The following is a 115,343-nucleotide window of genomic DNA, read 5'->3' as shown; positions in this document are numbered from 1 at the left end:
CAAGTCCTGGAATAGGATTGACACCATTCACCGCTGATAAGGCAGCATGCATGCCTACAATCTTATTTGCGAGTTCTTTTTTTTTTGAAAGGATTTTTTGGCTGGTGATGTTGATATCCGCAACAAACCGTTGTTGCTTGATCCTCCCCAAGCTTGAGTAAACATCATCCAAAAGTTGGCCTAAGTCATATTCTTGCGGATAGTCTGCGGAAGTTAAATAAATACCCTTGATTCGGTACCCCTTAAGATTTTGTTCGAGGTCATTCAAAACGGTATTATAGGTTTCTTCCTCAGAGATATCACGTCTTAAGGCGCGATCAACTGAGAAGTCTATTTTCGTCCGAACCGCAAAGACCGGCATTTTTATTTTTAAAAGCTCATCTATTAAGTAGAGATCATCTTCGTAAAACCGGTCGGCAGTCACTAAAATGACACAATCAAACTGGCTGATATTAAATTCTTCAAGATACCGTTCCTTAGGAAAGTTGATGGTGGAGCATCCCGGCAAATCATAAAAACTCAAACCTCTATGTTCAATTGGCTTCCCAACTTCCATGGTCGTTTCTACTTCGCCAACTTCAGCAATATGCTCACCAACAATGGCATTAATCAGAGACGATTTTCCAACCCCACTCCTACCAATGATGCCACACTTTATCCTTGCGGATTCAAACTTATCCAGATCGGCTTTAAGTTTTTTTTCGAGACTTGCAATTTCTTTGTTTTTGCTCATTTTTTAGTTGGGACTAACCAGGGTATTAAATAGAATTGTTTGTAGTTTGTAAGCTGCGAATTTAATACATTTTAAATAAACATGATCCGTAGTCAGACCCGCTTTTATATACAGAAATTGATCGTCAGTAAGTTATAGTCGCAACTATGGGTACACCAACTATTGACTATTGTTTTAATTGTCATTGTTTAATATTCTATCGATAGTTTGTAATTCTTCCTTTGAAAAATGCAAATTATCAATCGACTTTACATTCTCACATACTTGCTCAGGACTACTCGCACCCACCAAGACTGAAGTGATACGATCATCTCTTAAAAGCCAGGCTATTGCCATTTGTGCCAAGCTTTGACCTCTGCTTTTTGCTATTATATTCAATTGTTTCACGTTCTCCAATTTCTCTTTAGTAAGCTGCTCAGGTTTGAGATATCTTTTGTCTTTTCCTGCCCTAGAGTCTTCTGGAATTCCCTTCAGATATTTATCAGTCAATATGCCTTGGCTCAAAGGTGAGAAGGCGATAGCACCTGCTCCTTGCCTTTCGAGTTCATCCAATAAACCATCTTCCACCCAGCGATCCATCATATTATAGCGTGGCTGATGGATTAATAATTTGGTGCCCATTCGTTCCAAAATCTCGCTTGCCTGTCGGGTTAAATCCGCTGGATAACTGGACACGCCCACATAAAGCGCTTTTCCTTGTTGCTCCATTTGATGCAAAGCGCCCATGGTTTCCTCTAAAGGCGTATCGGGATCAGGACGATGGTGATAAAAGATATCCACATACTCCAATCCCATTCTTTTTAAACTTTGATCGAGACTCGCAATCAAATATTTTTTAGAACCCAAATTCCCATAGGGGCCATCCCACATATCCCAACCAGCTTTGCTCGAAATGAGCAACTCATCGCGATACTTTTTAAAATCCTTTTTTAAGATTCTACCAAAAGTTTCCTCTGCCGAACCATAAGGCGGGCCGTAGTTATTGGCTAAATCAAAATGTGTGATGCCACAGTCAAACGCGGTTCGCACCATGCTTCTGGCATTTGTAAAATCGTCGGCATGCCCAAAATTATGCCATAACCCTAGCGATATCGCTGGCAATAAGATGCCGCTCTTACCGCAACGTCGATACGTCATATCAGTATAGCGAGTTGGTTTTGCCTCATAGTTTGGAATGGATTGTTGATTTGTGTTCATTATAATGATACCGCTTTTTGTAAGTGTTTATTTCTTTGTCCAACTTTCTCTAAAAATCGTCCGTACTTTTCTATTTTCCCATAATTTTCTACGAATGCTTCGTTTTCGAAAATTGTTTTCCCTCCAACCATAACTCTTGAGACGACGCCTTCATTTTTATTGACCAATCTGTCATAATTATCAAATTCCTTTATCGGCTCAATTTCAACATTTTCCGTGATGTTTTTAAAATGTTTAGGATCTAAAATCACTAAGTCGGCCATTTTTCCTTTGGCCAAATAGCCACAATCCAGATCAAACCAATCGGCTTGCTCCTTAGAAAGTCGCCAAATACATTTTTCAATCGTCATGATCGGATTCCCTTTATCTATGGAATCTTGTACGATTTTAATCATTTTTAATGGAAAATTGTAGAACGCCATATTATTGAGATGGGCGCCGGCATCTGAAAAACTGATCAAATTGTACTTGAAATTATAAAGGTTTTTATACTTCTCCTTTCTATCATTGGCGATTGTCGTGGTCCACCTAATTTTTTTGTCATATTTTATGATGGTATCTAAAAACTCATCTACCGGATGCTTATGGTTTTCTTCGGCAATTTCATAGAAATTTTTACCAATTAAACTAGCGTCAGGACAATCGATGATGACCGCTTTACTCAAGTCCTTATGCCAGACTTTTGGTGCAAATTTTTTCTTTATTTCTTTTTTGAAATTCTCTCTAAACTGACTGTCATTTATGAGTTCGTTTCTTTGGTCCAATTCTTTGGCCAGATGTCTCAAGGCCTCTCCACTGGGGAATTCCTCGAACATGACCGAATCCACACCATCGTAATACACGGTAAATGGGCATGGCGGCGATTGCATTCTGAAATTTGCATTTCCCAAACTATTTATGGCTTTGGAACCGAATGCCACCATTGGATAAATATACCGGTCTCCAATGAGATCCATCATGGCAATCATGGTCGTTTTTAGCGGTTTTCGAAAAATACCGGCACTTGCCAACATATAATTGAGCGCATTGATCCGAGTGACCAGATTGGGAGCGCCTTGGAGAATTGCATCCCGTCCTCGTAGTAGATTGATCAAGCTTTTCCTCTCTTTCCAGGAAGCGTAAAAAGAGGGCGTTTTATGGGACCAATATCTATCACCGTCCATTCTATCCCAAGGATTATCCATGGTAGATAACCCGATAAAACCTTCGTCTAAGGCGTCGTTCAACATGTCCAGCATCATTTCCCTTTCTTGAGGTGTAGCCGATTCATTATCGGTTAGAGAACGTTTGATTCCCATCGCTTTCATACGTATATCGGAGTGCCCTATAAACGAAGCGATATTGATTCCTAGAGGCAGTTGGCTAATATATGCCTTCCATTCCTTTGGTGTGTTCCAAATTTTCTCCTTTTCCAACAAGGGCAACATGACATCTCTTGGAATCGCTTCAACCCTGGTAAATGAATCTGCAGTGTCTTCCGCCGAATTATATACCGCCGAAACCGAACAACTTCCCAAAATGATGGTGGTAACGCCGTGCCGAGCCGATTCTTTAAGTCCGGGAGAGGCAAGAAGTTCAGCATCATAGTGGGTATGCGAATCGACAAATCCAGGAACAATCCATTGCCCTTCCGCATCAATTATGTTGAAACCCTCTTCAGAAAACGAATTGTTTAAACCTATCTCCAAAATGCGCCCCTCGTCGTCAATCAACATATCCTGTTTGATTGCTTTTTCATCTGGCATTCCAGAAAAAAATAATCCATTTTTGATAAGAGTTTTCATGATGTTAATTATTCTTTATAGCTAGCTAAATATACCAATTATCCCATATTATCTTTAGGATAAAAGAGGTTTTTCTGACTATAGGAATAATTTTCACAAACCCTCGAAATCAAAAACACCTTAATTTAATCTAATTACAAAACAACAACTGCTCATTTTACAATTTGTCAACTGCCGACTTATTTTCACTAAATTCGTGTTCAAGACAACTCATGTAAACCCCACAACGGAAAATTAAAATGAAATACGATTATATTATAGTAGGCAGTGGTTTTGGAGGGTCGGTGAGTGCCTTAAGATTATCCCAAAAAGGCTACAAAGTTTTAGTGGTCGAAAAAGGAAAATGGTTCAAGGCCAATGATTTCCCCAAAACCAATTGGAACTTCAGAAAATGGCTATGGATGCCTGGTCTACGTTTTTTTGGCATCATGAAACTTTCAGTTTTCAAACACATTGCCATCATTTCGGGGACTGGCGTTGGGGGCGGCTCTTTGGTCTATGCCAACACCTTACCCACTCCAAAATCGGCTTTTTTTAAATCTGGAAGTTGGAGAGACCTAAACGATTGGGAAAACGAGTTGAAGCCGTATTACAAGGAAGCTTTACGGATGTTGGGTGCGACGAAAAACCCAACATTGTTTGATGGCGATTTGGGACTCAAAAAAATGTCGGAAGATTTAGGCATTGCGGATAGATTTGACGCCACCCGTGTCGCCGTTTTTTTCGGAATCCCGAACCAAACGCAAAAAGACCCTTATTTTAACGGTGAAGGACCCGAGCGTTCTGGATGTAATTTTTGCGGGGCCTGTATGACGGGTTGCCGCTATAATGCTAAAAACACGCTAGATAAAAACTACCTTTACTTGGCCCAAAAAATCGGCGCGGAGATCTTGGCCGAAAACGAAGTCTATGATGTACGACCCATCAGTGCCGCCGACGGTTCTCAAGGCTATGAAGTTTATTTAAGAAGCAGCACCACATTCTTCAAAAAACATCAAAGGATAAAAGTAAAAGGGGTCATATTCTCGGGTGGCGTTTTGGGTACGGTAAAATTATTACTCAAACTCAAAAACAAATCACTTCCCAATTTATCGGATAAATTGGGCGAAGACATCCGCAGTAATAATGAAACCTTGGTCAGTGTTTCTGGACTTGACAAAGACAAAAACTATTCAAAAGGAATAGCTATCGGCAGTATTCTGAATACGGATGAAAACAGTCATCTTGAAATTTGCAGATATGGAGAAGGTTCCAACGCATGGAAATTGGTGCACTTACCATACGTCACTGGTTCGAATGTCATTTCTCGTCTGTTTAAAATATTGGCTAAATTCCTAAGAAATCCTGTCGATTATTTTAAAATATATTTTGTGAACGGCTGGGCCAAAAACACGGTCGTCTTGCTTTTTATGCAAACTTTGGACAGCACTTTAAAATTCAAACGCAATATTTTTGGGCAAATGACTTCAACAGTAAGCACCGGTTTGGCTCCAACGCCATTTATCCCAGAATCTATAAAACTTGTAAAAGCCTACCAAAGTGCCATTAACGGCGTAAGCACCTCCTTTGCCTTAGAAACACTGGCGGGAATACCTTCAACCGCCCATATCTTGGGTGGTGCTGTTATGGGAAAAGATCACAAAACAGGGGTCATTGATAAGAACAACAGAGTTTTTGGATATCAAGATCTGTTTGTCATCGATGGCGCGATGATTTCAGCCAACCCCGGTGTCAATCCGTCATTGTCGATAACCGCCATTGCCGAACACGCCATGGCTCAAATTCCAGATAAAACGGATTAAAAATAATCTCCATAGGTTTTGTCTAAACCAAATCATTTTAATCTTTTGTAATTATGTGAGATATATTTTATATCCAAAAAAATGACAAATCACTCCTATTTGGCAATTACAATCGTCAAATGATTTTCTTGTCACTCTTCTAATATTTATCTTAAAAGAAGAAACATTTACAATCCTTTAAAGACGATATTTTTATCTAAAGCACTGTTTTTTAGCTAAATTTTAATAGATATCTACAGTATAGACTTCCCAAAATGAGTTATTTTTGCAAAATCAAATTTCAAAAAAGATGTATTCTGACTTATTTATTGCCATGCTATGGAGTATTTCACCTTTAGGAGAAGCTAAAGTGGGGATTCCTTATGCGCTTTTAAATGGAATAAATATTTATTTGGTTTTCCTTTTTTGCTTTCTAGCAAATGTGATGGTGTTTCCTATCATGACCTTCTTTCTTGATGTTATCAATCGCTACTTTATAAGATGGTATTACTACAAGAAAGCAGCGATTTTTGTAGCGAGACGCGCTAAAGTAGGTGCTGGGAACAATGTGAAAAAATATGGCTTTTGGGGCCTTATGATCTTTGTGCTGATTCCGCTTCCTGGAACTGGAGTTTACGCGGGAACCATTGCTGGCTATCTTTTTGGCCTAGAACGCAAAAAAGCTTTTTTGGCAAACTCCATTGGAATATTTATTTCTTGCGTCATCGTATGGGTGGGCACGATTGCAGCTATGAATGGATTTAACTAAAACTCGCTACTTCCGAACAAAATAAGATGAAGTGATTCTCCATTTTATCTTATAATAATTTCCAGTTCTTCAATTGCCAATCCTTGATGCGGATTGGACTGATCCACCAAACTCAATTCTATTTCATTTAATTTTTCTACATCCAGATTTATAGAAGGGATGGTCAGCACGTATAAATTGCTGTCTCGATGATGATCTGAGCCTAATGTGGAAATTGTATGTTCTTCATTGTTTATAACGAGTTTATAGCTATTGTTTTTCTCAGCAGCAAATACGACTTTCACCTGCGACGGTTCTTTTGATTCATTGCTCATATACCATTTCATTTTAATTACCGTCGCCTTAGTCGAATAATAATCATGTCCACTATAGCTATGGTATTTCTCGGCATTGGCCGTGGTCAGAAGTATTTCTTGATGTTCATTTGCTTTTATAACATTAATCGGCGTAATCGATAATTCATTTTCATATTCAAGGACAATGGTCGTAGCGTATGGATCTCTGACGATTTCATCTGTCAAATCAATTTCATAACCTGTGTCCGTCATTTCACTTCCTAACGACATAGAACTGTCGGATAGTGGATAAGCTCTCTTGACCTTTAAGTCTAAGCCCTCAATAGTTAACTTGTTGTTATCTGGATAATTGATGATATGAAGATATAATTTTCCAGGCTTGTTGGTAATCATTCCCCAATCTTGTTCTTGTATAGCTGTCCCTCGTGTTCCATAAATAGATTCGCCATTTTTGTCCAGCCATTCCCCAATACCCGCAAGCACTTGCTTTTCAAACGGAATCACTGTGCCATCTCCTTTGGGTCCAATATTTAATAAATAATTTCCTCCCGCGCTTACTACTTTAAGCAAATCATTGATCTTCTCAGCCACTTTATCCGCAACTTTTCCTCGCTCCTGCCAAGAGCGGTAACTCCAAGTTTCATTGAACATGGATGCCGGCGTTTGCCATGGCACTCCCATTTTAAAATCAGGTTGCTTATTGTCGCCCATAACCACAAAATCGCCCTGGTCATTCCAAATTCTCCCACTGATCATACAATTGGGTTGTAGTTTTTTGACCAGTGTTGCCATTTCATTACTTTGATCATAAGTTGGAGACCCCATATCAAACCAAATTTCAGAGATGTCACCATAATTGGTCAATAATTCTTCAATCTGATTCAAGTTATATTGGTGATGTAACGGTGGGATGGCGTCCGAATTATCAACAGATTCAAAGGGCAGCGCTCCCTCATAATCCCAGTCAATGAGAGAAAAATACACCCCAAATTTAAGATTGTGGCGTTTAGAGGCTTCCGCCAATTCTTTAACGATATCTTTTTTATACGGCGTAGCATCAACAACATCATAAGTTGTGTATTTAGAATCGAACAGGCAGAAACCGTCATGATGTTTAGCGGTTAAAACTATAGATTTCATCCCCGCTTGTTTAGCCAAAAGGGCAACCGCATCCGCATCCCAGTGAATGGGATCAAATTGGGCGGCCAACTTCCTATAGTCTTCTGTTGGAATTTTTGCGTGTCCTTTTATTTGCTCACTGTAGCCTGTGATTTGCTGACCATTCCAAACCCCTGCAGGAATCGAATAAAGACCCCAATGGATAAACATAGAGAACTTATGATCCTCCCAACTATCATTTGTTACATGGGAATCAGTTTCCATTTGTTGATCCAGTTTTGAATGTTCCGTTTTACAGGAGCCTATCCATAAAAAAACACATCCGATCACTATAAATTTTGATATAAAATGGGCCATAATGAAGTTCTATTTAAATGTACTGGTTGCTTACGAATAATGCGTCATGAGTAAAAATACAGTCACTTTTTATAATCGCGGCTCTATTTTATAAATATTTTCAGATTTCAAAAATTAAAATAATCTTGCAATAACTCCAATCGAAGCTTTGCACTTCGTTTTGATTATATATCGTTGGATTGCTTAAACGAGTGACCTTCTTTTTTCTTGAAAAGATACTCTCTTGGACCTTTAGAATATTATATTTGAAAAACTTCTTAATCAAACAGCAAAACATGAATTAAATTGCATAGATTAAGGGATGAATTGACCAAATTGCAGCCATTATAAAACAAACAGAATATGAAATTTATCGGTAGTCAGTTAGCCTATTATATGAGAGACAAAGACTTCAAGAGAAACTCCAGGGTCTTGCTTAAATATTTAGCCCTCTTGGCAATTGTCATTATCATTTATTCTGTTCTTTTTCATTTTATAATGGCGTCAGAAGGCCAAGATCACTCTTGGGTTACAGGTTTCTATTGGACCCTCACGGTTATGAGCACCCTTGGTTTTGGAGATATCACATTTGCATCCGATCTCGGTCGCTTTTTCAGTATTGTCGTATTGCTTTCCGGTATTTTCATGTTAATGATTGTATTGCCTTTTGCCTTTATCAGGCACTTTTATATCCCACTTTTGGAGTCGAAAAAGAAAAACAAGGTGCCTCGTCAGGTGCCTACTGGAACAAAAAATCACATCTTAATATGTTCTTATGATGTTATAGCAAGAGATATGGCTGAGCGATTGGAGCAGGAGAATACTCCTTATTATATCATTGAAAACGATATTGAAAAGGCGATCAAACATCATGATGACAATGTTCCTGTATTGCTTGGAGAATTGGATGACCAGAAAACTTTTATCCTGGCCAATATTAAGGATGCAAAACTGGTTTTGATCAATAGAGATGACTTTTTAAATACCAAAATCATACTTACCATTCGAGAAATTTCAGCAGCCGTTCCGATTGTTGCCATAGCCACTCTCATTGAATCGGTAGATGTGCAGCAACTTAGCGGCGCAGATCATGTGTTGCCCGTAAAGAAATGGCTGGGCGAACAATTGGCCAATAGGGTAAACACGCAACATGCCGAGTCTCATGCCATAGGTCAATATGAAGATCTATTGATCGCAGAACTACCAATCTACAACACCCCTTTGGTGTCAAAACGTATCCGGGAAACGGATTTAAGACAAAGATTCGGGGTTAGTATTGTAGGCATTTGGGAGCGAGGCCGATTGCAACCTATAACCGGTAGCGAAACACTTACACAGGAAAGCATTTTAGTCATCATAGGACACAAAGAACAACTCAAAAACATTGATGAACTCTTCCATGATTACACCGTAAACCCGCATCCCGTATTGCTAATTGGTGCGGGAAGAGTAGGATTGGCGGCCGCAAAATCTCTTCATAAAAATGGCGTATTAGTCAATGTCGTGGACAAAGATCCCGAGGTCTGCAAAAAAGTAAAACCATATTGCAATAAGGTATATTCCGGTGATGCCTCCGATTATCAATTGCTAAAAAAGGCAGGAATTCTTGAAGCTCCTTCTGTATTACTGTCTACCCATGACGACACCATGAACATTTATCTTGCCTCCTATTGTCGTCAATTGAACAAGGATGTTAGGATAGTGAGCCGTATTTCCGAAGCTCGAAATGTTGATATTATTCAAAAAGCAGGTGCTAATTTTGTTTTGAGCTACTCTACTTTAGGCTCAGAAGCCGTTTTGTCGATTTCTAAAGGCCAGGAACTAACCGTTCTTGGGGAGGGTTTCACCTTGTTTATCATCCCAATACCAAAATCATTAGAAGGTAAGTCACTTGCAGAATCCAATATTGGCGCTAAAACAGGATTATCGGTCATTGCCATAAAAGAAAACTCTGAAGTCATGACCTTGCTATCGTCACAGACCATACTTCCTCATGGTGCCGAAATAGTCATGCTTGGAAACATCGAAATGAAACATAAATTCAATAAGATCTACGTAAAGGACAATTTATGATCGCTACCGTATGGGCGATTTGTAAAAACCCCTGATTATAATGTGTGAAATTTATCATCTCACCATTTTGCGGGATTGTTGATAATGTGGTACGGTTATTCATTTCGAATCATATGTTCATAATAATTGTGTTGCCACAATTTGTCGTTGAGATTGAATCTAAATAACTAAGATTATGTGTCAAAATAGAAGAGATTTAAATAACATCATTTTTAATTTGAAATCAGCTCCCTTTATCCTTCAAGATGTCAGATTTTGAACATCCATGAAAAAGCAGCAACTAACAAAACTAAACTCTCACTCTAATTTTAGCACTTTTTTAGATGCCTTTAATCAATAGAATCATGTTATTTTAAAACTGCTATTAAGGAAAGGCAATGGGGCATAAAAATTATTAAAAAATAACACCATGTAGTACACTCCCTAACCTTATAATTGTGCCATGGCTGATGGATGCTACTATAAAATATGCATCGCAGGGAATATCATTTTGATTTATTATAAAAAATCCAGACTATTCAGTATTTTAACTATATTAGCACCCTCCCTCCTAAGTACAATCATGTTTTAAATAAGAATCCATAAATCAACAGTAGAATAGATCTTTTCCAGCCATGACAATAGTTGGATAAGTCAATTAGTGCTACAACAAAGCAATCAAAAGGTGCTGAGCAAAGATTTTCATTTACCAATTCTCCCTTTTTTGCAAGAATTGAATACTGAAATATGGAGGGAGCGATACATTAAAATAATTCTAAAAATAAAAGTATAATGAAAAACTATTTGGCCCTTATCTACACCTGTTTAATATTGGTTTCTTGTTCAAAAGATAATGAACCTATCGTATTAAGTTCTGAGAACTCCATCACGTCATTTGCACTTTCTATAAATGGCGAAATTGTTAATGGAACTATAGACCAAATGGAGAAAACCATATCCTTTGATCTTGTGGGCGCAGAACTCTCTTCATTAAAACCAATCGTTCAATATTCAAACAAAGCGACCCTGTCTCCATCGGAAAACGAAAGTCAAGATTTTAATAATGAGGTAGTATACCAGGTCATTGCTGAGAATGGAGAGTCCAGCATGTATAAAATTATCATATACAATAGGCCTATTGGCGTGGAGAGCAAAATACTGACATTTTCAACAGTTATCAATAATGAGACTATTGAAGCAAATATCAATCACGATGACCTATCCATAACATTCAATTCTGGTTCTTTTGATAGAACTGCATTGAGCCCAATAATTACGATATCAGAACACGCTACCATTTCTCCAGACCCTTCGATACCTCAAAATTTTGAAACGCCAGTAAAGTATACCGTGACTGCCGAAAATGGAGATATCAGCGTCTATGACGTTATGGTTAATGCTCCAACCATTTCCAATATGTCATCACGACCGATACTTTTATTTACGCGAGCCAGTTTATTTATTACAGGTAATTTTTTAGATCCGAACCTTCCAGGTGCAGAGCTCTATTTATTTGACGGAACTAATAAGTACAGCTTACCAATGACCGATAGCTCAAGTTATGAACAAAATGCGCATATTACCGTCTTTAATTTTTATACCAAAATTCCCGAAAATATTCCCACCCATAAAAACTATAGAATTGGGTTTCGAACGGATCATTCTGATGTTCTATCTGACATCGTAATAGACATCTTAGCAGAAAATGCTCCAAAGTTCGTATCCCTAAATCAAACATCCTATTCATGGAACGATGTATTGGTCATCACTGGAGAGAATTTAACTGAAATAATCACCATCCCATCCAACGGCTCTATTTTTATAGTAAAGAAATCCGGCAATTACGATTATACTTTAAATAGCAGCAAAACTGAAATTTCATTAATTCTCGATTATCGCTATTTTTTTCCAAGTCATTTTGGCCGTTTACCAACCGAGAAAACCATCTCCTTCCGAACACAAGATGGGCGGATGGGAGAATCGTTTACTACCATATTCAATTAAATGCAATCAAAACCCTTCTTACTTATGTTCCTCATTAAACCCAATAGAGAATGAAAAACTACTACACCGCTTTTCTTATTTTAATGGTCAATGTTGTGTTTTCGCAATGCCCAACAGGGAATTTGAATCTTTATAAACAACATCAAGTTGATTCAATTAAAATAAAATATCCTAATTGCAAGGAAATTGATGGTAACATCACCATCAACAGTAGTAGCAGCAACAGCTATTATGACGTAGAAAATTTAAATGGTTTATCGAACATTACGACAATAAAAGGTACTCTGACCCTTAATTCTCTAAAAGAAACTACAGATTTAGCAGGTTTAGCAACATTGAAAGAAATCGAAGGCGACCTAAGATTCACACATAATAATCTTGTTTCCATTAACGGGTTTACGGAATTGACATCTGTTGGAGGCTCCATAGAGTTTGACTATAATAGGTGTACGTCTATTAACGGTTTCAATAATCTTACATTTATAGGCAACAACTTTACCCTATCCCAAAATTACGAGCTTATTAATTTTGAAGGCTTTAACAATATAGAATCTATCTCTGCAGATTTCAACTTTCGAAATAATATAAAAATGCAACCCATCAGTGGCTTTAATAAATTGATCGAAATAGGCGCAAATTTCAACATAAGCAACAATGGCGATCTGACAGCTTTAAAAGGGCTCGTCGCTTTAAAAACAGTACATGGCAGCTTGAACTTCACGTCCAATAGTGTCGCATCTATTGAAGGGCTTCCAGCATTAACAGCAATTGGTGGAGGCCTTAATTTCTACAACAATAGAAGTGAACATATCACAGGCTTTGAAAATCTATTGACTATTAAAGGTGGACTTTCAATATCAGGGAATTATGCCTTATTGGATGTTCAGGGTTTTGACCTTTTAACATCCATATCCGGGACCCTTACGATAAATGAAAATGAAAATTTAGCCTCAGTTAACGGATTTGGTAATTTAACAACCATTATAGGGAACATCAGTATTATCAGGAGCCACAAGCTCATGTCCTTAAATGCTATGGATGCTTTGCAAACTGTTTCGGGAGATATTAAGTTCTCGTATAACGATCCTTCAACGATTGGTGGCTTTGCCGAATTAAACACTATTGGAGGCTCCTTGGAGTTTAGAGGAAATGGTATCAACAGCGTCTTTGGATTTCAAAAATTGGAGACCATAGGGAATGTTTTGTCTTTCTATGAAAACCGGGCTTTAACAAGCATCAATGGTTTTGAACAGCTAAAATCTGTTGAAAGCTGGTTCTCTGCACATGGAAATAGCCAACTCATTACAATCAGTGGCTTTGACCATCTTAATACTATAGGAGCCTTATATTTTATTGATAATCCTAACTTAACTAGCATAAGCCAGTTTGAGAATCTACAAACCATAAAGGATAACTTAACTATCAAACAGAGTTCATTACTAACCATTGACGGATTCAATGTTCTAAAGACTGTTAATAATATAAATTTCTCACATAATAATAAGTTAGCATCCATAGACGGTTTTAATGCTTTGGATATGGTAACAGGAGATCTTTCAATTGAAAACAACGGTGTTTTAGCGAAAATCACTGGGTTCAATGTGCTGCATCAAATAAGCACTGGACTAACCATGGATAATAACCGGACTTTAAGTGAACTATCAGGATTTAACTCGTTAGAGATTATAGGAGGTCACGTAAAATTCAGCACTAATGCCATTGAAGATTTTAGTGGATTTAACCATTTAAAATCCATCGATGGCTATTTAATGATCACGAGTAATACAGGAACCGCTGATGTCAATGCCTTTCATGCGCTGGAATCCATGACCAGCAGCTTTTATATTTGGAATTCTAATATGACGGATATATCAGGATTTAATAAACTTAAGGCCACTGGGGCGTTTACCATTGATGACAGTGGGCTAAAAAACTTGACAGGTTTTAACAATCTTGAAAACGTGGGAGGTCCTTTTACCATCGAAAATAATACCAATCTTGAATATTTAAATGGGTTCAACAATTTAAATACTTGTGGCGATTTCAAATTAAACGCCAACGGTATAAAAGAATTGAATGGATACAATAATCTTATATCTATCCATGGTCCGATAACTATAAATTACAATGGAGAATTAACAATTTTAGACGGGTTTAAAAAATTAGAGAGCATTGAAAATTGGTCCCAAATTGCAGGAAACATAAAACTCAAAACAATCAGCGGTTTTAACAGTCTAAAATCAATGAGGTTGGGTGCTAATTTCGGCATAGGTTTAGGTTTTTATAGCAATAATGCTCTGGAATCCATTACTGGATTTAATAGTATGACTGCAATTGATGGCATTTTAAAATTTACAGGCCATCCCCTATTAACGGATCTATCAGGATTTAACAATTTGAAGTCTGTTGCTGAACTCGATATTAGTAATATAGGATTGAGTGATTTTTCAGATTTCAACAATTTAGAAAGCATCACCAACCGTTTATCTGTGACACACTCTCTCAATCTATTAAATTTTAACGGTTTGGAAAAGGTATCCTCTGCATTAAATGATTTATCCATCATTACCAATCCGCTATTGAACAATATTAATGCTTTAAATAATATCACATCGGTAGAAGAAAGCATTACCATTCAGAAAAGTCCTTTATTGAGTAATTGCAGTATTTATTCTGTCTGCGCTCATTTAATAAAGAATGGACGGTTATATATAGGCGGAAATGATACAGGCTGCAACAATAAAGAAGAACTTTCAATAGGCTGCTCCGAAAGCGAAACTGACGATGACAGCGATGGTGTTATGAACAACCTCGATCACTGTCCTAATACACCAATGGGCGAAAGTGTAAACCAAGATGGCTGTTCCGAAGCCCAAATTGCAGATGATGACCAAGATGGAGTCATCAACAATAACGATACTTGCCCTGATACACCGGAAGGCGAAGCTGTTAATTCAGCGGGCTGTTCAGCAAGTCAATTGGATGATGATAATGATGGCATTACAAACAATATAGATCAGTGCCCAAATACCCCATCGGGTGAATCTGTTAATTCCGATGGATGCTCCAATGACCAACTTGATGATGACAATGACGGTGTTGTTAATGCTAACGACAGTTGCCCTGAAACACCAGAAGGAGAAACTGTAGATCAAAATGGCTGTTCTGAAAGTCAAAAAGATGATGACAATGATGGGGTCATGAATAATTTAGACCAATGTCCAAATACTTCTCAAAACACTAAGGTTAATGCCAATGGCTGCATTGCAATTCCTGCTGATAATTTTACTATTCAAATCATTGGCGAAACTTGTCCCGAGAGTAATAATGCCCAAATTATCATCTCCGCAAATGAAACTCATGACTATAGTGCTCATCTCAATGGTGTGGAATACCTGTTTTCGTCAGATGTAACAATAGATAACCTGCCTCCTGGAAGCTACACTTTGTGCATCTCAATTCCTACAGAGCACTTTGAGCAATGCTTCTCAGTATTACTGCCCGAAAGTTCTACCATTTTAGGCAAAACCTCTTCGACAAAGCCGGGTCAACTTTCCATTGCCATAGATAAAGGATCTGCGCCATACACGGTATCAAGAAATGGTCAAGTTGTTTTGACAACAGCTTCGAAATCTATTGAGGTAGAAGCTGCTATTGGTGATTTGATCCAAGTAAAAACCAGTAAAAATTGTGAGGGCGAATTGTCTAAAATAATGGACGGTGCCTATCGCCTGTACGCCTATCCAAACCCAACCTCTGGAGGTTTCGAATTGACATTACCTGTTTTGAATCATGACGTACAATTGGACATTTATACGGTCCAGTCGCAATTAATTTCGTCTTCTATGTATAAAGTATCCAATGGTAAGATTAGGCTTGACATCAATCATCTACCTGACGGGGTGTATTTCATTAAAGCGAATTTAAAAGAACCAGTAACCATTAAAATCATTAAAAATTAATATGAAAAAAATAGCGTTCTCAATTTTATTTTGTACCATATTTTTAGGTTGTAGTACTGGTGGCGATTCGGATCCTGATTTACCAAAGAATATTGCGCCAACAATTCCTACCCTATCTTCCCCAAGCAATACTTTGTTATGTGTAAACAACATACTGGAGTTTAAATGGGAAGCATCATCAGATGGCAATGGCGATGCTATCACCTATAAGATAGAAATCTCTAAAGACAATCAATTTACTTCAATTTCTAAGACAGCAACCGTTTCTGGTACCACGATGACTTTTACATTGGAAAGAGGAGTCGCTTACTATTGGCGCGTCGAAGCTATTGATAGCAAAAATGAGTCGAGCGGTTTTTCAAAGGTATTTAGCTTATACACCGAAGGAGATGGCGCAACTAATTATTTACCATATGCGCCACAGTTAATAAAACCCGAATTAAGCGCCTCTATTGAAGTTACCACTGCGACATTAGAATGGTTGGGGAGTGATGTTGATGACGATCCATTGACCTACGATATTTATTTTGATGAAAACAATCCACCAACCACCTTGGTTTCTGAAAACCAAGTTGTACAAACGTTTGAGGTGCTATTAGCCCCAAATAAAACCTATTATTGGAAAGTCATTGTAAAAGATAACAAAGAAGGAAGAACAATAGGGCAAGTTTGGAACTTTTCAACACACTAGATATGAATTGAATCTTAATCAATTCTGCTGCACCTGGTAAACTTTTGCTATCCTGATTAAATTTATGAAGATGTAATATCAATTTGCTTAGACCAAGAATTAACCGTTCCTTAGAATGGCCGGATAAGGTTTTACCCTGTTTATCATCCCAATACCAAAATCATTAGAGGGCAAATCACTCGCAGAATCTGATATTGGCGCTAAAACGGGATTATCTGTCATTGCCATAAAGGAAAATTCTGAAGTCATGACCTTGCTATCGGCAAAGACCATACTTCCTCATGGTGCCGAAATAGTCATGCTTGGAAATATCGAAATGAAACATAAATTCAATAAGATCTACGTAAAGGACAATTGATGATTGATTTTTTAATTGTCCATTTGTTTGCGCAGGCGTTTTGCACCCCTCACGTTTCGCAAACGCCCCAACTTAAATACCCCAACCTCAAGGCCATTGAATCACCTCTAAGAAAAGATCGCCTTCATCATTAATATTTTGACCGATATCATCCTTTTTCAATCCGCTGGAAATGGAAATAATATCTCCAAAAGCATTTTCAAAAATAACGTGTGGGTAACCAATGGTTGAAACGGTGCTGCTTTTTTGGGTCTGTCTGTTATAAATAACCGCTTCCTTCGCATGAATACTCTCTGGGGTAATCTCCCAATCCGGATCATTGTTGGAGCCAAAAATCAGCCCACCATCCTTGCTTGTTCCCGATGGAAAATACGGAGATTCAAAACTTTCCATTAACGTAAAGTTGGCCGTTGAATAAAGCCGATTTTCAGAGAAATTGATCACGTAATTCCCTGTAGCATTATACCGCGAATCACCCTCCCAATTGGCCTTAATTGAAATGGGGACCATTTGCTCCTGAGTCATAGTACCATTGGCAGACAAGGCATATAGATAACTATTAGGCTCATTATAATGGCCCAGCAATATGTTGTTGTTTCTCAAGACAAAAGCCTTGTAATGGTTGCTATTTTGATAGTTTGAAAAATGTGGCTTTGTATCCACCAGATTCATATTGGCATTGTCACGGACATAGGTATAGATATTTTCCTTATTCACAACAATCCAATAGCCCAAGGACGAATATGAAAAATCATTCGCACCCTGTATCTTCAAATCTAAAGTGTATTTATACTTTAATGTCATAGCATCATATACAGCCAAATCTGAACCCTGCTCTACGATAATTTCTCCTCCATAACCAGAATTAATGTACTTGATAGGAATGTTCGTAGTGTACGTAGTACCTAAATTGGATATGGCTTCGGTTTGGTTGCTGCTGTAATTAAAACGGTGGATATGGCTCATATTCCGCGAGCTGCCTTCCTTTCCGTAGAAATAAACGACGGTGTTTTCAGGATCAATGGTATAGGATTGTACCTGAGATAGACTTAAAATCTCTGGACGTTTGAACGGCACCTCTTGAAATGTAGTGACCTGCGAATTGTAAAATTCCGTCCGGTTTCCAAAGATATTATGTACATACAGCACATAATATGGATTTTCGAGAAGCGGCGGATGCTCATCCAAATACTTAGTAACCTCCCGATCATTGATGATAGCCACCGAATAGACCTGTTGCCCTGTGGCGTAGCCCCCACCAAAATTTGAAAAAGCCAATTCATAATGCGAAAAATATGGATCAGTACTGGCTTGCCAATTGAATTGAATGGCCGAACCTAAAATATCCGGCTTATAAAGCGTTACGGGTTGGGCTCGAATATTTTCGGTGTGGACAAAATGTCCATAACTCTGGCCCAATAGTCCGCGATCAGTATAGACCTTGAGATAGTAACATAAATATGCTTCTGCTGGGGGAGTCAAATCCGTAAACACAGTGGTATTGACCTCGCTAATGGTTGCGATGAGTTCGGCATCGGCAAAGTTACAATTGCCACCAACACTTCGATAAACCTCATACCGCTCAAAATCATTAAAACCTTGATAGGATTGCCAAGAAAAACTCAAGAGGTGGTCAAAAGCCGCATCTTGATTCCTTTTAAAAGTTGGCGTTACGATATCAATTTCCTTGGGTGTATATGGTTTTAGAAATACGTTTACAACGTCTAAAGTTCCATCCTCATCAACATCAAGCTTCATTTTGAACACAAGCTCGTTAGCATTTAATTTGGTAATTACCAGCTCTTCGCTTTGGCCAAACTCGTTAAACAAATTGATAATACCCTTGTTCAAACTCCAGTTCAGGCTATTCAATTGATACTCACAACCACTATGCTGAAATAAATATTCCGTATAGATCCCATTCTCCGAAAAAATAATAAAATCCCTTCCACAATCAGGGTATGTCACGGGCACCTCCGCAACGTCTCCTTGAAACCCCACATTGAAAATGGCCCAAATCCCCGTTAAATCGGCGACTGAAGCCGAAGTATCAGCTCCTTTATAAAAATTTGATACCGAAGTTGAGTCATCATCACGCTTGTCACAAGACAAGAAAACACAACAAAAAACGAGCATGAGGAGAGAGAGTTTCGTTTTCATTAGCCACTATATTTTTTTTGATAAATGTAGGATTTTTTCCGATGTGCGTATCTGAAATCACAACTATTTCAATAATATGGGAAGAAGACCTTTAAAGTCCAATAGCAATGAAGTTTCAATGTTCTAAAATGAAATGAACAAGAATCCTATTTTAGTTTATTATATCTATATGCTCCCGTTATTTTTATACAGGGGACCATAATTGTAGAAAGTTGCCTCTTTAGTCAATTACTCTCAGAACAGCATCGATAAAAGCCTGCCTTCCTTGAGTGAGCTCTTTAGAACCCGCTTTAGGCCAGGCTGCCATTTGGGCAATCACAAGATTCTTATGGGGGTTGATATAAACCATCTGGCCAAAAATTCCGAAAGCACCATAGCTCCCATCTTTAAAACGCCACCATAAATAGCCATATCCATCGCCCTCATCATTAACTTGTTTTAATAAGGATGTGGAATCTGTCATATATGCCTCTGAAATTATATTTTCATTTCCAATCTTTCCATGATCCAACATTAACGTTCCCAAGCGTGCAAAATCTCTTAAGCTCGCCGAAAGCCCACTTCCGCCTAGATTTAAATTGCTGCATTCATCGGCAAGCCAATACGCACAATGGGCCATTTGGAAGGGTTTCCAAATCTTTTCAGAGAGATATTCCGCTAAGCTCAAGTCTGTAGCTTTTTGGACCAAAATCCCCACTAAATCTGTTTCACCGGTACTATAGTTCCAATGCGTTCCAGGCTCATGTTTAAATTTCAATGGCTTCATATAGGTTAGAATATGAGACTCGACACCTTTACAATTTGCCTTGTACATTTGCCCAACATCAGAATTTGGATCTTCATAATCCTCATTCCAATCAATTCCCGATGTCATCGTCAACAGTTGGCGCACGGTCACTTGACCGTAATCAGAACCCTTAAACTCATCGATATATTTGCTTAAAGGATCCTCCAGGCTCTCAATAGCCCCCTCTTTTAAAGCGACACCAACCAACATTGAAGAAACAGATTTCGCTACGGAAAAGGACGTCCATAAGGTCTCTTGATGGATTCCATCGGCATATTGTTCCACTCTGATTTGATGGTCTTTTATTACGATCACCCCTTTTACATTATTGTCGTCCATATAGGAAGCCAATGTCGTTTCGTCTTCCCATATAGGAGCTATGTTTTTAAGCTCTTTCAAGGAAACGCTGTGATTGCCGGTAGGAATTGGAATGCTCGGAAAGATATCGTGCATGATAGGAAAACGGTGTTCTTTTTCCTCTTGCGACCAAAAGAGCAAACTTTCAAGTTTCTGCCCCATGGTTTCTCCCGGAATTTTTCCAAGTTCAGTGTTGGTCTCTTTTGTATCAGGACTAAAGCAATCTTGTGCGGTTAGAGTTAGTGAACCTAACACTAAAAACAAGAGCAGAAAAAATTTTCTATTGATCATAATTTTGAATTTGATAAAGTGAATTTATGATGGATGTTTTATTTGTATTTTTTTTGGAATATGCTATTGCTTCCCGTAAATAGTGTCTTTACTGCTCAATGAAGGAACAATCAGGACCATATGGTCAATATTCCGGTAAATATATAACGCTTTTACGTAGTACCCCAATGTCTCATTAAATTTCCACAATGGGTTATAACCCTAGCCTATATTATTTAGCACATTGGCATATTTTATCAAATAGTAGATAAGGTTGCACTCTGAAAGTTAAGGGAATTTTCACAGTTATTCTTCAATTTCCTGCAGAACATAAGTGGATTAAGGCAATTAATAATCTGTCATTGTCCATGCGAGAATTACAGATTAGCTTTAGGTATCAAATACGATAATCCATATACCATAAAACTGATTAAGCTCATCTTTTTAGAACCATTCATATTAGGACACAGTAACTCAGTATTGATGCAAATGGTTGTTTGGATGGCGGTTTATTATGGGAAATACAGTGAGAAATAGTCAATAGAAATACAATAAGAAATAGTCAATAATTAAAATCTAAAACTATGAAAACATTTAAGAGATTATTTATCCTGGGATCAGCACTTTTATTGTGGCAATGTTGCAATACCGAAGTGAAATGTGGCACCTACACCTCATCGGGAAGGGGACATTTTCAATCGATTACTATAAAATCTGGTGGTAAAGCGGAATTGGTATTTATGGGAAGTCCCTCCGAAGTAGATTACACGGTAGAAGATGGCAAGCTTAAGTTAATGGCAGCTGGTCAAACACAACTCCTTACCATCACGGAAGATGGTTGCCTGGACGGTGGAGGCTTTATGGGTAAATATTGTTTGGAATAAAAACCAGCCTTATTATTTATACAAATTTAAAACAACCAAAACAATCACATTATGGAAACAAAAGAGCTCATTCATTTACAAGAGATCGATGTCGTAAAAGTGCTTATAAAAGTATTGGAGCTGATTATAATTAAGCCCTTTACCCTGCCCTTGAAAATTTACAAAAATGCCCTAGCGCATCTATCAAATACTGATGCAGATGATTCTGAAGAAAGCGTTTTATCTTCCGACTTCCCACTGTACACGTGGTTTATCAGCATTTTTGATGCTATAATTGTCATCATCTACCCGGTTGGGATCATTGCCGCTATCATTGCTGGGACGAATTCCTTTACCGGTGGACTCGGGAGTTTTCTAAGTGTTCTTGCCCTCACTTATTTTTCGCCCTTGATATATGGTCTTCTTCGGGAACTTTTTCAGATATCCCTGAAAGCCATACTGTATTTAAAGATCATTTCTAATAAATAAACATTATGAAAAAGCACGGTTTCATACTATTTCTAATTGGAATTTTTGGGTGCATTTGTAATGCTCAAACTATTTCGGGATGTGATTTTTTTCCAAAGGAAGAAGACATAACCTTTACCTATTTCAATTCATCCAAATATGATAAGAGTAAGAAAGAATTCAGATATATTTATCAAGGTAATGTCAAGATTGAAGGTAAAACCTATAGGGCATATCAGGTATATGTTAATGGCTACGTACCCGAGGTGAATCAAGTTCTTTATGTTAATTGCGATTCCAACAGTTTAATATTGGGAACCGGCATTTACAGTTTTAATAGACAAGTTGTTGGGTATTCTCAGGATATTACCAAGGTTGTAGATGTAAATGCCATTCCTATTTTCGAAGTGGGTATGGTGAATACCGGGGATTTTTATTTACCCACCGAAATTAAACCTAATAATAAAATAGGTGAAAGTTGGACAGAGACTAAATTTATGCACGGGAATCAAACAAAAGTTACACGAACCTTATTAGATAAAAATCTAACTCTTGAAGTGCTTGGTAGCGTATTTAAAAATGTATACCATATTAAAAAGGAAGTTCTGATAGAAGGAGGTGCCCTCGTTGGTGAATATTCATATGTTCAAGACGTTTATTTTGCTAAGGGGATTGGGCTTATTAAAGAAGTACAAGACTTTGGAAATAATAATATAGTGGTCACCGAATTGGATACCGGTATGTACGAAAAGATTCAAGTGGCGGAACAACAAAGGGTGTTGGAAGAAATAAAAGATATTCTAAAAAAATTACCTGAGGATCCGGAACTTAAAACTATTTACCAGAATTTGATTTTAAATAAAAATAATCTATCCATGGATCAGTTAACAGAGGTACACACCGAAATGAATAACATATTGCTTCGGTATCAATCGTATGTTAAAGACTCTATAAGAAAACAAAATAAGCGAATATCAGAGACCAAAGAAAAAATCAATGCTTTTAATCAATTAGAATCTCACTTAAAACAGGTAGGTGTAATCGATAAAAGGCTATTAGGCACATGGAAACTTCTGTCTACTGGCAAATCATTCTACAAATTCTATGAAGACGGTATGGTTGAAATTTATAAAGAAAATTTAAAATCTGAAAACATTAGTGGGAAGAAACATTTGTTTCGCGTAACCAATGGAAACACGTTGGAAAGCTTATATAAACTATACCAATCTGATGAATTTGGATACCAGAAACACCTAATCGATTTTGATGTTGATAAAAAATCCGGAAAGCCCCTTATTCATTTGAAGCTGGTATACCTAAACTCCATTGATTCAAAATCGCAGCGGGTGAAGGATATGTATTACAACAATAAAATTTATACCTATATTAAAATTGATTGATATATTAAAAATCAGGTAAAACCCCAAAGCTTACCCAAGACTTTTGCGCCTGGTTCCTGTCCTATTTTAGTAGCGTTCGGGCTGATAAACCTGCCCGTTCCATTCAGGCGGGGGTTAGCAAAAATCGGATAGGACGCACCTCTTTTAATGGCGTTCATGAAAGTTTGGTCCGCTGTCTTTGGACCTTTTCTTCTTCAAAATTAATGGCTTCCTTTTAAACTCTGCCATTTCCAACACGGATAGAAACATCGCCATGGTAGGCTTGGTGTGTGTCTTTTCAATACTGCCCAGGATGGCGATAGGAGCATCAATCCGTTTTGTGAATGTTGGTTCAATGGTACTTCCGGAGGGGCCATAAATCTCTTTAGGGGAGATCTCGTTCTGTAAAAAAAGTCGAGCATACTGGCCATGGCTTCCGTATGGGATTTAAAATGTGGAGTCATTGTCCAAATACAGCGCAATGGACTCAAAGGTGTGAAACATTTCAAACGTTTTTTCTATAAAGCCCAAAGAGTTTAAGATTAAAAGAGCAACCTCTTCCATTAGGGGTTTGTTCCACTCCGTCAGGCTCAACCTATCGAATATTCCCTCGGTAACCATCAGTCTACTGCTTCCGTTCCAGAGGTGACTGATGGCCTTTTAGGGAGCAAGAATTTTGATAATATGTGTTCCTCAATTCCCAACCTTCAGAACTGTTCGCTAATTTTAGAACTTTAAAATTATAATTGAAATTCGAAACTCTTGAACTTAGAAAATGCAGTATAACATTATCTTTCCCCTTAGCCGATGTAGAATTGTCCTTGGTCTAAATAATATTATAAAATCAGACGGTAATGCTTATTATTGGAGATAAATGACTTTAAAAATCTCTATTCGATGTGTAACACTTTTAAATTAGTCTTTGTAATTCTATTCCTCTTAGGCATTTCTACGCATACTATTAATGCTCAAAAAACGGGTAACATTGTTGAATACTTCGGTAAGGAAAAAATCAATGACGTTAGCGAAGGCAATGTGCTGCATGTTTTTAAAACTGGACTGGCATTACAAATGCAGAATCTTGGCTTCGAATCCTCCTCCTTTCCTAAAGACCCCGTTTTTAATCGATTCCTGACCGATACTCAATATAGAGCCACCAAAGAATCAACTTTCGATATTGACTTTTTAGGAAATCCTTTGCAGTGGCAATCCATAACAATTGATAGTACGAGCAGTTTTTCTGGCAGTAATTTAAGGTCGGCTTACGTATATCTATCCTATACCTCCAATTCAGAACAGATGGTACTTTTTGAAGCGTCAGGACATTCAGTTGCTTTAATCAACGGTTTCCCTCACGAAGGCGACCACTACGATTTTGGCTATAGTCTCATTCCTTTAAAACTGAAAAAAGGAGAGAATATCTTTGTACTAAAGGTGGGGCGTTTCCCGCGAATTCGGGCAAGATTGATCACGCCTTCCACCGGCGTCCAATTTACAACAAGAGATATGACCATGCCCAATATTCTGCAGGAAGAAAGCAAAGCCTACAAAGGCGCAGTTAGAGTGGTCAATGCCACTGAAAATTGGATAAACGGGGCGATTATTGAAGCAAATTTAGCTGATCATACCACAAATACAATCATTGCCAATATTCCGCCTCTATCCGTGCAAAAAGTTCCGTTTTCATTTACTTCAAACGCCGTGGATGCCTCAAAAGAAAGTGTTGACCTACAATTATACTTAAAAGACAAAAGAGGAACGACATTAAACAATCAAACAATCCCCTTAGAAGTAAAATCGAAATACAAACATCATAAAAAAACGTTTATCAGCGCTATAGATGGAAGCGTTCAATATTATAGTGTCGCACCATCAACAACCAAAGAAGCATCACAAGCTTTGTTTTTATCTGTACATGGTGCTTCAGTGGAAGCTGTCAACCAAGCCAATGCGTATGCCCAGAAAGATTGGGGCACTTTGGTTGCACCCACCAACCGCCGTCCGTTCGGATTTGCCTGGGAAGATTGGGGCAGATTGGATGCTTTGGAAGTATTGGCAGATGCAAAAAACATCTATCAACCTGATGAAAGCAAAATTTACCTCACCGGACACTCTATGGGAGGTCACGGTACTTGGTATTTGGGAGCTACATATCCTGACAAATTTGCCGCCATTGCGCCTTGTGCAGGTTACCCTGATTTATTGGCCTATCGCGATGGTTTTTCAAGAGCAGTGTTAGAAATGACCCCGGAACAATTGGAAGAAAGAGGCATTTCAGCAAAAACTGTGGAGCGTATGAAGTTGGCCCCCGTAAATACGCCTGTGCAAAATATGATTGAACGAGCAGGGACTCCAAGTAGAACCTTAAAATTAGAACGCAATTATTTACAAAGTGGGGTCTATGTTTTGCATGGCGAAAAAGATAATGTGGTTCCTACTGCTATTGCAAGGGAAATGAGAGAACGTCTGGGCAAGTTCCATAATGACTTTACCTATTATGAGTATCCTGATGGCACACACTGGTATGGCAATCACAGTGTCGATTGGCAACCCATTTTCGACTTTTTCAAACAGCGCACTATTCCAAAAGATTCAGTCGTTAAGAAATTAGAATTTTTCACGGGATCTCCAGGAGTTTCTGCATCATCCCATTTTATCACCATTCATCAACAAGAAAAGCCTTTTGAGGTCAGTTCTTTCAATTTCTCTAAAGAAGAAGGTTTTAATCTGACCACAAATAATGTGGCGTTACTGGAAGTCGATTTATCGAAATTAACCAACACTATAAATGAAATTACGCTTGACGGAGACACCTTGAAAGTGTCTTCCAACCTTGATAATTTCTTTAAAAAGGATAACGGAAAATGGATAACCACCGCTAAGCCATCCTTAGGTGAAAAAGGTCCCCATAGAAATGGGGGCTTCAAAGATGCCTTTAGAAATAATGTCGTTTTTGTTTATGCAACCAAAGGCTCTGCTATAGAGAACGATTGGTATTACCACAAAGCACTATTTGATGCTGAGACATTTTATTACCGTGCCAATGGCAATGTTGAAATGATTAAAGACACCGACTTTTCCTTGGAGAAATACGCTGATAGAAATGTGATCGTTTATGGAAATAAAGACAATAATACCGCTTGGAAAATTCTGTTGAAGGAGAGTCCAATTCAGGTTAAAAACAACGAAGTCCGTATTGGCGATAAAACACTATCAGGAAACCAATGGGGACTATATTTTACAGTATCTAGAACCGATAGTGATGTGGCGACTATCGGCGTCATTACCGCAACAGGTGATATGGGAATGAAAGCAGCCTATGCCAATCATTATTTAGTAAATGGGACGACTTTCCCTGATGTGGTTCTGTTTGACAGCAATTTGTTAAACCAAGGGAGCGATGCTGTGAAACATGCAGGATTTTTTGGCAATGATTGGACGATAGAAAATGGAGATTTTGAGTGGAAATAAAAATAGATGCGGATAATATTTAAATAATCAGTTATGGAATCAAAGGCTTTTAAATCTGAAAAAGATTATCGAGACGCTCTCAACAGATTGGAAGTGATTTTTGACGCTCCAATTGATACTAAAGAAGGCGACGAAGCGGAAATACTTTCAATGCTTATCGAAAATTACGAAAACGAATATTATCCAATTGATGCACCGGACCCAATTGAAGCGATAAAAATACGAATGGAGGAATTAAATCTGCGCCAAAAAGATTTAATTGGCGTGATCGATGGAAAAAGCCGAGTATCGGAGGTCCTCAACCGAAAGAAAAGATTGACTGTTGATATGATACGTGAATTGGAGCGCAAACTTCATATACCAGCTTCCGTTCTTATAACTGATTATCAACTTAAATAATACGCGTTTAAAATTGAAGATAGAAATTACTTTGGTTTTGCATTCCGAAATTCAGATATTCTAATCAAGGGACAAATTTAAGACCGGAATACTGATTGCCGCTTCCTTCATTTTTGTATCGATTATTTTGGCATAAATCTGTGTGGTTCTTATCTCTCAATGCCCCAGTCGTTTGGACACTGTATAAATATCCGCGCCATTCTCTAATAACAAGACCGCATTGGTATGCCGTGCGCTATGAAACGTAATATGGTTAGACACGCCTATGCGATTGCACCAACGGACCTATTCCTTTATTTTTTTGGGTTGTTTTTTGCTAGGTTCAGCGCCAGTTCTAAACTTTCAATAGTGTTTTCTTCGTCGACAATAGTTTTAAAATTCAATCTGCCAACCAGAGGGTAATTAATTCCTTCTGCGGTTGTTTAAAAATTCTGGCCAGTTGGATAATGTCTTCCTTTTTAAAAGGGCGTTCGTTGCGCTCCATTTTGCTGAGCATAGCGGTGTCCATTTGCATCGCGGCAGCCAGCTCCCGAAGTAGCATTTGATTAGTATTTTCTTAGTTCTCTGATTTTTTTTACCAATCATTGTTGTCTTTTTACATGCTGACTTGTCAGATTTTGTACACTATAGAATTGTTTTTTAAATAAAAATTGCGGGATACCGTACGGTAGGGAAAAAAGAATAAATTTTATTTTCGGTATTTTTGAGAGTTAAGAAAGTTGAGGGGTTTAAGGAAACCAAGGATTAGGAAACTGCAAAATCCAGTAGGAGTTGATAGTTGTTTTGGTCGGCCTGTTTCATTGCCTTTAAATATGCTGTTCTGGTTTGGGTGGCTTTCGATAAATTGCCTGCGCCCCACGAAAAAAGGGGTTTGTTATAAATTTTTTCAATTATAATATCGGCCATTAAGCGGCTATGACGTCCATTCCCATTAGGAAAACAATGGATGCTCACGATACGGTGTTTGAAACGTATGGCTGTTTCCTCTGGGGAATATGTATTGTTTTCTATCCAGTATAAGGCATCATCACAAAGTACTTTAAGTGCCATAGGAATTTGGTGTTTATCGATCCCAATATTTTTGTCCGATTTTCTAAAGGTTCCTGCCCAAGCCCAGATATTGCCGTACATACGTTTGTGTAAATTGCATATAAACTTTTCTGTAAACACCTGTTTGGGTTTGAACTTTTTGTTAAACACCCATTGTAAAGCTTCCTCTATATTGAGCTGCTCAAACTCGTCCAGTTCGGCCTTTGTGCTAATGGTTTCGATTAATAGCCCCTCTTTTTCCTCTTCGTCAATAGGGGTTTGCCCATCAATATACTCTAAGTCTAATCCCATAAAGATTTGGGCATTTCATTTTTAATTATGGCAGTACGTTCCTGAATTGCTTTTTGAAGGCGCTGCTTAGAGTTTTCTTGATCTTCCAGCTTCATTGTGTTAGAAGTTCTGGAAACAATGCGTATTGCCAGTTCTGTGGCTTTGCGTTCAATTAAATCGTCCAAAGTACCATCTTTAGGTACCAATCCATAAACGAGTTGCATATCCAGTGCATTCGCAGTGTCTTTAAGACTGTTAAGCGTAATGGTGCCTTCCTTTTCCCGTATTTCAATTTCCTGAACACTTTGTTTTGTTATGGAAAGTCTATCAGCTACTTGTTGCAGTGACATTCCTAAAGAAACCCGGATTGTTTTAAGCCAGCCTATTGTTGGCTGAGTAACTTGGGCTGCTTCCTTAAATTCTTTTAGTTTGCGGTCCAACTGCTCTATTTGTAATCTTTTTTTGTTCATAACGTAAGGTTTTAACCTGACAAGTGAATATCAAAAGTAAGGTTATTACCTGACATAAACAAATACTTTGTCAGGTTATAGCCTGATTAAGTTTAATATATAGTCAGGTTATACCCTGAAAGACATACAATTTGCTCTTTGGAAAGAAGCTGGGTATTGTCGTTTATGCTTTTATCCTAAACCTTTCACAATTCAGAACTGATAAACATTATCTCTCATTCTGTAAAATAGTAAAAAAATAAAACCGCATAATGGCGGTTTTAGTGATTTTTGTATTGTTTTGGTATTCAGTTAATTACAAAGCTTTCATCCATGCGTAGTCCTTCTAAAAGAAGAAGTTTGGACAACTTTTTCAGGATTAACTTTCTCATTTGCTTCATCAAAAAATGGAGTTTCATTATAGCGTTCAAAAGCTAGTTTGACATTTGCTTCGTTACGTTCCGGTATTTCTCGAATTTCCAAAACCTCTTTGATTTTGTATTCGCAAGATTAAAATACACCTATAAACTTCCAAAGAAATTTTCAATTATGAAAAAGAAAAGTTTTTTTACCTCTAATTCACTCTTATTCAAGAAAAAGACAACTAAGGAAACAGGGATAAACCGATTTTATTTGCCGATGCAGTATTTTAAAACCTAACGTTTACAGGGGTTTGCAGAGATTATGTGGTACATATGTGACACAAAGTATGTTTTTAATGAGAAACTAAGGGATAATAAAATATCTGTGAAATTCAGAATTAAATTACATGATATGGAATTTATTGCGAAAATGATAAATTTTAAATATCAACTTCTTCACGCAACATCCTTCACATTATGACGAGGCGTTTTAGTTCTTTTTTGGTCTTTAATTCTATTATGCCCCATTTTTTTGGCTTCGAATTTCAAATTTGAGTCTAATGCGCAAAATTATAAAATTTAATTTTTTTTCCCAACTGGCTTAAATTGATTAAAATTTATTTTTACCTATTATTCCCAAATTTAATAGTTTTATACCTACTATTCCAAACTAATACCTATTTTTACAAAACCCGTTTTTCCAGAATCAAACATATTTTTACCTGTTTATACTGCAGAAAACCTGTTTTATCATCATAAAATTATAATTAGAAACTATGAAAACCACCAACATTTCAATTAAAATCGCTGTTTTCCGAGGTTTTCAAGCGCCAGAAACTGGCACTTTGGTGGGCTACGGCGCACTCATAGAAGCTTTTAATTTAGCAATGCCTTTACCCGAAACTTTATCTCTAATAAGCGAAAAAAGAAGAAGTTATCGCGAAAACGAATGGATCGTCTATTCGAACAAAACTCAATTTGAAGATACCCTTTATAAACATTTGGTTTTTGCCTTAAAAAATGAAGGAATTAACCTTTTATTTTTTAAGAAATTATTTGAAATCCTTCCAGAAAATGAGGTCGTAGAACTTTTGAGTATTGAAGGGACTGGACAGTATACACGCAAAATATGGTTCTTATATGAATGGCTTTTAGAAAAAGAATTACCGATACCTAATTTAGAAATTAAAAATTATGTGCCCTTAGTAGATGAAAAGCTACAATATACCTTAAGCCATGGAGCAAGATCATCCCGACATCGAATTATAAATAACTTGCCTGGAACAGTTGATTTTTGCCCTTTAATTCGTAAAACACCCAAACTTGAAAAATACCGCTCTGAAAACTTATCTGCTCAAAAAAACAACTATTTAAAGGGCATACGCAAAAGTGTTTTGCAAAGAGCTTCTGCATTTCTACTATTAAAGGACTCAAAAGCGTCTTTTACTATTGAAGGAGAGAGTCCAAAAAGCAAACGTGCAGCACGATGGGGACAAGCTATCGGGCAAGCTGGTATGCACAACTTAAGTCATGGCGAATTTGAACGCTTACAACAGATAGTCATTGAGAACACGCGTTTTGTAGAAATGGGTTACCGTAAAAAGGGAGGTTTTATTGGTGAACGCGATAGCGATTCATTCTCTCCTGTTCCAGATCATATCTCTGCTAAAACCGAAGATATAGAGCAATTAATGAACGGTCTAATTGCCACCAATAATTTATTATTAAATGATGAAACGGATGCAGTCTTGGCGGCAGCAGTGATTTCATTTGGTTTTGTTTTTATACATCCTTTTGTTGATGGTAATGGTCGTATCCATAGATATTTAATACATCATGTTTTATCAAAAAAGCATTTTTCAGATCAAGGCTTGATTTTTCCAGTCTCTGCTTCTATTTTGAACCATATAGCGGATTACCAAAAAGTATTGGAAAACTATTCGGCGCCGTTATTGGATTTTATGGAATGGAAAGAAACCCAAGACCACAATATAGAAGTAACCAACAACACCATAGATTTTTACAGATACTTTGATGCCACAAAACAAGCTGAATTTTTGTACGATTGCGTAAAAGACACCATCATTAATATCATCCCCAATGAAGTTACTTATTTGACTAAATATGAAGAATTCAAGTCGTATTTGGATAATATATTCGAAATGCCAGATGACATGGTTGCCTTATTGGTGAGGTTCTTGGAACAAAATAATGGCGCATTCTCAAATCGAGCCAAAGAAAAAGAATTCAAGCAACTATCCACTGCTGAAATAGCTGATATAGAAGAAAATTATAAATTGATTTTTGCAAATTGATTTGATTGGGAAGTTCTTATAATTTCATAAAATCTGAAATTTAACTAGTACCATATTTTCAGTCGAAGTCCAACCTACCTCCTATTCCTCATAAAATTCTCAGCCTGTTGGTTCCAACGGATTCTTATAAACCGCATCCATCGTCACCTGTGGATACTCAAATTCCAATTTACCGATGATATTCATCTTTAATTCGGCTTTAACATCGTTAAGCTCAATCCAATCGGTATCATAAACCGAAGTTGTTCATTTTTTTAGTATGTTCATTATTCATGAACAGCCATTTATTGTGAAAAATCATACCGAATAATTCGCAATTGAAGACCAATCCGGTTTTAATTACTATATTATAAATTCGGTATCTATCCGAATTAGTTAAATGCTTTACCTTTTTCAGTTAAATAATATTTCTGTTTATGACTGGTCGGCTTATCGGGAATCGTAAGTGATACTAGCCCCATCTCAATTGACGGATTTAAATAATTTATTCTGAAATTTTTTCTATCTGTTAACCCTAATTTTGCTTGTAACTCACTTCTATTATGAATTCCAGTAAATACTTTTAAAAGCTCTTTAACTTGGGGGGTGACTTGGGGGGTGACTTGGGGGGTGACTTGGGGGGTATCTTGCATGGAAGGCAATGTAATTCTTAAAAAATTATCAGAAAACTGAAAAACATCCTTGTTGTAAGCCTGCAAAATTCTCGGAACCCCTGAACCTAATTGCTCTACCAAATCCAAGTCCTTAAAAATGCGCATGAGTTCTTTGTTTCGAGGAATAGAAAAACCTTCAAAAAATTCATCTTTAGAAAGTCCCTCGGGTAAACCGCCATTAGAGGTTATTTCTAAACGATTATCAAACAGCTCAAACTTAGGTGCCAACTCTTTTGTATAATCATTATGTACAAACGCATTAACGACAGCTTCTCTAAGTGCAATTTCATTCCATAAACGTTTTTCCTGACGTTCCTTTGCAGTGATTTTAGTTAGCGTTTTGTTTTCTAAATTTAATTTATCAAGTACTTGCTGTGTTGCTTTTATAATAGATTCATAGCCATATTCATTGCTCTCACTTAAATCCACACGATCCATCCCATTATACCGTGCTACTTTCACTGAAATAGTGTTCACGTCGTTCAGCAAATAAGCTACATAATTATAGCTATGGTCTTCGGTAAGTAGTTCTAGGTTTTTTGCAAATTGGTCATTGAGTACTTTGCCTATACCTTGATAGTAAATATTCAACTGCTGAAAATTAAGCTCTTGCTTTTTTGATTTTATATTACTGATGGAATGGCGTGTCCGTTTTGCAAAGAGCTGTTCAATTTGTCGTGTTGGCATAGGCTCTGAAGAACTGCCTACTCTAATAAAAGCGCCTTTTTCAGATAAGCCGTATCTTTTAATATAATACGGTTTTTCATACCCTCCCGCCACAATAAGTTTTATGATATCTTTTTCTTCTTTACCTTCTACAACCAAATCAAAAAGTCCCATGCACGACGGAAGAATGTTATTTTTCAATCGATCTTTAATAAGCAATTGGTCATGATCTACATCATTTAATCCTACTGGATTTCCTATCTTATCAATGCCAATATAAATAATACCACCCTCATTAGAATTTAGAAATGCAACCACTTCCCTTTCTAGCTCTGGCGTTACTTGTTGTTTGTATTCTATATGTTTGTTCTCAGGCATGTATTAAGGCTTTTAATTTATTGGCCATAGATTAGGTCTAAAACCCTGCAGTTTTATTGCAACCCTTTAGTAATACGAAAAAATCTATTCATTCGCATCTATGAGTTCAAATATAAGAAAAGGTTCACATACATTTTACCCGAATGACCTGTCATATAGTTTGGTCTACCTAGTATAGGCATAAAGTTTTGACCGGAGATATTCAGGTTAGAAGTCGAGAATTCTTAATCCAAATTTGGGAGGCACAAGGTATTGAGATATTGAAAAGTGCAGTCAGTTCAGGCCATGTCCATACGCATATATAATGTATTACCAAACTCAACATGACTTCGATAGTGAAAAGCCTGAAAGATCGTTCGTCTTGCATGCTTCAACAAGAGTTTCCCTCTTTTGAAAAACGATATTTGGAGAATCATTTTTGGGCCACCGACATGGTTGCCTTATTGGTGAGGTTCTTAGAACAAAATAATGGCGCATTCTCAAATCGAGCCAAAGAAAAAGAATTCAAGCAACTATCACCTCCTGAAATAGCTGCTATTGAAGAAAATTATAAATTGATTTTTGCAAATTGATTTGATTGGGAAGTTCTTATAACTTCATAAAATCTGAAATTTAAATAGTACCATATTTTCAGTCGAAATCCAACCTACCTCCTATTCCTCATAAAATTCTCAGCCTGTTCCAATACTTTTTTATAAACGGCCTCCATCGTAACTGGTGGATATCCAAATTCAGCCAATTTAACGATGATATCCATCTTCAATTCGGCTTTGATATCTTCTCTATCACTCCAATCCGTGTACGTCGTCTTAAAGTCTACAATGGCTTTAATCGCTTTTGCTAATTATAAAACTATATTGGTTTTAATTTTAAGCAAAACAAAAAAAATCAAGAAACCAATTTTACTTCCCGATGCAAAAATTCGCAAAAATATTGCCCAACAGATCATCATTCGTGATCTCCCCTGTGATCTCTCCAAAGTGGTACAGCGCCTGACGGATGTCAATAGCCAGCAAATCGCCCGAGAGTTCTGAATCCAAACCGTATTTTACTTTTTGGATTTCTTCAAAGGCTTTCAGCAGCGCATCATAATGTCTGGTGTTGGTGATGATGGTTTCATTGTTTCTGAGTGCTCCCGTATTGATAAGATTCAATAAGGTATCGGTCAACTGCTCCACGCCAAATCTGGTTTTGGCAGAAATTGGGATAAGGTGTGAGGTGTGAGGCGCAAGATGCGTGGTAATATTGGCAAGCTCGGTATCAGAAATCTGATCGATTTTATTAAGCACGACCAATAATTGCTTCTGCGGAAACTGGTTCTTTATTTTTTCAATTTCAACGATAAAGGATCGGATCGCCTCATTGCCTTGGGCTAGCTGACCACTCCCAATTAGAAATAACACCACTTGAGCTTGCTCAATCTTTTCAAAAGTTTTCTTGATGCCAATACTCTCGACAACATCTTCAGTGTCGCGGATCCCTGCCGTATCAATAAATCGGAAGCTCATCCCACCTATGACCATTTCATCTTCAATCGTATCTCTTGTAGTACCAGCAATATCAGAAACGATGGCACGTTCTTCATTTAAAAGCGCGTTGAGTAAAGTCGATTTTCCAACATTGGGTTCGCCAACAATGGCCACGGGGATACCATTTTTGATGACATTCCCTACCGAAAAAGAATCAATCAGTCGTTTTAACACATGGATAATCCGGTTCACCAAGTTATAAAACTCATCACGATTGGCAAATTCGACATCCTCTTCCGCAAAATCGAGCTCGAGCTCAATCAAACTGGCAAAATTAAGCAGTTCGTCACGCAGATGTTTGATCTCATTGCTAAACCCACCGCGCATTTGTTGCATGGCTATTTTATGGGAGGCTTCATTATCACTGGCAATCAAATCGGCCACGGCCTCGGCCTGGCTCAAATCAAGTTTTCCGTTTAAAAATGCCCGTAAAGTATATTCTCCAGCATTGGCCATGCGGCAGCCATTCTTTAAGAACAATTGAATGATTTCCTGTTGGATATAAAGACTTCCATGACAAGAAATCTCAATCACATCTTCCCCGGTGTAAGAATGTGGATTCTTAAAAATGGTCACCAAAACTTCATCAATAACTCTGGGATGATCAACAATATGACCTAAATGTACCGTATGGGATTTCTGTTCCGATAAGGATTTACCGGAAACAGATCTGAAAAATCGAGACCCAATCGCAATAGCATCTTTTCCAGAAAGTCGGATCACCGCAATGGCTCCAGTTCCAGAAGCTGTGGCCAAGGCCACAATAGTATCATTAGCAATCATAACTGTAACATTTTCCTGCAAAAATATCGTAAATATGCCATCTTTAAGAGGAAATGTTCAATTTCTTAAGCTTTATGGTGCGCTCTTAAACGTCGCAATCTATATATCTTCTTATATTAGCGAACATTTAAAAATATACCCCCATGAAAAAAGTCCTTCTTCTTTTACTCCTTTCCATACTAGTAATCTCATGCAAATCGGATCCAAAGGATGAAAATGGCGGTTATACCATCAGTGGAACAGCTCCCGGAGTTGTTAACGGAATCAGGGCCTATCTAAAAACGGTCGATAGCCAACAACGTGAAATCATCCAGGATTCCGCCATTATCGTAGATGAAAAATTCACAATTAAAGGCGAAATAGATTCACCACAACTTTGGCATTTGACTATTAATAGTGTGAGAGGTAGTTTGCCGATGATTATTGAAAATAAAAAATACACCATTTCTGTAGATCCAGAACAACTGGGGAATTCAACGATAACAGGTTCAGAATCCAACAACGCGCTGTCCACGTATCTACGTCAAATTCAAGAGTTGACCATGAAGCGCAATGGCTTACTTGAAGAAAATAAAGCTTTCGTGAATTCTGAAGACAGGTCTGCAATGGCCCGCATGGCTACTCAAATTAAAGCAATCAATCAGCAAATAGCTGATTATCCGAAGAAGTTTATAAACGAACATCCTGATAATTATTTTTCGTTAATGCTGTTGGAGTCGCTAATTGCAGCGCCTAACACCGATCTTGATTTTATTGAGAAGAAATTCAATGCGTTGCCATCTGATCTTAAATCGTCAGATTATGGCAAGACTATAGGTAGTCAATTGGAGGGTAAAAAGCTGGAAATAGCGCAATTTAACGCCCTAAATATTGGTAAAGTGGCTCCTGATTTTTCAGCACCAACTCCTGAGGGAAACCTTCTTGCGCTAAGCGATATTAGAGGCAAGGTAACCATTATCGATTTTTGGGCCTCTTGGTGCGGACCTTGTAGAAAGGAAAACCCGAATGTGGTCAAAGTATTTCAAAAATATCATGATAAAGGCCTGGAAATTATCAATGTTTCTTTGGACCGACCGGGGCATAAAGATCGATGGTTAAAAGCAATCAAAGACGACAATCTGACCTGGCACCACGTCTCAAACCTTAATTATTTTAATGATCCTATCGCGAAATTGTATAATATAAGATCTATTCCTGCGACGTATATTCTGGATGAGTCCGGACAAATTGTAGCCAAAAACCTTAGAGGCAAGGCTTTGGATGACAAGATTGGAGAACTTCTAAAATAGCGTGTTCAAAAACGAAATTCTCAGGGACGAAACAATTATATTTTCCCCGTTTTGTGCATCACAAATAAAATGACAATTGGAATGGCCAGCAGACCAACCATGAGTAAATCGGTTTGAAAAAGTGAAGGCATAAGGATCAATGTAACCACAAAACCACCAATGGCGCCACCAAAATGTGCATCATGACCAATATTGCCCAATTGATTTTTCATTCCGTAAATAGAATATAGCAAATATAAGATACCAAAAACGTAGGCCGGAATTGGTAACGGAATGAACATAATGCCCAACTGCATGGATGGTTCCAACAAAATTGCCGAATACAATACACCCGTAACCGCACCACTGGCACCTACCGCACTGTAATGATATTCATCTTTGTGGAAATAAAGAGACAACAGATTACCTAAAATTAAACTGGCAATGTAGATGATCAAAAAATGTACGGTTCCTAAGTAGGCAATCACTACTGGAGCAAAGAAATACAGCGTAAACATATTGAAGAAAAGGTGCATCGTATCTACATGCAAAAAACCGGAACTGAAAACTCTAATTTTTTCGCCCCGTCTAATTCCGCCAACGTTGAATTTATAGCGTTCAAAAAAACCACGATCGCTAAATCCTTTAAATGATAGAATGACATTTGCTACAATGACTACAATGGTCACCAAATCTAAATTACCCATAAACTCCAAACGTATTATTTATATTAAAGCATATCTTTGCAGCTGCAAATCTAATATTAAAAAATGCAATTTCTCGTCTACATCTTAGTTTATCCACTTATTTGGCTGATATCAATCCTTCCATTTCGATTGCTCTATGCCCTTTCTGATGGACTATACATTATTATATACAAACTTGTGGGCTATCGAAAAAAAGTGGTTCAGAATAATCTAAGATTGGTTTTTCCTGAGAAACCAGAAACTGAAATAAACGACATCACCGAGAAATTTTACCATCATTTTTGTGATATGATGGTTGAAGCGATTAAATCTTTGACCATTTCTGAAGAATCCATGAGAAAACGCTTGAAGTTTACAAACGTGGAACTCCTTACCGATCTGGGAAAGCAAAACCGAAGCATTGTTTTGATGTGTGGACATTATGGTAGTTGGGAATGGATCTTTATTTTACAAACCTACCTTGAGCATAAAGGATATGCAGTTTACAGCCGATTGAGCAATAAGTATTTTGACCGCTTGGTAAAACGGATCCGTGCCAAATACAACAGCACATTAATTACTACAAAAGAAACGGTTCCTACTTTGACCAAATCAAAGTTAGACGGCGAGTTGACGATTAACGGGTTTGTTTCGGACCAATCCCCTCAGGTAGAAAGAGCATATCACTGGAATGAATTTATGGGTATTAAAGTCCCAATCCATACCGGAGCGGAGATGTTGGCGAAACGATTGGATATGTCCGTGGTCTTCTTTAGAGTCAAACGTCTTAAACGCGGTTATTACGAGACGACGTTTGAAATGTTGGCGCACGATCCAAACGAGTATCCGAATTACGAGATTTCGGACATGTTTACTAAAAAGGTCGAGAAACAAATCCACGAGGCACCACAATACTATCTGTGGACGCACCGACGTTGGAAGCATAGAGATAAAGTTCCTGCGGAATTTCAGTAAAACATTAGCAATAACCTCTCGCAACTGTTTTCTCGCAGAGGCGTGGAGACGCTAAGCGTTGTGACAGGTTTGTGAAATAGTGATCTAAAAAAATCAGTGGAAATCAGTTCAATCCGCGTTACCCGCCTGAACGGACGGGCAGGTCAGCGTTCCATCAATCACATTTCAAACCAATCATCCACCGGAAGCTCATACTTATCCTCCACTAAAGTCGATTTATGAACAAACTCGTTGGTTGCCGGAATATACTGATACTCCTTAGCCCAATCCTTATGGTGTTCGGCAAGTTCTTTTAAACTATCACAAACATAAACTGTTTCTTCAGTAGTCGTGGTCGGATGAATAGACATTCGGATCCAACCTGGTTTACGGGTCAATTCACCCAAAGAAATTTCTTGGGTCAAGGCATTTGAAGTCTCCATATCCACATGCAGTAAGAAGTGTCCATAAGTACCTGCACAACTGCATCCCCCACGTGTTTGAATCCCAAAGCGATCGTTTAATATTTTGACACCCAAATTATAATGTAAATCATCAATATAGAAAGATATCACTCCCAATCGATCTTGATGCTGACCGGCAAGAATATTGATGTTTTCAACAGGTTTCAGTTCAGCGAAAATATATTCAATAATTTCATGCTCTCGCTCCAAAATTTTATCCACACCCATTTGTTCTTTGAGCTTAATGGCCAAGGCTGTTTTAATGGTTTGCAAGAAACCTGGTGTTCCGCCATCTTCCCGATCTTCAATATTATCAATATACTTGTGTTCCCCCCACGGATTGGTCCAACTTACGGTACCACCTCCCGGGCTATCAGGAATCATGTTTTTATACAGTTTTTTGTTGAAGATCAAGACACCAGATGTGCCTGGTCCTCCAATAAATTTGTGCGGTGAAAAGAAAATGGCATCCAATGCCTGTTCTTCATCTTCTGGATGCATATCAATATCCACATAAGGGGCTGAGCAGGCAAAATCAACAAAACACACCCCGCCATTTTGGTGCATCACTTTAGCAATATCGTGATACGGTGTTTGGATTCCTGTCACATTTGAGCCGCCTACAACCGAGGCTATTTTGATCGGACGATCCTTATACTGTTCAAGAAGCGTCTTGAAATTTTCCATGCAGAACAAACCATCTTCTCCTGGAGGGATGACTTCAACTTTTGCAATGGTTTCCAACCATGAGGTTTGATTAGAATGATGTTCCATATGGGTGATAAACACCACTGGTTTCATGGCATCAGGAACTATAGTATGCTTTCTCATGTTTTCAGGCACTTTCAAGCCCAAAATCCGTTGAAACTTATTAATAGCTTCGGTCATGCCACTACCACAACAAATCAGTACATCATCATCGTTGCTATTTACATGCTCTTTAATAATGTGTTTTGCCTTATGATAAGCCTTGGTCATAGCCGTCCCGGAAACTGTGGTCTCGGTATGTGTATTGGCCACGTACGGACCAAATACATTAATCAATTTCTCTTCAATAGGTCTATATAAACGTCCGGAAGCTGTCCAATCGGTATAAACGATTTTCTGCTTCCCATAAGGTGTCAAAAATTCTTGATCAATCCCAATAATATGTTGCCTGAACTGTTGAAAGTAACGTTCTAGTTCGGTAGTTTTTTTATTGGATATTTCGGTGGTTATCATGGTATTAAATTTACACGGTAAAGGTACTAAATATTTGCGACAGCTTTAATTTCGGAAATGATCTTATCCGCAAGACCGTCGGCTTCATCCTGTGAGGGTGCTTCTGTATAGATCCTGATAATTGGCTCCGTATTACTCTTGCGTAAATGGACCCAACTTTCGCTAAAGTCTATTTTAACACCGTCAATAGTCGTTAGTTTTTCGTTTTTATAGCGTTCTTCCATCGCTTTTAAAATCCCATCTACATCCAAACCTGGTGATAAATCGATTTTTTTCTTACCCATAAAATAGTTTGGATAGGTTCCTCTAAGTGCACTTGTGGTCATTCCTTTTTCTGCCAACAGACTTAAAAACAAAGCGACACCAACCAGCGCATCACGGCCATAATGCAGCTCTGGATAAATAATACCGCCATTCCCTTCGCCACCAATAATAGCATTGTTTTTTTTCATCAATTCTACGACGTTTACCTCGCCCACTGCACTGGCCTCATAACTACCGCCATGTTTTTCTGTTATATCTCTTAAAGCTCTTGTAGAACTCATATTACTTACCGTATTGCCTGGAGTTTTGCTCAACACGTAATCCGCACAGGCAACCAAAGTATATTCCTCACCAAACATATCCCCATTTTCATCCACAAAGGCCAAACGGTCAACGTCAGGATCTACCGCAATACCAAAATGCGCTTGCTCATTGACAACCATCGCCGATAAATCCTGTAGATGCTCCTTTAAAGGTTCTGGATTATGCGGAAAATGGCCTGTAGGTTCACAATACAATTTTACGGCCTCCACACCCAAACGTTCCAATAATAAAGGGATAATAATGCCTCCAGAAGAATTGACCCCATCTACAACCACTTTAAATTTGGCCTCTTTAATCGCCTTTTTGTTCACCAACGGCATTTTTAGAACTTCGTCAATATGGATGTCCATATAAGCTTCATTTTTTGTGATTTTCCCAAGATTATCCACTTCTGCGAAAGTCATTTGATCGGCTTCGGCTATTTCCAAAATCCGCGCCCCTTCAGCAGCATTCAAAAACTCACCTTTGGCATTTAGCAACTTAAGGGCGTTCCATTGTTTTGGATTATGGCTGGCCGTTAAAATTATGCCACCATCGGCATGCTCCATTGGCACGGCAACCTCAACCGTTGGAGTGGTTGACAATCCGAGATCGATAACGTGGATGCCCAGACCCACCAAGGTATTCATCACCAAGTTCTGGATCATTTCACCAGAAATCCGTGCATCACGCCCTACCACCACGCGGTAGTTTTCTTTATTTCGTTGTTCCTTTAACCAGATTCCATAAGCAGATGCAAATTTAACAGCATCAATAGGCGTCAAATTATCGCCTACTTTACCTCCAATAGTGCCTCGTATTCCTGAAATTGATTTGATGAGTGTCATATCTTTATTTTTTAAATGAAAAACAAATATACAATTACAAAATCGGAAATCTAAAAAGCAATTCCGTAAATTAGACCAATGAATTTTTTAGCCCACATTTATCTTTCCGGAGACAACGATTTAATTACCATTGGCAATTTCATGGCAGATGGTATCAAAGGGAAACGCTACAAAAAGTATCCCATCGAAATTCAAATAGGCATTCTCCTCCATCGCGAAATTGATACGTTTACTGATGCACACCCTACCGTAAGAAAAAGCACCAAACGCTTGCACAAAAACTATAGCCATTACAGTGGTGTGATCGTGGATATTTTATATGATCATTTTTTGGCCAAAAACTGGGCAGACTACTCTTCAATTCCACTAGATGTTTATGTGGATCGTTTTTACGAATCATTGAAAACACACGCCGAATTTTTACCTGCGCGCATGCAAAAGATGGTGCCTTACATGATAGCGGGAAATTGGCTGTTGAATTATGCGCAAATTGAAGGCATCCAAAATGTTTTGAACGGTATGAATAGACGAACCAACAATATCTCAGGGATGGATCAGGCCACCAATGAGCTCAAGGAATTTTATCATGAATTTGAAGCCGAGTTTACGAGTTTCTTTGAAGAACTGCGTCTGTTTTCTGGTGAAAAACTAACATACTTGAAACAGATGCACAATTTGGAATAGTCTGCCAATAATATAAAACCATAAAATTTGTACATTTAAAGATGATTTTTAACACCAACGCCATTATGAAAAATTTCCTTATTTTCTCCGCCTTGTTTTTTTCACTTTCGATATTTTCCCAAGGCACCCAACTGCTGAGACAGCCCACAATTTCAAAAACTGAAGTCGTTTTTATTTATGCCAACGATTTGTGGAAAGCACCTCTAAATGGCGGCACAGCAATTCGGATGACCAGTGGCGAAGGCTACGAATCCAATCCTCATTTTTCCAAGGATGGTAAAACCATAGCCTTTACGGCGGAATATGATGGCAATACCGATGTGTATATTATACCTTCTGAAGGAGGTGAACCAAAACGCATCACCTTTCATCCTGATGGCGACTATGTTGAAGGATGGACGCCAGATAACAAGATTCTCTTCCGTTCTGGTCGAGAAAGCAAACCTACGGCAACCACAAAACTTTATACCGTTGGAACAGATGGCAGTTTTCCAGAAGCTTTAGACCTGCAAAGGGCAGCCTACGGCGATATTTCTGCAGATGGAAAATATATTGCTTATACGCCAATCACCTCTTGGGATCCTGAATGGCGAAATTATCGCGGCGGACAGGCCATGCCTATCTGGATTGTCGATTTGGAAACAAAAGAACTGATTACGACACCACAACTGGATAAGGAACGTCATTTAGATCCGATATGGTTAAACGGTGTGGTTTATTATTTATCAGAACGTGATTATACCAGTAATATTTGGTCCTTCGATCCGAAAACCAAAACGGAAAAACAAATCACCTTCCATAAAAAATTTGACGTCAAAAGTCTAAGTGCCAATGAAGACCAAATTGTTTATGAGCAAGGTGGTTTCCTCCATCTGGTCAATGTGGAAACTTTGGCTACCAAACAATTGAATATAACCGCAACGGGCGACTTGAATTTTGCGAGACCACGTTGGGAAGACGTTTCCGCAAATAGGTTAAGCAATCCGCAAATTTCACCAAAGGGCATGCGTGCTGTTTTTGAGCATCGTGGTGACATTTTTACAGTTCCGAAAGAACATGGTACTTGGCGCAATCTCACCAATACCTCAGGAGTAGCCGACCGCAGTCCCATCTGGTCTCCCAAAGGTGATAAAATAGCTTGGTTTTCTGATTCCAGTGGGAATTACAAATTGGTTGTGGCCGATCAGGATGGTAACAATCAAGAGGAAATCACTTTACCCAATGCCACGTTTTTCTTTAAACCTGAATGGTCCAATGATGGCAAATACATTGCGTATACCGACACCGATTATAATATCTGGGTGCTAAATTTAGATACTAAAAAAGCCGTTAAGGCAGATACGGATCGGTACGCCCACCCTGAACGTTCCATGAATCCTGTTTGGTCTCCGGACAGTAAATGGATTGCCTATGCCAAACAATTGGAAAGCCATTTCAAGGCTATTTTTGCTTATAATGTTGAAACCAACGAAAAAATCCAAATTACGGATGGCATGGCTGATGCCATAACGCCAGTTTGGGATGCCTCTGGAAAGTATATTTTCACTTTGGCAAGTACCAATTATGGACTCACTTCAGGTTGGCTGGATATGAGTTCTTATGATGTGAATGTGACCCGCGGGCTGTATGCCATCGTTTTGAACAGTAAAGATGATGCGCCCATCCTTCCAAAAACAGATGAGGAGAATTCCAAAAAACAGGACGATAAATCAGAGGATAAAAAAGATAGCAAAAAGAAAAAAGAGGATTCCAAAGAACAAGATAAAGCAGCCGAGATACCAAAAATTGTCATCGACAAGGAGAATATTTTCAATCGAACCGTACCTCTTCAGTTCAAAGAGGGCAACTATGTTAGCTTGATAAAAGGTCCAAAGAACATCGTTTTTGTTGCAGAGTCAATTCAGGATGAATCCGGACAGAAAATACACAGTTATAGCTTAGCTGATGGAAAAGCGACGGATTATGCGAAAAACATTTCAGAGATGGTCGTTTCTGCAGATCGTGAAAATGCCTTGATCAGACAAAACAATAACTGGAGCATTGTCAACACTTCAAAACCTCCAAAAGACGAGGAAAAACTCAAAATGGATCTTAAAATAAAAGTAGATCCCAAAGAGGAATACCATCAAATGTTCAAGGAAGGCTGGCGTTATATGCGTGATTTCCTTTATGTAAATAACGTCCATGGCGCCCCTTGGGATGAGATTTATGAATGGTATGCGCCGTGGATTGACCATGTACGCCACAGAACAGATTTGAACTATGTGATCGACATTATGAGTGGCGAGGTATCCATTGGACACTCCTACGTATCTGGTGGCGATATGCCCAAAATCGATCGTGTGCCAGTAGGACTGTTAGGTTGCGATTTTCAATGGACAACAGATGGCTATCGCATTAGTAAAATCTACACTGGTGAAACTTGGAATCCAGATACCTATTCGCCTTTAGGTTTAACGGGTATAAACGTGAACGAAGGTGATTATATCATTTCCATCAATGGTAAAACGGTGAGTCCAAATGAGAATATTTACAGTCTATTGGAACAAACTGCTAACCGGGAAATCACGATTGAAGTCAACAGTAAACCAATAAAAACAGGCGCCAAATCATTTTTGGTAAAGCCTGTAGCCAATGAAAGAAGTTTGCGTTATGTAGATTGGGTGGAAGGCAACCGTAAAAAAGTTGATGAACTCTCCGATGGCAAATTAGCTTATGTGTATGTCCCTAATACAAGCCAAGGCGGGTATGAATCCTTCAACAGGTATTATTTCGCACAACAGGATAAAAAAGGTGTTATTATTGACGAGCGCAATAATGGGGGCGGATCAGCGGCAGATTATATGATTGACATCATGTCTCGTGAGCTCTTTGGCTATTTCAACAGTAAAACCAATGACAACCGACCATGGACCACTCCCATGGCAGGTATTTGGGGCCCAAAAGTGATGTTGATCAATGAACGTGCAGGTTCTGGAGGCGATTTGCTACCTTATATGTTTAAAGCTAAAAAAATCGGACCGTTGATTGGCACCAGAACTTGGGGCGGATTAGTGGGTACCTGGGATACCCCACCTTTTATTGACGGCGGACGCATAGTGGCACCACGTGGCGGCTTTTACGATGTCAATGGCGAATGGGCAGTTGAAGGCGAAGGCGTTGCCCCAGACATTGAGGTGATTCAGGAACCAAAATTAAGCATGAACGGAAGGGATCCGCAATTGGAACGTGGCGTCAAGGAAGCCTTAAAACTTCTGGAAATCCAAGAGTTTGAAATGAAACCAGAGCCGAAGGCACCGGTGAGATGGAAACGACCTGCGGGGTATGAAAATGAAAATTAGGGGCTGTTATGCAGAGTTACGCAGACCTCTGTCTGCCGGTGAAACAGGAGGTTTACAGTGTTGCGCTGAGTTTTATTTCAATCTACCAGTAGTTTTTTTAATCTCCGTGTAGCTCTGTGTTTCTCCGCGAATCTCTGTGTCACAACCCCGTGAAATACTTATCTTCGCAAATAAAATCCACATCAATTGGCTAAACCAAAAAAAGTATTAAAAATTATCGCTGGGGTGATCGTGTTTTTCACACTTCCCACCCTACTCTTCTTCGGTTTTTTGTATTTGAAATACAATGAAGATTTACCTGAAGGAATAAAAGGCGAACGAGCAGACGTGTTGGCAACCAAAATGCTCAATGCTTTAGATCATGAAGCTTACGAGAATACAAACTATATAGAATGGACTTTCGATAAACGTCATCACTATAAATGGAACAAAGCCGATAACACCTGTCAAGTCTATTGGAAAACCTATCGCGTGGATTTAGATTTGAACGATCCATCCAAAAGTGAAGCGTTTCATAACGAAGAAAAAGTTGACAAGGAATCTTCTAAAAAGCTCATCGAAAAAGCGGTCTCCAACTTTAATAACGATTCGTTTTGGCTGGTTGCACCTTACAAAGTGTTTGATCCTGACACAGAACGGCGTATAGTAACTTTGGAAGATGGATCAGAAAGTCTTTTAGTAACTTATACTTCAGGTGGAACGACTCCTGGAGATTCGTATTTATGGCATTTGGATGCTTCAGGAAAACCTACAAGTTTCCAAATGTGGGTAGATATACTGCCCATCGACGGATTGGAAGCCACATGGAGCGATTGGACTATTACGGAAAGTGGCGCGCAATTGCCAAGCTTTCATAAGTTTATGGTCTTTGGATTGGAGATCACGGACTTGGTAGGAAAAGAAAAGTGATCCTCTTTAAGTCGGATGGAAAATGTCCCGCAGATTTGCTTCGCCAGTTCGCTATCGCTCGGGTCGCAGATTTTCGCAGATGGCTTTGATTTTGACACTGAATCGACATTGAAATTTTTGATTTGCCTATAGAAGACATTCGATTTTCAAAAGTTATAACGCAAAGAAAACCTAAAAAGATTAAGGATTTTTGATTAACGAAAAAAAATCCTTAACGCTGACCTCCCAACTTAAGATCTATAGCACAAAGGACCACAAACCTGCCTGCCGGCGAGCCAGGGGTAGCATAGAGTTACAAGGAAATAACCTCAGACTATAATAAAAGACTATAAATTCTGAGATGCCCACTCACCACTCACCACTCACCACTCATAACTCGCCTAAATTCCATAGACTGCCACTGAAGACTGCCAACTGAAGACTGAAGACTGCCAACTGACGACTACAAACTATCCTCGCTGTCCCACAAAATTATGATTTTTAAGCTTAAACAGTACATTAAATGTGGTTAAACTCCCGTAACTTCTAGTGATATACTGCTGTAGATCAATTTTTTCCTGTTCTTCAAGATTGCTGCTATTAATTTTTTGCTCCATCACTCGCAAACGGTCGCGGACCATCGTGATTTTATGAAAAAAAGTGTCGATTGGAACTTCTGTTGCCTTTAAATTGGGGTCGCCGGGCTGCATAATGAGTTTGCCCCCTTTCCATTTATCGCCAATATTGACGACTTCACTCACATCGCTCCATTTTTTCAAGATGGCTTTTAAAGTGCTTTCCACTTCATGGAAACTTATGGTGTCCACATCATCCTCAGCGGCTTCAATAACTTCAAATTCGCTATCTAAATCTATTGTTTCCAATCCGCTATCAATAAACGTCACCCAATAATGTTTTGAAGTGACATTGGTGACAACGCCCTTACCAAATTCAGGGTGGTTGATTCTGGAGCTTATTCCTAATAATTGCATGGTTTGATTTTTTATTTTGAATTACAATAATAATAAATCTCATCGAAATTGGGTACTAATGTAGAGTTTTGTTCAAGTTAAAATCACAACAAAATTTTAAGTTAAATCCTATTAAAAGTCATTCCAATAACATTCCTTCCTCAAAACAGAAAATTAGACGGTATTGTGGATTCATGGGTAATAAACCATAAAAAAATCCCGAAAAAATCGGGATTTAAACAATTACGGTTACTTCAATCGATTGAACATTTCATTTAACTGCTAACTGCATCAGTATGGCAAAAGATCGTTCTAATCCTTTACAATTTTCAATACCGTCTTTTTGGCTTGATGATCAATAATCTCAAGAAGATAAAGACCATTAGGCTGTTGCAATTTTAAAGTGATTTTATTTGTATTCTGAAAATGATCTTCCATAAGCACTTGTCCTGTAACAGAAAGCAATCTTACGAAAACCTCAGGCTGTTCAATTTTAAAAGTAATCGCAAAATCACCTTTTGTAGGATTTGGATACAGCGCCAAACCAGAGGATAACGTAGACTCTTCAAGACCCATGGTCTCCATTGACAGTTTTTGGATAAAACCATCATAACCTCCATGAGAGGTCAGTTCCCCGTTACTTTCACCGATATTAAAATCGGCTGAACCTTGAAAATAACCTACAGTATAAATTTTGCCAGAAGCGTCAATAACTGTAGACGCAGTCCGATCAATACCAGATCCTCCCATCTGTCTGAGCCATATATGATTTCCATCAGGATCAAATTTTTGGATAAACATATCATAACCTCCTTCAGACGTCAAACTCAAATCGCCAGCACCTGAGTCAAAATCAGCTCGATTAAAGAAATTTCCTGTAACGATAACGTTACCATCGGCATCGTTTGTGATGGATACTCCTTCGTCATTTCCTAATCCGCCCATATAGTTGGCCCACAAAAAATTTCCGTTGGTATCCAATTTTTGAACAAATATATTTGAACCACCTGAAGATGCCATGTTAAAAACGCCATCACCAGGGTCAAAATCCACAGTTTGAATAAAATGACCTGTCGTATAAACATTGCTCTGGGCATCTACTGAAATGGAAGTTCCTTTATCAACACCAGCGCTTCCCATTTGCTTCACCCAAATAAAATCGCCATTTCCATCAACTTTAAGAATAAAGATATCCTCGTTACCAGCCGAGGTTAAAGTAGCATCACCCGATCCTGGATTAAAATCAACCGTGCCTTTAAAGTCGCCCGTCAAGTAAACATGGCCGCCTGTATCCAAAGCTAAAGCAAGTGGGTATTCTGAGAGGACACCCCCATATTGCTTCACCCAGATAAATTCTCCTTCAGTATTCAGTTTTAACAGGTACGCCTCTGAATCTCCATTTGAAGTCAGGTTATAGACGCTTTCTCCTGGATCAAAATCTACGGTTTCCCGAAAAAACCCGCAAATATAGACATCACCATTTAAGTCAGTACGAATGGCATATCCGAAATCATTTTCGATACCTCCCAACTGTTTTACCCATTGAAAGTTGCCGTTGCTATCATATTTAATTATATACGTATCATAATCACCGTTCGCCGTTAAAGCTGCAGGGGCACCACCAGGATTAAAATCAACAGTATATGCAAAAACTCCTGTCATATAGACATTTCCAAACGTGTCAGTAGTGATGGAATGAGCAAATTCTTCGGAAATACCACCAAACTTTTTAACCCAGAGCAAATTGCCCTCGGCATCTAATTTTTGTATAAAAGCATCCGTGTATCCGTTAGAGGTAAAATTGGCTGTGGCCTCTCCTGGATCCAAATCGGCCGTTCCCCTAAAATGTCCCCCAACTAAAAGGTTTTCATTTAAATCGGTGGTAATTGTAGATGCTACCACAATGCCATTGCCGCCAATCTGCTTTACCCATTCAAAAGTCGGATTTTGTGAGTAAAGTGAAGTGGTCGTCGCTAACAGACTGGTAATGATGGTGAAAAATGTAATTTTTAAATTCATAATACATTGATTTTAAAGTTAAAGTGTTCTATTTATAATTACCATCGGTAAAAAGAATAATTGTCATCATAATATTCTTACAATTTCTTAAGTTTTAAGTTCCTTGATTAAATTACATATTAATTTTCAATTGATCGGCAACATTATTTAACAAAACTCTAAATAGCGACTCCTTCATTTTTTACTTCATAATCTGTACCTTTGCAAACCTGTCTGTAAATCAGGCAGGATTGCTATGAATATGAGTAAATTTGAAGAAACAATTGAGGTTCAAGGCGCACGCGTTCACAATCTAAAAAATATAGATGTTTCGATTCCAAGAGAACAACTTGTGGTCATTACAGGACTTTCCGGAAGCGGAAAATCATCCCTGGCCTTTGATACGATTTATGCCGAAGGTCAACGTCGATATATTGAAACTTTTTCGGCCTATGCTCGTCAGTTTTTAGGTGGCTTGGAGCGTCCTGACGTTGATAAAATTGATGGTCTTTCACCAGTCATCGCCATTGAACAGAAAACGACCAGCAAGTCGCCGCGATCCACTGTGGGCACCATTACTGAGATTTACGATTTTTTACGTCTGCTCTACGCTAGGGCGAGTGATGCCTATAGCTATAACACTGGTGAAAAAATGGTGAGCTATACGGATGAGCAGATCAAAAACTTGATCAAAGAGAATTTCAAGGGCAAGCGCATCAATATTTTAGCGCCTGTCATCCGTTCACGAAAAGGTCATTATCGTGAATTGTTTGAGCAAATCGCAAAACAGGGCTTTGTAAAAGTCCGTGCAGATGGTGAAGTGAGAGACCTTGTCAAGGGAATGAAATTGGACCGTTATAAAAACCACGACATCGAAATTGTCATTGACCGACTCAAAATTGACGACACCGATGATAATGACAAGCGCCTCACTGAAACCATTAATACCGCCATGTATCATGGGGACGATATTTTAATGGTTTTGGATCATGATACGAACGAAACCCGTTATTTTAGTAGAAGTTTGATGTGTCCTACTACGGGAATCTCCTACCCCAATCCTGAACCCAATAATTTCTCTTTCAACTCGCCAAAAGGCGCCTGTCCAAAGTGTAACGGCATCGGTAAACTTTATCAGGTCAATGAGAAAAAAATCATTCCCGACGATAGCCTATCCATTAAGGCAGGAGCATTGGCTCCACATGGCCCCTACAAAAACAGTTGGATTTTTAAACAATTTGAAACCATTGCCCAACGGTTCAATTTTCAGTTGACTGATCCGTACAAAAACATTCCTGAAGAAGCAAAACAAATGATCTTGTACGGTGGAAGCGAGAAATTTTCAGTAGAAAGCAAAACTTTGGGCGTCACCCGTGATTATAAAATTGATTTTGAAGGCGTCGCCAATTTTATAGAAAACCAATTTGCAGCGGCCGAGACGACCTCGTTGAAACGCTGGGCAAAGGAATATATGGATAAGGTGGAGTGTGATGAATGTCACGGCTCACGCTTGCGACAAGAATCGCTTTATTTTAAAGTGAACGGATTGAATATTGCAGATTTGGCAAATAAGGATATAGTCGATTTAGCTGCTTGGTTCTCCGATTTGGCGTCCCAGATTTCTGAAAAACAAGTCCTGATATCTGAAGAAATCATCAAAGAAATTCGAACCCGATTACAGTTTTTGTTAGATGTAGGGTTGGAATATCTATCCCTTAACAGAAGTTCGAAATCCCTGTCTGGAGGTGAAGCACAGCGGATCCGATTGGCAACTCAAATTGGGTCTCAATTGGTAGGTGTTCTTTATATTTTAGATGAACCGAGCATTGGATTGCATCAACGTGATAACGAAAAACTAATCAAATCATTACTATCACTTCGTGACTTAGGCAATTCCGTTATTGTTGTTGAACACGATAAAGACATGATTGAAAGCGCAGATTATGTCATTGATATCGGTCCAAAAGCTGGTAAACACGGTGGAGAAATCATTAGTGTTGGAACACCTGAAGAATTAAAAACCCAGAGCACACTTACCGCCGATTATCTCAATGGCACCAAACAGATTGAGATTCCGAAGAAACGTCGTCAAGGAAATGGCAAATTCATTGAACTTAAAGGCTGTACAGGAAACAATCTTAAAAATGTTTCCGTAAAATTTCCTCTGGGAATGATGATTGGTGTGACTGGCGTTTCTGGAAGCGGTAAATCGACTTTAATCAACGAAACCCTCTACCCCATCCTGAATGCCTATTATTTTAACGGCGTCAAAAAACCAATGCCCTACAAAAGCATCAAAGGCTTGGAACATATCGACAAAGTCATTGATATCAACCAATCGCCCATCGGACGAACACCACGAAGTAATCCTGCGACCTACACCAAAACTTTTGACGAAGTTAGGAGTCTATTTGCAAAAATTCCAGAGGCCATGATTCGGGGTTATAAACCGGGACGCTTTAGTTTTAATGTGAAAGGTGGACGTTGTGAAACCTGTCAAGGTGGTGGTTTAAGGGTGATTGAGATGAATTTTCTTCCAGATGTATATGTGGAATGTGAAACCTGTCAGGGGAAACGATTTAATCGAGAAACCTTAGAAATCCGATATAAAGGAAAGTCAATAAGTGATGTGCTGGATATGACCATCAATGAAGCCGTCGATTTTTTCGAGCACATTCCGAAAATCCATAAAAAACTACAAACTATAAAGGATGTAGGTTTGGGCTATATCACACTCGGTCAACAAAGCACAACCCTCTCTGGAGGTGAGGCACAACGGATCAAGTTGGCTACAGAACTGAGCAAACGCGATACAGGAAACACCTTTTATATTCTCGATGAACCCACTACCGGTTTACACTTTGAAGACATCAGGGTATTGATGAATGTTTTAAACAAACTCGTCAATAAAGGCAATACCATATTGATTATTGAACACAATATGGATGTCATAAAAATAGTAGACCATATTATTGATATTGGTTATGAAGGCGGTAAAGGTGGCGGGCAGATTATTGTGGAAGGCACGCCTGAGGAAGTTGCAAAACACAAAAGAAGTTATACTGCGCAATTTCTTAAAAAAGAGCTCGAAGCCCATTAACGATAAAAATCATTTAAGAGGCTCAAATATAAATACTTTTGAATAATGTCAAACATTTATTCGAAACAGCACATTACCAAGGACCTATCTTTATTATCTTAGTGAGGTAACTTTAAAACTAACAATTATGAGAGGTATTCTTTGGCTTGTAGCCGTAATTTGTATTATAGTGTGGCTTTTAGGTATGTTGGGTGTTGTTGAAGGATTAGCTACTAACAGTTTGATCCACATTCTATTGGTCATCGCCGTCATTGTTATTCTTTACAATATCATTTCTGGCCGAAAGCCGCTTTAAAATAAAATTGAAATAGTATAACACGACATGCACTTCTAAAGAGGCAAAATCCAAGATTTGTCTCTTTTTTTTTTGTTTAAATCATAATGTAGCCACTTTTGAAACTAAAGTGAATTAAGTGGTTGCAAGGAGTATTATTGAGAAATCTCCAAATTTTGGCAATGAGCCATCATTAACAATTCACAAAATCTATAACAAAACGGTTTTAAAATCCGTTGAATAGAACTTATTCTGTTATTTTCTATTAAATTTGTCTGTTTTGGCGTGCTGCTAGGAGGCGTAAGGGATAAGGAATTAGAGATGATGACGGCTGACCGATGGCAGATGTACGGAGGCAAATTAGGCTTAAAGATTTAGAAAGGATGAATGAGGACGCCACTGTTGACTGAGACTGAGAATTGAGATTGACACTTGAAATAATGACTAAAAAATAGATTAAATACAGAATGAGATTAGAAAAACACAGTAAAGCGTGGAACGAAATAAAAACAAACGATTCATGGGCCATTTTTAAAATAATGGGCGAGTTTGTAAATGGTTATGAAAAATTGAGCAAAATTGGACCTTGTGTTTCCGTTTTTGGTTCAGCGCGAACCAAGCCCGATCATAAATATTATAAATTGGCAGAGGAAATTGCTAAAAAAATTGTGGAGCATGGTTACGGGGTTATCACTGGTGGAGGTCCTGGTATAATGGAAGCCGGGAATAAAGGGGCACATATTGCAGGTGGAACTTCGGTTGGATTGAACATTGATCTACCTTTTGAACAGCACGATAATCCTTATATAGACGCTGATAAAAGTTTAGATTTCGACTATTTTTTTGTTAGAAAGGTCATGTTTGTCAAATACTCCCAAGGCTTTGTTGTGATGCCAGGAGGCTTCGGTACTTTGGACGAATTGTTTGAAGCCATCACCCTTATTCAGACCAATAAAATTGAAGAGTTCCCAATTATTTTAGTGGGCACCGATTTTTGGAAAGGTCTTTTAGATTGGGTAAGAACCACACTTTTAGACTCTTCCAGCAATATCTGCGCCAAAGACCTGGACCTTATCCACTTGGTGGACACGCCAGATGAAGTTCTGGAAATACTGGATAACTTCTATAAAGAATTTGAACTGAGCCCAAATTTCTAAAAAGATTCGACTATTATCACCTTTTTATAACCAGTTTTATGGTTGGGACCCATGAGCAGTAAAATAAGCAGGGCATATTTATCATTTCTTGCTGAAAAATGTGCCCTAAATACTTATCATTGCTGCCAAAAGATGAAAACCCTATACTGTTTTTATTACTTTAAAACCTAAAACACCTAAAATTCATTATATAGCTCGTCAATAATTTATTATTTTTCGTAAAGAACTTGTGCGATATCAATTCATTATCAAAATTCAAACCATTAAAGCTTTTTATAGCCCCTTGAAAAAACATTTTCTTTTAAGTTTTATAATATTTTATTCGGCATTGATGGTCGGTCAAAACAAGATCAGTATCGATGCACAGTTCAATATGCAAAAAAAGAGGGCAAAAATAGCTCAAATCATTCGTTATCAAAATACAACAAACGATACGTTGACAAAGATTTACCTCAACGATTGGAGCAACAGTTACTCTACAAAACACACCCCTTTAGCGAAAAGGTTTGCTCAAGAATACAGTACCAAATTCCATTTTGCAAAAAATGAAATGCGGGGCTTTACCAACATTACCTCGTTAAAGGATAGTACAGGCCAAGAGCTAAATTACACAAGGTTAAAACCACATCCTGATGTCATAGAGGTAGAATTATCCGAACCATTATTGCCAAACGAATTCTATCATATTGAACTGTTTTATAATTTGCAGTTTCCAGATGATACGTTCACCGATTATGGCGCTACACCCGACGATGAACTCAATTTGAAGTATTGGTACATTACACCTGCCGTTTACGATGGTAAGTGGCATTACTACAGTAACAAAAACCTGGACGACCTTTACGTTCCCAAAGCAGATATTTATCTGAAAGCAGAGTTCCCAAAAAACTACGGTATCTATTCGGAACTTGCCATTCAAGACCTCACCCAAGGAGACAGTACCCAAACGTTCTACTTTTACGGGAAAGATCGTGTGGACAGCAAACTTTATCTCAATAAATTCCCAAAGTTTAACTTTGTACAGACCGATAATTTTACAGTTATCAGCAATTTGGAAAATGAAGGTATAATGCCCGCCGATCGTGCCATCATCATTGACAAAATCACCCAATTCATAACAAAAAACCTAGGAAAGTATCCTCATGACTACCTGATGGTCACTGATATCGAATACCGTAAGGATCCGCTTTACGGGTTAAACCAATTGCCAAAATTTCTTAATCCTTTCCCGGGAAATCTGCAATACGAACTGAAGCTTTTAAAAACGACCTTAAACAATTATCTCAATAACACCCTATTAGTCAACCCGCGAGAGGATTATTGGCTCAAAGACGCAATTCAGATTTATTATCTGATGAAATACGTTGAAGACAACTATCCTGACTTAAAACTATTGGGTACGTTGGCCAATGTCTGGGGCCTTCGTTCATTCCACGCTGCCGATGTAAACTTCAACGAACAGTACAATCTTTATTTCATGCAAATGGCACGTTCAAATCGCGATCAGCCTCTAACCATGCCAAAAGACGAATTGTTAAAATTCAACGCAAATATTGCCGGAAAATACAAAGCGGGCATTGGACTGAAATATTTGAACGACTTTGTAAATTCTGAAATTGTTGAAAACACCATCTATGAATATCTCGATACCTTCAAACTAAAACCTTCGACGAGTGCCGATTTTGAAAACTTATTAAAAAAGAAGACCGACAAAGATGTAGATTGGTTCTTTCAGGACTATATCGATAGTAGAAAAAAAATAGATTTTCGGATTAAGGACATTGTAAAGACTAAGGATTCGGTGACCTTCACCGTCAAGAACAAGCGAAAAAATGATGTTCCTGTATCACTGTTTACTTTGAAAAATGATTCTGTTCTGTCAAAAATTTGGATTGAGCATATCGATGGTTCCAAAACCTTGACCATTCCGCGCAATGACGCTACAAAGTTGGTCCTGAATTATGACAATACCATCCCGGAATACAATCTCCGGGACAACTGGAAATCATTAAAAGGTTGGTTTTTCAACAATAAACCCTTACAATTCAGACTCTTTAAGGATATTGAGGATCCTAACTACAATCAAGTATTTTTCATGCCATTGGTAGAATACAATAATATTTATGACGGTTTTACTTTAGGCGCTAAGGTGTATAACAAAACCTTATTAATGAAGAACTTTACCTATCAATTTACACCAAAATATGCCTTTAACTCAAAAACCATTACCGGTGGTGCATTAGGTGTTTATACGCAACATATTGAAGACCAAAATTTGTTCAGGATCAACTATGGTTTAAGTGCAAGTTACTCCTCCTTTGCCAAAGATGCATTTGTAACAAAACTTAGTCCAAGCGTTTCTTTCTATTTTAGGGATAATGAATACTTTAGATCGAACAAATCCAGCTATATAAATTTTAGATATTTGGATATTTCCAGATCAATTAAAGACAATTCACTTTTGGTAGTCACAGAGCCAGACTATAGTGTGTTCAACATTAGATACGTTAATGCGCATTTGGACTTGATTGATTTTTCAAAATTTTATTATGATTTTCAGATTGCCAAAAAATTCGGGAAAATTGCTATGAATTACGAATGGCGGAAGCTTACAGAAAAAAACAGACAATTTAATTTCAGATTTTTTGCTGGAGCCTTCTTATACAACAAAACCGATGAGAATTCAGATTACTTCAGTTTTGCGTTGGACAGGCCTACCGATTATTTGTTTGACTATAACTACTTAGGACGTTCTGAAGCTTCGGGTATTTTCAGCCAGCAAATTATCATTGCAGAAGGTGGCTTTAAATCAAAGCTAGAAACTCCTTTTGCCAATCAATGGATGACTACTGCCAATATGAGCACCACTTTATGGCGATTTATTGAAGCCTATGGCGATATTGGTTTGGTTAAAAACAAATCCGTCAAACCCAAATTCGTTTATGACTCGGGTATCAAATTGGACTTGGTCACCGATTATTTTGAACTCTACTTTCCGATCTATTCCAGTTTAGGATGGGAAGTTAGTGATCCCAATTATAGCCAACGCATCCGTATTAAATTCACCGTAGATCCAGAAGTGCTATTAGGACTTTTTAGACGAAAATGGTATTAGGTTGAAAATGCCTCCCCCACCGCTTGCCGTCCGCAGCAGAGCGGAGGCGGGTAACGAAGCGGAGGTAGAAAACTGAAAGGCTTAAGCTCTAAACTTTGAATTTTATATGACAAATGGCGGATGACATATGACGGATACCCACTGATTGATACCTGAATACTGAAAATTGAAGTGGATTGCTTAGCCTTAAAACCTTGAATTCTGAATTTTGAACTTTGAACTCCGAACTCCAAACTTTGAACTTTGAACCCTGAACTTTGAACACTCAGTATTCCATTTCTATTTAACATCAAAACTTATCGTTAAAATTTGTTGAAAATTCATAAGTTTGTGAGATAGTCACCTATTTGATAAAAGGGCATATGACTTTTAACGGTCAAACAATATTCAATACTGTTGGACTCTAAATTTAACCATAACGAACACAAAGTTTTATGCGAAGGAAATCATGCGATAGGTGATAGAAACTCGCAACTTTGAACCTTGAACCTTGAACTTTGAACAACATAAACACAATCACCCATGACTAAATCCTTTTTCCTAAGCCTCCTCTTTTCAGTACTTTTCATTAATCTATTCGCGCAACAGAGCGAGCTTTCAGTAGAAAAAATAATGCAGGACCCAAAATGGATGGGAACATTTCCTTCCAATGTCAAATGGGATCAAAACAGCAGTGGCATCTATTTTAATTACAACAAAGATGCTGATCCTGCAGACTCCTTGTACCGCATCCACTTGGCAGCTCCTAAAAAGATTGAGAAAATAAGTTGGACTGAAGAAAAAGAAATTGATTTCGCACGAGGTACCTACAATAAATCAAAGTCTAAAAAGATTTATTCCAAGGGAAATATCTTAATCATTTTTGATATCAAGTCAGGAAAAGAAACTGAACTATTGCAGTTCCCTCAAAACATCGGCCGTCCAAGTTTCTTGGCCAACGAAGATTGGGTTGCTTTTGAAGCCGATAATAATGCCTATATCTATTCGCTTGACAGCGGTATCTTAAAAAAATTGACCCAAATAAAATCGGGAGAGGAATCGAAAAAGAAGGATCCAAAAACATCTGATAAAGCCGCTTATCTTGAAGCAGAAAATCTAAAATTGCTAAGTGTGGTCAAAGAGCGGGAAGACAAAAAAGAAATGACAAAAGAAATAAGAGAAGCACGTAAAGAAAAAGAAGCTTACACCTACTATACAGGAGATAGTCAAGTGAGTAGTTTGCAGGTCTCTCCAGACGCCAAATACGTGACCTTCACCCTCTTTAATCGAGGTAAGAGTGACGCCACCATCGTTCCGAATTATATCGACGCCTCTAGTTATACCAGAGATTTGAACACGCGTTCTAAAGTTGGTGATGACGAAATGAAGGTAGAATTGGCCATCTACAATATTGAAAAAGATACGGTTTACAAAGTTCAAACAAACACGTTGCCTGGAATCAAGGATTTGCCTGACTATGTCAAGGATTATCCAGATAAGGAATGGGAAGCCAAGGAACGTCAGGTCATTACCTCACAGGCCTATTTTTCTGATAACGGCCAATATGCTATTGTTAACGTCCGTTCTAAAGACAATAAGGACCGTTGGATAGCGAAATTGGATTTATCTACCGGCGAATTGTCCATCTTAGACAGACAGCGCGACGAAGCCTGGATTGCAGGACCTGGCATTGGTTGGTCTATGGGCGGTGGCACTTTGGGTTGGTTGCCTGACAACAAGCATATTTATTTTCAATCGGAAGCCACAGGCTATTCGCATTTATATCTTTTGGATGTTACAAATGGCAAGAAAAAAGCATTGACTTCTGGAAACTTTGAGGTTTTTGATCCCTTTATTTCCAAGGACCAAAAAAGTTGGTATTTAACCACTTCCGAAGTTGGCCCTGGCGAAAGACATTTTTATAAAATGCCATTAATGGGAGGAAAAATGGAGCAATTGACGTCAATGACGGGAAATAATGATGTGACCCTTTCACCCGATGAAAAATACATGGCCATTTTATATTCCTACAGCAACCAACCTTGGGAATTGTATTATAAAAAGAATAGTGCTAAAGCTGAAGCGGTTCAATTGACCTCAGGGCAATCGGATGTCTTTAAGTCTTATAATTGGAGAGATCCTCAGCTTATCACGTTTAAAGCCGAAGATGGCGCACAAGTACCGGCGCGACTTTATGTTCCTGAAGCATCGGTTAAAAATAATGCAGCGGTTATTTTCGTCCACGGTGCGGGTTATCTTCAGAATGCCCATAAATGGTGGTCGTCTTACTTTAGAGAATATATGTTCCATAATTTGTTGACCGATTTAGGCTATACCGTTATTGATATTGACTACAGAGGAAGCGCGGGCTACGGAAGAGATTGGCGCACTGGCATTTACAGACATATGGGCGGAAAAGATTTATCTGACCAAGTGGATGGCGCTAAATATTTGGTCGATAATTATGGGATTGACAAAAATAAGATTGGGATTTATGGCGGAAGCTATGGCGGATTCATCACTTTAATGGCATTGTTCAATGAAGCGGATACTTTCACTTCGGGTGCTGCGTTACGATCGGTTACTGATTGGGCACACTACAATCATGGATACACTTCCAATATATTAAATGAACCGTTTAATGACCCTATTGCTTATGAGCGCTCCTCTCCTATTTATTTTGCAGAAGGCTTAAAGGGTAACTTGCTCATAGCTCATGGGATGGTAGATGTGAACGTACATTTTCAAGATGTGGTCAGATTGGCCCAACGCTTGATTGAACTGGGCAAAGAGAATTGGGAGATGGCCGTTTATCCGGCAGAAGATCACGGTTTTGTTGAACCAAGTAGTTGGACGGATGAATATAAGAGGATTTTGAAACTTTTTAATTCAACTTTACTCGAGGATTAAGTCTCTTTAAAAACACTATCAGTTAAAAAACATCCCATAGGTTCAATATTTATGGGATGTTTTAGTTGATACGCATCAAAAAGCCTTCTTTACGACGCATTGAGACTTCAATGACTGTATCATCTTTTAGGGTCACGTAACCACCTTTACCTTTTGTGTATTTTTTGATGTATTCCAAATTGATGAGATGCGAATTGTGAACTCTATAAAAATTACAGTCCGTCAAAAGTTCTTCAAACGATTTCAATGTTTTGGATACCAGTAGTTTCTGGCCGTTCTTAGTAAAAATGTTCGTATAATTTACATCCGATTGGCAACGGACAATATCAGCCACCTCCAAAAACTCAAACCCTTCAAACGTAGGCACACTTATTTTTTTATGAATATCAGGTTTGATGATATTTGACAATAAATGATTCACTTTTTTAGAAAAATCTTTTGTGGCCAATTTATCGGTCACTTTATCAATTGCCATATTGAAATCATCAGCATCCACAGGTTTCAATAAATAATCAATAGCACTAAATTTGAAGGCTTGCACCGCATAAAAATCAAAAGCTGTTGTAAAAATCACTTCAAAAGGATGAGCTTCAATCGCCTTTAACACGTCAAAACCCGTTTGTTCATTAATTTGTACATCTAAAAACAATACGTCAGGCTGTAAGTTTTTTAACCCCATGATTCCTGATTCTACAGTTGTAAATTCACCGATCAAGACCATGTTCTGATGCCTATCCATAAGCTCTTTAACCCTATCAATACAATGCTGTTCGTCATCAATTATTATGGCACGTATCATATGCTAAAATGCTAATTGTAATGGTAGTTTTACTTCAACGCACAATCCTTGATTCTTATCAATGAGGGTCACCGTACCATTACTGTTTTTCTTTTTATTAATAATCTCAATTCTGCTTTTTGTTATATTGGTACCTAGCGCATTTTTATTACTCTTTTGATCGTGTGCGCCTAATTTTCTTCCAATGCCATTATCATCTACAATACATACCAGCATGTTATTTTCTTTTTTAATATTAATTTGAATATGCCCGGTAGTTTCCTTTTTAGAAATCCCGTGCCAAATACTGTTCTCAATAAAGGGTTGTAAAATTAGTGGCGGAATTAGGGTGTTTTCAACATCAACATCATCATCCACAACAATAGAATAAGTGAATTTATTCTTTAAGCGCATGTTTTCTATTTGAAGATATAATTCTAAAATTTTTAAGTCTTCATCCAGTGGAATTTCATTTTGGCTAGAGGTTTCCAATATCTGCCTCATGATTTTGGCAAACTTGGTCAAATAGTGACTTGCTGAATCAGCATCATTTTTTGAAATAAAATCGTTGATGGAATTTAATGCGTTGAATATAAAATGTGGATTCATTTGTGCGCGTAACGCTTTCAGTTCTGTATCTGATACTATGGCATCAAATTCGGCTTCTTGTTTTAGCGCTTCGGCATTTCGTTTTCTATAATATAGGATGAATCCGGTCAATGTTGCCAATAGTAATCCGCTTCCACCAATAATAGAGCCATTTTTGATCAGCTTTTGATTCTCAATCTCGGCCTCAGCCATTGCCTGTTTCTTAGCATTTTCAAATTGGATGTCTCGTTTGGCTATTTCTAGTTTTTTATCCTCTCCTGCAAGACTATCGGAAAGCTTTACAAATGTTTTATGGGCATTTAAGGCTTTTTGATAATCACCTTTTTCTTCATAAACATCTGTTAACGTACCCCATATGGATTTTTGAACATAGATATTGTCTCTCAAACTGGAGTCTTTTAAGGCTTCAGTAGCATAAAACTCAGCTTCATCATACTTATCATTAGCTAAATAGGCCATTGAAGCATTCGCGTAAACCGATGATCTTAGGAACTCTAGCTGGTGTTCATTTACCAAATCCAAACTTTTCTCCGAGTTTTCGAGAGCTTCAGCATGTTGTCCATTTCTGGTTTGCAATAAGGACAAATTGGATAAGGCAAGTGCTAAAATCATAGGGTTGTTTTCAACCTTAGCACCATCGATTGCATATTTAAAATAAACTGAGGCAGAGTCCTTCTCTTTTAATTCTGTAAAGGCATTAGCCATATTCAAATAGCAGTTCGTCCGGTATTCTGGATAATCAAGCAGGATTCGAAAGGTATTGATAGCCTTCTTGTACTCTTGTTGTTCATAGTAAATAACGGCAATATTGCCATAAAAGCCGGGTGTATATCTTTTTAAGCTTTTCTCACTCTCAGCAACCAAAATTGCTTTGTGATAATTTTCTAAAGCTTTGTAATGATTGCTGGCTATGTATTGAAAATAAACCCCCAAGCGGTCGTGGCTTAAGGCAATGCCCTTCTTAAAATCAATCTTAGTGGCTACTTCCAATGTCTTATTGATGTATGGCAGCCAAATCGAGTCGTTTGGAGTTAAAAAAATCTTGTCTTTTATAAAGTCCAATCGAAGTTTAACGTAGGTACTGTCATGAACTTTATAGTTTTCAATAACATTTTCTAATGAATCTAGAGTTTTGTTTTGGGCAAATAAAGATGCTGTTACAAGAACTAAGCACAGTCGTAGTAATTTCCTCATGACATAAATTTTGATACTGCTATTAATCAATAATTTATTGAGGCTGTGTTAAATTTACCACATTTTTGAAAATGATGCTTCTTTTTTTCGCATTAAATAATTAAAGACCCGCAAAAAATAATTGGGTATTGGTTTTAGAAAATGATAAATATAGATTTATACAACTATTAATCCGAAATACTTATCATTATGAAAACCAAACTATTACAATTAATTGCAGTTGGTACTGCATTATTGTTCTCCAATGGCATAACAGCCAAAACTTGGAGAGTAAACAACCAATCCAATTACAACAACACCTCCCAATGGGGCGAAAATTATGGCGGCACACCTTCCTTTCCCGTATTTAGACAAATAAATGAGGCGGTACAAAATGCCAATGTCATGGATGGTGACACCTTGCATATTGAAGGCTCAACATTGGTCTATGATGATGCCATAATCACCAAGCGACTGGTTATTATTGGCCCAGGGTACTTTTTGACAGAAAATCCAAAGGTATCCAATAATACCTATGATGCACAAATTGGACGCGTTACCTTTAATACGGGTTCAAAGTCGTCACAGATTATAGGCATGAACATTATATACGATGGGAATAATGCTGATGGTTATGTCTATGTCAATGTTGACCAAATAACCGTTAAACGTTGTCGTATGGAAAGAGGTGTAAGATTTGCAACCTTATTGAATGAAGTCTATATTCTTCAGAATTTCTTCGCTGCGAGCGCAAATGCAATCTACACAAACGGTAACAATTCCTTTGTACCACCTCAGGACATCATTTTCAATAATAATATTTGTCTCTCAAAATTAATTTGGGTCGGCTGGAATATTGTAGAATGCAACAACAATGTATTTGACGGGCCGCCGAACCAATTGAATCTCGAATTTAACACAGGCTCGTTTCAAAACAATATTTTAAAATCGGCAGGCATGACAGCCAACATCAACGGTGGCACCAATAACAATGTACAATATAACACGGTCTCAAATTCTGGTGTCTTCAATGGTACAACAGGGAATATATGGGAGCCCAATATGACCGCACTTTTTATGACGAATAACACAACAGATGGCAATTATCAATTACAAGCCGGTGCAAGCAGCAATGTTCCAGGAAGTGATGGCTCGGAGCGTGGCGCTTTTGGTGGCACTGCACAAACCAATCGCTATAGACTTTCCGGACTTGGTGCCATTCCTGTAATCTACACCGTTTCGACCACTGGTGTAGCAGAACCTAATACAGGGTTGTTAGTAAATATCAAAGCAAGAACTGTTAATTGATTGGTTATGAAAAAGATCGTCTTATTTCTGAGTACAGTCTTGACATGTCAATTATGTCTTGCTCAAGCTACTGTTACAACTGTGGAATATTTTATAGATGCCGATCATGGTATAGGTTTAAATACACTTCTTACCATCACTGAGGGCGAAGATATCACTGCAGCTATCTTAGCAACTATGCCTTCAACAATTTCTATAGGGCATCACAAATTATATCTGAGAACTAAAGATTCCGACAATCAATGGAGTCAAACGTATAGGAAATCTATCGAGATTATTCCACCACAAATACCAAATAACATAGTGGCCGGAGAATATTTTTTAGATGCCGACCCCTCATATGGTACAGGAACTACATTTGCAATCAATCCACAAGTAGTCGATATCGATCAAGCTTTTATGGTGCAAATTGCCCAAAGTGCGGCACTCGGCTATCACAAGGTCTACGGAAGAGTTAGAGATGGTTATGGCCACTGGAGTTTAACTTTCAGAAAAAACATTCAAGTGGTAGAAAACCCTGATAAATCAATAGTTGCCATTGAGTATTTTTTTGGAAATGATTTAGAATTTGCAAACAATACTATTGTAACATTGGATAACCCTGAAGCTGATGGATCTTGGCTCTTTAGTGTACCATATCCTGCCGGTCCCTATAGTTTTGATGATGTACTTTTTGTACGGGCAAAAGACAGTAATCAAAAATGGTCGCACACTGCAATCCTTGATGAAATTGATCCAAGTTTAAGTGTAGATCAAGTCATTGGTAACAACTTTTTAAAAGTTTATCCAAATCCTGTAAAAAATAACATCACAATTACATCTTCGTTAAGTTTTGACGTTCAAACCATTAGCTTGTATGACATGACAGGACGAAACGTTTTTACCACAACTGAAAACACACGTATCCTTGATCTAAGTCATTTACATGGTGGTATGTACACATTAATGTTAACAACAACTATTGGAACAGCCAGCTACAAAATAATTAAACAATAGAATCATGAAATTACTGATGCTAATCGCAATTCTAATGCTTTCCCTGCTTTTTCTAAGCTGCGCCAATAAAACACTGGAAGGTGTTTATATAGGAAATGAAAATGCTTTTTATGACCAACTTATATTCAAGTCCAACAATAAAGTTGAAGTGGTTTTTATGGGAGCAACTAGTGAGGCCGATTACATTGTAGAAGCTGATAAGGTAAAAATAACCAGCGCCGGTCAAACACAGGTATTAGCCATTTCTAAATCCAACTGTTTAGATGGCGGTGGTTTTATTGGTAAATATTGCAAAGAATAAAGACTCACGGGGCTCGTCCGACCAACACGGGCGGGCAAGCCTCGGGGCAGTAAACCCCAACAGTGGGAATAAATTTAAAATCAATTACAAACTCTAAAAAATTAACATTATGGCAAGTATTGGAATCTTTTTTATTGTCGTAGGAATTCTATTAATCTACATTGGAACGAAACTTAAAATGTCATCTAAGAAAATTAGTGATTCGAGTTTTGGTGAGGGAGGCGTACAAATGTTTAAGGGCTACTTAAAAATTATGACCATTATTGGAGGGGTGGCATTTTTAATGATTGGTCTTATGTGGTCATGTATAGGTGCCATGTAGTTTTAATGTAACTGTATCGTTAAAAACAATATTAACAACATTTAAGCAAACTTAAGCATAGTCATTCGAATCGACCATTTAAATCCAATGAGGGTTTTCAAATAAGACTGCTGATAAGTGGCCACCTTGCTTTATATTCATCAACATTAACAGCTGTTAATGGGATTTAGTCCGGCAAAAAATCGCTAAAAATTAGCTCTACTCGCAACGTCATCCATTAAAAGGATCAAGTTTATTTGAAAACCCTTAATCGATTCCCAAAATTAGCATCTATAAAAGTTTCGTTTCTAAGTACCTGTCCACCTTGAAGCACGTGCCGTGACTTCTTTTTAAACATAAATTACGCTCTTCATGTGGCATTTGAATTGCAAAACCTCTTCATTTTGTCTACTTTTGCAATATCTAAAAAGCACTTTATGCAAACGACGCCACAAACAACCAAAGATATATCCTTCGAAGAATTTCAATCTGAAATCCTCAAAGATTATAAAATAGCCATGACGAGCAGAGAATGCAGTCTTCTAGGCCGTAGAGAAGTTTTGACTGGAAAGGCGAAGTTTGGAATATTTGGTGATGGCAAGGAAGTCCCACAATTGGCCTGGGCCAAAGTGTTTCAAAACGGCGACTTCCGTTCAGGTTATTATCGCGACCAGACTTTTATGATGGCAATTGGTGCTTTGACTATTCAACAGTTCTTTGCAGGGCTTTATGGTGATCCGAATATTGATCACGATCCAATGTCCGCCGGGCGTCAAATGGGCGGCCATTTTGGGACCCATAGTTTGGACGAAAAAGGCGATTGGAAAAATCTCCTGGAACAAAAAAACTCAAGTGCCGACATCTCTCCCACTGCAGGCCAGATGCCTCGCTTATTAGGATTGGCTCAGGCTTCAAAAATTTATAGAAATGTCAAGGGTATTCACAGCCCCAAATTCTCAGATAGAGGCAATGAAGTCGCTTGGGGTACCATAGGAAACGCGAGTACCAGTGAAGGTTTGTTTTTTGAAACCATCAACGCTGCAGGCGTGTTGCAAGTGCCAATGATCATCAGTATCTGGGATGATGAATATGGTATCTCGGTACATGCAAAACATCAAACTACCAAAGAAAACATCTCAGAAATTTTAAAAGGCTTTCAACGTGACAACAAACACAAAGGTTACGAGATTTTAAAAGCCCATGGTTGGGATTATGTTGAATTGGTTGAAACCTATCAGCGTGCCTCAAAAATAGCAAGGGAAGAACATGTTCCAGTGTTGATTCACGTTATAGAGCTGACACAACCTCAAGGTCATTCCACCTCCGGATCGCATGAACGTTATAAGAGTAAAGAACGTTTAGATTGGGAAATGGAGAACGACTGTATCCGTAAAATGCGCGAATGGATTATCAGCAGTAATATCTCTACAGAGATAGAATTGGATACCATCGATAAAAATATCAAAAAACAAGTTCGAGAAGGCAAAAAATTAGCTTGGGAAGCCTATCAAAATCCAATAAAAGAAGAACAACAAGAAGCTATTCAACTCATTACTAATTTGGCAAACTCAAGCATCAACAAGGTTTTTATTGATCGTGTGATAACAGAGTTAACCAATGTTTCAGACCCTATCAGAAAGGACATAGCCTCAGCTGTTCGGAAATCGTTGCGATATGTGATCACTGAGAATACCCCAGAGAAACGTATTCTACATGAATGGATTGATGCCTATATGGAAAGGATACAACCAAAGTACAGCTCACATTTGTATAGTCATTCCAAAAAATCGGCGCAGTACATCAAGGAAGTCTTACCAGTGTATGACAATTCTGCAGAAGATGTAGATGGCCGATTGGTGCTACGGGATAATTTTGACGTTATTTTTAAAAAATATCCACAGGCTTTAATCTTTGGTGAAGACGCGGGAACTATTGGCGACGTTAATCAAGGTCTGGAAGGCTTACAGGAAAAATATGGTGAACTTAGAGTGGCCGATGTTGGTATAAGAGAAGCCACCATTATTGGTCAAGGCATTGGAATGTCCATGCGCGGTTTACGCCCTATTGCTGAAATCCAATATTTGGATTACATCCTGTATGCACTTCAGATTATGAGCGATGATTTGGCTACCTTACATTATAGAACCCAGGGCAAACAAAAAGCACCGGTAATTGTTCGAACAAGAGGGCATCGACTGGAAGGTATTTGGCACTCTGGATCACAATTGGGAGGTGTCTTAAATTTAATCAGAGGCATGCACGTTTTAGTGCCCCGAAATATGACCAAAGCCGCAGGTTTTTACAATACACTTTTAGAATGCGATGAACCTGCATTGGTAGTTGAATGCCTAAACGGGTACCGACTTAAAGAAAAGCTGCCAACTAACTTGGGAGAGTTTAAAACGCCCGTTGGAGTGGTAGAAACCCTTAAAACTGGAAGCGATATCACCTTAGTATCCTATGGCTCAACCTTGCGTTTGGTACAACAGGCAGCCAAAGAATTATTGGAAGTCGGAATCGATGCCGAAGTGATTGACATCCAATCTTTATTACCTTTTGATTTAAATCATGATATTGTAAAAAGTGTTGCCAAAACCAACCGACTGATGGTCATTGATGAAGATGTCCCGGGTGGTGCATCCGCCTATATCCTCAATGCTATTTTGGGCGAACAAAATGCCTATCAGTATTTAGACAGTCAGCCAAAAACCTTAACGGCACGTCCGCATAGACCTGCTTACGGATCAGATGGCGATTATTTTTCAAAACCATCAACGGAAGACATTTTTGAGAGTGTCTATGCCATGATGCACGAAGTAAGTCCTAATGACTACCCTAAATTGAGATAATTTTTACAACACCTTGTTTTTTTGGAATTGAATATTCTATTTTTATTCCTTATAAATCCACTAACCTTTTAACCCTTTTGTATATGAAAAAAAACTTTAACGATTTGGCACTTGCTATTTTAAGGATTGGTTTCTCTGGCATGTTATTAACCCACGGAATTCCAAAAATAAGTATTCTCTTAGAAAATCCAGGTGGTTTTCCAGATCCCCTAGGTATAGGAAATGTAGTTTCTCTCATCTTGGCAATCATAGGAGAAGTCGTGGCTCCCCTTCTTGTTTTGATAGGATTTAAAACTAAAATTGCCGCTATTCCCGCCATCGGCACTATGGCTGTAGCTGCTTTTATCGTGCATGGCCAAGACAGTTTTGGAACTAAAGAAAAGGCTTTGTTATATCTGATAGGATTTATCGTTATCGCTTTGGCTGGAGCTGGAAAGTATTCAGTCGACAAGAAATAATAATTTTAGATGAAAGCAGTTTCTGTTGTTACCATTAAGAAAGAATTAAAGCATCGCTCTTCAGAGGAATTGATGGAACTTTGCTTGCGTCTTTCTAAATTTAAAAAGGAAAACAAAGAACTGCTTACCTATTTATTATTTGAGTCCCATGACGAATCTGGATATATCGAAACTGTAAAAGCTGAAATTGACGAACAATTTGAAGGTATCAACACCAACAGTTACTTTTATATAAAAAAAAGCGTGCGAAAAATTCTCCGAAATATTAAAAAATATGCCAGGTACTCATTAAAAAAAGAGACTGAAGTAGAATTATTACTTCATTTTTGCACAGTTCTTAAAGACTTTAAGCCTTCCGTTTTTAAAAATGTTACCTTGACCAATATCTATGACCGCCAAATTTTGGCCATAAAGAAAATAGTAAGCAATTTGCATGAAGACTTACAGTATGATTATAATTTGTTATTGGAGCAATTAGAAGATGCAAGCTACAATTCCAAAGTATTCAGACTTTAATATCTATAGCTTCATGATTACCCTTGGCCTCTTACCCTCATCCGCAATTAAAGAAATGCATCGCTACAATAAAATGAATCCTCTCGCATGAATATAAAAACTTTAATTGCACTTGTTGTTTTAATTCAACTACCAATTGTTGCTCTTTCACAGTCAGAGTCAACGGTCAATACCAATGCTGCTAAAATCATCTTAAAACAAAAGTCTGGACAGGACCAACTTCATTATGTCGATTCTACGTTTGGTTATAGTGTGAGAGTTCCAAAATGGTGGGATATTAAAGAAACACCAAGCGCTAATTTTTTTGGCGGTACATTTCCAGAGATCGATAAATCGGAGAGTGCACTTTTAATTAAGGCCTTTGAAAAGGAGAAATTTAAAACCTTCCAAAATTTTGAAAATTGGGTCGTTGCTGGATACCGATCTGGTGATACACCAAGATGGTCCAATGAGCATATGTTTCTGTTTAAAAAAGACCTTCAGGAATTTAAAAATATTGGCAAAGCGTATAAAGTTCAATTAAAGACAAATGACACTTTTTACAACTCTTGCTACATTATTGTTGAAACTGCAAAATCTTTTTTATGGATTGATTTAACATCCACAAGAGAAACTTACGATGCCAATTTTAAAAAACTAAAGGAGTTGATGCCACAGTTTAAAATCTTATAGTATAAATGAAATAAAAAACGTCAGGTATTGAATTTTACCTGACGTTTTATTATTCATTTAAGAATTGCCCGTCATTAATTATTTCTTAATGCATGGATCAATTCTTCTTTATCCATTTTACTTCTGCCTTTAATGCCAATTTCTTTAGCTTTTTCATACAGCGCACTCCGAGTGCGGTCTTCATAAGTTTTAGCCTTGCCCCCTTTCTTACCCGGATTTTTGGTATTGGCTATTCTGGCAGCTTTTTGTTTACTGTATCCTTCGTTTCTTAAGGCTTCATAGCGAGCATCATTTTTTATACTCGGACCATGATTCTTTTGTTTCGCCATAATTCAAGTTTTTAAAATTGTTAGACATTCAGATGCATTATGCAACCTGCTCTTTATGTTTGCCCTCATAAACTTCCTCAATCAATTTGGCGTTGAAAGCCGGCAAATCTTTAGGAGTTCTACTGGTTACCAAACCTTCGTCAACAACTACTTCTTCATCGACCCAATTGGCTCCGGCATTGATCATATCCGTTTTTATTGAGCTATAAGAGGTTATTTTTCGATCTTTCAAAACATCAGCTTCTGCCAACAACCATGGTCCATGGCAAATAGCACCCACTGGTTTGTGGTTTTCAAAAAATGATTTTATAAAACTCACTGCCTTAGGGTTTTTTCTTAATTTATCTGGGTTGATCACACCACCTGGAAGCATCAATGCATGATAATCCTTTTGGCTGACATCGTCCAGAGTTTTATCTACTTTATATTCTGAACCCCAATTTCCATCGGTCCATGATTTTATGGTTCCCGATTTTTCCGAAACAATATGAACTTCAGCACCTGCTTTTTCTAAAGCAGCTTTAGGTTCTCTTAATTCACTTTCTTCAAATCCGTTGGTTGCTAAAATTGCGACTCTCTTTTTATTTAGGTTTTCCATAATTTATATTTTTAAGGTTAATATTTGATTTTATATAACTTAACCAAAATATGGCTCACAAAAAAGCCAGAGAGTGGCTTTAACCTAAGCTTAGCACAAGATGTTAACGTTTCCTAAAATTGGGCAGGCGTCATATAAGAGAATTGAAATTGAAGTTGAAATTGCGTGTCCGTCCAAAGCCAAGCGGAGGCAGAAAGTTGAAGTGTTTGATTTAGATGCTGAAAATAAAAAGGATATTTACCCATATCTAAATAGAGTAAAAGTAGATAAGGCTAATAAGGACAATGCTCAAACCTGAAACCTGAAACTCGAAACCCTGCCTGCCCGTCCGAAGAAAGGAAGAGGCATGAACCCATAACTCAAATCACCTCATAATCCGAACTAGAAGTTCTTTTAGCAAATCTCCTTGTGGAACCGCATAAGCCCCTACACCTTTACTTTTAACATCAAATTCGCGTAAGGTAGCAATGACACTGCTCACTTTTCTCATCGGATAGTTTCTTGCAGCGGTGATATACTCATTTACAAAATAGGGATTGATTTTTAAGGCAGAAGCCACATTTCTCGGTGATTTGTCATTCATTCCATGCAAGTAGAGCAACTGTGAAAAGAAATTAAACAACAATGACACCGTTACCACCATGGGATTATCCTTGGGGTTTTCAGCAAAATAAATAACGATTTGATGGGCTTTTTTAAAATTACCTTCCCCGATGGCCTTACGCAATTCAAAGTTGTTAAAATCCTTACTGATCCCGATGTTCTCTTCTATTTGTTCTGGAGATATCTGTGTGCCCTTTGGCAAAACAATCTGAAGTTTATCCAATTCATTGTTGATCTTGCTCAAATCAGTTCCCAAAAACTCAACGAGCATTTGGGCAGCTTTTGGAGCAATGGTATAATCCTTAGGTGCCAGCACACGTCTTATCCAATCTGCTACCTGGTTTTCATAAAGTTTTTTGCTTTCATAAACCACCCCCATTTTATTCAGGGTTTTATACAGTGATTTGCGTTTGTCAATGGTCTTGTACTTATAGTTCATCACCAATATGGTGGAAGGCTGTGGTTGCTTGGCGTAGTCAACCAACTTCTCTATTGTCCGCGATAGATCTTGAGCTTCCTTTACAATAATCACCTGATATTCTGCCATCATAGGAAATCGTTTCGCATTGCCCACAATATCATCTATGGAAACGTCACGGCCATAAAGAACCATTTGATTGAAACCGCGTTCCTCCTCGGTAAGCACATTGTCTTCAATAAACTCTGAAATCTTATCTATATAATAAGGCTCTTCGCCCATTAAAAAATAAATGGGCTTCAACTTCCTGCTCTTTATATCGGCAGCTAACTGTTTAACTTCGTCCAAACTTTGTAAATTTTGAAATTCTTAAGCACCAAATCCCAATTTTATCTTGAAGAATTTGGTATTTAGGTATTGAAGATTAACTTTGGCAATGTCTAAATTAGAAGTCTTGCAACCACTTAATTTTCCAAAGTTTTCGTTCCGATTCAAAAATAGCGAAAATAAAGTATCTATTTTCGACGTCGTTCGTAAAAAATTCATGATTTTACAACCAGAAGAATGGGTACGTCAACATTGTGTGCGTTACCTGATGGACGAAAAAAATTATCCTCTCTCCTTAATCAACGTCGAAAAGGAATTGATCATAAACAATTTAAAAAAACGTTACGATATTGTTGTTTTCAACACCCGTGGCAATGTTCATTTAATTGTGGAATGCAAAGCACCCCAAATTGAAATCGACCAAAGTACGTTTGATCAAATTGCGCGTTACAACCTCACTTTAAAAGCAAAATATTTGATGGTTACCAATGGATTGCAACATTATTACTGCCAGATGGATTTTGAGAAGGAGAGTTATGTTTTTTTGAAGGATATTCCGGAGTATGAAAGGGGTTAAGTGTGATTTGATAGGAATTGGGGATTGTTGATTGTTGAGTGGGGATTTGTTTGGAATTTTGCACAAAGAAGGGTTGAATATTGAATGCTGCATATTGAAGTTTGACAGAATGAAATCCGGAACTTGAAACTTAGTAAGTAAAAATAAAAAATAGAGCATTCGTGGCTAAAAAAGACATCGCAGTCGTAATCTTAAATTGGAATGGCAAGGCCTTGTTGGAAAAATTTCTTCCATCAGTCATTATGCATTCTGAAGCTGCTGTTATTTACGTAGCTGATAATGCCTCAACTGACGACTCTGTCAGTTTTTTAAAAACGAATTATCCTTCAGTAAAGATTATTCAAAATCAAGAAAATGGTGGTTATGCCAAAGGTTACAATGATGCTTTAAAACATGTTGATGAAGATATCCTATGCCTTCTAAATAGTGATATTGAAGTGACAGAAAGTTGGTTAGAGCCCATAGACTCCTTGTTTAACACCGAATCCGAAACAGCCATTATTCAGCCAAAAATCCTCGATTATCACCATAAGGACTATTTTGAGTATGCTGGAGCTGGCGGTGGATTTATCGACAAATTCGGATATCCCTATTGCAGAGGGCGGATTTTTAATACCATCGAAAAAGATTTAGGTCAATACGATGACATCACCCCAATTTTCTGGGCCTCTGGCGCCTGCTTCTTTATAAGGAAATCGGTTTTCGATAAGCTAAACGGTTTTGATGAATCTTTCTTTGCACATATGGAAGAAATCGATTTGTGTTGGCGCGCCCACAACTACGGCTATACCACTAAATATGTGGGCACGTCAACGGTATATCACGTTGGTGGTGCGACCTTAAACACTACAAATCCAAAAAAAACCTATCTCAACTTCAGAAACAGTTTGTACACCATAACCAAAAATGCTCCAGGACAATTATTTCTTTTAATCTTTACTCGGCTTATCTTAGATGGTTTTGCCAGTTTAAAATTTTTGACAGAATTAAAATTTGCCCATATCGTGGCGGTTTTAAAGGCCCATGGTAGCTTTTACACGCATTTTTTCCAATTATTAAAAAAACGTCAGTTCTTAAGAAACAGTATTCCTAGAATTTCAAACCGAAAATATTATCGAACAAAGTCCATTATATGGCTTTATTTTGTGAGAAATCGCAAGGAATTTAGGTGAAAATTAAAGTGTTAAAATTCTTGTTAATTCTTCGCTTAAGTAGGATTATTTGTATAATTTTGCCTTGTTAAATTTCTAATTATTTAATCACTACCATTATGAAAAAAATCATGTTATTAAGTGTGTTTTCATTGTTGGTTTTAAGTTCATGTGTATCCAAAAAAGAATATGCAGCTCTTGAAGCTAAGCAAAAAGAAACACAAGATTTATTGAATACCGCAACAGTAAAGCTAAACAGCTGTATTTCTGAAAGAGCTGCAGCCGTAGCACGCGTTGAAGGCCTACAAGAGCAATTGGCTGATATGCGCAAAACAAACCAGGATTTAATTGACACCAAAGGCAACTTAACAACTCTAACCCAAAAAGGCGCTGAGAATCTTGAAAGATCTCTTGAAAGCCTAAAAGAAAAAGATCTTAAAATTACACGTTTGCAGGATGCATTGACCAAGAAAGACAGTGTGACCTTAGCAATTGTAACAAGCTTAAAGAAAGATGTTGGTCTTAACGATCCTGACATTCAAATTAATGTTGAAAAAGGTGTTGTTTATATATCTATCGCGGATAAGTTATTATTCCAAAGTGGAAGCTACAACGTTACTTCAAGAGCTAAGACTATCTTAAGCAAAGTAGCAACTGTGGTAAACGGAAAACCTGATTTTGAATGTATGGTAGAAGGTCATACAGACAGCGTACCTTATAACAGAGGTGGTGTATTGCTTGACAACTGGGATCTTAGTGTCAAACGTGCCACTTCTATCGTAAGAGTATTGGAAGAATTAGGTGTGAACCCAAAGCAATTGATTGCTTCTGGACGTAGTGAATATGTACCATTGGTACCTAATGATACTGCGGAAAACAGATCAATCAACAGACGAACACGTATTTTAGTACTTCCTAAAATTGACCAATTCTACGATATGGTTGAAAAAGAAATGAAAAGTATGATTGCTGAAGACAAAAAATAATTTGTCTGATGATACATCTTTTAAAAGCCCAATCTCGCGATTGGGCTTTTTCAATTAAGATAGTGTTTGATCCTTTGTCAATAATAAAACCTACGAAATATTTCTACAATCAAAATTTATCGTAGATTTTTGCATCTTCAAACTGAAATAAATGAACGAAAACCAAAAGCAACGGATTGCTTTAAGCATATTTTTTTTAATTTCCGGATTTAGCTTTGCCACATGGGCATCTCGTATTCCCACAATCAAATCACTTTTCGACCTCAATGACGCCGAACTGGGTAATATATTGTTGATTTTGCCTATCAGTTCGTTGTTGGGCTTACCTATTTCAGGATGGTTGGTTTCAAAATTTGATAGTCGAAAACCAATGATCATTTCCTTCGTCTTTTTCAATATTGCCTTAGCTTTGATTGGGTTTTCGCAGTCAATCTTAATGTTGGCCTTTGCCGTTTTCTTATTCTCGTTTACTATGAGGATCATTAATATTGCCATAAATACACAATCCATAAGTGTTCAGAGGAATTTTGTTAGGAATATTGTGGGTTCTTTCCATGGTCTATGGAGTGTTGGAGGGCTTATGGGCGTAGCCTTTTCTACGCTAATGGTCAAATTGGAAGTCCCAATGGACTCGCATACCTTAATGGTGTCCACATTTTCAATGATTGCCATCCTAATCGCTTATCCATTTTTACTCAAAAACGACAAATCTCCTCATGGCAATAAACTCATTCTGGGAAAACCTGACAGATCCATCATGCTCTTGGGAATCCTGGTCTTTTTTGCGGCCGTTTGCGAAGGTGGCATCTTTGATTGGAGTGGTGTGTATTTTAAAGATATTGTCAAAGTCGAATTATTTACACTCGGCTACCTCATTTTCATGGTATTTATGGCCCTCTCACGATTCTTTTCCGATCGGTTGATTGAAGAAGTAGGAATGAAACGACTTTATATCATCAGCGCTTCATTGATTAGCATTGGCATTCTTATTCTTATTGTATTTCCTTATTTCTGGCCTTGTATCATTGGATTAAGTATTACCGGAATTGGCGTTGCAGCTATTTTCCCCATGACCTTTATGCTGGCGGGAATGTCCAAAAAATATTCTCCAGGAATGGCGATTTCTATCGTTGCCACCTACGCCATTGTTGGAATGCTCGTTGGGCCTCCACTCATTGGCTATATTGCCCATGCCTTTAATTTGAAAGTAGCTTTTGTGATTTTCTTGATTGCAGGATTAATGTTGATTCCTATTTCACAGTTATTTTTTAAGCAACAACATGAGGCCGATTAAAAAATCTCCAAACTGCCTTTCCCTTCTCTTACAATGACAGGCTCATCTTCAGATAAGTCAATAATTGTAGAAGCTAGGTTATCGCCATAACCTCCATCAATGACCAAGTCCACCAAATTATCCCATTTCTCCAAAATCAATTCAGGATCTGTGGTATATTCTATAATTTCGTCCTCATCCCTAATAGATGTCGAAATGATGGGTCTTCCCAATTGCCTTACAATTTCTAAAGCAATATTGTTCTTTGGCACTCTGATACCTACCGTTTTTTTCTTTTTAAAAGGATGAGGAAGTGTTTTTGCTCCAGGAAGAATAAAGGTATAGGGCCCAGGCAGGGCTCGTTTTAAAATCTTAAATGTGGTGGTATCAATTTGTTTGACATAGTCGCTGAGGTTGCTCAAATCATGGCATATAAAGGAAAAATTGGCTTTGTCCAATTTGACGCCCTTAATTTGCGCCACGCGCTCCAATGCCTTGATATTATTGATGTCGCAGCCCAATCCATACACAGTATCGGTAGGATAAATAATCAATCCACCATTTTTAAGTACCTTAATGACCTTCTTAATTTCCTTGGCATTCGGGTTCTCTTCATAAATTCTTATAAATTCAGCCATAATATGTGTGTTTTAATTACGTTTACAAAGTAATTAATAATTTCATTATGAAGGCCATAAAACTACTATTACTCACTTTAGTCATTGCTTCTATATCATTTTCCTGCAGTAAAGAAAGTACCGATGCACCTATCCAAGGTTTAAATCCCACAGAATATTATCAAGAACTCAATATCAATTATGGACCTGACGCCGGCCAAAAATTCGATCTGTACCTGCCAAAAAACAGAAATGCTTCAACAAAAGTCATCATCTTGGTACACGGCGGCGGATGGACAGGAGGCGATAAGGTAGATATGAATGGTTTTAGGGATATCATCCGTCAGGATTTATCTGATGTGGCCATCGTGAATATCAATTACCGACTGGCAAACAGCAACAGAAATCCTTATCCCATGCAGATTGACGACATCACTTCAGTAATAAACCATCTCAAAGAGAATCGAGACTACTACGTTATTTCCGATGATTATGGCTTGATTGGAGTCAGTGCGGGCGGACATTTATCATTACTTTGGAGTTATGCTTTTGATACCGACGAGAATGTAAAAATGGTTTGTAGCATTGTTGGTCCTACCAACTTTACGGATCCCGCCTATTTGAACAGTACTGATCCAAATATTCGGGCTTTGATGGACTTGTATGGTGTTGATGCTTCTACTGAGTTTTTGGAAGAAGTCAGTCCGTACCATCGTGTCACTGCCAATGCATCGCCAACGATTTTGTTTTATGGTGGAAAAGATCCGTTAATTCCAACAACCCAAGGTACGGCCATGAGAGAGCGGTTGCAACAATTGGGCGTTACCCACGAATTCACGCTCTATGAAAATGCCGGCCATGGTTGGTTGGGATTGGAATTATTGGATACTTGGTCAAAATTAAAAACATTTACCCAAACGCATTTATAAGTTTTTGAAACTCCTTACCCGAGCACATCCAATTTCGCAAAACGCAATAACAATTTTTTGACACCGCCATGCTCAAAGTTGATTTCAGCCTTGGTATCTGCGCCAACACCTTCAATCTTCAACACCTCACCTTTGCCAAAACGCATATGTTCCACTATATTCCCTACTGTCAATTTGCCGTCAAACAAATTCACATCAGGGCTTCCTGTTGATTTTCCAATAGGCTTTAATTTGGCTGGAGGAATAAATTTAGGTGGTTTTTCTTCTGATTTCCGTTTGACAGGTTTCTTAAAACGAATCTGATTGGGTTCCACATCGCCAAAAATATCTGCAGACAACATCGGATTGAAGCGTCTATCATCTATTGGGGTTAGTATTTCTAAATATTTTTCGTCTATTTCCTCAATAAAACGGCTTGGTTCAGCGTCAATCAATTTTCCCCAACGGTAACGTGACATGGTATAGGTCAGATACGCTTGTTTTTCGGCCCTAGTTAAGGCCACATAAAATAGGCGTCGCTCCTCCTCCAACTCACTACGGGTGTTCATACTCATCCCGCTTGGGAATAAATCCTCCTCCATACCTACGATATACACATAAGGAAACTCCAACCCCTTTGCCAAGTGGATAGTCATTAGGGCCACGTGATCGGCATCGCCTTTATCGGCATCCAAATCGGTTGCCAAGGCCACATCTTCCAAGAATTCTGTCAAGGCACCTGTGGCATCTGCCAACTCCTCCTGCCCTTCTACAAAATCTTTGATTCCATTGAGTAGCTCCTCAATATTTTCCATCTTGGCAATGCCTTCTGGAGTGCCATCATTTCTAAATTCATTGATCAGCCCAGTCACTTTGGTCACATGTTCCGCCAATTCAAAAGCGTTTGCTGTTTGGTTCATCACCTGGAAACTTTCAATCATGGTGACGAAGTTTCTAAGTTTATTTTTAGTGCCCGAATTGATATTGATTTCAATTTTGTCAATATGCTTCATCACATCAAAAATAGAACGGTTATAGCCGTTTGCAGCTACCACCAATCGATCTATGGTGGTCTGGCCTATGCCACGCCCAGGAAAGTTGATGACCCGCTTAAGCGCTTCCTCATCGGCTGGATTGATAATCAATCGCAAGTAAGACAGTACATCCTTAATCTCTTTGCGCTGATAGAAGGACAATCCTCCATAAATTCTATACGGAATGCCCCGTTTTCTCAACGCATCCTCCATCGCACGAGATTGGGCATTGGTACGGTATAAAATGGCAAAATCACTGTTCATCAGTTGATGTTCCATTTTGTTTTCAAAGATGGAACTTGCCACAAAACGTCCCTCATCACCATCGGTCATCAATCGGTTGACCTTTATTTTAGCCCCTTCATCATTGGCCGTCCACACCACTTTTTCAAGTTTGGTCTGGTTCTTTTCAATGATGGAATTGGCAGCATTGACAATATTCTTGGTAGACCTATAATTTTGTTCCAAACGAAACATTTTCACATCGTCATAATCTTTCTGGAAATTTAAGATATTGTTGATATTGGCACCTCTAAAGGCATAAATACTCTGTGCGTCGTCTCCAACGACACAAATATTTTGGAAACGGTCTGACAATGCCCTGACGATCAAATATTGGGAATGGTTGGTATCCTGATACTCATCTACCAGAATATATCGGAACCGATTTTGATATTTGGCCAATACATCTGGGAAACGCGTCAACAACTCATTGGTTTTTAATAAAAGATCATCAAAATCCATGGCACCCGCCTTAAAGCAACGATCCACATAATTTTTGTAGATATCTCCCAGCCTTGGGCGTTTGGCCATGGTGTCGGCCTCAATCAACTCAGGATTTTGGAAATAGGCTCTTACCGTAATCAAACTATTCTTATAGGAGGAAATCCTCGAGCTGATCTGTTTGGTTTTGTAAATATCTTTATCAAGCCCCATTTCTTTGATAATAGCACCGATCAAACGTTGTGAATCCTGTGCATCATAGATGGTAAAATTGCTAGGAAAACCCAGTTTATCGGCTTCAATTCTCAGGATTTTTGCAAAAACCGAGTGAAATGTTCCCATCCATAGGTTTTTTGCTTCGCTAGCGCCTACAATTTCAGCAATTCTGCCCTTCATTTCACGAGCCGCCTTATTGGTAAAGGTCAATGAAAGAATATTAAACGGATCAACCCCCAAACTCATTAAGTAAGCAATCCTATAGGTCAACACACGAGTTTTTCCAGAACCTGCACCTGCAATCACAATCATAGGGCCGTCTTTTTGCAGTGTTGGTGCCAACTGCGCTTCATTTAACTGACTTAAATACTTTTCCAAATCTTATTCAATTATTAATCCGTGAAATTAACCAAAGCTTCTCTTTTTAGAGAACGTTTTTATCAATAATTATAAACAATTGTCATTGCTTTACAACTTTAAAAAGAAAATGAATATCTTTAGAATGACTTCAAAAATATCAAATCCATGAAATATTTTTTTCTGAGTATCTGTCTCTTTGGAACCGCCTTGATAAACGCCCAAACTGATTTAGAATCTGATTTCAATGCCATCGAACCTAAAGTAATTGAATGGCGCCGTCATTTCCACGAACATCCAGAGCTGAGCAATCGGGAATTTAAAACGGCTGAAAAAATCGCTGAACATTTAAGATCATTGGGTATTGAAGTGCAGACTGGTGTTGCAAAAACGGGAGTTGTCGGACTTTTAAAAGGAAATCACCCAGGGAAAGTTGTGGCCCTGAGAGCGGATATTGATGCCCTTCCCGTAACGGAACGCAATGATTTGCCGTTTAAATCGATGGTTGAAACAGAATTTATGGGTACAAAAACCGGGGTGATGCACGCTTGCGGACATGATACCCATATTGCCATTTTAATGGGTGTTGCAGAGATTTTATCCAAACATAAGGACAAGATTAACGGCACCGTGAAATTCATTTTTCAACCTGCAGAAGAAGGCCCACCACCTGGAGAAGAAGGTGGCGCCAAACTCATGATCAAAGAAGGGGTGTTGGAAAACCCAAAAGTAGATGCGATTTTTGGTCTACATATCAACTCAGCAACTCCTGTAGGCACTATTAAGTACAAACCTGGCGGTATAATGGCCGCGGTAGAACGATTTGTAATTAATGTGAAGGGCAAACAAAGTCATGGATCTCAGCCTTGGTTGGGTGTGGATCCTATTTTGATTTCGGCAAAAATTATTGATGGCTTTCAATCGATAGTTAGCAGGGAGCTCGACTTGACCGAAGAAGCTGCGGTCATTACCGTGGGCAAGATTACGAGCGGCGTCCGATTTAATATTATCCCTGAAAGCGCCGAGCTCATTGGAACAGTCCGATCCTTGGATGCCGAAATGAAAGCAAAGATCATCAAACGTATGACTGAAATGACAGAAACCATTGCCACGGCGTATGGTGGTGAAGCTAGTATTGTCTTTGAGAACTTTACCTCCATAACTTACAACGATCCGGATTTAACCGCTACAATGTTACCAACACTTCAAAAAGTAGCAGGAAATGACTATGTTGTGATTACCAAAGCGGTCACCGGTGGAGAAGATTTCTCCTATTTTCAGGAAGTCGTACCGGGTCTGTATTTTTTCTTGGGCGGTATGACTCCAGGGAATACAGAAGCATTTCCACATCACACCCCAGACTTTGTCATTGACGAAAGCGGGATGCTATTGGGCGTCAAAACAATGACTCAGTTGGCGATTGATTATTTGGAGCTGGATTGATCTTGTTTCCCGCCTCCGCACTACCCGCCTTCGCTAACGCTTCGGACGGGCAGGCGGACGGGCTGGCTTCTTTCTTGTTTCTTGTTTCTTGTTTCTTGTTTCTTGTTTCTAAAGAAATCTAAAGTAAACGATTTAACCATTTGAAAAATACTATTTAAAATAATAGATTTGAAAGGAGATGGCTCATTTTGAGTTGACGTCTATTTTCGCTATTATCAAAGAAAACAGACTGCCGCTACTTCTTTTTTCCATCTCCAGTCAAGACACTTGCCAGTCCCGCCTTGATGCTTATCCACAGAAAATTGAAGATTGATTTGGTATGATCCCGCTCAATTCCTTCTTTATTGCCTTCCCTAAAACCATCTGAAGCTCTATCGCTATTCTTCGCGATGAACAAGTTGGCAATGGCTGATAATACTTTATTTTTCTTTTCTCCATCACCATCCAATATGTCCACCTTGAAATCTTCGTAATTTGCTTTCATATCTACTCTTGAGGTATTGGCATCACCGGAAACCGTCGCATAGGTCTGTAAAAGCTCACCCTCAAGTTTCACCTTTAAATTGGGTTGTGAAAACGCATTCAAGTCGGCAGCAGGAAGCTTACCAAGATCAACTCTAAATACAAAGGCGTCATTGACGTCATTGACATCAAATTCCCAATGTACTTTTAATGGCGTTTGTGCCATAAAAACAGCATCAATATCTAAAGTCGTTCGTTCGGAAGCACCATAAGTATTACTTATATTTTTAATGTCGACGTTCATCTTTGTAAAAGAAAGTTGTCCCGCCCCCATATCCACATTCACTTTTTCAGAATACACAATGCTCGCATTCCTAAGACTTACTGAACTTAAAGTCAAGTCAAACTTCAGCTCTCTTAACATCCTACTGTATAACCTCTTGCGAGTCAAATCGTCAGCTATTAACTTATTTCTATAAAGGTCCATTTCTGGAGTTTCAAAAGTCACTTTCGGACTTTTAAAATAAAAAACGGAATCATTTTCATACCCAAACTTTTGATCCTCTATTACCAATGACGCAATAGACACATCAAAATGATCTCGTTCAACCTGGATCATTTGATCAAATTTTGCCTTGGAGTATTTTGTGTACATTTTCATTCCGTCAAAAACGGCCTTATCTTGGGTTATACTCGCTGAAGCGATTTCAAGATTTTCATATTCTCCCATTGTATAGAATAAATCATTGTAGGAGATATTATAATCGTCATATTTAAATGGAATAGTACTTTGGACTGTTTCACTGTCAATTGTGATGGCCATGATATTGGCAGTCAAGCTTTTTAACTGTAACAACAAAGAGTCCGTCCCAAAGTCCTTAATAATAACTTCAGCGTCTTGGATATTAAATCTTTCTACGGTAATTTCTTGCTGAAGCTGCTCTATTGACGAATTCCTGTACTCACTTTTAGGGATTTCGCTATTATGGCTATATAAGAACTTTGGGCTTCTGAATTGCACGCTTTTTACATGAATATTATCATTGACCAGGTAGCTCCATACTCCAAACCCGTCTACCAATAAAGTGTCCAATTCCACTTCGACATTGATTTTTGAAGTATGGCTGCCTCTATTCACGATTCTGGGCTGGGTAAGCACGACATCTCCTCGCCATATACTTAGGTCTAAAGACTCATAGTCAAGGCTAAGGTTTTCAGGAAGCTTTGTATTCAGGAAATTTTCAACTTTTGAAGTCACAATGGCATTGGCCACAAAATACCCCACAATGGTCAGAACCAAAATTGTGGACAATGTGATTAGGGTAGTTTTCAACGGTTTTGTCATAGTTTAAAGATATACTTTTATGTACATCGGTTTAAACTTTTAAATAAAAATCTTTGAGTACAGGACTTTCTGGCGACCAATAGCCGTCTTTAGACCAAATAAAAGCATTCTTTGTGGAGTCAACCTTCAGACGTATAGGCTAAACTTAGATTCCATAATCTCGTTAGCTTTTGTGACCATTGTCAAAACCTGATTGGCCTGGTAAGTATGTTTTGCACCACACTTATAAAACGTCAATGTAGGTCGACAACTTTGTGAGAATTATAAATTTTCGATTTTTTAATAACTTTACGAAATTTTAAATAAAAACATCTTATGTTTGAAAAAACTTAATACCTATTATGGATATAGCAACAAAACTAATTGATGCCTTACTTTATGCAATCCCAGCGATAATCACTGGACTTATAGCTTATTATTTTTTTAGGGAACACACAAAAAATGAAGATGGCAGAAGACGTTTCTTACTTCAAAAAGAGATGCAAGTCAACGCTATGCCATTACGCCTGCAAGCCTATGAACGCATGGCTCTATTTTTAGAGCGCATCACACCTTCTAAACTATTAATCAGAGTAAATCCAACCTCTTCTGATAAAGATAGTTACGAAAGCTTACTTATAGCAAACATTGAACAGGAATTTGAACACAATCTGTCCCAACAGATCTATATCAGTGATGACTGCTGGAGGATTATTACTGCCGCAAAAAATGCCACAATTCAGCTCATAAGAAAAGCTAACCTTTCAGAAAAAACCAATACAGCCAACAAATTGAGAGAAGTTATTTTATCAGAAATGATGGAGAGAGGCACACCAAGCGATACAGCCCTTTCTTACATTAAAAAAGAAGTAAGCGAAATGTGGTAAGCACTATTTGTCAACCTCATTTGACACAGCACTCTCGTACTTGTTTTGAGCATATTCATAGCCTTGTTCCCACCAATTTGTCATTAACTTTTTACTGAAGATCAAGGAGTTTTCGGTTAGTTTTGTAGGTGTATAGTACAGATTGAGCTTGACATTTTTGTTGATTGCGGCCAGTTGTCCGATGGTCACATCGCTTTTTTCAACCTGTTCCAACAAATAGGAGAATAAATTGATCATCAAAGAAAACGGATTCTTCCCCAAGACCTTATGGTCTTCCATGTTTTCTGACTCCAAGATAATGGCATCAATCTCTGTGGCCCCTCTCTGTATAGCCTCTCTTATGGGCACAACACAGCCCAATCCGCCATCGGCGTATTCAAACCCATTTTTTACGGCCAACGACATAAATGGGATATAATTACAGGATATCCAGATCCAATCGCAAAATTCCTCGTACTTAAATTCTCTAATAGACTTGTATTCAACAGAGCTTTTAGACAGGTTTGCAACCGTCACAACAACATCAATCCCCGACTTCCTTACTTTGTTGAATTCATGCTCGGTAAAATTCTTCTTGATATTCCTTCGCAAGGCACCACTCTCACCAAAGGTCCTTTTGCGCTTCACAAACTGTATCAAGGAGTTAAAATAGTTTATGGAAACAAACTCTCTCCCGTCCTTTTTGTGCTGCACAAACGGACTGATACTAAAAACATCCCTCTGTTTAACATTAGTAAAAATGTCATATAATTTTCCAATATCATTAACTGCCAAATGAGGAATCAGGAGGCTTCCTGTCGAAGTCCCCAGGAACAAATCATACTTCCTGCCCTGATCTTCCATTAAATACTGCGCCACTCCTCCAGCATAGGCGCCTTTACTTCCTCCTCCTGAAATTACCAATGCTCTTTTCATCTATTCGGTTTTTTCTGGCTCCACCGGACTCACTTCTTGATTTTTGTATTTTGCAAAGTCAAATCCGCTTTGCCACCATAAGGTCATCTTGTCCTTGTTAAAAACCAATGAATTAGTGGTCAGAACTGTTGGTGTATAGTAAAAATTTATTATCGCATCTTGGTTGTTGGCTACAAACTTTCCAATCCTAATATTTTGAAACTCGATTCTATCCAACATAAACGCAAACATGTTTGTCAATAAGGAAAACGCATTCAACGAAGGCATCCTGTTATATTGCGTCACTTCAGTCTGTAAAACCACAGCATCAACCACAGTGGCACCACGTTTAATAGCTTCTTCTATAGGCACCATAGATCCCAATCCACCATCAGCATATTCGCATCCATCCTTTTTTACCAAGGACATAAAAGGCGTGTAATTGCAAGAAATCCAGACCCAATCCATAAACTCCTCGTAACCAAAATCTTTAATCGACTTATATTCCACCTGGTTAAGGGATAAATTCGAAACGGTGACCACCACATCAGCTTTCAAGGCTTTCAAAGCATTAAACCCCTCTTCAGTGACATGTGAACGAATCAATTTTTTTAAATTATAGCTTTCGCCGAAAGTTTTACTGCCCCGCAAAAGGTTTCGCAACACATTAAAGTGGTTGATGCTTATGGTTTCAATACCCTTTTTTCTCTTGATGTTAAACGGACAGACATTGAATATGTCATTCTGACTAACATTGGTGTAGATCTCTTTGATTTCATCTACTTTCTTTAACGCCAAATGAGACACCAAAAGGCTTCCCGTAGAAGTACCGATGAACAAGTCGTAATCCAACTTCTTGTTTTCTATAAGATATTGCGCCACTCCACCGGCAAACGCACCTTTGCTCCCCCCTCCTGATATAACTAATGCTCTCATTTGTGATTGGTATTTCTTGTTTCCCGCCCCTGCAATTGCCACCTGCCTTCGCTAACGCCTCAGACGGGCTGGCGGACGGGCAAGCTTGATTCTTGTTTCTTGTTTCTAAGTTGAAACTATTTGCTATTTGTTATTCGCTATTCTTTATTCCATACTCTATATTCTATTTTCTATTTTCTATTTTCTATATTCTTCACTCTTCATTTCATCCAAAATCGCTCTGTAGTCCTCAATATCCTGTAGTTCTATCATCAATCGTTTCGCAAACTGTTGAAAACGCCAATTGTGATGATGTGTAGCTTGCATCAGATTTCCCAAGGAAACCTTATCGAATCCGTGGATCAATTTTAGATAATTAAACGCATTCATCCTCAAATCAAAACCAAACCTTGGATCGGTATATCCCCTTAACTCATCAAAGACATCTTGCTTTTTATCCCGTTGATATTCTATGGTATTTAAATGTAAGGCCAACCACAGTAATTTTACGTTATAATCGTTAAACCCATAAATATCTTTGGTTTGATGCAGATATTTAGCCCGATCTGCTGGAAAATTAACCCATAGATTGTATAACGCATTCTCAATGGTCACATAGGACGCATCGTTTAAAAGTGTTTCATACGATTTTTTAAATTCCACTGGAATCGTGGTCATGTTTTGAGCGATGGCCTGTCGAACCTTAAGACCATTGTTAAAGTCTTCCAACTTGATCTCGTAGTTGGGCTGTGAAAGAATCTTGACCTTCGCCTTGTCAGAAATATCAGAAACCAAATAATTGTTACATTTTTCGGGATAGGTTCCACAGCTGACATCTAGATACTCACGAATAAACTCAGATCTGTTCAAACTTTGAACCATTATATCTTGCGGCAATACGCTATCTTCCAACCAAATTTTTACAAATTCCGACAAATCCTGATCGCTCGTCATCTCAACTTCTTTGATAAAGTCCGATGTTACAACGTTTTGATACTTGTGTTTTTGCAGGTAGTTTTTCACTGCCAATGCAAAAGCTTCCTCTCCAACCTGTTCGTGAAGCACATGCAAGGCCCAACATCCCTTTTGATAAAAAGTTACGCTGCTGGATTTGGGATCCAATAAAGCCGTGCTTTCTCCCGCATTTTCTTGTGCCAACAACTGCTGCGCATATTCATATAATCGCCAATAGTAATAATCAATCCCAAACACGTCACGTTCTGCCAAGAGCGCGTAATAGGTTGCAAATCCCTCCTGCAGCCAATGATGCTCACCACTTTTAGCGGTCACCAAGTTCCCAAACCACTGATGGGCAAGTTCATGCGCATTGACATTAACATAATTTCTATCGTTAAATGCAATAGCATCAACTACCAAATCGTCTGAGAAAATAGTCAACGTGGTGTTTTCCATCCCCGAATACAAAAAGTCCCTGACCGGAACCTGCCTGTAGATTTCCCAAGGATACGGCACACCAATCTTTGTCTCCAAAAAATCAAACATGTGTTTACTAAAGCGAAAAGTGGACTCCACCCTGGAAGAATCTTCTGGATAGAAGTAATACTCCAAAGGGATACCGCTATCTGAAGTTTCCGTCTTTTTACTGTATTTACCAATGGCCAGCGCAACAAGATAGCTGCTCATAGGCTCACTCATATCATAATGCCAAGTGGTCCGATTTTGGGTGATGGCTTCTTTTGCAATAAGCCTACCATTGGCCAACACTTCATAACCATCCTGGTATGCTATGGACAGATCAAATTCAATCTTATCATTTGTATCATCAATACTTGGCAGCCAACTACTTGTGTACTTTCCTTGGCCCTGGGTCCAAATTTGATCGCCTATAAAGTACAGTGCTTTTTTAGGCGTAGCCGAATACCAGAATTGCAATAGATACTCTTCGTTTTCCTTAAAATTAGTCGAAATTATAATTTTATCAGCATCTATTTGGTATTCAACAGATTCAACTTCATTCTTATTATGATCAGTCAACTTTAAACTCTTAAAGTCCATGTCCAAGGCATCGAGATATACAGAATTGACATCTCTTAAAACCTTAAAATAAACAAAAACGAAACCAGAAACACGGTTGGCTTCTTTAAAATTCAGTTCTGCCTTGATTCTTTTAAAATCAACATCTTCAACCTGTTGCGCAGAAACAATTCCAAAAATAAAAACAAATAAAAGCGAAAAGAAACTCTTCATTTACGGGCTTTGGTTAAGTGATGACCAAAATAAGAAAATAAAAACGATAATTCCACAATGCGAATAACCCTTTGTGAAACTTCTTTTTCTTTGTGTAACTTTGCGATATAGCCATCACTCAAAGTATTGCATAAAGGAGTTATAAAGAACCTTAAAGTTCATTTTTGAAGTCATTTAATTAGCTTTTGCACTTCGTGAAACAAACATGAAAACCAATCTTCAAACACCCATAGACTACCTTAAAGGTGTCGGCCCAAATCGAGCTGATTTGCTCCGTAGCGAACTTGGTATTCATACCTATCAAGATCTGATCAACCTCTTCCCCAATCGCTATATTGACAAAACACAATACTACAAAATCAACGAATTACAGCGAAATAGCGCTGATGTTCAAATAATTGGCGAAATTACAAGCTTAAAAGATGCTGGGACGGGACGAGCCAAACGCTTGATTGCCACATTCAAAGACGAAACGGGCATTATGGAACTCGTTTGGTTTAGAGGGCATAAATGGATCAGGGACAGCATTAAATTTGGAAAAAAATACGTCATTTTCGGGAAGACCAATTGGTTTAATGGCGTTTTTAATATGCCACACCCAGAAATGGAACTACTTGAGGAGCATGAAAAGAACCTACGTTCTGCCATGCAACCCATTTACCCGTCCACCGAAAAACTGGCAAACAAAGGCATCTCAAATCGTGTATTGAACAAAATAATGCAGCAATTATTTTTAGAAACCAAAGGACGATTTGAAGAAACTCTTTCTGAGAATTTACTGTCCGACCTCAAATTAATTTCAAAAAGCAAGGCGCTTTTCAACATCCATTTTCCCGAAAATCAGGAACTGTTATCACGTGCACAATTCCGACTTAAATTTGAAGAATTATTTTATATTCAACTGCAATTGATCATTAAAAATCTGATCCACAAATCGAAAATTAAAGGGTATAATTTTGAACATGTCGGAGATTATTTTAACAGCTTTTATCATGAGCATTTACCCTTCGAATTGACCAATGCCCAAAAACGGGTGTTAAAAGAAATCAGAGCCGATTTGGGAAGTAATGCCCAAATGAACCGCTTATTGCAGGGAGATGTTGGTTCCGGGAAAACGATTGTCGCGCTAATGTCAATGTTAATGGCACTTGACAACGGTTTTCAAGCCTGTTTGATGGCGCCGACTGCTATTTTGTCAGTCCAACACTACCATGGATTATTGCGACTATGTAAAGGATTGAACATCAGAATAGAACTGCTCACTGGATCAACTAAAGCTTCAGATAGACGAAAAATTCATGAAGCCCTCGAAAATGGCGATTTGGACATCCTAATTGGCACTCATGCCCTCCTTGAAGACAAGGTGAAATTCAAGAATTTGGGACTTGCAATCATTGATGAACAGCATCGATTTGGAGTTGCACAACGCAGCAAATTGTGGCACAAAAACACCTCGCCCCCGCACATTTTAATTATGACCGCAACACCAATTCCGAGAACCTTGGCGATGTCGGTTTATGGGGATTTGGATGTGTCCGTCATTGACGAATTGCCGCCCGGAAGAAAGAACATCAAAACGGTACATCGCTACGACTCCAATCGGTTGAAAGTTTTTAAATTCATCCGGGATGAAATTGCAAAAGGGAGGCAAATTTATATCGTCTATCCGTTGATTCAGGAAAGTGAAAAAATGGACTATAAGGATTTAATGGATGGCTATGAAAGTATCGTCAGGGAATTTCCAATGCCCAAATACCAGGTCTCCATTGTTCACGGACAAATGAAACCGACAGATAAGGATTATGAGATGGAGCGCTTTGTCAAAGGTGAAACTCAAATCATGGTAGCAACGACAGTCATTGAGGTTGGCGTCAACGTCCCCAACGCCTCCGTAATGATCATTGAAAGCGCTGAACGCTTCGGATTGTCACAACTGCATCAACTACGTGGACGTGTTGGACGTGGTGCAGAGCAAAGCTATTGTATCTTGATGACCAGCCATAAACTCAGTGAAGACAGCAAAACCAGATTACAAACTATGGTCAGTACCAACGACGGATTCGAAATAGCCGAAGTAGATTTGAGACTTCGAGGACCTGGAGATTTGATGGGAACGCAGCAGAGCGGCGTCTTGAACCTTAAAATTGCAGATGTCATCAAGGATAAAGATATTTTACAGCACGCCCGTCATTACGCTAAAATTATTTTAAAATCAGACCCTTCACTATCCCTTCCTGAGCACAAGGTACTGCGTTACACCTACGGACAGTTGACCAAGTATAAAAATATTTGGAATTATATTTCATGAATGGGCAGTGCATTGAGAAGGTAGTTGGCAGTCTTCAGTCTTCAGTATCTGTTTTCAGTTCGCAGTTGGCAGTTGGCCAAGTTCAGTCGTCAGCCCTCAGTTATCAATTCTCACGTAATTTTGGATAATGCTTTCTATTTTCTATTTTCTATTTTCTATTTTCCTTCTTCCATTTTCCTCCTTCCATTTTCTCGTTTTCCTCTCTCGCTAAAACTAGGGACAGGGAGTCAGCGTTCAGCGATCTTCGCATTAAAATGTCCATTCTGAGGTGTTTTCATCCAAAATTCTGAATTCATCTCACATTTTTCCTAAATTTGAGTGGAATGCACTAAGTTTCATTCCTGCCCGGCCTTTCAAGCGGGGTTTTAATTTAAACAAAATCAAATGAGAAAATTCAATTTTTTTCTACCACTTACGATGATATTGCTCATACTCAACTGTAAAGACACAAAAGAGACAACAGGGCAAACAGATATATTAGATACCAGCCAATTAGATTCCTATTTCTCAATCAACATGCCTGCTGATGAACCCGGAGGAGCAATTTTAATCATGAAAGGCGACAGCATCATTTTCAGCAAGGGATATGGACTTGCCGATCTTGAACTAAAAACCAAGATTGACGAAAACACCTTGTTCAACATAGGATCCATTTCAAAAACTTTTGTTTCCAATGCTATTTTAATGCTTCAAGCAGAAGGCAAGCTTTCGGTCGAAGATAATATGGCCAAATACTTTCCTAATTTCAAGAACAAGTCCATTGCCGACAAAGTAAAAATCAAACATTTAATCACCCACACTTCCGGCTTACAAGACAATAGGGAAACCAAAACGGATTCTATTTTCTACCTAACTGCTAAAGACGAAGAAAATTGGTACCCAACAACGCAAGCTGAAGATCTAAATTTTGAACCTGGTACCCATTACGAATATTCCAACCCTGCATACAATGCATTGGCTTTGATCATTGAAGAGGTGAGCGGGATGAAATGGCAAAAATATGTTGCGGACAACATTTTCAAGCCGTCTGGTATGACCACGAGCACCATTACCGATGGTCCACACCCTGAAACGGGCGTCTCTCATGCCTACTTAAAGAGCAACGGAGACTGGATTGAAAAAGACTATGGAGAGGAGCCTACTTTTGCAGCGGCCGGCAACGGTGGCGTTTGGAGTTCAGTCAATGAATTGGCCAAATATGAATTGGCATTACAAAAACATAAACTTATATCAGATTCCATCCTAGAAGATTCAAGAACCATAAAACCATGGCCAGATTGGGAAGATGATACGGCCCCTTTTATAGGCTGGTCTTGGTTTATCGACAAAACCACAGATGGTTTAAAAACAGTTGGGCACACGGGAAGCCAAGGTGGTTTTTTATGCAATTATGTTACAGTGCCCCAAAAAGATATTACATTTATAATTCTGTGCAATACCCGAAGGGATGTTGATGGATTTACAGAATTTATTACGGAATGGTTGATCAAAAATAATTGGCTACACATTTAACAGCATAATTGAAAATGAATCACATAGACCTTAACAATAGAACATAAAACCAACCACCATCATGAACATTTTGAAAACATTTTCGATTATTATTTTTGTTTCACTTTTAATTCCCCTTTTCTCTTGTACAGACAAAGTTTCTAATAAGGAAAAATTCGAACAAAACATTCAAGCCCAAATTGATTCCATAGACGGCAACATCGCAGTGGCATTTTACAGCTTGTCTCAACCCAAAGACAGTTTATTGATCAACGTCGACGAAAAATTTCATGCGGCCAGTACCATGAAAGTACCCGTAATGATTGAATTGTTTAAACAAGATCACGAAGGAAAAATAGATTTGCAGGATTCAATTTTATTGAAAAATGAATTCAAAAGCATTGTGGACGGCAGTTTGTACAGCATGGACATAAACGATGATAGTGACGATATTATTTACAGTCAAATCGGCACCAAAGTAGCACTCAGTGACCTGATGCACAGCATGATTACCGTGAGCAGCAATTTAGCAACCAACGTCCTTATTGAACTGGTTGGTGCCAAAAACACAACGGCAACAATGCGAAGTTTAGGCGCAAGAAATATAGAGGTCCTGAGAGGCGTCGAAGACCAAAAAGCCTATGACCAAGGCCTGAGCAATTCCACCACCGCTCGGGATTTAATGATTATCATGGAAGCTATTGCCAACAACACTGCTGGTAGACAAGGAGATTGTGAGGCGATGATCACTATTTTAAAAGATCAACAGCACAATGACCTAATCCCGATGTATCTACCCAAGGAAGTTCAAGTGGCCCACAAAACCGGTTCTATAACTGGAGTACACCACGATGCGGGAATTGTTTATCTACCTGATGGCCGTACTTATATATTAGTTTTACTTTCAAAAAACTTGAAAGATTTTGATAAAGGAACCGATCAGTTGGCCAAAATCTCTAAAACGGTTTATGATTATATGATCAGCAATTGAACTAACCGCTATGGTCTTAGAACGGATCTCAAATCAACTCTATCGTCTTCAAAATAAATAACGTCTTAGTGATTTTAGATTTAATTTTTTAGACTGCGTATAAAGTCAAAATTTCGATAAGTGACATATTTATCGCTTTTAACCATATTTCAAAATAACACTACCTTCTGAACCTGTTTCCGAAGTTTAATCTAATACTGCTCATATGTTGCATCTCAAATTAGAAACTGATCCGCGTTGGGCATCCATAGCCGAAGAAAATTTAGAAGAAATTTTGACCGATCATGCATGGTGTGAACAAAAAGCCGCCACCAATGCTATCACATAGTTATTCCTTCAGGAGCTCGTTCACAAAAACAGTGAATTCATCTTTAAACTCCATGTATTTCTCACCAGTTGCGGGACCATTGAAACCTGTGTGAATCCTTCGGACTTTTCCTTTCTTATCAATAAATATAGTAGTTGGGTAAGAAACCACCTGGGTCAACATTGGCAGCTTTTTTTGAGCCTCAATTTTATCTGTAGTCCCGTGTTGTGCCAATAAAATTGGGTAATCAATTCCCAATCGGTCCTTTAAGCGTTTTATACCTGCAAATGCCAACGAATCCGTTTTAGCGGTTTCAAAGGCAAGTGCCACAAATTCCACATCTTTTTCAGAATTAAGTTTAGAAAATTCCGAGAAAAAAACACTTTCATCCAAGCAGTTTGGACACCAAGTACCCATCAGCTGTACCACAACTACCTTATCTTGGAACTGTTTATCGGTAAGAGATACGATATGTCCATGTTCATCAGGAAAACTGAAAGCAAAAGGCTCATTGTCATCGCGCATTTTGGTGAGTGTCGTGGCATCAGGCAGTTCATAATCATCATTTTGCTTTCCCTCAAAAAAGGCACGCCAATTATTCCCCGAATAAAATACACCATTGAGCTTATTGTCATTAACCGTAGCCACAAACAAAAATGCGTGTGCCCCATCAAAGGCAGACATTTTCAATTCATTCCCATTCATAATCCCTTCCAAATATCTGTAATCGCCAATTTTGGTTCTAAAGGTTCCCGTTACTTTTTGCCCATCTTGCTCAAAAATGCCTTTGGCAAAGTAGATTCCCTGAGCGGAATCAGGGCTAAATACCACCTCCCAGGTTCCTGAAATATTGGCCGAAGGCGCTTCTTTGATTTCAAATCTGTCTTGAACATTATAAATGGCCTTGAAGGGCATCTTCATGTTCATATCGTCATTGATATAGTTTCCCCGCATTCCTTCGTCAGTAAGCCTTACTGCGAAATAGCCCTCAAAAACAGGCATTTTAATAAAAATAGAATCGTTTCTATAGGTCACTTCATCTACTAAAATGACTTCTTCTCCGTTAAGAACCTTCAAACTTTTGTCGGCCGTAACCTCAAAATTAAAAGGTAAATTCTCTTGATCATTAATTTGTAGTTCACCCCGCCAATGCCCATGTTGCATTTTCTTTGAATTATCCTTATTGCAGGAAACCATTGTAAAAAAGGATAAAATAATAAACCAAATCTTCATAATCTATTTGGGGCTTTTAGTTGAGGGTTAAAATAAAGCTAAAAATCAGAAAAAATAAAATTATTTACCATTTCTATAACTATATACTATTATTATCTTTACCCCGAATTTAAAATTAGATGCAATATTTGGTCCACTGAGGATTGTTCAAATAAGAAAATATTGCCTAAAAATCATCAACCTATAGTATAACACTCAAAAAATGAAGATTTCATATAATTGGTTAAAGCAATTTGTAAATATAGATTGGACACCTGAACAAACTAGTGAACTCCTTACCGACTTGGGCCTTGAGGTTGAAGGCATCCAGCCATTCCAATCTATTAAAGGGGGATTGGAAGGCATTGTGGTTGGCGAAGTGCTTACCTGCGTCCAACATCCCAATGCAGACCGCCTTAAAGTAACCACGGTAAACATTGGTTCTGGAACACCATTACAAATTGTTTGTGGCGCACCCAACGTAGCCGCTGGTCAAAAAGTACCTGTTGCTACCATCGGAACCACATTATACACCTCTGAAGGAGAAGCTTGGATCATTAAAAAAGGAAAGATACGAGGTGAAGAGAGCCATGGGATGATCTGTGCAGAAGACGAATTAGGGCTTGGCGACTCTCACGAAGGAATTTTAGTGCTTGATAATGACCTGTCAGTGGGCACTTTATTGGCTGATATCTACAAAGTAGAAAATGATCAGGTTTTTGAAATTGGCCTTACACCAAACAGAGCTGATGCCATGAGCCACTTTGGCACTGCCAGAGACCTTAAAGCTGGACTTTCGCAAAAAAACATGCACGTGGAGTTAATTACACCATCAGTAAGTGCATTTAGGGTTGATCAGGGGACTTTGAAAATTGATGTTGAAGTCCTAAACAAAGAGTTGGCACCTCGTTATTGTGGTGTGACTATTTCCGATGTAAAAGTCGATACTTCACCTATTTGGTTACAAAACAGACTGAAAGCAATTGGGATCACCCCAAAAAACAACATCGTTGATATTACAAATTACGTTCTTCATGAGCTCGGACAACCCTTACATGCATTTGATGCCAACAAGATTGAAGGCAATAAAGTGATTGTGAAAACGCTACCGAAAGGAACGAAATTTAAAACTTTAGATGGTGTTGAGCGTGAATTGCACGAAGAGGATCTGATGATTTGCGATGCCGTAAAACCAATGTGTCTTGCCGGTATTTTTGGTGGCGAAAATTCGGGAGTTACAGAACAGACTACTAGCATTTTCTTAGAAAGTGCTTATTTCAACCCGATCAGTGTTCGGAAATCTGCCAAAAGACATGGGTTAAATACAGATGCCTCATTTCGTTTTGAACGAGGTGTTGATCCAAACATCACAGAATACGCCCTAAAACGTACTGCCCTATTGATACAAGAAGTCGCAGGGGGCTATGTTACCAATAATCTCGTAGACTTCTATCCTAAGAAAATAGAAGATTCCCCAGTACATTTCAGTTTTGCCAATGCGCAAAAACTAATCGGTGAAGAAATCCCCAAGGATACCATCAAGAGCATTTTGATGTCATTAGATATCAAGGTTAACAACGTTACTGAAACTGGCTTGGGCTTAATGGTGCCAGCCTATAGAAATGATGTGGTACGTGAAGCCGATGTGATTGAGGAAATTTTGAGAATATATGGATACAACAATATCAATTTTACCGAAAAATTAAACGCCTCTATCTCCCCAACTTCGCGTTTTGAAGATTTTAAACTTCAGAATGTAACGGGTAACCAATTGGCAGCACAAGGGTTCTACGAAATTTTATCGAATTCGTTGACCACCCCTACTTATGCAAAATTAAGTCCCGATTTAAAAGAAGAGCACAATGTCACCATGCTCAATCCATTGAGTCATGATTTAAGCGTGATGCGCCAAAGTTTACTGTTCTCGGGACTTGAAGCCATTAATAGAAACATCAACAGAAGACGTTCGGATCTAAAGCTTTTTGAATTTGGAAAAACCTATCACAGCCATGATGGCAAGTATATTGAAAATAAGCATTTAGCACTTTTTGTCACTGGAAATAAAGACGCCGAACGATGGAATACCATACAGCAACCAAGCAATTTCTTTTATTTGAAGGGGATCATTACAGCCCTCTTGGAGCGATTAGGTCTAAATAAAGTTACCGTCTCACCTGTTGATAAAGGTCTTTATAGCGAAGGAATTAGCCTGCGAATCGGTAAAAAGACACTAGTCGATTTTGGTCTGGTCAATAAAAAAATCATGAAGCATTTTGATATTTCGCAAGATGTATTGTTTGCAGATTTCAATTGGGACAATGTGATTGATTTGGCTAAACACAACAGAATCAACTTTAAGGAACTACCTAAATACCCTTCTACAAGACGCGATTTCGCACTCTTGGTAGATGACAAGGTCACTTTTGAAGCCATCGATACCATTGCCAACCAAACCGAGAAGCGCTTGCTGAAGGATGTCGATTTATTTGATGTTTACCAGGGTGAAAAACTTCCAAAAGGAAAGAAAAGTTACGCAGTGAGTTTTAAATTCCAGGACGAGCACAGCACCATGACGGATAAACAGGTTGACAAAATTATGCAAAAGCTAAAATCCAATTTTGAAAAACAACTTGGAGCAGAATTGCGATAAGACCTAATAAGGTATAATTTCAATAGGCAATTATTGGTTGATCATCTAAATTTTGATTATATTCAAGAACTTATCTTCTTAAGTCAATATTCAAAATATTTAAGGTTTAATTAATAGACAAAGCTTTAAATTATTCTTAATTTTAACATTTCACAATTAATACAATATATTATGGCAACCGTAACATTAAAAGGCAACCAAGTAACAACTTTTGGTGAGCTTCCAAAAATAGGAGTTGATGCTCCAAACTTTAGATTAACCGCACCTGATCTCTCTCCAAGATCTTTAAATGACTATTTAGGTCATAATGTTATATTGAACATTTTCCCTAGCGTGGACACTGGTGTTTGCGCTCAATCGGTCAGAACATTCAACGAGAAGGCATCGCAACTTGACAATACCAAAGTTCTTTGTATTTCTAAAGATTTACCATTTGCCTTTGCACGTTTTTGTGCGGCTGAAAGATTGGATAATGTAGAGACCCTGTCCGATTTTAGAGATGGTAATTTCGGCAAAAATTACGGACTGACCTTTGTTGACGGTCCTTTAAAAGCATTACATTCCCGTTGTGTGGTGGTGCTGGACGACAAATCAAAAGTCATCTATACTGAGCAAGTTCCTGAAATAACCGACGAACCCAATTACGAAGCTGCATTACAATCACTCTCATAGTTTTTATGTCCGTAAAGAAAGATTCGTTCCTTGTCAATCGTTTAAAAAGCGTAGGATGGGCATTTAAGGGGGCACTGATTTTACTTCGAACCGAAGCCAGTATCAAAATTCAATTTGCAATTGCCATTATTGTGACTATTGCCGGATTTTACTTTGAAATCTCTTCAACGGAATGGTTATTTCAAGTTGCCATGATCGGCTTGGTCATGAGCATTGAAGGCCTCAACACCTCTATTGAATACATCGCAGACTTTATTCATCCTGAACGTCATCCAAAAATTGGACGCATCAAAGATGTGGCTGCAGGTGCCGTTTTTATTGCTGCCATCTCAGCGGTAATTGTGGCTGTAATCATTTATTATCCAAAGCTTTTTTAATACTAAATCCAATAGGATTAACGTTAGTAATTTGTATTTTTGTTTCCTCAAAGAATCAACAAATTCTAACGTGTTTTAGTAATCCTATTTAAAATCAACAGATTTCCGTAGTCACGGAAAGTTAACAATGGCGAAGAAGAAAATCAAAGCTAAAAGCAGTACCACAAAAAAAACAATAAAGCCAAAATTCAAACTATCAAGTCAACAAAAATTCATTTTTGGCAGCTTGTTGATGATTCTTGGCATTTTGTTGTTTATTGCTTTTCTTTCTTTCTTTTTTACAGGAAAAGCAGATCAGAGCACGCTTACTGAAATTGGTTCTCGTGACGTTGTTGCTGAAAATTGGTTAAACAAACTGGGTGCATGGGTGAGCGACTTTTTTATAATGAGGGGTTTTGGGGTCTCCTCTTTTATTTTTGCAGGATTGATATTCCTATCTGGAATCTATGTGACGTTAGACATCAACAAAGCCAAACTTAGAAGCCATTGGATTTGGGGAACGCTCATAGCCGTATGGCTGTCTATTTTCTTCGGATATTTTGCCCATAAATACGATGCGCTCGGTGGTACCATTGGTTTTGAAATGAACTCCTTTTTCCAGGACTATATTGGAATTATCGGCACCGCCCTCCTTCTCTTATTTGGGTTGATCGTATATGCTGCCGTCAGATTTAAGGTAACTGGTGAGGAGGTTGTCAAGGTCTTCAAATCGGCAAAAAAAGATTTTAATGAGGATTTTAAAAGCACATCAGAATCGTCAGAATCTTATGTCGCTTTAGACAATGATTTAACTGCCGAAGCTGAAGATATAAAAGCGGCTTTTGATTTAAAGCCTGCCAAGGATACTTCGGTAGCTGAAACCAAATCCAAGCCCGAACCTCCAATTAAGACCCCGAATCTCAATATTGAAGTCCCTCAAATAAATGAGGAAGAGGAATTGGCGATGGAAGTTGAACACGTTGTTGAAGAAATTTCTGAAAGTGATAATCTGTCAAATAAATTGGTGGCCGATTTTGGTCAGTTTGATCCTACCTTAGAATTGAGCAAATATCAATTCCCACCCTTAGACCTATTAAAAAAATACGATTCTGAAGGCATAACCATTGATCAGGATGAGCTTGAGGAAAACAAAAACCGTATTGTTGAAACCTTAAACAATTACAATATTGGCATTAGCAATATCAAAGCCACCATCGGTCCAACGGTCACCTTGTATGAAATTGTACCTAATGCAGGGGTTCGCATCTCTAAGATAAAAAACCTGGAAGATGATATCGCCCTGTCCTTGGCGGCTTTGGGCATTCGTATTATTGCACCAATCCCTGGAAAGGGAACGATTGGGATTGAAGTGCCCAACAAGAACTCAACCATTGTCTCGATGCGTTCGGTGATTGCTTCTCAAAAGTTCCAAAAATCAGAAATGGAATTGCCCATAGCTTTTGGCAAGACCATCAGTAATGAAACCTTTGTTGTCGATTTGGCCAAAATGCCCCATTTATTGATGGCCGGTGCGACCGGTCAAGGAAAATCAGTCGGTTTAAATGCTGTTTTGACCTCTTTGCTTTACAAAAAACATCCTGCAGAAGTGAAGTTTGTTTTGGTGGACCCCAAAAAGGTGGAATTGACACTCTTCAATAAGATTGAGCGCCATTACTTGGCCAAATTACCAGATAGCGAAGATGCCATCATCACGGACAACACCAAGGTCATCAATACCCTGAATTCCTTGTGTATTGAAATGGACAATCGCTATGAGATGTTAAAAAACGCGCTCTGCCGTAATATTAAGGAATACAACGAAAAGTTCAAGGCTCGTAAATTGAACCCTAATGAAGGGCATCAGTTTTTGCCATATATTGTTTTGGTGGTGGATGAATTTGCCGATTTGATTATGACTGCTGGCAAGGAAGTGGAAACCCCTATTGCCCGTTTGGCCCAATTGGCACGTGCCATTGGTATCCATCTCATAATTGCTACTCAAAGACCATCTGTTAACGTTATTACGGGAATTATTAAGGCCAATTTTCCGGCCAGAATTGCATTTAGAGTGACGTCTAAAATTGATTCCAGAACAATTTTGGATAGTTCTGGTGCCGATCAATTGATTGGGCGTGGCGACATGCTCTATACCCAAGGTAATGAACTGACCAGGATCCAATGCGCCTTTGTTGACACCCCAGAGGTTGAAGTCATAACCGAGTTTATTGGTGGACAAAAAGCCTATCCAGATGCCTATCTTTTACCCGAATATGTTGGTGAAGAAAGTGGCACAAGTCTTGATGTAGATATCTCCGACAGAGATAAATTATTTAGAGAAGCTGCTGAAGTCATCGTCACTGCACAACAAGGATCAGCTTCCTTATTGCAAAGAAAATTAAAACTGGGTTACAATAGGGCCGGTCGATTGATAGATCAATTGGAAGCGGCTGGAATTGTTGGCCAATTTGAAGGCAGTAAGGCAAGGCAAGTACTCGTTCCTGATCTTGTGGCGTTAGATCAGCTTTTGGCAGATGAAATATCATAAATTTGAAATAACAACACCAATCCCCTTAACGGGATTAACAAATACCATTCTAATGAAAAAATTATATGTATTAGCCATTGTTCTATTATCGTTTTCCACCTATGCTCAAGATGCAGAGAAAGCGAAGAACTTGTTAAACGAAGTGAGTGCCAAAGTTAAAGGCTATAATAACATCAGCATCGATTTTAAATATGTTCTAAAAAACCTCAGCGAGAACATTAACCAAGAAACACGAGGCGATGTGATCATTGAGGGCGAAAAATACCTATTGAATATCCTTGGGGTTACCCGGATTTATGACGGCAAAACACTTTATACGATAAGCCCGGAAGATGAAGAAGTGACCATTTCCAAAAACAACACTGAAGACGAAAACACCATTACACCGAGCAAAATGTTGACCTTTTATCAAAATGGGTACAATTATGCCATGGATATCGTTCAAAATGTAAATGGGCGAAAAATCCAGTATGTTAAACTTACGCCAATTGATAGCAATTCTGAAATTAAACAAGTCTTGCTAGGTATTGACGCGCAGACGAAACATATTTACAACCTTATTGAAGTGGGCAAAAATGGCACCCATACCACCTTAACTGTAAATAGTTTTAAAACTAATGAGCCCATTTCAAAAACCTTATTTACTTTTGATGCTAATAAATACAAAGGTTATTACATCAATAAGCTGGATTAGATAAGGCGCCAATTTTATGAAAATACTGGATAGGTACATACTTAAGACCTACTTAAAAACTTTTTTGAGCGTGTTTGTTATACTCATGCTCATTTTTGTTTTACAGGCTGTTTGGCTATATATTTCTGAATTGGCGGGCAAAGACCTTGATGTTGATGTGATCCTCAAGTTCTTATTATATATCACACCTACACTTATCCCCTTAATTTTACCCCTAACCATTTTGTTAGTGTCTATAATGGTCTTTGGCACCTTTGCCGAAAACTACGAGTTTGCGGCAATGAAATCTACTGGTATTTCGTTGCAACGCGCCATGAGGGGTTTGAGTATTTTTATTGTCTTCCTATCTATAACTACGTTTTTATTTGCGAACAATGTGATTCCATGGGCAGAATTTAATGCTTACAACCTGAGAAAAAACATCGCTAAGCTCAAGCCGCAAATGGCCATTGCCGAAGGACAGTTTAATGAAATAGGCGATTTTAATATCAAGGTGGAGAAAAAAAGTGGCGATCGTGGTCAGTATCTTTCCAAGGTGATCATGCACCAGCGCAAAAACAATCGACCGGGCAATTTCCTCGTGATTATATCGGAATCTGGCGAATTAATAAGCAGTGCCTCGTCAAACATTCTTCAACTCGTGCTGTTTAACGGTAATTATTACGAAGAAATTTACAGCAAAAACGCAAAGGAGGTCCAAAAGAGGCCACATGCCAAGAGTTATTTCGACTCCTATACCATGAATATTGATCTCGAAGCACTAAATGATGTCGACCTGGGCGAAAAAAGCTATACAGATAGATATAATATGCTCGATGTGGGAGATCTTAACTATACCATTGACAGTCTCTATAGAAACAAGTCGAATGAATACAAAAATCTCGCTGAAACTCTATACAACAGAACCTCAGTTAATTCCTTAAACAATAATATTTCACCAGAAACGGACAGTATTTTTAAAGGGAATGTCCTTGATCTTTTTGAGACTAAAGGCAAATTACAACTTGTCAATTTATCGTTAAATACTATTAGCAGTACGACACAAATTATATCGACAAAAGAACAATTCTTGGAGATTTCAGACAAAAATCTGAACAAACATCTCATTGCTCTTCACGAAAAGTACGTTTTGGGTATTGCCTGTTTTATTCTCTTTTTTGTCGGTGCGCCATTGGGAGCCTTGATCAGAAAAGGCGGTATTGGCTTGCCATTGGTCGTTGCCATTCTTTTGTTCCTTACATATCATTTTATAGGGATTTTCGCAAAAAACAGCTCAGAAGACGGGACCTTAAACCCGATTTTGGCCACTTGGCTTTCCACCTTGATCATGTTGCCGTTAGGCATCTATTTGACCACGCGGGCCACCAATGACAAAGGTCTGTTTGATTTTGACAGTTATCTCGATCCTATCAAGAAATTCCTCAATCTCCGTCCAAAAAACTCCGTCATCATAGATGGTGAGCTGGTTCAGTATAGTTTCTTAGACGATTATAACAACGACAAATTGATTGATATCATCAAGAACCACAACGATCTTAATTTTGATAAAAGCATTAAGCCTTTCGCCTTAAATCAGTTATTTAAGCGCAATCAAACCATCGAAGATCTTCAAAAACAAGGAATCATCATTAATGACGCCTATGTCATATCAAAAAAGGATGCCACCGACACGATAGACTATTCGAAATTTGCTTTTATTTTCTATATCATTGGGGCCATCCTGCTCCTTTTACATTTTGTTTTCAAAAACAATAAATTTCCTGAATTTGCCTCAGCGGCCATAGATTTAAGCATGATTTCTTTTATCATTTATCTACTTTACTATATTGTCACTTGGATCAAGGCCAAGGTTTTCTACAAAAACATTGGATTCAAAACAAAAGGCTTAGACATTTTATTGATGTTGATTGCCTTTCCTTTCTATGGCGTTTCCCACTTTTTACTTAAGAACAAAATCAAGGAAGACTTGGACAAAAGTTGCCTTTTAAATGTAAAATAAGCCATATCTTTGCATATAATTTCAAAAAAATGACAACAAGCACCTATATGCCAACTATAACGTTAAATACCATTGAAGAGGCCATTGAGGATATTAAGAGTGGAAAAGTCATTATTGTTGTTGACGATGCCGATAGAGAAAATGAAGGCGATTTTGTGGCTGCAGCAGAAATGGTGACTCCGGAAATGATCAATTTTATGGCCACGCATGGACGTGGATTGATTTGTACACCACTTACAGAAAAACGCTGTAAGGAATTGGAATTGAACCCAATGGTACACAATAATACTGATCCTATGGAAACTGCCTTTACGGTTTCAGTCGATTTGCGTGGCAACGGTGTGACCACTGGAATTTCAGCAAGCGACAGAGCAAAAACAGTAAAAGCTTTGATCAATCCTGAGACCAAGCCATTTGAATTGGGACGTCCTGGACATATTTTCCCATTGGTTGCCAAGCAAGGTGGTGTGCTAAGACGTACCGGACATACTGAAGCGGCGATAGATTTTGCACGCTTAGCGGGATTACAGCCAGCTGGTGTCATTGTTGAAATTATGAATGATGACGGCACCATGGCGCGATTACCTCAACTGGTGAAGGTTGCTGAGAAGTTTGACCTCAAGATCGTATCCATAGAAGATTTGGTAGCTTATAGAATGCAGCACGACTCTTTGATTGAAAAGAAAGAGGATTTTGAGATTGTCACCCGTTTTGGGAAATTTAGATTAAGAGCCTATCAGCAAACGACCAATAATCAAGTACATATTGCCCTGACCAAAGGCGCTTGGGAAACCGATGAACCTGTTTTGACCAGAGTCAATTCTACCCTGGTCAATAATGATATTTTGGGGACATTGACCAATAATGCCGATAAGAAGTTGGACGATATGTTCAAGGTAATCAACGATGATGGCAAGGGCGCTATCCTGTTTATCAATCAGCAGCATCAATCCACCGATTTGCTCAACCGATTAAAAATCTTAAAACAAGAACAGAATCATACCGATGTCATCAAGGCACCGGCAATTGCCATGGACCATAGGGATTTTGGAATTGGAGCGCAAATTCTGCACGATCTTAACATCCATAAGTTATTATTGATGTCCAATAGTGAACATACCAAGCGTGTTGGGATTATTGGCTATGGTTTGGAAATTGTGGACCATGTGAGTTATTGATGATTGATCCCCTACTTAATTTAATCGGCTACAAACATTACGAATAGACCGGAAAGGTCATGAAATCATTCTGTCACATACAATAGATCTTCAACAACAACTGTCGCCACAAGGAGATCAAGTAAAAACTCAAATTAATGATATGGCATAGTAAAAAAGCCTGAGTAAAACCTCAGGCTTTTTAAATATCATAACCTATCAATAGTACAATTCCGTGTCAATTTCTTATCTATTTGACCATTATTCTCTTTGTTGAACTTGAACTTTTATCATAAACTTTTAGAACATACATTCCAGATTTCAAACTTTCCACATTCAGCTGACTCACATTGTAGGATGACATTAGCTTTTTTCCCGATACATCAAAAAGTTCCATTTTTTCAATAGGTTGAAAATAAGTTATATTGATGATATCGGTTGCTGGATTCGGATAGACCACGAATTGCTCTTTTTTAAAATCGTCGGTACTTAAGCTAAATGGCAATACCAGAGAATAATCAGTTTCAATTTTATGGACTGGCTCCCAAGCCATACCCGTTGTATCCCAATCTTCTGCAATCATCACTATATTATTGCCATTAGCGTCGTAAGTATTTAAAACTCTATCCACATTAACCCACTCCGTTCCATCTCGCTCCTGATATAAAATTTCTGTTGCTAAATTATTCACATAAGTAAACACCGTTCTAAAATCCAAGACCCACGTGCCTCCAATATAATCATATCCCAAGGCTTCACTTATTCTGTTCGTTTGATAGGTATAATCTATTCTTTCATCAAATTCCCAGATGCTTGTTCCAAGATTCCATTCTTTAATGATGGTTTGACTCGGATAGCCAGGAGAGCCATAGGTTATTTCAGTCTGTTCCCTATTGACCCAATTGCTTGTGCCGGCATTCCATTCTTGGTCAGTCTGTTGAGACATGTCAGTACCCGAATACTCATATAATTCTCTTGAGTCATTGACCCAAGTACCACTTCCGGCATTCCAAAACTGTTTGGTTTCAGAAGTCAGATTTGCTCCTGTATACACATACATGGTTCTTACGCTATTTGTGTAGACCATTGTACCAAAGTTATAAGTTTGATCGGTTTTAATGACCAAATTGTTTGAGCCGTCATATTCATAGTCCGTTTTTGAGAAATCTTGCCATACCATCAAAGAAGGTTCCCAAAATTGGGTTATCTGAGTCGTGATCATATTGCTGGCATTATATTGCTTATGATATTGGATTTGTTTCTGGGAACCTGGCATGACTAAACTAAGTAAATTGGTTTCCTTATCGCCCTCATTGCCATAAGTATATTCCATGGTCGTAGTATGTTCCCATTCAGAGCTTGTATCGTCCCATGAGTACATTCGCTGCTCGTCAGGCTTGTACTGGGAAAAAGCCGAGAAGCTGATAAAGGCACATACAATAAATGTCGAAAATAGTAATCGTTGTTTCATGATCAATGGTTTTAGAATGGTTATTAAATAGACAAAAAGAATCGGATAAAATGAAAAAGACCTAAAAGTGATTCATTTCTTAACTGTGATACTAAAACATAAAGTAGGAACTAAATTGTGATTTCCGTTGAGCTGTATACCAAATTCACTATGTATAAGTCTCATGGAAAACCCAAGCTCGTTAAGCTTAAATTAGAAGAGGGGCTTTCTCAAAATTGATGGCAAAATAAATAAGCTCGTAAATTATAAAGGCATTTTCCGATTCCCAAATTACAACTCATTTATCCTCACTAATTTAAGCTTATTAAAAGACATTTGCAAAAAATATTTAATCTGGTTATCCACAACTTCAAATTAAACTGAAATCGGCCACTTGGGGCTTTCATCAAGTATTTTCAAATGCCCATAAAAAAAGGATTTAAAACAAACGTTCTAAATCCTTTTTCAGATACTATCAATAACAGTTCTTATCTTATCGCATAACCTATTCGGTACTCGTGCAAATACTTTTTGAACACTTTCTACTTTACAACTTCAAAGCTGAAGTAACTGCCTTCACCATGGCCGTTGCGCGCAACTTCACCTCTTCTTCTGTCCATGAAAGTTTGATGAGACATGAAATATTCCGTCCTATAAAATGATCAGATTGCTCAAAGGTTTTTGTTTGAAGATATTTGAGACCTGATTTCACTTCTTCAGAAATTGGGTATAAGGTTTTTAGAGTCTTTAAATGGTCCCATTTTCTGATATAATGCCAATTGTTGTCATAATAATGGAAACAACCATCCACATTTGCCTCTTTCAAGTTTTTGGAAGCTTTGCGTGCAATTTCCAAATCGGGAAGAAAAAAGTTCAAAAAGCCATAATTTTCTTCGCCACCCTCTGGAACCGTTCTAAAAGTGATTTCGGGAACTTCAGAAAGCGCTTCCCTGAGTATCGTATAGTTTTTTTGTTGGATGGACAGGAAATCCGGCAATCGTCTTACCTGTGCCAAGCCAACGGCCGCATGTAGTTCTGAAATTCTAAAATTATAGCCCATAAATGGATGATCTTCAGCACCTCTATCATTTCCTATATGATCGTGGCCATGATCGGAATAATGGTCGGCATTAATATAGTATTGCTTATTGTCGGTGATGACTGCGCCACCTTCGCCACAGGTAATGGTTTTTACAAAATCGAATGAAAAACAGCCGAGGTCCCCAATACTTCCCAAGGGTTTCCCTTTATAAGTACCACCAATGGCCTGACAGGCATCTTCAATCAGGACTAACTTATGCGCATCGCAAATATTTTGCAATGCCTCCATATCGCCCATACTGCCGCACATGTGCACGATCATGATGGCTTTGGTTTTAGGTGAAATTGCCTTTTCAACAGCCTTCGGATCCAAAGTCAAAGTATCATCAATATCCACCAAAACAGGAATGGCTCCCATCATCATGATGGCTTCAAAACTGGCTACAAAGGTAAATGATGGCATAATGACCTCGTCCCCTGCTCCAATTCCTGCTACGGCTAGAGCAACCGATACCGCCGCGGTTCCGCTGGATACCAATTGTACATGTTTAGATTTAAAGGCCGATTGTAATTCGGTTTCCAATTCCTTTGCTTTCCAATGGCCGTTGCGCATCCCGTCAAATCCGTAGCGCATCAACACACCGTTTTCCAAAACATCATTGACTTCTTTGCGTTCTGCACTTCCAAATAATTCAAATCCTGGCATAATTATCTATTCATTAATAAATTTAATATTCAAATTTACATTATATATGTTCAAGCAAAAAGTGAATGATCTGAATTAATCATCTCGATTTAACATAAAAATCAATCGGAAACAATGAGATTTTGTATATTTATATTCATTGTTGTCTGATAATGAGTAAAGACCGCTGCGCTTATACCTGTCTGCCGAACAGGCAGGGAATAAAGACTTGATGGTAACTCATTGACAAATACGAAGTGTTTTATTAAAATTGTCCAATCATTCGCTATAGAAATAGTTTCTAAAAAGTAAGGTGTTATTTTAAAAATCTCGTGAAACCCTTTGTTTTAAAAGGGTTTATTAGCTTTTGTATTTTTATCGGACACTAATAATTTAGATTGTAAAATCCATTCTTGCCATGAAAAGATCGTATGTGTTATCCGTTTTATTTTTCTCCTTACTCATAACCAATTGTGGAACTAGCAAAAGTGCCGTAAAAGTGGATCCTTATATCGGTGCTTGGAGCTTGTTGATAGAAGGTACACCACAAGGCAATGTATCAGCCATTATGATGATTACAAAAAACAACGAGGGTGTGTATTCTGGACGTGTCAATTCTGACGTGGGCGAATTTGATCTTTATGATGTAAAAATTATGGATAATAAACTTTCAGCAGGATTTATGGTTCAGGGCGCTGAGTTTGATATTATCGGCAATTTTGATGATGTGCTTTTTAAAGGGTATGTCTCAGGAATGGGAGAAGATTATCCAGCGAATGGGAATAGAGTTCCCGAATAAGAACATCGTTAATAGGTGTTTTAAATGAGCGTTTTACATTTCGATAATACTATGTTTTAATTCTTTTCTCACTTTTTTAAAGCCTGAAAACATATCGTCCTCTGCACGATACCCCACAGGCAGCAACAAGGTCGATGTGAGATGTTTCTCGTCAAGTTTTAAAATCTCGTCAAATTTCGCACGGTCAAAACCTTCCATTGGGCATGAATCGATGCGCTCAACGGCACATACCGTCATTAGGTTGCCAATGGCTATATACGCTTGTTTAATGGACCATTCCCGCTGTTCTTCCAAGCTCATGTTTTCCATAATAGATTTCAGGTTATTTCGATAAGGTTCGAGAATGGATTCTGGGGTTTTCCTTAATTGGCTGACATTATCAAACAAATCGTCCACATCGTCGTCCTTGATGGTTTTTTTGACACAAATCACCAACAAATGTGAAGCATCGACGATTTGACGTTGGTTATAGGCCGCTTCCAACAATTGATTTCTCAAAACTTTGTCCTTAACGACAAGCAAAGAAATGGTTTGCAAGCCAAACGATGTTGCGGTCAGATTAAATGCCTGTTTGAGTGTATGCAGTTTATCTGAGGTCAGAACCTTATTGGGATCAAATTTTTTGGTGGCATAGCGCCATTTTAAACTCTCTATAATGCTCATTAGTATTGGTTTCAGATTGCTGCAAAAATAAGGCTTGCGGACGTCAATTTTAAGCCATTGCCATAAATTAATTCAATGGCCGATTTTATTTTTTAAAAAGTTGTGATTTTACTTGAAAGAATTAAAAAAGGGTTCTATATTTGCACCCGCCTACGGAACGCTAAGGCGCTCCTTCGGCGGGCAGGCCCGCTTAGATTTTTTAGCTTATTATCATTCTTGCTAAATTATTGAAAGGTAATGCATCGACACTGGAGAAATGGCAGAGCGGTCGAATGCGGCAGTCTTGAAAACTGTTGAGGGTCACACCTCCGGGGGTTCGAATCCCTCTTTCTCCGCAGGGAATACATCAAATTCCATCAAAAGCCGATAAACACTATGTTTATCGGCTTTTTGCATTTTAGTTAATATCAAATGAAATCAATTAATATCATCTTAAAAGTGAGGTATTCGGTGAGTAAAATTGAATCTTGATTTACTCACCTATCTAAACGTTAAATATTGATTTTCAATGATTTATTTTTTTTTACAGTTTTTATTTTTTGTATCTTTAGAAGTAATATACTTACTCACCGATGCAAAATACTTTCTCACTTCTGTTCTATCCCAAAAGAAATGATATCGACAACGATGGCAATACTCCAATTTACTTGAGAATAACTGTGAATGGTAAAAGGAGTGAAATAAGCATTAATAGGAAAATTCCTTTAAACAAATGGAATTCCATAGCTGGGAAAATCAAAGGGACTACATCTGACGTTCGTGAATTAAACCAATACATGGACTCCATAAAATATAGAGTTCAAAGCATTTATAATAATCTTATTCGAGAAGGACGGCCAATAACACCAATAACAATCAAAAATCGATTTTTAGGAAAAGATGTTAAAGTAAAAATGATACTCCAAATTTTTCAACAGCATAATGACAAAGTGGAAAAATTAGTCGGAAAAGACTTTGCTGCTGGTACATTGGAACGTTATAAAACCGCTAGAAAGCATCTTAAAAATTATATTATAAAAGAATATAAGGTAGAAGATATTCCTGTAACAGATGTAAACCATGAATTCATAACTGGATTTGAATTCTATCTTAAAACTACCAGAAACTGTGCTCACAATTCGGCAATTAAATATGTAACCAATTTTAAAAAAATCATCCGAATTGCTTATGCAAATGATTGGATTGATAAAGATCCTTTCGTTCATTGGAAAGGTAAACTTAAAATTGTAGATCGCGAGTTCCTGACTGAAAAAGAGCTTCAAACTTTAGTCGAAAAAGAATTCGGGGTACAAAGACTAAATCAAGTTAAAGACATTTTCGTGTTTTGCTGTTTTACTGGATTAGCCTATGCCGATGTAAAAAAGCTTTCTAAAAACAACATTATCTATGGTCCAACAGGCGACAAATGGATAAAAATAAATAGAAGTAAAACAGACACGAGAAGTAAAATTCCGATTTTATCTATACCAGAAGCTATTCTTGAAAAATATGCAGAATGTCCGGAGCTTATGAATGGTGACAGGTTACTACCAGTATTGAGCAATCAAAAAATGAATGCTTATTTAAAAGAGATCGCCGATTTATGCAGTATTGAAAAGAATCTTACCTTCCATTTGGCCCGACATACATTTGCAACAACAGTCACATTAACTAATGGTGTTCCCATAGAGTCTGTTAGTAAAATGCTCGGCCATCGATCTTTGACAACTACACAACATTACGCAAAAATAATAGATAAAAAAGTTAGTGATGACATGAAAGCTATTAAAGATAAGTTGTCAAAGTACACAAGCATTTAAGGCATTAAAACTAATTTCTGTTTTTTGAAAATTAAATTACGTAGTTTCAAAATTTCAATTTAAAATCCGGATGCCCAGCCTGCCACAATCCAAAAGCAAACATTTCAGCCCATTTTTTGTAAAGATCGTCAGAAGATGCACTTGTCGAGTGACCTGCATGATCTTCAACTTTGTATAAGATAGGATTTTGAGAATTTGTATAAGCTTGAATTTTTGCCACAAACTTTCCAGTCATCCATGGCGGAATTCGTGGGTCATTCATTCCTGTGATATATAAACCGGCAGGATAATTCACATCTTTTTCCAAATGCATATAGGGATCCATTGCTAAAAGACCATTAAACTCAGTAGAATCAGTTATAGTGCCGTATTCTTTATAATTCGAACTTCCAGAAAATGATTCTCTTCTTAATGGATTAAGCACACCCACATCAACAATGCTAGCGGCAAAGACTTCTGGTTTTTCTGTTATTGCTCTACCAACCATAATGCCGCCGGCACTATTGGAATAAACCACAGTATTATTCTTTGAAGTATATTCTTTATCAATCATGTACTCTGTAGCCGCAATTAAATCTTTCCAAGTATTCATTTTGGTAGATTTATATCCAGCTTTATGCCAAGCCTCCCCTTTTTCACCTCCTCCACGGACATGGGGCACGCATAGAATTCCCCCATTTTCAACCCAAGTTAGAAATAACGGAGAAAAGAAAGGATTTATGGCCTCGCCATATGCGCCGTAACCATAAAACAGTGTTGGATTAGTACCATCCATCTTTATATCTGAACTGTATATTATAGATAAGGGCACCAAAACGCCATCATAGGATGGAATTTCTATTTCTTTCACAAGGAACTTTTGAAATTCGGGATATGCGGCTATTGGAGCAAGTTCTTCACTCCTAAATTCTTTATTTTTATTTAAATATAAGTATCGTGAATCATTGCTGATCCATCCTGATAGAGTTATCCACAACGCATCAGAGTTTTCACCCAGAGAAGATAGACTTACCTTCCCTGAACTCTTTGGAAGTGGAATTTTATGAGAAACATTCTCTGAAAAATGATATAATTTTCCTTCCACCCCATTAGTTATTGTTGAATAAAATAAACCTTCTGCATTTATAATAAAATCGTCTATAACTTCATCATGCTTTTCTGAAATCAAAATTATAGGATTTTTAAAACTTAAGTTTTCGAGAGACACCATAGAGATATTAAAATTTGATGCTCCCAAAGCAGATATATAAAAATAATCTCCATCATTGAAAATCCCAGTGTTTGTATAGACCATATCTTCTTTTGAAAAAAATGATTTCCAAGAAAACTCATGACTATAGAAGTCATCAATTGGTAAAAAATAGGAATCCCAGTAATTGTTAACTGATGCAATATATGCTACTGCATAAGGGTCATGTTTTGACTTGATTGTAACAATAGGATAGTCATTTGGTTGTATGTTTAATTCAGGATTTGATTTTGAGCTTAATAAAACTTTAAAGTCATTTGGATCATCCCCTAATTTATATAATACCGATTGTGTGTTTCTTTTGAATTCGGCATTCTCAATATCTGTAACAGGAAAATGCAAATAAATAACCCCAGAGCTATCTGGTAACCAACTGACACCTAAAAAAGAAGATGGCCAGGCTTTACTAATTATTTGTGGAAGAACAATTCTTTTAGCTGTATCAATCACAATCATTTCGGAAAGCTCCTTTCCAGAATGCGATAAACTTATTAAAACAAATTCGCCCTCCCAACTTGGTTTAATATAATTGATTGTATAATTATTTCTATTTTCAATTTGAAATGAATCAGGATCGTACAAAAGAATTTCCTTGCCATTAATACTGCTTCTATAAAATAGTTTATACTTCTTTTCTCCTTTTTCTTTTTTTAAATAAAAATAGTTCCCATTTTCCAAAATATTTATTTTATCGACATAATATGTCTGACGATTATTTAATTCTTTCATCCTATTCATCAGTGAATCTGTCCCAGAAATAGAACTTAAAATAGCATCGGCATAAACAGCTTGTTGATGGTACCACTTTTGAACTAGTGAATCTTGCATATTTTCTAAATTCCTATAGTCATCTACCACTGTTTTACCATAATACGTCTCTGCTGTGGGAGCAGGAGTTATCGGCAATGGCTTAGGCTGAGGCAGCGTTTGTCCAACACAAGCTATGGTTAAAAAAAGCACCAATACGGAAGTGATTGCGTGTTTCATATCAGTAATTTATAAACTAATTGGAAAGAATTAAATTTAGACCCCAATTGGCAAATTGAGGTCTAAATGAGGTTAGTGACCAGATGTTGGTGGTCTACCTGCTTTGTCTCTGTCGATATCACCGATACCTCCACCGCCGCCTCCAATTATACAATTGGAGTTTTGAAGAAAGTCATTTCTAAAATGATCAATTTCTTTTGCTTGCTTCTTTTTCTTCATGACAAAATATTTTAAAATTACACTTTAAAAGTAAAACGTAATTCTCAATATTTCAAGAACTTATTCATGACATTTATAAATTTACACTAATTATTGTTCAACTTTCTTAAGAAGTAAGATGGATAGATTCCAGTCTCATGAAAGAATGCTTTAGTAAAAGATTGGGCGGTTCCAAAACCAATTTCCTCTGCAATGGCCTTTATTGTATAAGATCGCAATAAGGAGTCCGATTTCAATCTTTCTATGACATATTGGATTCTTAATTTATTAATATACTGACTAAAATTATCGTTAGTGTTGATATTGATATATTTGGATAAATAGGTTGAGTTTGTATCGAGTTTTTTTGCCAGTTCAATCAAAGTTATAGATTTTAAGAACTCATGTTCCGTTTCAAATTTCTTTAACCCAGATGCTATATTATTATAGATTTCTACTGGAATTACTTCTAACTGCTGGGTTTCCGGTTTTTCTGAATGTATAGCTTGACTATCCTCCAAGACCAACGCATTGAATTTCTTCAGAAAGATTTTTTGATTCATCCTGTATTTATAAACCAAAAAAATCAATCCTGCAATCAACAATCCGAAAAGCAGTATGATTAAGTTGCCTAACTTGTTTTTATCTTCCAAACTGCTAATGATGCTTTCTTTCTTATGCAATAGTATAGGCCGATCATATTTTTTTACAATTTCTAACTGTAAATCCTTTGAATGGGTAAGCGTACTATCTAGTTTTAATAACTTGTTTATATAGATCAATTGGTTCTCCAGATCAAAACTCTTTTCATAATGTTCAATAGTATACTCATAAATAAATCTCAGTTCAGGAAAGGTATAATTCAATTTTTCAGATATTGAATCCGTGATTCTAAAAAAATGGAATGCCTCTTTATTATCTTCGTTGTGAAGTGCAATTTGACCTTTGTAATAATTGGCCATTGCTTGAGAATGAGCATCTAAATGTGGTAGGGCTCGATTTATATTGGTTAATGCGATATTTTCATTTCCTTGCAAATACTCAACAATTCCTAAATTGTATACAAAATCAAAATACATCAAACTGTCTTTTACAATCAAGCTTTCATTCAATCCCCTCTTAGCATAAACTTTTGCCGAATCGAGATTCTTCAAATGCATGTAAGTAAGAGAGGCATTGTAAAGTCGATTTAAATAGTCGGAATAATTTAAGGGATTATTATTCTTAATACTACTCAATGAATCAATTTCCTTCAAATAAATTTCCAAGGCCCCTAGATGATCTCCAGCTCTATTTTTTAGAAGTGCAATCATTTTTCTATTTTCAATGTATTGAATCACATTGCCTTTGCTTTTCGCAATGGAATCTCCAATTAAATAATTGTGTAGCGCCTCTTGATATTCACTTAGCTCGTAACACCAATAGCCTTTTAAAAAATACCCAGAAGCTGGAAATGAAGAATGATTGATACCCTTAGTAATCTGTATGATACTATCCGCATATTTCTTACCTATCCCTGGTTGATTATATAATATTGAGAACAGATAATAACCTCTAGCGATATTAATTGTATCATTCTCACCTTTTGATTTTTTTAAATAGGTGTTTGCGATGAATTCTCTTCTGCTTATCGAATTGGATAGGACGGATAAAGTGAGCCACTCGCAGCGGATGAAAGTGAGCATAGCAAAGTAAGTGCTCAAAATCGATTCATCTGTGGTTAAATTTAGTGATTATTTTTTAGTTTTTTACGCATGGATTCT

Annotated in this window: 89 protein-coding genes, 1 tRNA gene and 3 pseudogenes (1 of these 93 running past the window's edge); 55 read left to right on the top strand and 38 right to left on the bottom strand. The window is 38.0% G+C overall.

All coding sequences use genetic code 11. The features are described from left to right. From G6N06_RS15480 to G6N06_RS15470, 3 genes are all read right to left on the bottom strand, one after another. A protein-coding gene (locus G6N06_RS15480; protein ID WP_163517692.1) for a GTPase crosses the window boundary here: on the bottom strand, positions 1-733 show its 5' portion. 380 nt of this gene lie to the left of the window's left edge; only the first 733 of its 1,113 coding nucleotides appear in the window; its start codon is at positions 731-733; the stop codon falls past the left edge of the window. Positions 734-907: 174 nt separating this feature from the next. Next, positions 908-1,930, bottom strand: a complete 1,023-nt coding sequence (gene mgrA / locus G6N06_RS15475; RefSeq protein WP_163517691.1) for an L-glyceraldehyde 3-phosphate reductase — start codon at positions 1,928-1,930, stop codon at positions 908-910. Further along, entirely contained in the window at positions 1,930-3,714 is a 1,785-nt protein-coding gene (locus G6N06_RS15470) for an N-acyl-D-amino-acid deacylase family protein (RefSeq protein WP_163517690.1), read from the bottom strand. Before G6N06_RS15470 ends, mgrA begins: the two co-directional genes overlap by 1 nt. Positions 3,715-3,953: 239 nt before the next feature. On the opposite strand from G6N06_RS15470, the gene G6N06_RS15465 reads away from it, so the two are divergent. Then, on the top strand, positions 3,954-5,516 hold the full coding sequence (locus G6N06_RS15465) for a GMC oxidoreductase (RefSeq protein WP_163517689.1): 1,563 nt from the start codon (positions 3,954-3,956) through the stop codon (positions 5,514-5,516). A gap of 289 nt (positions 5,517-5,805) precedes the next feature. After that, a complete protein-coding gene (locus tag G6N06_RS15460; protein WP_163517688.1) occupies positions 5,806-6,264 on the top strand; it encodes a COG2426 family protein in 459 nt (152 codons plus the stop codon). Positions 6,265-6,308: 44 nt separating this feature from the next. Here G6N06_RS15460 and G6N06_RS15455 read toward each other — a convergent pair whose 3' ends face one another. Next, a complete protein-coding gene (locus G6N06_RS15455; RefSeq protein WP_163517687.1) occupies positions 6,309-7,943 on the bottom strand; it encodes an alpha-L-fucosidase in 1,635 nt (544 codons plus the stop codon). Between the two features lie 435 nt (positions 7,944-8,378). On the opposite strand from G6N06_RS15455, the gene G6N06_RS15450 reads away from it, so the two are divergent. The 5 genes from G6N06_RS15450 to G6N06_RS19925 all read left to right on the top strand — a co-directional run bounded on the left by G6N06_RS15450 (position 8,379) and on the right by G6N06_RS19925 (position 17,082). Beyond that, positions 8,379-10,088, top strand: coding sequence for a potassium channel family protein (locus tag G6N06_RS15450; protein WP_163517686.1), 1,710 nt, complete (start codon positions 8,379-8,381; stop codon positions 10,086-10,088). Between the two features lie 771 nt (positions 10,089-10,859). Further along, positions 10,860-12,071, top strand: a complete 1,212-nt coding sequence (locus G6N06_RS15445) for an SGBP N-terminal domain-containing protein (protein ID WP_163517685.1) — start codon at positions 10,860-10,862, stop codon at positions 12,069-12,071. A 50-nt stretch (positions 12,072-12,121) separates the two neighbouring features. Then, the gene (locus G6N06_RS15440) at positions 12,122-16,033 is read left to right on the top strand and encodes a T9SS type A sorting domain-containing protein (RefSeq protein WP_163517684.1); all 3,912 of its coding nucleotides are present in this window, start codon (positions 12,122-12,124) and stop codon (positions 16,031-16,033) included. Position 16,034: 1 nt separating this feature from the next. After that, on the top strand, positions 16,035-16,724 hold the full coding sequence (locus tag G6N06_RS15435; RefSeq protein WP_163517683.1) for a SusE domain-containing protein: 690 nt from the start codon (positions 16,035-16,037) through the stop codon (positions 16,722-16,724). A gap of 136 nt (positions 16,725-16,860) precedes the next feature. Beyond that, positions 16,861-17,082, top strand: a complete 222-nt coding sequence (locus G6N06_RS19925; RefSeq protein ID WP_308469762.1) for a TrkA C-terminal domain-containing protein — start codon at positions 16,861-16,863, stop codon at positions 17,080-17,082. A gap of 87 nt (positions 17,083-17,169) precedes the next feature. Here G6N06_RS19925 and G6N06_RS15425 read toward each other — a convergent pair whose 3' ends face one another. Beyond that, positions 17,170-19,242, bottom strand: a complete 2,073-nt coding sequence (locus G6N06_RS15425) for a lipocalin-like domain-containing protein (RefSeq protein WP_163517682.1) — start codon at positions 19,240-19,242, stop codon at positions 17,170-17,172. Between the two features lie 220 nt (positions 19,243-19,462). Beyond that, the gene (locus tag G6N06_RS15420) at positions 19,463-20,677 is read right to left on the bottom strand and encodes a serine hydrolase domain-containing protein (RefSeq protein ID WP_163517681.1); all 1,215 of its coding nucleotides are present in this window, start codon (positions 20,675-20,677) and stop codon (positions 19,463-19,465) included. Positions 20,678-21,240: 563 nt separating this feature from the next. Between G6N06_RS15420 and G6N06_RS15415 the strand changes: the two genes are divergently transcribed. Genes G6N06_RS15415 through G6N06_RS15405 form a run of 3 tightly spaced genes read left to right on the top strand, consistent with a single transcriptional unit; the run spans position 21,241 to position 23,387 of the window. Further along, the gene (locus G6N06_RS15415) at positions 21,241-21,540 is read left to right on the top strand and encodes a hypothetical protein (protein WP_163517680.1); all 300 of its coding nucleotides are present in this window, start codon (positions 21,241-21,243) and stop codon (positions 21,538-21,540) included. Positions 21,541-21,591: 51 nt separating this feature from the next. Continuing rightward, the gene (locus G6N06_RS15410; RefSeq protein WP_163517679.1) at positions 21,592-22,008 is read left to right on the top strand and encodes a hypothetical protein; all 417 of its coding nucleotides are present in this window, start codon (positions 21,592-21,594) and stop codon (positions 22,006-22,008) included. A 5-nt stretch (positions 22,009-22,013) separates the two neighbouring features. Then, a complete protein-coding gene (locus tag G6N06_RS15405; RefSeq protein WP_163517678.1) occupies positions 22,014-23,387 on the top strand; it encodes a hypothetical protein in 1,374 nt (457 codons plus the stop codon). Between the two features lie 144 nt (positions 23,388-23,531). Here the strand turns inward: G6N06_RS15405 and G6N06_RS20065 are convergent, their stop codons facing one another. Further along, a complete protein-coding gene (locus G6N06_RS20065; RefSeq protein WP_308469761.1) occupies positions 23,532-23,723 on the bottom strand; it encodes a hypothetical protein in 192 nt (63 codons plus the stop codon). Between the two features lie 540 nt (positions 23,724-24,263). Here G6N06_RS20065 and G6N06_RS15395 point away from each other — a divergent pair. Then, positions 24,264-26,837 carry a carboxylesterase family protein gene (locus G6N06_RS15395; protein ID WP_163517676.1) on the top strand — a complete coding sequence of 858 codons (2,574 nt, stop codon included), beginning with the start codon at positions 24,264-24,266 and terminating at the stop codon, positions 26,835-26,837. Positions 26,838-26,870: 33 nt separating this feature from the next. Beyond that, positions 26,871-27,236, top strand: coding sequence for a helix-turn-helix domain-containing protein (locus G6N06_RS15390; RefSeq protein WP_163517675.1), 366 nt, complete (start codon positions 26,871-26,873; stop codon positions 27,234-27,236). Positions 27,237-27,296: 60 nt separating this feature from the next. On the opposite strand, the pseudogene G6N06_RS15385 reads toward G6N06_RS15390, so the two are convergent. The 5 genes and pseudogenes from G6N06_RS15385 to G6N06_RS15365 form a co-directional block, all read right to left on the bottom strand. Then, positions 27,297-27,521, bottom strand: a pseudogene (locus G6N06_RS15385) (tyrosine-type recombinase/integrase); the annotation flags it as partial. Positions 27,522-27,615: 94 nt separating this feature from the next. Then, a complete protein-coding gene (locus G6N06_RS15380; RefSeq protein ID WP_163517674.1) occupies positions 27,616-27,777 on the bottom strand; it encodes a helix-turn-helix domain-containing protein in 162 nt (53 codons plus the stop codon). 203 nt (positions 27,778-27,980) lie between these two features. Then, on the bottom strand, positions 27,981-28,577 hold the full coding sequence (locus G6N06_RS15375; protein WP_163517673.1) for a mobile mystery protein B: 597 nt from the start codon (positions 28,575-28,577) through the stop codon (positions 27,981-27,983). Beyond that, positions 28,568-29,026, bottom strand: coding sequence for a mobile mystery protein A (locus G6N06_RS15370; protein ID WP_163517672.1), 459 nt, complete (start codon positions 29,024-29,026; stop codon positions 28,568-28,570). Before G6N06_RS15370 ends, G6N06_RS15375 begins: the two co-directional genes overlap by 10 nt. Before the next feature lie 306 nt (positions 29,027-29,332). Further along, on the bottom strand, positions 29,333-29,488 hold the full coding sequence (locus G6N06_RS15365; protein ID WP_163517671.1) for a hypothetical protein: 156 nt from the start codon (positions 29,486-29,488) through the stop codon (positions 29,333-29,335). 655 nt (positions 29,489-30,143) lie between these two features. On the opposite strand from G6N06_RS15365, the gene G6N06_RS15360 reads away from it, so the two are divergent. Continuing rightward, on the top strand, positions 30,144-31,682 hold the full coding sequence (locus G6N06_RS15360; RefSeq protein ID WP_163517670.1) for a Fic family protein: 1,539 nt from the start codon (positions 30,144-30,146) through the stop codon (positions 31,680-31,682). Positions 31,683-32,053: 371 nt separating this feature from the next. On the opposite strand, the gene G6N06_RS15355 is transcribed toward G6N06_RS15360, so the two are convergent. Next, positions 32,054-33,379 (bottom strand): Fic family protein, encoded by a 1,326-nt coding sequence (locus tag G6N06_RS15355; protein ID WP_163517669.1) that lies wholly within the window; start codon positions 33,377-33,379, stop codon positions 32,054-32,056. 188 nt (positions 33,380-33,567) lie between these two features. On the opposite strand from G6N06_RS15355, the pseudogene G6N06_RS20150 reads away from it, so the two are divergent. Beyond that, positions 33,568-33,750 (top strand): annotated as a pseudogene (locus G6N06_RS20150) (transposase); the annotation flags it as partial. A gap of 33 nt (positions 33,751-33,783) precedes the next feature. After that, on the top strand, positions 33,784-33,951 hold the full coding sequence (locus G6N06_RS15345; protein WP_240338081.1) for a hypothetical protein: 168 nt from the start codon (positions 33,784-33,786) through the stop codon (positions 33,949-33,951). A gap of 74 nt (positions 33,952-34,025) precedes the next feature. Here the strand turns inward: G6N06_RS15345 and G6N06_RS20145 are convergent, their stop codons facing one another. Together G6N06_RS20145 and mnmE are read right to left on the bottom strand one after the other, a co-directional pair. After that, on the bottom strand, positions 34,026-34,211 hold the full coding sequence (locus G6N06_RS20145; protein ID WP_205334785.1) for a type I restriction enzyme endonuclease domain-containing protein: 186 nt from the start codon (positions 34,209-34,211) through the stop codon (positions 34,026-34,028). Positions 34,212-34,281: 70 nt separating this feature from the next. Further along, positions 34,282-35,691, bottom strand: a complete 1,410-nt coding sequence (mnmE, locus tag G6N06_RS15335) for a tRNA uridine-5-carboxymethylaminomethyl(34) synthesis GTPase MnmE (RefSeq protein ID WP_163517666.1) — start codon at positions 35,689-35,691, stop codon at positions 34,282-34,284. Between the two features lie 143 nt (positions 35,692-35,834). On the opposite strand from mnmE, the gene G6N06_RS15330 reads away from it, so the two are divergent. Beyond that, positions 35,835-36,980 (top strand): TlpA disulfide reductase family protein, encoded by a 1,146-nt coding sequence (locus G6N06_RS15330; RefSeq protein WP_163517665.1) that lies wholly within the window; start codon positions 35,835-35,837, stop codon positions 36,978-36,980. A 35-nt stretch (positions 36,981-37,015) separates the two neighbouring features. On the opposite strand, the gene G6N06_RS15325 is transcribed toward G6N06_RS15330, so the two are convergent. Continuing rightward, positions 37,016-37,666 carry a rhomboid family intramembrane serine protease gene (locus tag G6N06_RS15325; RefSeq protein ID WP_163517664.1) on the bottom strand — a complete coding sequence of 217 codons (651 nt, stop codon included), beginning with the start codon at positions 37,664-37,666 and terminating at the stop codon, positions 37,016-37,018. 63 nt (positions 37,667-37,729) lie between these two features. Between G6N06_RS15325 and G6N06_RS15320 the strand changes: the two genes are divergently transcribed. Then, a complete protein-coding gene (locus G6N06_RS15320) occupies positions 37,730-38,620 on the top strand; it encodes a lysophospholipid acyltransferase family protein (protein WP_163517663.1) in 891 nt (296 codons plus the stop codon). A 158-nt stretch (positions 38,621-38,778) separates the two neighbouring features. On the opposite strand, the gene G6N06_RS15315 is transcribed toward G6N06_RS15320, so the two are convergent. Together G6N06_RS15315 and glmM are read right to left on the bottom strand one after the other, a co-directional pair. After that, positions 38,779-40,284, bottom strand: coding sequence for an aminotransferase class V-fold PLP-dependent enzyme (locus tag G6N06_RS15315; RefSeq protein WP_163517662.1), 1,506 nt, complete (start codon positions 40,282-40,284; stop codon positions 38,779-38,781). A gap of 26 nt (positions 40,285-40,310) precedes the next feature. Then, positions 40,311-41,699 (bottom strand): phosphoglucosamine mutase, encoded by a 1,389-nt coding sequence (glmM, locus tag G6N06_RS15310; RefSeq protein ID WP_163517661.1) that lies wholly within the window; start codon positions 41,697-41,699, stop codon positions 40,311-40,313. Positions 41,700-41,777: 78 nt separating this feature from the next. Here glmM and G6N06_RS15305 point away from each other — a divergent pair, with 78 nt between their 5' ends. The 3 genes from G6N06_RS15305 to G6N06_RS15295 all read left to right on the top strand — a co-directional run bounded on the left by G6N06_RS15305 (position 41,778) and on the right by G6N06_RS15295 (position 46,633). Next, entirely contained in the window at positions 41,778-42,383 is a 606-nt protein-coding gene (locus tag G6N06_RS15305) for an acyl carrier protein phosphodiesterase (protein WP_163517660.1), read from the top strand. Between the two features lie 65 nt (positions 42,384-42,448). After that, positions 42,449-45,724 (top strand): S41 family peptidase, encoded by a 3,276-nt coding sequence (locus tag G6N06_RS15300; protein ID WP_163517659.1) that lies wholly within the window; start codon positions 42,449-42,451, stop codon positions 45,722-45,724. Between the two features lie 186 nt (positions 45,725-45,910). Beyond that, on the top strand, positions 45,911-46,633 hold the full coding sequence (locus G6N06_RS15295) for a hypothetical protein (RefSeq protein WP_163517658.1): 723 nt from the start codon (positions 45,911-45,913) through the stop codon (positions 46,631-46,633). 449 nt (positions 46,634-47,082) lie between these two features. Here the strand turns inward: G6N06_RS15295 and G6N06_RS15290 are convergent, their stop codons facing one another. Both G6N06_RS15290 and G6N06_RS15285 read right to left on the bottom strand, forming a co-directional pair. Further along, on the bottom strand, positions 47,083-47,604 hold the full coding sequence (locus G6N06_RS15290; RefSeq protein ID WP_163517657.1) for a DUF8685 domain-containing protein: 522 nt from the start codon (positions 47,602-47,604) through the stop codon (positions 47,083-47,085). 291 nt (positions 47,605-47,895) lie between these two features. Further along, positions 47,896-49,602, bottom strand: coding sequence for an SBBP repeat-containing protein (locus G6N06_RS15285; RefSeq protein WP_163517656.1), 1,707 nt, complete (start codon positions 49,600-49,602; stop codon positions 47,896-47,898). A gap of 241 nt (positions 49,603-49,843) precedes the next feature. Here G6N06_RS15285 and uvrA point away from each other — a divergent pair, with 241 nt between their 5' ends. The 5 genes from uvrA (at position 49,844) to G6N06_RS15260 (ending at position 60,116) form a co-directional block, all read left to right on the top strand. Next, positions 49,844-52,681 (top strand): excinuclease ABC subunit UvrA, encoded by a 2,838-nt coding sequence (gene uvrA, locus G6N06_RS15280; RefSeq protein WP_163517696.1) that lies wholly within the window; start codon positions 49,844-49,846, stop codon positions 52,679-52,681. 127 nt (positions 52,682-52,808) lie between these two features. Beyond that, on the top strand, positions 52,809-52,976 hold the full coding sequence (locus G6N06_RS15275) for a lmo0937 family membrane protein (RefSeq protein ID WP_163517655.1): 168 nt from the start codon (positions 52,809-52,811) through the stop codon (positions 52,974-52,976). Between the two features lie 446 nt (positions 52,977-53,422). Beyond that, positions 53,423-54,112, top strand: a complete 690-nt coding sequence (locus G6N06_RS15270) for an LOG family protein (RefSeq protein ID WP_163517654.1) — start codon at positions 53,423-53,425, stop codon at positions 54,110-54,112. A gap of 283 nt (positions 54,113-54,395) precedes the next feature. After that, entirely contained in the window at positions 54,396-57,227 is a 2,832-nt protein-coding gene (locus G6N06_RS15265) for a gluzincin family metallopeptidase (RefSeq protein WP_240338080.1), read from the top strand. Positions 57,228-57,749: 522 nt separating this feature from the next. After that, on the top strand, positions 57,750-60,116 hold the full coding sequence (locus G6N06_RS15260) for a S9 family peptidase (protein WP_163517653.1): 2,367 nt from the start codon (positions 57,750-57,752) through the stop codon (positions 60,114-60,116). Between the two features lie 61 nt (positions 60,117-60,177). On the opposite strand, the gene G6N06_RS15255 is transcribed toward G6N06_RS15260, so the two are convergent. Both G6N06_RS15255 and G6N06_RS15250 read right to left on the bottom strand, forming a co-directional pair. Beyond that, a complete protein-coding gene (locus G6N06_RS15255; protein WP_163517652.1) occupies positions 60,178-60,915 on the bottom strand; it encodes a LytR/AlgR family response regulator transcription factor in 738 nt (245 codons plus the stop codon). Positions 60,916-60,918: 3 nt separating this feature from the next. Continuing rightward, positions 60,919-62,697 carry a tetratricopeptide repeat-containing sensor histidine kinase gene (locus tag G6N06_RS15250; protein ID WP_163517651.1) on the bottom strand — a complete coding sequence of 593 codons (1,779 nt, stop codon included), beginning with the start codon at positions 62,695-62,697 and terminating at the stop codon, positions 60,919-60,921. Positions 62,698-62,886: 189 nt separating this feature from the next. Between G6N06_RS15250 and G6N06_RS15245 the strand changes: the two genes are divergently transcribed. The 8 genes from G6N06_RS15245 to G6N06_RS15210 all read left to right on the top strand — a co-directional run bounded on the left by G6N06_RS15245 (position 62,887) and on the right by G6N06_RS15210 (position 70,077). After that, positions 62,887-63,984: a hypothetical protein gene (locus tag G6N06_RS15245; RefSeq protein WP_163517650.1), complete on the top strand. Its 1,098-nt coding sequence runs from the start codon at positions 62,887-62,889 to the stop codon at positions 63,982-63,984. A 6-nt stretch (positions 63,985-63,990) separates the two neighbouring features. After that, positions 63,991-64,980, top strand: a complete 990-nt coding sequence (locus G6N06_RS15240) for a T9SS type A sorting domain-containing protein (RefSeq protein WP_163517649.1) — start codon at positions 63,991-63,993, stop codon at positions 64,978-64,980. Between the two features lie 4 nt (positions 64,981-64,984). Beyond that, a complete protein-coding gene (locus G6N06_RS15235; RefSeq protein ID WP_163517648.1) occupies positions 64,985-65,281 on the top strand; it encodes a hypothetical protein in 297 nt (98 codons plus the stop codon). Between the two features lie 109 nt (positions 65,282-65,390). Next, positions 65,391-65,603: a hypothetical protein gene (locus G6N06_RS15230; RefSeq protein ID WP_163517647.1), complete on the top strand. Its 213-nt coding sequence runs from the start codon at positions 65,391-65,393 to the stop codon at positions 65,601-65,603. Between the two features lie 416 nt (positions 65,604-66,019). Further along, positions 66,020-68,431 (top strand): alpha-ketoacid dehydrogenase subunit alpha/beta, encoded by a 2,412-nt coding sequence (locus G6N06_RS15225; protein WP_163517646.1) that lies wholly within the window; start codon positions 66,020-66,022, stop codon positions 68,429-68,431. Between the two features lie 83 nt (positions 68,432-68,514). Next, complete coding sequence (locus tag G6N06_RS15220; protein WP_163517645.1) at positions 68,515-68,889, top strand: DoxX family protein; 375 nt, start codon at positions 68,515-68,517, stop codon at positions 68,887-68,889. A 9-nt stretch (positions 68,890-68,898) separates the two neighbouring features. After that, complete coding sequence (locus G6N06_RS15215; RefSeq protein ID WP_163517644.1) at positions 68,899-69,405, top strand: hypothetical protein; 507 nt, start codon at positions 68,899-68,901, stop codon at positions 69,403-69,405. An 87-nt stretch (positions 69,406-69,492) separates the two neighbouring features. Beyond that, on the top strand, positions 69,493-70,077 hold the full coding sequence (locus tag G6N06_RS15210; protein WP_163517643.1) for a hypothetical protein: 585 nt from the start codon (positions 69,493-69,495) through the stop codon (positions 70,075-70,077). A 74-nt stretch (positions 70,078-70,151) separates the two neighbouring features. Here the strand turns inward: G6N06_RS15210 and G6N06_RS15205 are convergent, their stop codons facing one another. After that, entirely contained in the window at positions 70,152-70,406 is a 255-nt protein-coding gene (locus G6N06_RS15205; protein ID WP_163517642.1) for a DUF7218 family protein, read from the bottom strand. Positions 70,407-70,443: 37 nt separating this feature from the next. Continuing rightward, positions 70,444-71,004: a type 1 glutamine amidotransferase domain-containing protein gene (locus G6N06_RS15200; RefSeq protein ID WP_163517641.1), complete on the bottom strand. Its 561-nt coding sequence runs from the start codon at positions 71,002-71,004 to the stop codon at positions 70,444-70,446. Between the two features lie 100 nt (positions 71,005-71,104). On the opposite strand from G6N06_RS15200, the gene G6N06_RS15195 reads away from it, so the two are divergent. Next, a complete protein-coding gene (locus G6N06_RS15195; protein WP_163517640.1) occupies positions 71,105-71,302 on the top strand; it encodes a hypothetical protein in 198 nt (65 codons plus the stop codon). 66 nt (positions 71,303-71,368) lie between these two features. Here the strand turns inward: G6N06_RS15195 and holA are convergent, their stop codons facing one another. After that, entirely contained in the window at positions 71,369-72,373 is a 1,005-nt protein-coding gene (gene holA / locus G6N06_RS15190; RefSeq protein ID WP_163517639.1) for a DNA polymerase III subunit delta, read from the bottom strand. 106 nt (positions 72,374-72,479) lie between these two features. Here holA and G6N06_RS15185 point away from each other — a divergent pair, with 106 nt between their 5' ends. From G6N06_RS15185 to G6N06_RS15170, 4 genes are all read left to right on the top strand, one after another. After that, positions 72,480-72,929: a type I restriction enzyme HsdR N-terminal domain-containing protein gene (locus G6N06_RS15185; protein ID WP_163517694.1), complete on the top strand. Its 450-nt coding sequence runs from the start codon at positions 72,480-72,482 to the stop codon at positions 72,927-72,929. Between the two features lie 161 nt (positions 72,930-73,090). Then, on the top strand, positions 73,091-74,101 hold the full coding sequence (locus G6N06_RS15180) for a glycosyltransferase family 2 protein (protein ID WP_163517638.1): 1,011 nt from the start codon (positions 73,091-73,093) through the stop codon (positions 74,099-74,101). Between the two features lie 98 nt (positions 74,102-74,199). Further along, positions 74,200-75,066 (top strand): OmpA/MotB family protein, encoded by an 867-nt coding sequence (locus G6N06_RS15175; RefSeq protein WP_163517637.1) that lies wholly within the window; start codon positions 74,200-74,202, stop codon positions 75,064-75,066. A 151-nt stretch (positions 75,067-75,217) separates the two neighbouring features. After that, the gene (locus G6N06_RS15170; protein ID WP_163517636.1) at positions 75,218-76,360 is read left to right on the top strand and encodes an MFS transporter; all 1,143 of its coding nucleotides are present in this window, start codon (positions 75,218-75,220) and stop codon (positions 76,358-76,360) included. Here G6N06_RS15170 and G6N06_RS15165 read toward each other — a convergent pair. Continuing rightward, on the bottom strand, positions 76,357-76,977 hold the full coding sequence (locus G6N06_RS15165; RefSeq protein WP_163517635.1) for an L-threonylcarbamoyladenylate synthase: 621 nt from the start codon (positions 76,975-76,977) through the stop codon (positions 76,357-76,359). The two genes, G6N06_RS15170 and G6N06_RS15165, sit on opposite strands and share 4 nt — an antisense overlap. Positions 76,978-76,982: 5 nt before the next feature. On the opposite strand from G6N06_RS15165, the gene G6N06_RS15160 reads away from it, so the two are divergent. Continuing rightward, positions 76,983-77,885, top strand: a complete 903-nt coding sequence (locus tag G6N06_RS15160; RefSeq protein ID WP_262890118.1) for an alpha/beta hydrolase — start codon at positions 76,983-76,985, stop codon at positions 77,883-77,885. A 14-nt stretch (positions 77,886-77,899) separates the two neighbouring features. Here G6N06_RS15160 and G6N06_RS15155 read toward each other — a convergent pair whose 3' ends face one another. Beyond that, positions 77,900-80,215 (bottom strand): ATP-dependent helicase, encoded by a 2,316-nt coding sequence (locus G6N06_RS15155; RefSeq protein WP_163517633.1) that lies wholly within the window; start codon positions 80,213-80,215, stop codon positions 77,900-77,902. Positions 80,216-80,362: 147 nt separating this feature from the next. Here G6N06_RS15155 and G6N06_RS15150 point away from each other — a divergent pair, with 147 nt between their 5' ends. Further along, entirely contained in the window at positions 80,363-81,637 is a 1,275-nt protein-coding gene (locus G6N06_RS15150; RefSeq protein ID WP_163517632.1) for an amidohydrolase, read from the top strand. 235 nt (positions 81,638-81,872) lie between these two features. On the opposite strand, the gene G6N06_RS15145 is transcribed toward G6N06_RS15150, so the two are convergent. After that, the gene (locus G6N06_RS15145; RefSeq protein ID WP_163517631.1) at positions 81,873-83,444 is read right to left on the bottom strand and encodes an AsmA family protein; all 1,572 of its coding nucleotides are present in this window, start codon (positions 83,442-83,444) and stop codon (positions 81,873-81,875) included. A gap of 341 nt (positions 83,445-83,785) precedes the next feature. On the opposite strand from G6N06_RS15145, the gene G6N06_RS15140 reads away from it, so the two are divergent. Then, the gene (locus G6N06_RS15140; RefSeq protein ID WP_163517630.1) at positions 83,786-84,310 is read left to right on the top strand and encodes a DUF7935 family protein; all 525 of its coding nucleotides are present in this window, start codon (positions 83,786-83,788) and stop codon (positions 84,308-84,310) included. Positions 84,311-84,313: 3 nt separating this feature from the next. Here G6N06_RS15140 and G6N06_RS15135 read toward each other — a convergent pair whose 3' ends face one another. The 3 genes from G6N06_RS15135 to G6N06_RS15125 form a co-directional block, all read right to left on the bottom strand. Further along, the gene (locus tag G6N06_RS15135; RefSeq protein ID WP_163517629.1) at positions 84,314-85,225 is read right to left on the bottom strand and encodes a patatin-like phospholipase family protein; all 912 of its coding nucleotides are present in this window, start codon (positions 85,223-85,225) and stop codon (positions 84,314-84,316) included. Further along, a complete protein-coding gene (locus G6N06_RS15130; protein ID WP_163517628.1) occupies positions 85,226-86,140 on the bottom strand; it encodes a patatin-like phospholipase family protein in 915 nt (304 codons plus the stop codon). It abuts the gene before it with no gap. Positions 86,141-86,317: 177 nt separating this feature from the next. Further along, entirely contained in the window at positions 86,318-88,327 is a 2,010-nt protein-coding gene (locus G6N06_RS15125) for a M1 family metallopeptidase (protein WP_163517627.1), read from the bottom strand. 205 nt (positions 88,328-88,532) lie between these two features. On the opposite strand from G6N06_RS15125, the gene recG reads away from it, so the two are divergent. The 4 genes and pseudogenes from recG to miaE all read left to right on the top strand — a co-directional run. Beyond that, positions 88,533-90,635, top strand: a complete 2,103-nt coding sequence (gene recG, locus G6N06_RS15120) for an ATP-dependent DNA helicase RecG (RefSeq protein WP_163517626.1) — start codon at positions 88,533-88,535, stop codon at positions 90,633-90,635. Positions 90,636-91,019: 384 nt separating this feature from the next. Further along, the gene (locus tag G6N06_RS15115) at positions 91,020-92,147 is read left to right on the top strand and encodes a serine hydrolase domain-containing protein (RefSeq protein ID WP_163517625.1); all 1,128 of its coding nucleotides are present in this window, start codon (positions 91,020-91,022) and stop codon (positions 92,145-92,147) included. 61 nt (positions 92,148-92,208) lie between these two features. Further along, the gene (locus tag G6N06_RS15110; protein ID WP_163517624.1) at positions 92,209-93,117 is read left to right on the top strand and encodes a serine hydrolase; all 909 of its coding nucleotides are present in this window, start codon (positions 92,209-92,211) and stop codon (positions 93,115-93,117) included. A 205-nt stretch (positions 93,118-93,322) separates the two neighbouring features. After that, positions 93,323-93,442, top strand: a pseudogene (gene miaE / locus G6N06_RS15105) (tRNA isopentenyl-2-thiomethyl-A-37 hydroxylase MiaE); the annotation flags it as partial. A 3-nt stretch (positions 93,443-93,445) separates the two neighbouring features. Here the strand turns inward: miaE and G6N06_RS15100 are convergent. Continuing rightward, positions 93,446-94,657 (bottom strand): TlpA disulfide reductase family protein, encoded by a 1,212-nt coding sequence (locus G6N06_RS15100; RefSeq protein ID WP_163517623.1) that lies wholly within the window; start codon positions 94,655-94,657, stop codon positions 93,446-93,448. Between the two features lie 202 nt (positions 94,658-94,859). On the opposite strand from G6N06_RS15100, the gene pheT reads away from it, so the two are divergent. The 7 genes from pheT (at position 94,860) to ribB (ending at position 104,730) form a co-directional block, all read left to right on the top strand. Next, complete coding sequence (pheT, locus tag G6N06_RS15095) at positions 94,860-97,286, top strand: phenylalanine--tRNA ligase subunit beta (protein ID WP_163517622.1); 2,427 nt, start codon at positions 94,860-94,862, stop codon at positions 97,284-97,286. Positions 97,287-97,457: 171 nt separating this feature from the next. Next, positions 97,458-97,958 (top strand): thiol peroxidase, encoded by a 501-nt coding sequence (gene tpx / locus G6N06_RS15090; protein WP_163517621.1) that lies wholly within the window; start codon positions 97,458-97,460, stop codon positions 97,956-97,958. 5 nt (positions 97,959-97,963) lie between these two features. Then, positions 97,964-98,335, top strand: coding sequence for a diacylglycerol kinase (locus tag G6N06_RS15085; protein WP_163517620.1), 372 nt, complete (start codon positions 97,964-97,966; stop codon positions 98,333-98,335). Between the two features lie 127 nt (positions 98,336-98,462). Next, the gene (locus G6N06_RS15080; protein WP_163517619.1) at positions 98,463-100,859 is read left to right on the top strand and encodes a DNA translocase FtsK; all 2,397 of its coding nucleotides are present in this window, start codon (positions 98,463-98,465) and stop codon (positions 100,857-100,859) included. A gap of 52 nt (positions 100,860-100,911) precedes the next feature. Further along, entirely contained in the window at positions 100,912-101,553 is a 642-nt protein-coding gene (lolA1, locus tag G6N06_RS15075; RefSeq protein ID WP_163517618.1) for an outer membrane lipoprotein periplasmic chaperone LolA1, read from the top strand. Between the two features lie 16 nt (positions 101,554-101,569). Next, positions 101,570-103,552, top strand: a complete 1,983-nt coding sequence (locus G6N06_RS15070; protein ID WP_163517617.1) for an LptF/LptG family permease — start codon at positions 101,570-101,572, stop codon at positions 103,550-103,552. Between the two features lie 29 nt (positions 103,553-103,581). After that, complete coding sequence (ribB, locus tag G6N06_RS15065) at positions 103,582-104,730, top strand: 3,4-dihydroxy-2-butanone-4-phosphate synthase (protein ID WP_163517616.1); 1,149 nt, start codon at positions 103,582-103,584, stop codon at positions 104,728-104,730. 229 nt (positions 104,731-104,959) lie between these two features. Here the strand turns inward: ribB and G6N06_RS15060 are convergent, their stop codons facing one another. Beyond that, the gene (locus G6N06_RS15060; protein WP_163517615.1) at positions 104,960-106,180 is read right to left on the bottom strand and encodes a T9SS type A sorting domain-containing protein; all 1,221 of its coding nucleotides are present in this window, start codon (positions 106,178-106,180) and stop codon (positions 104,960-104,962) included. 526 nt (positions 106,181-106,706) lie between these two features. Beyond that, positions 106,707-107,906 carry a DegT/DnrJ/EryC1/StrS family aminotransferase gene (locus tag G6N06_RS15055; RefSeq protein ID WP_163517614.1) on the bottom strand — a complete coding sequence of 400 codons (1,200 nt, stop codon included), beginning with the start codon at positions 107,904-107,906 and terminating at the stop codon, positions 106,707-106,709. A 397-nt stretch (positions 107,907-108,303) separates the two neighbouring features. Here G6N06_RS15055 and G6N06_RS15050 point away from each other — a divergent pair, with 397 nt between their 5' ends. Beyond that, positions 108,304-108,684: a hypothetical protein gene (locus G6N06_RS15050; protein WP_163517613.1), complete on the top strand. Its 381-nt coding sequence runs from the start codon at positions 108,304-108,306 to the stop codon at positions 108,682-108,684. Between the two features lie 33 nt (positions 108,685-108,717). Here G6N06_RS15050 and G6N06_RS15045 read toward each other — a convergent pair whose 3' ends face one another. Further along, positions 108,718-109,347, bottom strand: a complete 630-nt coding sequence (locus G6N06_RS15045; protein ID WP_163517612.1) for an NAD(P)H-dependent oxidoreductase — start codon at positions 109,345-109,347, stop codon at positions 108,718-108,720. 250 nt (positions 109,348-109,597) lie between these two features. On the opposite strand from G6N06_RS15045, the gene G6N06_RS15040 reads away from it, so the two are divergent. Together G6N06_RS15040 and G6N06_RS15035 are read left to right on the top strand one after the other, a co-directional pair. Further along, positions 109,598-109,682: transfer RNA gene (locus G6N06_RS15040), tRNA-Ser, on the top strand. A 237-nt stretch (positions 109,683-109,919) separates the two neighbouring features. Further along, on the top strand, positions 109,920-111,146 hold the full coding sequence (locus tag G6N06_RS15035) for a site-specific integrase (protein ID WP_163517611.1): 1,227 nt from the start codon (positions 109,920-109,922) through the stop codon (positions 111,144-111,146). A 46-nt stretch (positions 111,147-111,192) separates the two neighbouring features. Here G6N06_RS15035 and G6N06_RS15030 read toward each other — a convergent pair whose 3' ends face one another. From G6N06_RS15030 to G6N06_RS15020, 3 genes are all read right to left on the bottom strand, one after another. After that, entirely contained in the window at positions 111,193-113,355 is a 2,163-nt protein-coding gene (locus G6N06_RS15030) for a prolyl oligopeptidase family serine peptidase (RefSeq protein WP_240338082.1), read from the bottom strand. 99 nt (positions 113,356-113,454) lie between these two features. Then, positions 113,455-113,601, bottom strand: a complete 147-nt coding sequence (locus G6N06_RS15025) for a hypothetical protein (protein ID WP_163517609.1) — start codon at positions 113,599-113,601, stop codon at positions 113,455-113,457. Positions 113,602-113,687: 86 nt separating this feature from the next. Next, the gene (locus G6N06_RS15020; RefSeq protein WP_163517608.1) at positions 113,688-115,265 is read right to left on the bottom strand and encodes a helix-turn-helix domain-containing protein; all 1,578 of its coding nucleotides are present in this window, start codon (positions 115,263-115,265) and stop codon (positions 113,688-113,690) included. Between the last annotated feature and the right edge of the window lie 78 nt (positions 115,266-115,343).

It is taken from the genome of Gelidibacter japonicus (genome assembly GCF_010725055.1).
Classification (GTDB): Bacteria; Bacteroidota; Bacteroidia; order Flavobacteriales; family Flavobacteriaceae; genus Gelidibacter; species Gelidibacter japonicus.
This window is presented reverse-complemented; position numbering and strand designations above follow the sequence as displayed.

Coding starts and splice junctions, on each gene's coding strand:
- mgrA (WP_163517691.1), bottom strand. CDS start 1,930: ATGAACACAAATCAACAATCCATTCCAAACTATGAGGCAAAACCAACT.
- G6N06_RS15470 (WP_163517690.1), bottom strand. CDS start 3,714: ATGAAAACTCTTATCAAAAATGGATTATTTTTTTCTGGAATGCCAGAT.
- G6N06_RS15465 (WP_163517689.1), top strand. CDS start 3,954: ATGAAATACGATTATATTATAGTAGGCAGTGGTTTTGGAGGGTCGGTG.
- G6N06_RS15460 (WP_163517688.1), top strand. CDS start 5,806: ATGTATTCTGACTTATTTATTGCCATGCTATGGAGTATTTCACCTTTA.
- G6N06_RS15455 (WP_163517687.1), bottom strand. CDS start 7,943: ATGGAAACTGATTCCCATGTAACAAATGATAGTTGGGAGGATCATAAG.
- G6N06_RS15450 (WP_163517686.1), top strand. CDS start 8,379: ATGAAATTTATCGGTAGTCAGTTAGCCTATTATATGAGAGACAAAGAC.
- G6N06_RS15445 (WP_163517685.1), top strand. CDS start 10,860: ATGAAAAACTATTTGGCCCTTATCTACACCTGTTTAATATTGGTTTCT.
- G6N06_RS15440 (WP_163517684.1), top strand. CDS start 12,122: ATGAAAAACTACTACACCGCTTTTCTTATTTTAATGGTCAATGTTGTG.
- G6N06_RS15435 (WP_163517683.1), top strand. CDS start 16,035: ATGAAAAAAATAGCGTTCTCAATTTTATTTTGTACCATATTTTTAGGT.
- G6N06_RS15425 (WP_163517682.1), bottom strand. CDS start 19,242: ATGAAAACGAAACTCTCTCTCCTCATGCTCGTTTTTTGTTGTGTTTTC.
- G6N06_RS15420 (WP_163517681.1), bottom strand. CDS start 20,677: ATGATCAATAGAAAATTTTTTCTGCTCTTGTTTTTAGTGTTAGGTTCA.
- G6N06_RS15415 (WP_163517680.1), top strand. CDS start 21,241: ATGAAAACATTTAAGAGATTATTTATCCTGGGATCAGCACTTTTATTG.
- G6N06_RS15410 (WP_163517679.1), top strand. CDS start 21,592: ATGGAAACAAAAGAGCTCATTCATTTACAAGAGATCGATGTCGTAAAA.
- G6N06_RS15405 (WP_163517678.1), top strand. CDS start 22,014: ATGAAAAAGCACGGTTTCATACTATTTCTAATTGGAATTTTTGGGTGC.
- G6N06_RS15395 (WP_163517676.1), top strand. CDS start 24,264: ATGTGTAACACTTTTAAATTAGTCTTTGTAATTCTATTCCTCTTAGGC.
- G6N06_RS15390 (WP_163517675.1), top strand. CDS start 26,871: ATGGAATCAAAGGCTTTTAAATCTGAAAAAGATTATCGAGACGCTCTC.
- G6N06_RS15380 (WP_163517674.1), bottom strand. CDS start 27,777: ATGCTACTTCGGGAGCTGGCTGCCGCGATGCAAATGGACACCGCTATG.
- G6N06_RS15375 (WP_163517673.1), bottom strand. CDS start 28,577: ATGGGATTAGACTTAGAGTATATTGATGGGCAAACCCCTATTGACGAA.
- G6N06_RS15370 (WP_163517672.1), bottom strand. CDS start 29,026: ATGAACAAAAAAAGATTACAAATAGAGCAGTTGGACCGCAAACTAAAA.
- G6N06_RS15360 (WP_163517670.1), top strand. CDS start 30,144: ATGAAAACCACCAACATTTCAATTAAAATCGCTGTTTTCCGAGGTTTT.
- G6N06_RS15355 (WP_163517669.1), bottom strand. CDS start 33,379: ATGCCTGAGAACAAACATATAGAATACAAACAACAAGTAACGCCAGAG.
- mnmE (WP_163517666.1), bottom strand. CDS start 35,691: ATGATTGCTAATGATACTATTGTGGCCTTGGCCACAGCTTCTGGAACT.
- G6N06_RS15330 (WP_163517665.1), top strand. CDS start 35,835: ATGAAAAAAGTCCTTCTTCTTTTACTCCTTTCCATACTAGTAATCTCA.
- G6N06_RS15325 (WP_163517664.1), bottom strand. CDS start 37,666: ATGGGTAATTTAGATTTGGTGACCATTGTAGTCATTGTAGCAAATGTC.
- G6N06_RS15320 (WP_163517663.1), top strand. CDS start 37,730: ATGCAATTTCTCGTCTACATCTTAGTTTATCCACTTATTTGGCTGATA.
- G6N06_RS15315 (WP_163517662.1), bottom strand. CDS start 40,284: ATGATAACCACCGAAATATCCAATAAAAAAACTACCGAACTAGAACGT.
- glmM (WP_163517661.1), bottom strand. CDS start 41,699: ATGACACTCATCAAATCAATTTCAGGAATACGAGGCACTATTGGAGGT.
- G6N06_RS15305 (WP_163517660.1), top strand. CDS start 41,778: ATGAATTTTTTAGCCCACATTTATCTTTCCGGAGACAACGATTTAATT.
- G6N06_RS15300 (WP_163517659.1), top strand. CDS start 42,449: ATGAAAAATTTCCTTATTTTCTCCGCCTTGTTTTTTTCACTTTCGATA.
- G6N06_RS15290 (WP_163517657.1), bottom strand. CDS start 47,604: ATGCAATTATTAGGAATAAGCTCCAGAATCAACCACCCTGAATTTGGT.
- G6N06_RS15285 (WP_163517656.1), bottom strand. CDS start 49,602: ATGAATTTAAAAATTACATTTTTCACCATCATTACCAGTCTGTTAGCG.
- uvrA (WP_163517696.1), top strand. CDS start 49,844: ATGAGTAAATTTGAAGAAACAATTGAGGTTCAAGGCGCACGCGTTCAC.
- G6N06_RS15275 (WP_163517655.1), top strand. CDS start 52,809: ATGAGAGGTATTCTTTGGCTTGTAGCCGTAATTTGTATTATAGTGTGG.
- G6N06_RS15270 (WP_163517654.1), top strand. CDS start 53,423: ATGAGATTAGAAAAACACAGTAAAGCGTGGAACGAAATAAAAACAAAC.
- G6N06_RS15260 (WP_163517653.1), top strand. CDS start 57,750: ATGACTAAATCCTTTTTCCTAAGCCTCCTCTTTTCAGTACTTTTCATT.
- G6N06_RS15255 (WP_163517652.1), bottom strand. CDS start 60,915: ATGATACGTGCCATAATAATTGATGACGAACAGCATTGTATTGATAGG.
- G6N06_RS15250 (WP_163517651.1), bottom strand. CDS start 62,697: ATGAGGAAATTACTACGACTGTGCTTAGTTCTTGTAACAGCATCTTTA.
- G6N06_RS15245 (WP_163517650.1), top strand. CDS start 62,887: ATGAAAACCAAACTATTACAATTAATTGCAGTTGGTACTGCATTATTG.
- G6N06_RS15240 (WP_163517649.1), top strand. CDS start 63,991: ATGAAAAAGATCGTCTTATTTCTGAGTACAGTCTTGACATGTCAATTA.
- G6N06_RS15235 (WP_163517648.1), top strand. CDS start 64,985: ATGAAATTACTGATGCTAATCGCAATTCTAATGCTTTCCCTGCTTTTT.
- G6N06_RS15230 (WP_163517647.1), top strand. CDS start 65,391: ATGGCAAGTATTGGAATCTTTTTTATTGTCGTAGGAATTCTATTAATC.
- G6N06_RS15225 (WP_163517646.1), top strand. CDS start 66,020: ATGCAAACGACGCCACAAACAACCAAAGATATATCCTTCGAAGAATTT.
- G6N06_RS15220 (WP_163517645.1), top strand. CDS start 68,515: ATGAAAAAAAACTTTAACGATTTGGCACTTGCTATTTTAAGGATTGGT.
- G6N06_RS15215 (WP_163517644.1), top strand. CDS start 68,899: ATGAAAGCAGTTTCTGTTGTTACCATTAAGAAAGAATTAAAGCATCGC.
- G6N06_RS15210 (WP_163517643.1), top strand. CDS start 69,493: ATGAATATAAAAACTTTAATTGCACTTGTTGTTTTAATTCAACTACCA.
- G6N06_RS15205 (WP_163517642.1), bottom strand. CDS start 70,406: ATGGCGAAACAAAAGAATCATGGTCCGAGTATAAAAAATGATGCTCGC.
- G6N06_RS15200 (WP_163517641.1), bottom strand. CDS start 71,004: ATGGAAAACCTAAATAAAAAGAGAGTCGCAATTTTAGCAACCAACGGA.
- G6N06_RS15195 (WP_163517640.1), top strand. CDS start 71,105: ATGTTAACGTTTCCTAAAATTGGGCAGGCGTCATATAAGAGAATTGAA.
- G6N06_RS15175 (WP_163517637.1), top strand. CDS start 74,200: ATGAAAAAAATCATGTTATTAAGTGTGTTTTCATTGTTGGTTTTAAGT.
- G6N06_RS15170 (WP_163517636.1), top strand. CDS start 75,218: ATGAACGAAAACCAAAAGCAACGGATTGCTTTAAGCATATTTTTTTTA.
- G6N06_RS15165 (WP_163517635.1), bottom strand. CDS start 76,977: ATGGCTGAATTTATAAGAATTTATGAAGAGAACCCGAATGCCAAGGAA.
- G6N06_RS15150 (WP_163517632.1), top strand. CDS start 80,363: ATGAAATATTTTTTTCTGAGTATCTGTCTCTTTGGAACCGCCTTGATA.
- G6N06_RS15145 (WP_163517631.1), bottom strand. CDS start 83,444: ATGACAAAACCGTTGAAAACTACCCTAATCACATTGTCCACAATTTTG.
- G6N06_RS15140 (WP_163517630.1), top strand. CDS start 83,786: ATGGATATAGCAACAAAACTAATTGATGCCTTACTTTATGCAATCCCA.
- G6N06_RS15135 (WP_163517629.1), bottom strand. CDS start 85,225: ATGAAAAGAGCATTGGTAATTTCAGGAGGAGGAAGTAAAGGCGCCTAT.
- G6N06_RS15130 (WP_163517628.1), bottom strand. CDS start 86,140: ATGAGAGCATTAGTTATATCAGGAGGGGGGAGCAAAGGTGCGTTTGCC.
- G6N06_RS15125 (WP_163517627.1), bottom strand. CDS start 88,327: ATGAAGAGTTTCTTTTCGCTTTTATTTGTTTTTATTTTTGGAATTGTT.
- recG (WP_163517626.1), top strand. CDS start 88,533: ATGAAAACCAATCTTCAAACACCCATAGACTACCTTAAAGGTGTCGGC.
- G6N06_RS15115 (WP_163517625.1), top strand. CDS start 91,020: ATGAGAAAATTCAATTTTTTTCTACCACTTACGATGATATTGCTCATA.
- G6N06_RS15110 (WP_163517624.1), top strand. CDS start 92,209: ATGAACATTTTGAAAACATTTTCGATTATTATTTTTGTTTCACTTTTA.
- G6N06_RS15100 (WP_163517623.1), bottom strand. CDS start 94,657: ATGAAGATTTGGTTTATTATTTTATCCTTTTTTACAATGGTTTCCTGC.
- pheT (WP_163517622.1), top strand. CDS start 94,860: ATGAAGATTTCATATAATTGGTTAAAGCAATTTGTAAATATAGATTGG.
- tpx (WP_163517621.1), top strand. CDS start 97,458: ATGGCAACCGTAACATTAAAAGGCAACCAAGTAACAACTTTTGGTGAG.
- G6N06_RS15085 (WP_163517620.1), top strand. CDS start 97,964: ATGTCCGTAAAGAAAGATTCGTTCCTTGTCAATCGTTTAAAAAGCGTA.
- G6N06_RS15080 (WP_163517619.1), top strand. CDS start 98,463: ATGGCGAAGAAGAAAATCAAAGCTAAAAGCAGTACCACAAAAAAAACA.
- lolA1 (WP_163517618.1), top strand. CDS start 100,912: ATGAAAAAATTATATGTATTAGCCATTGTTCTATTATCGTTTTCCACC.
- G6N06_RS15070 (WP_163517617.1), top strand. CDS start 101,570: ATGAAAATACTGGATAGGTACATACTTAAGACCTACTTAAAAACTTTT.
- ribB (WP_163517616.1), top strand. CDS start 103,582: ATGACAACAAGCACCTATATGCCAACTATAACGTTAAATACCATTGAA.
- G6N06_RS15060 (WP_163517615.1), bottom strand. CDS start 106,180: ATGAAACAACGATTACTATTTTCGACATTTATTGTATGTGCCTTTATC.
- G6N06_RS15055 (WP_163517614.1), bottom strand. CDS start 107,906: ATGCCAGGATTTGAATTATTTGGAAGTGCAGAACGCAAAGAAGTCAAT.
- G6N06_RS15050 (WP_163517613.1), top strand. CDS start 108,304: ATGAAAAGATCGTATGTGTTATCCGTTTTATTTTTCTCCTTACTCATA.
- G6N06_RS15045 (WP_163517612.1), bottom strand. CDS start 109,347: ATGAGCATTATAGAGAGTTTAAAATGGCGCTATGCCACCAAAAAATTT.
- G6N06_RS15035 (WP_163517611.1), top strand. CDS start 109,920: ATGCAAAATACTTTCTCACTTCTGTTCTATCCCAAAAGAAATGATATC.
- G6N06_RS15025 (WP_163517609.1), bottom strand. CDS start 113,601: ATGAAGAAAAAGAAGCAAGCAAAAGAAATTGATCATTTTAGAAATGAC.
- G6N06_RS15020 (WP_163517608.1), bottom strand. CDS start 115,265: ATGCTCACTTTCATCCGCTGCGAGTGGCTCACTTTATCCGTCCTATCC.